102 protein-coding genes, 10 tRNA genes, 2 pseudogenes and 1 riboswitch (1 of these 115 running past the window's edge) are annotated in these 115,343 nt (G+C 46.7%); of the genes and pseudogenes, 32 read left to right on the top strand and 82 right to left on the bottom strand.

The genetic code is table 11. The features are described 5' to 3' along the window. The 8 genes and pseudogenes from QP794_RS26310 to QP794_RS26275 all read right to left on the bottom strand — a co-directional run. Nucleotides 1–623: the beginning of an ABC transporter substrate-binding protein gene (locus tag QP794_RS26310; RefSeq protein ID WP_483311955.1), read on the bottom strand. The gene continues 1,075 nt to the left of window position 1, outside the view; the window shows 623 of its 1,698 coding nt (coding positions 1–623); its start codon is at nucleotides 621–623; its stop codon lies off the left edge, out of view. Nucleotides 624–940: 317 nt separating this feature from the next. Next, nucleotides 941–2,641, bottom strand: coding sequence for an ABC transporter substrate-binding protein (locus QP794_RS26305; protein ID WP_285079710.1), 1,701 nt, complete (start codon nucleotides 2,639–2,641; stop codon nucleotides 941–943). A 381-nt stretch (nucleotides 2,642–3,022) separates the two neighbouring features. Next, entirely contained in the window at nucleotides 3,023–4,711 is a 1,689-nt protein-coding gene (locus QP794_RS26300; RefSeq protein ID WP_285079709.1) for an ABC transporter substrate-binding protein, read from the bottom strand. A 184-nt stretch (nucleotides 4,712–4,895) separates the two neighbouring features. Continuing rightward, nucleotides 4,896–5,798, bottom strand: coding sequence for a carbohydrate ABC transporter permease (locus QP794_RS26295; RefSeq protein WP_285079708.1), 903 nt, complete (start codon nucleotides 5,796–5,798; stop codon nucleotides 4,896–4,898). A 15-nt stretch (nucleotides 5,799–5,813) separates the two neighbouring features. Beyond that, complete coding sequence (locus QP794_RS26290) at nucleotides 5,814–6,797, bottom strand: ABC transporter permease (RefSeq protein WP_094937065.1); 984 nt, start codon at nucleotides 6,795–6,797, stop codon at nucleotides 5,814–5,816. Nucleotides 6,798–7,154: 357 nt separating this feature from the next. Beyond that, nucleotides 7,155–8,759: a response regulator transcription factor gene (locus QP794_RS26285; protein ID WP_285079706.1), complete on the bottom strand. Its 1,605-nt coding sequence runs from the start codon at nucleotides 8,757–8,759 to the stop codon at nucleotides 7,155–7,157. Continuing rightward, nucleotides 8,752–10,542: a sensor histidine kinase gene (locus tag QP794_RS26280; protein WP_285079705.1), complete on the bottom strand. Its 1,791-nt coding sequence runs from the start codon at nucleotides 10,540–10,542 to the stop codon at nucleotides 8,752–8,754. The genes QP794_RS26285 and QP794_RS26280 overlap by 8 nt, the downstream gene beginning before the upstream one ends. Nucleotides 10,543–10,735: 193 nt before the next feature. Beyond that, nucleotides 10,736–11,915, bottom strand: a pseudogene (locus QP794_RS26275) (MFS transporter). A 141-nt stretch (nucleotides 11,916–12,056) separates the two neighbouring features. On the opposite strand from QP794_RS26275, the gene QP794_RS26270 reads away from it, so the two are divergent. Then, entirely contained in the window at nucleotides 12,057–12,668 is a 612-nt protein-coding gene (locus QP794_RS26270) for a TetR/AcrR family transcriptional regulator (RefSeq protein WP_285079704.1), read from the top strand. A 105-nt stretch (nucleotides 12,669–12,773) separates the two neighbouring features. Here the strand turns inward: QP794_RS26270 and QP794_RS26265 are convergent, their stop codons facing one another. From QP794_RS26265 to QP794_RS26245, 5 genes are all read right to left on the bottom strand, one after another. Continuing rightward, entirely contained in the window at nucleotides 12,774–13,196 is a 423-nt protein-coding gene (locus QP794_RS26265; RefSeq protein WP_285079702.1) for an OsmC family protein, read from the bottom strand. A 148-nt stretch (nucleotides 13,197–13,344) separates the two neighbouring features. After that, nucleotides 13,345–14,091, bottom strand: coding sequence for an amino acid ABC transporter ATP-binding protein (locus QP794_RS26260; protein ID WP_024631427.1), 747 nt, complete (start codon nucleotides 14,089–14,091; stop codon nucleotides 13,345–13,347). A gap of 16 nt (nucleotides 14,092–14,107) precedes the next feature. Beyond that, on the bottom strand, nucleotides 14,108–14,752 hold the full coding sequence (locus QP794_RS26255; RefSeq protein WP_024631428.1) for an amino acid ABC transporter permease: 645 nt from the start codon (nucleotides 14,750–14,752) through the stop codon (nucleotides 14,108–14,110). A 31-nt stretch (nucleotides 14,753–14,783) separates the two neighbouring features. Next, on the bottom strand, nucleotides 14,784–15,617 hold the full coding sequence (locus QP794_RS26250; RefSeq protein WP_285079780.1) for a substrate-binding periplasmic protein: 834 nt from the start codon (nucleotides 15,615–15,617) through the stop codon (nucleotides 14,784–14,786). Between the two features lie 176 nt (nucleotides 15,618–15,793). Beyond that, entirely contained in the window at nucleotides 15,794–16,426 is a 633-nt protein-coding gene (locus QP794_RS26245) for a TetR/AcrR family transcriptional regulator (protein ID WP_285079701.1), read from the bottom strand. A 239-nt stretch (nucleotides 16,427–16,665) separates the two neighbouring features. On the opposite strand from QP794_RS26245, the gene QP794_RS26240 reads away from it, so the two are divergent. Continuing rightward, entirely contained in the window at nucleotides 16,666–17,454 is a 789-nt protein-coding gene (locus tag QP794_RS26240) for an undecaprenyl-diphosphate phosphatase (RefSeq protein WP_256984517.1), read from the top strand. A 221-nt stretch (nucleotides 17,455–17,675) separates the two neighbouring features. Here the strand turns inward: QP794_RS26240 and QP794_RS26235 are convergent, their stop codons facing one another. The 5 genes from QP794_RS26235 to QP794_RS26215 all read right to left on the bottom strand — a co-directional run bounded on the left by QP794_RS26235 (nucleotide 17,676) and on the right by QP794_RS26215 (nucleotide 20,894). Next, the gene (locus QP794_RS26235) at nucleotides 17,676–18,002 is read right to left on the bottom strand and encodes a thioredoxin family protein (protein ID WP_024631432.1); all 327 of its coding nucleotides are present in this window, start codon (nucleotides 18,000–18,002) and stop codon (nucleotides 17,676–17,678) included. 84 nt (nucleotides 18,003–18,086) lie between these two features. Further along, a complete protein-coding gene (locus tag QP794_RS26230; protein ID WP_285079700.1) occupies nucleotides 18,087–18,995 on the bottom strand; it encodes an aldo/keto reductase in 909 nt (302 codons plus the stop codon). A gap of 144 nt (nucleotides 18,996–19,139) precedes the next feature. Then, a complete protein-coding gene (locus QP794_RS26225; protein ID WP_094937074.1) occupies nucleotides 19,140–19,319 on the bottom strand; it encodes a hypothetical protein in 180 nt (59 codons plus the stop codon). Nucleotides 19,320–19,493: 174 nt separating this feature from the next. Next, nucleotides 19,494–20,237, bottom strand: coding sequence for a 2,3-diphosphoglycerate-dependent phosphoglycerate mutase (gpmA, locus tag QP794_RS26220; protein WP_285079699.1), 744 nt, complete (start codon nucleotides 20,235–20,237; stop codon nucleotides 19,494–19,496). Nucleotides 20,238–20,309: 72 nt separating this feature from the next. After that, nucleotides 20,310–20,894 carry a DUF420 domain-containing protein gene (locus tag QP794_RS26215; RefSeq protein ID WP_285079698.1) on the bottom strand — a complete coding sequence of 195 codons (585 nt, stop codon included), beginning with the start codon at nucleotides 20,892–20,894 and terminating at the stop codon, nucleotides 20,310–20,312. A gap of 375 nt (nucleotides 20,895–21,269) precedes the next feature. On the opposite strand from QP794_RS26215, the gene QP794_RS26210 reads away from it, so the two are divergent. The 3 genes from QP794_RS26210 (at nucleotide 21,270) to QP794_RS26200 (ending at nucleotide 24,343) form a co-directional block, all read left to right on the top strand. Continuing rightward, a complete protein-coding gene (locus tag QP794_RS26210) occupies nucleotides 21,270–22,460 on the top strand; it encodes a cation:proton antiporter (protein ID WP_285079696.1) in 1,191 nt (396 codons plus the stop codon). A gap of 429 nt (nucleotides 22,461–22,889) precedes the next feature. Continuing rightward, on the top strand, nucleotides 22,890–23,327 hold the full coding sequence (locus tag QP794_RS26205) for a MarR family winged helix-turn-helix transcriptional regulator (protein ID WP_285079695.1): 438 nt from the start codon (nucleotides 22,890–22,892) through the stop codon (nucleotides 23,325–23,327). Between the two features lie 122 nt (nucleotides 23,328–23,449). Then, nucleotides 23,450–24,343, top strand: coding sequence for an SDR family NAD(P)-dependent oxidoreductase (locus tag QP794_RS26200; RefSeq protein ID WP_285079694.1), 894 nt, complete (start codon nucleotides 23,450–23,452; stop codon nucleotides 24,341–24,343). 480 nt (nucleotides 24,344–24,823) lie between these two features. Here QP794_RS26200 and QP794_RS26195 read toward each other — a convergent pair whose 3' ends face one another. From QP794_RS26195 to QP794_RS26150, 10 genes are all read right to left on the bottom strand, one after another. Beyond that, the gene (locus QP794_RS26195; protein ID WP_024631438.1) at nucleotides 24,824–25,309 is read right to left on the bottom strand and encodes a DedA family protein; all 486 of its coding nucleotides are present in this window, start codon (nucleotides 25,307–25,309) and stop codon (nucleotides 24,824–24,826) included. A 13-nt stretch (nucleotides 25,310–25,322) separates the two neighbouring features. Next, entirely contained in the window at nucleotides 25,323–25,868 is a 546-nt protein-coding gene (gene pssA / locus QP794_RS26190) for a CDP-diacylglycerol--serine O-phosphatidyltransferase (RefSeq protein WP_024631439.1), read from the bottom strand. Nucleotides 25,869–25,888: 20 nt separating this feature from the next. Beyond that, nucleotides 25,889–27,646 carry a sensor histidine kinase gene (locus QP794_RS26185; RefSeq protein WP_285079693.1) on the bottom strand — a complete coding sequence of 586 codons (1,758 nt, stop codon included), beginning with the start codon at nucleotides 27,644–27,646 and terminating at the stop codon, nucleotides 25,889–25,891. Next, nucleotides 27,643–28,323, bottom strand: coding sequence for a response regulator transcription factor (locus QP794_RS26180; RefSeq protein WP_285079692.1), 681 nt, complete (start codon nucleotides 28,321–28,323; stop codon nucleotides 27,643–27,645). Before QP794_RS26180 ends, QP794_RS26185 begins: the two co-directional genes overlap by 4 nt. Nucleotides 28,324–28,564: 241 nt before the next feature. Then, entirely contained in the window at nucleotides 28,565–29,377 is an 813-nt protein-coding gene (thiD, locus tag QP794_RS26175; RefSeq protein ID WP_285079691.1) for a bifunctional hydroxymethylpyrimidine kinase/phosphomethylpyrimidine kinase, read from the bottom strand. Between the two features lie 105 nt (nucleotides 29,378–29,482). Continuing rightward, nucleotides 29,483–30,181, bottom strand: coding sequence for an ABC transporter permease (locus QP794_RS26170; protein ID WP_285079690.1), 699 nt, complete (start codon nucleotides 30,179–30,181; stop codon nucleotides 29,483–29,485). After that, the gene (locus QP794_RS26165; RefSeq protein WP_285079689.1) at nucleotides 30,174–31,097 is read right to left on the bottom strand and encodes an ABC transporter ATP-binding protein; all 924 of its coding nucleotides are present in this window, start codon (nucleotides 31,095–31,097) and stop codon (nucleotides 30,174–30,176) included. Before QP794_RS26165 ends, QP794_RS26170 begins: the two co-directional genes overlap by 8 nt. Nucleotides 31,098–31,238: 141 nt before the next feature. After that, a complete protein-coding gene (locus tag QP794_RS26160; protein WP_285079779.1) occupies nucleotides 31,239–32,144 on the bottom strand; it encodes a sensor histidine kinase in 906 nt (301 codons plus the stop codon). 23 nt (nucleotides 32,145–32,167) lie between these two features. Next, nucleotides 32,168–32,836 (bottom strand): response regulator transcription factor, encoded by a 669-nt coding sequence (locus QP794_RS26155; RefSeq protein ID WP_483311958.1) that lies wholly within the window; start codon nucleotides 32,834–32,836, stop codon nucleotides 32,168–32,170. A gap of 187 nt (nucleotides 32,837–33,023) precedes the next feature. Beyond that, entirely contained in the window at nucleotides 33,024–33,866 is an 843-nt protein-coding gene (locus QP794_RS26150) for a DegV family protein (protein WP_285079687.1), read from the bottom strand. Nucleotides 33,867–34,171: 305 nt separating this feature from the next. Here QP794_RS26150 and QP794_RS26145 point away from each other — a divergent pair, with 305 nt between their 5' ends. The 4 genes from QP794_RS26145 (at nucleotide 34,172) to QP794_RS26130 (ending at nucleotide 37,509) form a co-directional block, all read left to right on the top strand. After that, nucleotides 34,172–34,948, top strand: a complete 777-nt coding sequence (locus QP794_RS26145) for an ABC transporter permease (RefSeq protein ID WP_285079686.1) — start codon at nucleotides 34,172–34,174, stop codon at nucleotides 34,946–34,948. After that, a complete protein-coding gene (locus QP794_RS26140) occupies nucleotides 34,945–35,745 on the top strand; it encodes an ABC transporter permease (protein WP_285079685.1) in 801 nt (266 codons plus the stop codon). Before QP794_RS26145 ends, QP794_RS26140 begins: the two co-directional genes overlap by 4 nt. Nucleotides 35,746–35,767: 22 nt before the next feature. Continuing rightward, nucleotides 35,768–36,736: an ABC transporter ATP-binding protein gene (locus QP794_RS26135; protein WP_285079778.1), complete on the top strand. Its 969-nt coding sequence runs from the start codon at nucleotides 35,768–35,770 to the stop codon at nucleotides 36,734–36,736. Between the two features lie 95 nt (nucleotides 36,737–36,831). Beyond that, nucleotides 36,832–37,509 carry a succinylglutamate desuccinylase/aspartoacylase family protein gene (locus QP794_RS26130; protein WP_285079684.1) on the top strand — a complete coding sequence of 226 codons (678 nt, stop codon included), beginning with the start codon at nucleotides 36,832–36,834 and terminating at the stop codon, nucleotides 37,507–37,509. A 322-nt stretch (nucleotides 37,510–37,831) separates the two neighbouring features. On the opposite strand, the gene QP794_RS26125 is transcribed toward QP794_RS26130, so the two are convergent. The 8 genes from QP794_RS26125 to QP794_RS26090 all read right to left on the bottom strand — a co-directional run bounded on the left by QP794_RS26125 (nucleotide 37,832) and on the right by QP794_RS26090 (nucleotide 46,725). Next, the gene (locus tag QP794_RS26125) at nucleotides 37,832–39,379 is read right to left on the bottom strand and encodes a glycoside hydrolase family 32 protein (protein WP_285079683.1); all 1,548 of its coding nucleotides are present in this window, start codon (nucleotides 39,377–39,379) and stop codon (nucleotides 37,832–37,834) included. 45 nt (nucleotides 39,380–39,424) lie between these two features. Then, nucleotides 39,425–40,252, bottom strand: coding sequence for a carbohydrate ABC transporter permease (locus tag QP794_RS26120; protein ID WP_285079682.1), 828 nt, complete (start codon nucleotides 40,250–40,252; stop codon nucleotides 39,425–39,427). Further along, nucleotides 40,252–41,136: a carbohydrate ABC transporter permease gene (locus tag QP794_RS26115; protein WP_024631456.1), complete on the bottom strand. Its 885-nt coding sequence runs from the start codon at nucleotides 41,134–41,136 to the stop codon at nucleotides 40,252–40,254. Before QP794_RS26115 ends, QP794_RS26120 begins: the two co-directional genes overlap by 1 nt. A 186-nt stretch (nucleotides 41,137–41,322) precedes the next feature. Beyond that, entirely contained in the window at nucleotides 41,323–42,645 is a 1,323-nt protein-coding gene (locus QP794_RS26110) for an ABC transporter substrate-binding protein (RefSeq protein WP_285079680.1), read from the bottom strand. Nucleotides 42,646–42,808: 163 nt separating this feature from the next. Further along, nucleotides 42,809–43,789: a LacI family DNA-binding transcriptional regulator gene (locus QP794_RS26105; protein WP_285079679.1), complete on the bottom strand. Its 981-nt coding sequence runs from the start codon at nucleotides 43,787–43,789 to the stop codon at nucleotides 42,809–42,811. Between the two features lie 89 nt (nucleotides 43,790–43,878). Further along, nucleotides 43,879–44,322, bottom strand: a complete 444-nt coding sequence (locus tag QP794_RS26100) for a FixH family protein (RefSeq protein WP_285079678.1) — start codon at nucleotides 44,320–44,322, stop codon at nucleotides 43,879–43,881. Between the two features lie 17 nt (nucleotides 44,323–44,339). Then, the gene (locus QP794_RS26095) at nucleotides 44,340–44,792 is read right to left on the bottom strand and encodes a disulfide oxidoreductase (protein WP_285079677.1); all 453 of its coding nucleotides are present in this window, start codon (nucleotides 44,790–44,792) and stop codon (nucleotides 44,340–44,342) included. 304 nt (nucleotides 44,793–45,096) lie between these two features. After that, the gene (locus tag QP794_RS26090) at nucleotides 45,097–46,725 is read right to left on the bottom strand and encodes a copper amine oxidase N-terminal domain-containing protein (protein WP_285079777.1); all 1,629 of its coding nucleotides are present in this window, start codon (nucleotides 46,723–46,725) and stop codon (nucleotides 45,097–45,099) included. 335 nt (nucleotides 46,726–47,060) lie between these two features. On the opposite strand from QP794_RS26090, the gene QP794_RS26085 reads away from it, so the two are divergent. The 3 genes from QP794_RS26085 to QP794_RS26075 all read left to right on the top strand — a co-directional run bounded on the left by QP794_RS26085 (nucleotide 47,061) and on the right by QP794_RS26075 (nucleotide 49,289). Further along, nucleotides 47,061–47,267: a hypothetical protein gene (locus QP794_RS26085; RefSeq protein ID WP_024631462.1), complete on the top strand. Its 207-nt coding sequence runs from the start codon at nucleotides 47,061–47,063 to the stop codon at nucleotides 47,265–47,267. 413 nt (nucleotides 47,268–47,680) lie between these two features. Beyond that, nucleotides 47,681–48,787, top strand: coding sequence for a stalk domain-containing protein (locus QP794_RS26080; RefSeq protein WP_285079676.1), 1,107 nt, complete (start codon nucleotides 47,681–47,683; stop codon nucleotides 48,785–48,787). 226 nt (nucleotides 48,788–49,013) lie between these two features. Continuing rightward, nucleotides 49,014–49,289, top strand: coding sequence for a WXG100 family type VII secretion target (locus QP794_RS26075; RefSeq protein ID WP_053780166.1), 276 nt, complete (start codon nucleotides 49,014–49,016; stop codon nucleotides 49,287–49,289). 95 nt (nucleotides 49,290–49,384) lie between these two features. Here QP794_RS26075 and QP794_RS26070 read toward each other — a convergent pair whose 3' ends face one another. The 9 genes from QP794_RS26070 to QP794_RS26030 all read right to left on the bottom strand — a co-directional run bounded on the left by QP794_RS26070 (nucleotide 49,385) and on the right by QP794_RS26030 (nucleotide 60,659). Next, entirely contained in the window at nucleotides 49,385–49,654 is a 270-nt protein-coding gene (locus tag QP794_RS26070; RefSeq protein ID WP_285079675.1) for a DUF4176 domain-containing protein, read from the bottom strand. An 18-nt stretch (nucleotides 49,655–49,672) separates the two neighbouring features. Beyond that, nucleotides 49,673–50,407: a hypothetical protein gene (locus QP794_RS26065; RefSeq protein ID WP_483311954.1), complete on the bottom strand. Its 735-nt coding sequence runs from the start codon at nucleotides 50,405–50,407 to the stop codon at nucleotides 49,673–49,675. Further along, nucleotides 50,408–51,370 (bottom strand): hypothetical protein, encoded by a 963-nt coding sequence (locus QP794_RS26060; protein ID WP_285079674.1) that lies wholly within the window; start codon nucleotides 51,368–51,370, stop codon nucleotides 50,408–50,410. A gap of 41 nt (nucleotides 51,371–51,411) precedes the next feature. Continuing rightward, nucleotides 51,412–52,218 carry a hypothetical protein gene (locus QP794_RS26055; RefSeq protein WP_285079673.1) on the bottom strand — a complete coding sequence of 269 codons (807 nt, stop codon included), beginning with the start codon at nucleotides 52,216–52,218 and terminating at the stop codon, nucleotides 51,412–51,414. Nucleotides 52,219–52,416: 198 nt separating this feature from the next. Then, complete coding sequence (locus tag QP794_RS26050) at nucleotides 52,417–53,463, bottom strand: hypothetical protein (protein WP_285079672.1); 1,047 nt, start codon at nucleotides 53,461–53,463, stop codon at nucleotides 52,417–52,419. Between the two features lie 59 nt (nucleotides 53,464–53,522). Next, nucleotides 53,523–55,211: a DUF6138 family protein gene (locus tag QP794_RS26045; RefSeq protein ID WP_285079671.1), complete on the bottom strand. Its 1,689-nt coding sequence runs from the start codon at nucleotides 55,209–55,211 to the stop codon at nucleotides 53,523–53,525. A 368-nt stretch (nucleotides 55,212–55,579) separates the two neighbouring features. Beyond that, nucleotides 55,580–57,232 (bottom strand): extracellular solute-binding protein, encoded by a 1,653-nt coding sequence (locus tag QP794_RS26040; protein WP_285079670.1) that lies wholly within the window; start codon nucleotides 57,230–57,232, stop codon nucleotides 55,580–55,582. 99 nt (nucleotides 57,233–57,331) lie between these two features. After that, nucleotides 57,332–58,924 carry a response regulator transcription factor gene (locus QP794_RS26035; protein WP_285079669.1) on the bottom strand — a complete coding sequence of 531 codons (1,593 nt, stop codon included), beginning with the start codon at nucleotides 58,922–58,924 and terminating at the stop codon, nucleotides 57,332–57,334. Continuing rightward, the gene (locus tag QP794_RS26030) at nucleotides 58,899–60,659 is read right to left on the bottom strand and encodes a sensor histidine kinase (RefSeq protein WP_285079668.1); all 1,761 of its coding nucleotides are present in this window, start codon (nucleotides 60,657–60,659) and stop codon (nucleotides 58,899–58,901) included. The genes QP794_RS26035 and QP794_RS26030 overlap by 26 nt, the downstream gene beginning before the upstream one ends. Before the next feature lie 331 nt (nucleotides 60,660–60,990). Between QP794_RS26030 and QP794_RS26025 the strand changes: the two genes are divergently transcribed. Continuing rightward, on the top strand, nucleotides 60,991–61,950 hold the full coding sequence (locus tag QP794_RS26025; protein ID WP_483311957.1) for an ABC transporter permease: 960 nt from the start codon (nucleotides 60,991–60,993) through the stop codon (nucleotides 61,948–61,950). 12 nt (nucleotides 61,951–61,962) lie between these two features. Then, on the top strand, nucleotides 61,963–62,841 hold the full coding sequence (locus QP794_RS26020) for a carbohydrate ABC transporter permease (protein ID WP_024631475.1): 879 nt from the start codon (nucleotides 61,963–61,965) through the stop codon (nucleotides 62,839–62,841). A gap of 62 nt (nucleotides 62,842–62,903) precedes the next feature. Here QP794_RS26020 and QP794_RS26015 read toward each other — a convergent pair whose 3' ends face one another. The 6 genes from QP794_RS26015 to QP794_RS25990 form a co-directional block, all read right to left on the bottom strand. Continuing rightward, nucleotides 62,904–63,086 (bottom strand): aspartyl-phosphate phosphatase Spo0E family protein, encoded by a 183-nt coding sequence (locus QP794_RS26015; RefSeq protein ID WP_024631476.1) that lies wholly within the window; start codon nucleotides 63,084–63,086, stop codon nucleotides 62,904–62,906. A 232-nt stretch (nucleotides 63,087–63,318) separates the two neighbouring features. Further along, nucleotides 63,319–64,335: a hypothetical protein gene (locus tag QP794_RS26010; RefSeq protein WP_285079666.1), complete on the bottom strand. Its 1,017-nt coding sequence runs from the start codon at nucleotides 64,333–64,335 to the stop codon at nucleotides 63,319–63,321. An 18-nt stretch (nucleotides 64,336–64,353) separates the two neighbouring features. Beyond that, complete coding sequence (locus QP794_RS26005) at nucleotides 64,354–65,352, bottom strand: hypothetical protein (protein ID WP_285079665.1); 999 nt, start codon at nucleotides 65,350–65,352, stop codon at nucleotides 64,354–64,356. Between the two features lie 25 nt (nucleotides 65,353–65,377). Next, nucleotides 65,378–66,298: a helix-turn-helix transcriptional regulator gene (locus QP794_RS26000; protein WP_285079664.1), complete on the bottom strand. Its 921-nt coding sequence runs from the start codon at nucleotides 66,296–66,298 to the stop codon at nucleotides 65,378–65,380. Nucleotides 66,299–66,382: 84 nt separating this feature from the next. Next, the gene (locus QP794_RS25995; RefSeq protein ID WP_072735590.1) at nucleotides 66,383–66,571 is read right to left on the bottom strand and encodes a hypothetical protein; all 189 of its coding nucleotides are present in this window, start codon (nucleotides 66,569–66,571) and stop codon (nucleotides 66,383–66,385) included. Nucleotides 66,572–66,712: 141 nt separating this feature from the next. Next, a complete protein-coding gene (locus QP794_RS25990; protein ID WP_285079662.1) occupies nucleotides 66,713–67,036 on the bottom strand; it encodes an ArsR/SmtB family transcription factor in 324 nt (107 codons plus the stop codon). 210 nt (nucleotides 67,037–67,246) lie between these two features. On the opposite strand from QP794_RS25990, the gene QP794_RS25985 reads away from it, so the two are divergent. Together QP794_RS25985 and QP794_RS25980 are read left to right on the top strand one after the other, a co-directional pair. Continuing rightward, on the top strand, nucleotides 67,247–68,623 hold the full coding sequence (locus tag QP794_RS25985; protein WP_285079661.1) for an MFS transporter: 1,377 nt from the start codon (nucleotides 67,247–67,249) through the stop codon (nucleotides 68,621–68,623). Nucleotides 68,624–68,822: 199 nt separating this feature from the next. Beyond that, nucleotides 68,823–70,037 (top strand): sugar efflux transporter, encoded by a 1,215-nt coding sequence (locus QP794_RS25980; RefSeq protein ID WP_285079660.1) that lies wholly within the window; start codon nucleotides 68,823–68,825, stop codon nucleotides 70,035–70,037. Nucleotides 70,038–70,220: 183 nt separating this feature from the next. Here the strand turns inward: QP794_RS25980 and QP794_RS25975 are convergent, their stop codons facing one another. Next, complete coding sequence (locus QP794_RS25975; protein WP_094937093.1) at nucleotides 70,221–70,628, bottom strand: Rrf2 family transcriptional regulator; 408 nt, start codon at nucleotides 70,626–70,628, stop codon at nucleotides 70,221–70,223. A gap of 111 nt (nucleotides 70,629–70,739) precedes the next feature. After that, nucleotides 70,740–71,576, bottom strand: a complete 837-nt coding sequence (locus QP794_RS25970; protein ID WP_079350170.1) for a helix-turn-helix transcriptional regulator — start codon at nucleotides 71,574–71,576, stop codon at nucleotides 70,740–70,742. 118 nt (nucleotides 71,577–71,694) lie between these two features. Between QP794_RS25970 and QP794_RS25965 the strand changes: the two genes are divergently transcribed. Both QP794_RS25965 and QP794_RS25960 read left to right on the top strand, forming a co-directional pair. Then, nucleotides 71,695–72,699, top strand: a complete 1,005-nt coding sequence (locus QP794_RS25965) for a Gfo/Idh/MocA family protein (protein WP_285079659.1) — start codon at nucleotides 71,695–71,697, stop codon at nucleotides 72,697–72,699. A gap of 21 nt (nucleotides 72,700–72,720) precedes the next feature. Further along, nucleotides 72,721–73,668 (top strand): aldo/keto reductase, encoded by a 948-nt coding sequence (locus QP794_RS25960; RefSeq protein WP_285079657.1) that lies wholly within the window; start codon nucleotides 72,721–72,723, stop codon nucleotides 73,666–73,668. Between the two features lie 330 nt (nucleotides 73,669–73,998). Here QP794_RS25960 and QP794_RS25955 read toward each other — a convergent pair whose 3' ends face one another. Next, nucleotides 73,999–75,018 carry a Gfo/Idh/MocA family protein gene (locus tag QP794_RS25955; protein WP_285079656.1) on the bottom strand — a complete coding sequence of 340 codons (1,020 nt, stop codon included), beginning with the start codon at nucleotides 75,016–75,018 and terminating at the stop codon, nucleotides 73,999–74,001. Between the two features lie 27 nt (nucleotides 75,019–75,045). Continuing rightward, a complete protein-coding gene (locus tag QP794_RS25950; RefSeq protein ID WP_024631488.1) occupies nucleotides 75,046–75,822 on the bottom strand; it encodes a sugar phosphate isomerase/epimerase family protein in 777 nt (258 codons plus the stop codon). A gap of 144 nt (nucleotides 75,823–75,966) precedes the next feature. Between QP794_RS25950 and QP794_RS25945 the strand changes: the two genes are divergently transcribed. The 6 genes from QP794_RS25945 to QP794_RS25920 all read left to right on the top strand — a co-directional run bounded on the left by QP794_RS25945 (nucleotide 75,967) and on the right by QP794_RS25920 (nucleotide 83,219). Next, complete coding sequence (locus QP794_RS25945) at nucleotides 75,967–76,785, top strand: helix-turn-helix domain-containing protein (RefSeq protein ID WP_285079655.1); 819 nt, start codon at nucleotides 75,967–75,969, stop codon at nucleotides 76,783–76,785. Between the two features lie 98 nt (nucleotides 76,786–76,883). Then, complete coding sequence (locus tag QP794_RS25940; RefSeq protein WP_285079654.1) at nucleotides 76,884–77,582, top strand: response regulator transcription factor; 699 nt, start codon at nucleotides 76,884–76,886, stop codon at nucleotides 77,580–77,582. Between the two features lie 20 nt (nucleotides 77,583–77,602). Then, the gene (locus tag QP794_RS25935; RefSeq protein WP_285079653.1) at nucleotides 77,603–79,045 is read left to right on the top strand and encodes a sensor histidine kinase; all 1,443 of its coding nucleotides are present in this window, start codon (nucleotides 77,603–77,605) and stop codon (nucleotides 79,043–79,045) included. 126 nt (nucleotides 79,046–79,171) lie between these two features. Beyond that, nucleotides 79,172–79,930 (top strand): ABC transporter ATP-binding protein, encoded by a 759-nt coding sequence (locus QP794_RS25930; protein ID WP_285079652.1) that lies wholly within the window; start codon nucleotides 79,172–79,174, stop codon nucleotides 79,928–79,930. 3 nt (nucleotides 79,931–79,933) lie between these two features. After that, nucleotides 79,934–82,336 carry an ABC transporter permease gene (locus tag QP794_RS25925; RefSeq protein WP_285079651.1) on the top strand — a complete coding sequence of 801 codons (2,403 nt, stop codon included), beginning with the start codon at nucleotides 79,934–79,936 and terminating at the stop codon, nucleotides 82,334–82,336. A 22-nt stretch (nucleotides 82,337–82,358) separates the two neighbouring features. Beyond that, on the top strand, nucleotides 82,359–83,219 hold the full coding sequence (locus QP794_RS25920; protein ID WP_285079650.1) for a DUF4097 family beta strand repeat-containing protein: 861 nt from the start codon (nucleotides 82,359–82,361) through the stop codon (nucleotides 83,217–83,219). 90 nt (nucleotides 83,220–83,309) lie between these two features. On the opposite strand, the gene mmuM is transcribed toward QP794_RS25920, so the two are convergent. The 7 genes from mmuM to QP794_RS25885 all read right to left on the bottom strand — a co-directional run bounded on the left by mmuM (nucleotide 83,310) and on the right by QP794_RS25885 (nucleotide 92,279). Then, nucleotides 83,310–84,347: a homocysteine S-methyltransferase gene (gene mmuM / locus QP794_RS25915; protein ID WP_285079649.1), complete on the bottom strand. Its 1,038-nt coding sequence runs from the start codon at nucleotides 84,345–84,347 to the stop codon at nucleotides 83,310–83,312. Continuing rightward, nucleotides 84,325–85,737 (bottom strand): S-methylmethionine permease, encoded by a 1,413-nt coding sequence (gene mmuP, locus QP794_RS25910; protein ID WP_285079648.1) that lies wholly within the window; start codon nucleotides 85,735–85,737, stop codon nucleotides 84,325–84,327. The genes mmuM and mmuP overlap by 23 nt, the downstream gene beginning before the upstream one ends. A gap of 87 nt (nucleotides 85,738–85,824) precedes the next feature. Next, nucleotides 85,825–85,927, bottom strand: a riboswitch (SAM riboswitch). A gap of 95 nt (nucleotides 85,928–86,022) precedes the next feature. Beyond that, on the bottom strand, nucleotides 86,023–87,228 hold the full coding sequence (locus tag QP794_RS25905; RefSeq protein ID WP_285079647.1) for a Ger(x)C family spore germination protein: 1,206 nt from the start codon (nucleotides 87,226–87,228) through the stop codon (nucleotides 86,023–86,025). Then, a complete protein-coding gene (locus QP794_RS25900; protein WP_285079646.1) occupies nucleotides 87,225–88,322 on the bottom strand; it encodes a spore germination protein in 1,098 nt (365 codons plus the stop codon). Before QP794_RS25900 ends, QP794_RS25905 begins: the two co-directional genes overlap by 4 nt. A 27-nt stretch (nucleotides 88,323–88,349) precedes the next feature. Beyond that, nucleotides 88,350–90,044: a spore germination protein gene (locus QP794_RS25895; RefSeq protein WP_285079645.1), complete on the bottom strand. Its 1,695-nt coding sequence runs from the start codon at nucleotides 90,042–90,044 to the stop codon at nucleotides 88,350–88,352. A 149-nt stretch (nucleotides 90,045–90,193) separates the two neighbouring features. Next, a complete protein-coding gene (locus QP794_RS25890; protein WP_483311956.1) occupies nucleotides 90,194–91,054 on the bottom strand; it encodes a methyl-accepting chemotaxis protein in 861 nt (286 codons plus the stop codon). A gap of 391 nt (nucleotides 91,055–91,445) precedes the next feature. Continuing rightward, nucleotides 91,446–92,279, bottom strand: coding sequence for a MurR/RpiR family transcriptional regulator (locus QP794_RS25885; RefSeq protein ID WP_285079644.1), 834 nt, complete (start codon nucleotides 92,277–92,279; stop codon nucleotides 91,446–91,448). Between the two features lie 204 nt (nucleotides 92,280–92,483). On the opposite strand from QP794_RS25885, the gene QP794_RS25880 reads away from it, so the two are divergent. The 4 genes from QP794_RS25880 to QP794_RS25865 all read left to right on the top strand — a co-directional run bounded on the left by QP794_RS25880 (nucleotide 92,484) and on the right by QP794_RS25865 (nucleotide 96,904). After that, complete coding sequence (locus tag QP794_RS25880) at nucleotides 92,484–93,371, top strand: DUF8171 family membrane protein (RefSeq protein ID WP_285079643.1); 888 nt, start codon at nucleotides 92,484–92,486, stop codon at nucleotides 93,369–93,371. 186 nt (nucleotides 93,372–93,557) lie between these two features. Next, complete coding sequence (locus tag QP794_RS25875) at nucleotides 93,558–95,255, top strand: ABC transporter ATP-binding protein (RefSeq protein ID WP_285079642.1); 1,698 nt, start codon at nucleotides 93,558–93,560, stop codon at nucleotides 95,253–95,255. Next, entirely contained in the window at nucleotides 95,230–96,057 is an 828-nt protein-coding gene (locus QP794_RS25870) for an energy-coupling factor transporter transmembrane component T family protein (protein WP_285079641.1), read from the top strand. The genes QP794_RS25875 and QP794_RS25870 overlap by 26 nt, the downstream gene beginning before the upstream one ends. A 67-nt stretch (nucleotides 96,058–96,124) precedes the next feature. Continuing rightward, complete coding sequence (locus QP794_RS25865; RefSeq protein ID WP_024631503.1) at nucleotides 96,125–96,904, top strand: PHP domain-containing protein; 780 nt, start codon at nucleotides 96,125–96,127, stop codon at nucleotides 96,902–96,904. A gap of 92 nt (nucleotides 96,905–96,996) precedes the next feature. On the opposite strand, the gene QP794_RS25860 is transcribed toward QP794_RS25865, so the two are convergent. Continuing rightward, entirely contained in the window at nucleotides 96,997–97,440 is a 444-nt protein-coding gene (locus QP794_RS25860; protein ID WP_024631504.1) for a VOC family protein, read from the bottom strand. A gap of 88 nt (nucleotides 97,441–97,528) precedes the next feature. On the opposite strand from QP794_RS25860, the gene QP794_RS25855 reads away from it, so the two are divergent. Next, nucleotides 97,529–98,515: a helix-turn-helix transcriptional regulator gene (locus tag QP794_RS25855; RefSeq protein ID WP_285079639.1), complete on the top strand. Its 987-nt coding sequence runs from the start codon at nucleotides 97,529–97,531 to the stop codon at nucleotides 98,513–98,515. Nucleotides 98,516–98,572: 57 nt separating this feature from the next. On the opposite strand, the gene QP794_RS25850 is transcribed toward QP794_RS25855, so the two are convergent. Beyond that, nucleotides 98,573–99,760: an MFS transporter gene (locus QP794_RS25850; RefSeq protein ID WP_285079638.1), complete on the bottom strand. Its 1,188-nt coding sequence runs from the start codon at nucleotides 99,758–99,760 to the stop codon at nucleotides 98,573–98,575. Between the two features lie 161 nt (nucleotides 99,761–99,921). On the opposite strand from QP794_RS25850, the gene QP794_RS25845 reads away from it, so the two are divergent. From QP794_RS25845 to catA, 3 genes and pseudogenes are all read left to right on the top strand, one after another. After that, the gene (locus tag QP794_RS25845; protein ID WP_285079637.1) at nucleotides 99,922–100,803 is read left to right on the top strand and encodes a LysR family transcriptional regulator; all 882 of its coding nucleotides are present in this window, start codon (nucleotides 99,922–99,924) and stop codon (nucleotides 100,801–100,803) included. Between the two features lie 22 nt (nucleotides 100,804–100,825). Continuing rightward, the gene (locus QP794_RS25840; protein ID WP_285079636.1) at nucleotides 100,826–101,500 is read left to right on the top strand and encodes a VOC family protein; all 675 of its coding nucleotides are present in this window, start codon (nucleotides 100,826–100,828) and stop codon (nucleotides 101,498–101,500) included. A gap of 141 nt (nucleotides 101,501–101,641) precedes the next feature. Continuing rightward, a pseudogene (gene catA / locus QP794_RS25835) lies at nucleotides 101,642–102,293 on the top strand (type A chloramphenicol O-acetyltransferase); the annotation flags it as partial. Between the two features lie 363 nt (nucleotides 102,294–102,656). Here catA and glmS read toward each other — a convergent pair. The 18 genes from glmS to QP794_RS25745 form a co-directional block, all read right to left on the bottom strand. Next, a complete protein-coding gene (glmS, locus tag QP794_RS25830) occupies nucleotides 102,657–104,489 on the bottom strand; it encodes a glutamine--fructose-6-phosphate transaminase (isomerizing) (protein WP_285079634.1) in 1,833 nt (610 codons plus the stop codon). 244 nt (nucleotides 104,490–104,733) lie between these two features. Beyond that, a complete protein-coding gene (locus tag QP794_RS25825; protein WP_285079633.1) occupies nucleotides 104,734–104,907 on the bottom strand; it encodes a hypothetical protein in 174 nt (57 codons plus the stop codon). Between the two features lie 331 nt (nucleotides 104,908–105,238). Continuing rightward, entirely contained in the window at nucleotides 105,239–106,579 is a 1,341-nt protein-coding gene (gene glmM / locus QP794_RS25820) for a phosphoglucosamine mutase (protein WP_079350259.1), read from the bottom strand. 73 nt (nucleotides 106,580–106,652) lie between these two features. Beyond that, nucleotides 106,653–108,134 (bottom strand): CdaR family protein, encoded by a 1,482-nt coding sequence (locus tag QP794_RS25815; RefSeq protein WP_285079631.1) that lies wholly within the window; start codon nucleotides 108,132–108,134, stop codon nucleotides 106,653–106,655. Then, the gene (gene cdaA / locus QP794_RS25810; RefSeq protein WP_024631513.1) at nucleotides 108,127–108,966 is read right to left on the bottom strand and encodes a diadenylate cyclase CdaA; all 840 of its coding nucleotides are present in this window, start codon (nucleotides 108,964–108,966) and stop codon (nucleotides 108,127–108,129) included. Before cdaA ends, QP794_RS25815 begins: the two co-directional genes overlap by 8 nt. 392 nt (nucleotides 108,967–109,358) lie before the next feature. Next, entirely contained in the window at nucleotides 109,359–109,973 is a 615-nt protein-coding gene (locus QP794_RS25805) for a zf-HC2 domain-containing protein (RefSeq protein WP_024631514.1), read from the bottom strand. Between the two features lie 135 nt (nucleotides 109,974–110,108). After that, nucleotides 110,109–110,675 carry an RNA polymerase sigma factor SigW gene (sigW, locus tag QP794_RS25800; protein ID WP_285079628.1) on the bottom strand — a complete coding sequence of 189 codons (567 nt, stop codon included), beginning with the start codon at nucleotides 110,673–110,675 and terminating at the stop codon, nucleotides 110,109–110,111. 256 nt (nucleotides 110,676–110,931) lie between these two features. Continuing rightward, entirely contained in the window at nucleotides 110,932–113,724 is a 2,793-nt protein-coding gene (gene ppc, locus QP794_RS25795) for a phosphoenolpyruvate carboxylase (RefSeq protein WP_285079626.1), read from the bottom strand. A gap of 571 nt (nucleotides 113,725–114,295) precedes the next feature. Next, nucleotides 114,296–114,366 (bottom strand) — tRNA-Gly (locus tag QP794_RS25790). 9 nt (nucleotides 114,367–114,375) lie between these two features. Then, nucleotides 114,376–114,449, bottom strand: a tRNA-Pro gene (locus tag QP794_RS25785). A 16-nt stretch (nucleotides 114,450–114,465) separates the two neighbouring features. Beyond that, nucleotides 114,466–114,542: transfer RNA gene (locus QP794_RS25780), tRNA-Arg, on the bottom strand. A gap of 20 nt (nucleotides 114,543–114,562) precedes the next feature. Further along, nucleotides 114,563–114,637, bottom strand: a tRNA-Gly gene (locus QP794_RS25775). 8 nt (nucleotides 114,638–114,645) lie between these two features. Continuing rightward, nucleotides 114,646–114,727 (bottom strand) — tRNA-Leu (locus tag QP794_RS25770). A 10-nt stretch (nucleotides 114,728–114,737) separates the two neighbouring features. Continuing rightward, a tRNA-Lys gene (locus tag QP794_RS25765) sits at nucleotides 114,738–114,810 on the bottom strand. A gap of 15 nt (nucleotides 114,811–114,825) precedes the next feature. Then, nucleotides 114,826–114,900, bottom strand: a tRNA-Gln gene (locus QP794_RS25760). 10 nt (nucleotides 114,901–114,910) lie between these two features. Then, nucleotides 114,911–114,986 (bottom strand) — tRNA-Val (locus QP794_RS25755). A gap of 124 nt (nucleotides 114,987–115,110) precedes the next feature. Next, nucleotides 115,111–115,182 (bottom strand) — tRNA-Glu (locus QP794_RS25750). Between the two features lie 10 nt (nucleotides 115,183–115,192). Continuing rightward, nucleotides 115,193–115,265, bottom strand: a tRNA-Thr gene (locus QP794_RS25745). Between the last annotated feature and the right edge of the window lie 78 nt (nucleotides 115,266–115,343).

Genomic DNA, 115,343 nt, shown 5'->3' with positions numbered 1-115,343 from the left:
ATCGTTGGGTGTTTTTTCACATATTCTTTCAAAACATTCTCGTAATCCTCAAGCGTTTTTACTTCAGGGTATCCGAGCTCTTTCAGTACTTTTTGCTGAATTTCGAATCCTCCTGTTGCGTCAAACGCAACATTATCAACACCCATATTCGTTGGGATTGTATAAATGGCCTGATCCTCCGAACTGTATTTCAGTCGGTTCATCTGGTCCCCATATATTTTTTTCAGGTTTGGAGCATGCTCCTCAATCAGATCTGTCAGGTCAATCATTGCCCCTGCATCTACTAGTTTAGACAAGTTACCTTTTGGGAAAACGATATCAGGGTACTCGCCGCTGGCCGCCATAAGTGCAATTTTCTGGTCTCCACCATTGTTTACATCATACTCAGCTTCAATCGTAACGCCTGTTTGCTTCGTAATCTCTTTACCAACTGCATCCTGCATCTTGTTCCAGGTTGGACTTGCATCCGCACCAAAGAATGTGATGGTGACGGGTTCGGTTCCGCTGGACTCGGAGGCTTCTTTACTTCCCGAATTTCCGCAGCCAGCTGTAACCAGCATTGCACTTGCGAGCATCAACATTGCAAACGTCTTGGGTGTATTGCCTTTCATTTTGCCTCTCATTGTCTAGTCCCCCTATTATTATGAAGGTTTTATCTGTATAACAGGCTTAAGGCCTGAGGATACCGCCGTAAGACACATTTCTGTATGCGCTTACTAAAAATTAAATTTGTACTCTTTTTTATCAAAAACTCAACTCATGAAAACTCTCTTCTAACATCCATAAAACGTTTTCGGAAAATAATTTAAAACGCTTACTGAAAGTGCTTACATTAACGATTATATGCTATCCTCCCCCTTTCGTCAACAACAAAAAAGGCCCCTTCTAAGGGACCCATTTTGCTTTGAAAATGATCGTTTATCCTGCCTTGTTTTCAGTATTATTTCACGTCTTTACCTGTCCAGAGAGATACACGTTCCTTGATCCAAACGGTATATTGTTTCTCCATGTCTACCGCACCTGCTTTATCAAGTTCAGCCAGGAGATCATCATAGACTTTGTCGAAGTTCTCAGGTTTGGCAAGGATGGCTTCAGGGATACGTTTACGGATAATGTCCTGCGTTTTCTGGAACGTTACGTTATAATCCGTATCGGAAGGTACAGGCATGTTATATGCTGCGCCCCAATCTTTCAGCTTCAAGTCGTCTTCAGAAGGATAGAAATCTTTCCACGTTGTAATGCCATAGGCTTTCAATGTTTCCTTCTCTGCGGCAGTATAACCTGCTTGGATCTGCTCAGGGAAGTTCGTTGTGTAGTAGTTACCTGTGGAATCTTTGACACCATCGCCATATCTAGCGCTGAAAATGTTGTACATTCCGATACCAGTTTCTTTGGTGAACGCCGAGTTGTCATTGACTTTGCGATCCTGCACATCAGCAGGGATAACGCGGTTTCCATTTTCAACGTTGTAATGTTGGCCTTCAATACCCCAGTTTCTCAGCACCTGGCCTTCATCCGAAGCGAGCCAATCCATGAATTTGATAATACGTACAGGGTCTTTCGCCGTTTTGGAAATTCCGATGCCATATCCATCAAATCCAGTGGGTTGGAACGTATGATCCACAATATCCTTGTTCAGGGATACCGAGAAGTGAGCGTACGTATTCTCGCCATTGTTTTTGGATTTCAAAGCATTCTCAGCTTCACCATAGTTCCATTCCTGGTCAATCAGCCCCAGTACCCGACCGCTAGCGATTTTGGATTTGTATTGATCGTCCTTCTGAACAAATGTATCTTTGTCGAGAATGCCCTCATTGTACATTTTGTTCAACCAGCGGAAGTATTCTTTCTCCTCTGGACGTTTATAGTGCAGCACCGCTTCATACGTTTCAGGGTTAATGTAATATTCACCGTCATCCGGTCCACCTGTTGCCTGGAAGGCTGGATTCGTTACCGTAATCATAATCTTCCAGTCATCTGCATTCAGCGTCAGTGGAATGGTTGGTTGTCCGTCAATGGTTGGATGTTTTGCATAATATTCTTTCAGAACTTTCTCGTAATCCTCAAGTGTTTTCACTTCTGGGTAGCCGAGTTCTTTCAATACCTTTTGCTGGATCTCGAATCCGCCTGTAGCATCAAACGCAACATTATCTACACCCATGTTTGTTGGTATCGTGTAAATGGACTGATCTTCCAAACTGTATTTCAGACGGTTCATTTGGTCCCCATAAATCTTTTTCAGGTTTGGTGCATATTTGTCAATCAGATCTGTCAGGTCAAGCATCGCATCTGCATCCACAAGCTTAGACAAGTTACCTTTAGGATAGATAATATCAGGGTATTCACCGCTGGCAGCCATCAAAGGTATCTTTTGGTCGCCACCATTATTCACATCATACTCCGCTTCAATTGTAACACCTGTTTGCTTCGTAATTTCTTGGCCGACTGCGTCCTTCATGTTGTTCCAGTTTGGACTTGCGTCAGCACCAAAGAACGTAAAAGTGATTGGGCTAGTCGTATCCCCTGTGTCCGTTGGTGTCTCTGAAGCAGAAGTTCCTCCTCCGCCGCTGCAACCTGCTGTAATAGCAAGAGCGCTGGCTAACAGAAGCATTGCGAATGTTTTTGGTGTTTTGCCCTTCATGTGTAATCCCCCTTATGGATAAAATGAAGCTATCTATTGTAGAACAGGCTGACCTGCACATACCGATATCGGGTGATTCTGATTGTAAAACGTTTGATTTTATAACATAAAAAGCGTTTTCTAAAATGAAGTGAAAAACCACACTCTATTCATCAATTCGGGATGCTATTCCTTACCCATTCTGACTGAAGAGATTCATGTACAAGTCCTGATAAACCAGTAATGAAAGTGCTTTCATAATTGAATAATAATCCCTCTAAAAGTCCTTGTCAATAGTGAATTAACAAAATTGAAAACGTTTTTCAGAAAACGTTTTAGGTATAAAAAAGAACCCAGTTTCCTGGGCTCTTTCTTTCAAAAAAATTAGTCTGCTAAAACGCATTATTTGCTCTCTTCACCGCTCCACAATTGAACACGGCTTTGGACAAGTTCGGTGTATTGTTTTTCCATGTCCTCTGCTCCGGCTTTGTTAAGCTCAGCAATCATCCCATCATAAATGGCATCGAATTGTTCAGGGGAACTGAGGATCGCTTCTGGAATCCGTTTACGGATAATATCCTGTGTTTTTTGGAAAATAACGTTGTAATCCGAGTCACCTGGAGTCGGCATATTGTACGCTGCTCCCCATGGTTTAACCGGGAACTCATCTTCACTTGGGAACAGATCTTTCCACGTTGTTGCTCCGTATGCTTTGAGTGTCTCTTTCTCCGCATCGGAATAGGCCGCTACAATCTGTTCAGGGAAATTCGTTGTGTAATAGTTATCCGTTGAATCTTTGACACCATCTCCATAGTGACCAGACATATTGGTGTAGAGCCCAATACCTGTTTCCTTCTGGAATACGGCAGCGTTGTTCGTTTTTTGGTCGAGCACATCCGCAGGAATCACACGTTTGCCATCTTTCACTTCGTACTGCTTGCCTTCAATACCCCAGTTCATCAGCACTTGACCTTCCTCAGAAGCCAGGTAATCAAAGAATTTAATTGTACGAACCGGGTCCGGATTCGATGTTGTAATCCCTACACCCCATCCAGATACAAAACCAGGGTCCTGGAAGGAATGATCCTTGATATCTTTAGACAGTGTTACCGGGAAATGTGAATAGGTAGCTTCGTCTTTACCCGCTGCTTTCAATGCGTTCTCCGCATCGGAATAACCCCAATCCTGGTCAATGACGCCCAGTACACGTCCACTTGCAATTTTGGATTTGTATTGATCCGTTTTCTGTACAAAGCTGTCCTGATCGAGCAGTCCTTCTGCGTACATATGGTTCAACCAACGGAAATACTCTTTCTCTTCCGGACGTTTGTAATGCAGACTTGCCTCATATGTCTCAGGATCAATGTAGTACTCGCCATCATCGGGCGCGCCTGTTGCTAAGAATGCCGGATTCGTTACGGTAATCATGATTCTCCAGTCATCTGCGTCCAGAGATAACGGAATCGTTGGTTGTCCGTCAATCGTTGGATGTTTCTCCTTATATGCCTTCAATACATTTTCGTAATCCTGGAGCGTACGTACTTCAGGGTATCCCAGCTCTTTCAATACACGCTGTTGAATCCCGAATCCGCCACCTGCATCAAAATACTTCTGGTCTACCGCATAATACGTAGGCAGTACATAAATGCCTTGATCTTCGTTGCTATATTTCAGCCGGTCCATGTAATTACCATACAGCTTCTTCAGATTGGGAGCATATTGCTCGATCAGATCAGTCAGATCGACCATGGCCCCAGCATCCACGAGCTTGCTCAGCTCTCCTTTGGGTGACACGATATCCGGATAATCTCCGCTTGCTGCCATCAAGGATACTTTATCCTGACCACCACTGACGGCAAATTCACCGTTAAGGGTTACTCCTGTTTTCTCTGTAAGGACTTTCCCCACTTCATCCTTCATACCGTTCCAGTTCGGACTGGGATCGACGCTAAAAAAGTCAAAAGTAATCGGAGATGTATCCCCGCTTGTGTCCTTAAACGACGTATCGCCGCTGTTTCCTCCACCGCAACCTGCGAGCAAAGACATCGCAAGCACTGGAGCCAGTGCAATCTTCATTTTGTTTCTTGCCATAATGGTAATCCTCCCGTTTCATATGTCTGTCTATTCGGGACTTTTTTGTCCCTGTCTATAGCTTCATGGATGCACTCCGCAGCCCTATACGGTGAAGCGCAGGCCTAGTGGCTGCACTTCGGGCATCCTGATGCTTCTTTTATAAATGTACGGCCGCTCTATGTGGCAACCTGTACAGACTTGCTTATGCTTTTACTGCACCCAATGTCATACCGCCCACAAAATACTTCTGCAGGAACGGATACACGATCAGGATTGGAACCGTAACAACAATCGTAATTGCCATCTTGATGGATTCCGGTGAAATCTGTGTCATCTGCTGAGCCATGTCATTGGCATTTCGTCCGGCACCTGAGCCTTGCTGTGTACTTTGCAGTACTTTCATCAGCTCGTACTGGAGCGTAGTCAGATGAGCCTTTGAACCATTATACAGGTACGTATCGAACCAGGCATTCCACTGGCCTACAGCCAGGAACAACGCGATAGTTGCAAGTACCGGTTTACATAGCGGCAAAATGATCTTGTAATAGATTTTAAAGTCATTCGCACCATCCAGCTTCGCTGATTCCTGCAAGGCATACGGCAGGCCATCAATGAAGGAACGGATGATAAATACGTTAAACGCACTGATCATACCTGGCAATACATATACCCAGAATGTACCGATCAGGTTCAAGTCACGCATCAGGATGTACACCGGAATCAGACCACCGGAGAAATACATCGTGAGTGCAAGTGCAGTGGAAACAAACTTTCTCAACTTAAAGTCAGGCCGACTTAGTGTAAATGCGATCATTGAGGAACTGATCAAGCCGAGCAATGTACCTACAATGGTACGTAGAATGGAAATCTGCAAACCTTGCAGCAATCCTTCGTATTGGAAAATGGTTTTATAGTTCTGCAATGTGAATTCGCGAGGCCACAAGTAAATTCCACCACGAACGGTATCTGTCGAGTTATTGAGCGAGATAGCCAGTACGTTCAGGAATGGATACAGTGTTACAATCAGCACCAGGGTCATCGCGAGGATGTTGAATATATCGAACAGCTTATCGCCCCGAGTAGCATTGAATGCTTTGTTCGCCATAATGTCGTCCCCTCCCTACATGATGCTTTCTTTGGTGAATTTTTTGAACAATCCGTTCGCTGTAAACAGAAGGATGATACTGACAACGGAATTAAATATGCCTATGGCTGTACCATACGAGAATCGTCCCATATTCAAACCATAATTGAGCGCGTATAGATCCAGAACTTCCGAGTAGTCGGTGACCAGACTGTTGCCAAGCAAGAACTGCTTCTCGAAACCGATACTGATCAGATGCCCGATCGACATGATGAAAAGTACGGAAATCGTGGTCCGTATGCCTGGCAGCGTGATGTGCCACATTTGTCTCCAGCGGTTCGCTCCATCCACACGGGAGGCTTCGTAGAGCTCTTGGTCAATACCCGTAATGGCTGCGAGATAGATAATGGCATTCCAGCCCGTTTCTTTCCACATATCTGAAGCGGTTACAATGTACCAAAACAGGTTCCCCTTGGCCATGAACTGGATCGGCTGGTCAATAATGTTTAGGTTTACCAAAAGGTCATTGATAATCCCTCCATCGGTGGAGAGCATCTTGGTAATAATCCCTGCCACAACGACCCAGGATACAAAGTGAGGCAGATATGATACCGTTTGCACGGCACGCTTGAAGAACATGCCTTTCATCTCATTCAAGAGAATCGCAAAGAAAATCGGCACGATAAAACCGATAACCAGTCCCATCAAGCTCATTGCAAGCGTATTTCGAAGTACCAGATAGAAGCGATCATCACTGAACAGCTCTGCAAAGTGTTTAAAACCAACCCACTGTTGATCGCCGAACGATCTGGCCGGTTTATAATTTTGGAAAGCCATCGTCCATCCCCATAGTGGCAGATAGTTAAATACAAAAACCCAAACTACGAATGGCAATGACATGAGATAGAGATACTTTTGCTGTTTCATGCTGTCCCAAATTCTGTTCCGCCGTTTCTGTGTTGGCGGATTGGGGTCACTGCTTCTTTTCGCGGAAGCGGATTTTTTTGTTAGCGTTTCCATCTCCGTTCCCCCTCCTCTGTTTTATAAAATAATCATACCTGATAGAGCGTTTTCAAAATACCAGCTGGATTTTAGAGAAAATCATATGAAAATTAGATATCCCCCTATAAAATCCGATATTATATCTATAAAATTAGTGATAATGACGCTGTCTATTATTTATTAATGAAATTAAAAGGGAATTTAATTTGAAAATGGTAATTTCCGAAAACGTTTTATAGTAATCGTTTACTTTGCATAAATGGAAAAGAAAAAAGGACCTCAGGGGTCCTTCAAATAGACTTTATGTTAGAAAACGTTTTATGACTGATTTGGAGAACTGCCTAGCGACAGAAGCACCTCCACTGAAATCATTGCCTACTCCTGTTCCGGCTCTCCTGAAGAGTCCTTAGACTGTGATCTAGCAAGCTCTCTAGCATGTTTGTAAGCGGAAGGTGATTCCCCTACATACTTCTTGAATTTGCCGTGGAAGTAATCCACGTTGGCATACCCTACTCTTGCGGCAACCTGGTGCACCTTTAAGCCTTCATCGAGCAGTTCCTTCGCCTTCTCCATTCGAACCTTATCGAGAAATGCATTGAAATATTCCCCGGTATGGTTCTTGAACAACTTGCCCAGGTAACTGCTATTGTAGTTAAATACCTCTGCAAGTACCTCCAGCTTGAGATTTTCACCCGGATTACGACGGATAAATTCAATCATCTGTTTCAGTACCGTATCCTTGCTGCCTCCACCCATGCGCTGAATAAGCCGGTTCAGGTGTTCAGCGGCCATCCCTTTGAGATCCAGCAGCGTTAATTGATGGTAAACCTCCGTAATGAGAACGGAATGCTCCTGCATAATGGATTGCATATGCTGATTGGCTGCCGCAAGTTTGTTAATCGCCAATGAAAACACTTGGGAGAACGCCGTCTTAATCGCTTGTTCTGTCTGGTGATGCGGAACCAGGCGTTCTTCCATCTCGATCAGCACACGCATCACGGACTCGCTGCTCCGAATGTCGAGCGCATAATACAGCTTGTCTGCCAATTCTGCTTCATCCGGTTCACTACTTTGTTCCCCAAGCACTACAACGGGCCCAGACACACCTTCGCTGTTCTCCTCTTCGTTCCATAACATCACGCGTTGTTCCGCAAACAGAAAACGTCTTCCCAATACGCCGTTGGCCTGATTATAGGAATGTGCGATGTCTGCTGTGGAATTCACAGGTTGACCTGCTGCAACATACATGTGAATATTCCATTCTTCGAGCATGACTTTCAATTCATCATATAAACTGTGAGCAGACTGTACAGTCAAAATAGGCTCTTTGCATAACAGTCCCAGTCCGGAATGGAATGAAAACACAATACCCCGATCTTTCTGGTCAAAAGCTTCCGCCAGTCTGCGTTTCACCACACTACCACGCTGTAAATCAGGCTCGGCATGCATCTCCAGCAGCACAACCTGATACTGCGGCCAATTCAACCCTAGCGCATCTGCTTCCATCGTACCTGCACCTTCCAGGCTATCAAAAAGCAATGCTTCAATCTGGTGCTCCCGGTAGGCGGTATCCTCACCAGCATGGCGGGCCAGTGTTTCCCTCTCCCGTTTCAGCATCACAGATATCCGCTCCAGCTCACTGATAATCTCCTCTTCATCCACTGGCTTGAGCAGATATCCATCCACGCCAAAACTGATGGCTTTCTTGGCATAATCAAAATCGGCGTATCCACTCAGGATCAGAAAGTGCGAACCCGGATGGGTCTGCCGCACTTCTTCAATGACATCCAGTCCGGTCATGCCGGGCATGCGAATATCGATGATCGTCAGGTCCGGTTTCAGCTCTTCGAAGCGGGTAATGGCCTCACGCCCACTGGCAGCTGTGCCAATCACTTGAAAGCCGTATTCTTCCCAATCAATAATCGTTGTCAATCCTTCACGTATGCTCGGTTCATCATCTACCAAAAATACTTTATACATGCTGGTCTCCTCCTGCTGGCAAGGTGAAAGAAACCTCTGTTCCTTCCCCGTACACACTCTTGATCTGTAATCCGTATGGCTCGCCGTAGGTCAACGTTAAACGTTGATGTACGTTACGCATGCCGATCCGGCTCTTCTCCTGCTCTTCCGGTCCACAGATGAACTGCATCACTTCAGCCAGACGCTCCGGCGTAATGCCTGCCCCGTCGTCATCGACACGCACCTGCACTTCATCTTTCACCATACGAATATCTATACTCACACGGACCGTGCCCTCTTTATTTTCCAAACCATGCACAATCGCATTTTCAACCAGAGGCTGAATGATCAAAGGAGGGATGTACATCTTCTCCACCTCCGGGTCGATATGGATCTGGAAAGCAAGACGGTCGCCGTAACGAAATTTCTGAATTTCCAGATAAGAACGTACCATCTCCAGCTCGGCTCTGAACGTCGTTTTGCCGCTGCCAATCTCTAGACTCTTACGCATAAGCTTGCCTAACAGCCTGACAATATTGGCAATCTCCGCCTCCCCTTTGATATGGGCTTTCATGCGGATCGACTCCAGTGCATTAAACAAAAAGTGAGGATTGATCTGGCTGGCCATCATTTTCAGTTTAATCTCTTTCTGTGCGATTTCCAATTGATTGTTCTGTTCCGTTGCCTCTACTACCTGTGTCATCAGTTCATTAATACTCTTCACCATGTAATTGAACTGCCTGGACAGCTGCCCGATCTCATCATTCCCGTCAATACGGGAGGTGACATTCAGATCACCCAGCGCGAGCTTGTTCAGATGTTTACTCAAGCGTAACAATCGGTTCGACGTGAGAAATGAAATGATATATACAAGCAGCAAGGCAATGACCAGCACTAGCGTAATGAAAAGCATACCGATCATGCTAATGGTATTGGCGTCTTTGACAATATTTTTGGTTGCAAAAACGGAAATGATCTTCAGACTGTTCATGCTCGATCCAGGACGCAGCTCATCAATGACTATATTGGATGGTTCCCCCCGAAAATCTGCTTCTATTGTGCCTTTGGTCTGATTTTGTAGATCTACACCAAAATCAAGCTCGTCCAGCGTCTTACCCACTAGTTCGGTATTTTTGGCCGCAACCACATAACCCTGTTCGTCCGTAATCAACGTCTCGAACGGTTCCTGACGTAACAATCCATTCAGCTCATCCTGATTGATTACAATCATCAGCACACCCTCGGTCCGATATTCGGCAAAAGGCACTTTGCGCACCAGACTGAGCTTATGCACCGGATTATCTCCCTTGTCAGGAATATAAAACCAGCCGATGCTCGTCGTTTTAAGTGCCTTTTGGTACCAGTAGCTCTCCTCGGTCTGCTTATCCACCGGAATGAACTCCAGATTGTTGATCAGCGTCGGATTGGTGGAGTAAAACCGGATGCCCGCAACCTCACGGTACAGACGCTTATATTCCTGAAAATCTTTATACGCGAGGTAAGCCGAGGTCAACTCCACAACGCTTTGGTATCGTTTGTTCACAATTTCCTTCAGGTCATTGTTGAACATCAGAATGTTGGAAATATCCGTAGGCACACGCAGTAGTGTGATGGTCTGACTCTTGACCTTGTCCACGTTGTTGATCGTCTGTCCAATGGCATTGTCCAGCGCCTGCTTGCGAAAGTATCCGGTTACAGCAAGTCCAATAATCAGTACCGGAATCATGACAACAAGTACATAGGATATGAGCAATTTATGCTTTAATTTAAGATTATTGGATGTTCGTATGAGCTTTCTAAACATATCTGCACCTTCCGTCGCTTATAAGCGCTTACATATAAAGGTCAGTACATATTACGCCTGCCCTTCCAATTTATCATACCACATAACAGCAAAAGCCCTGCAAGAGGGCTTCAAAAAAAAGGCTGTATGCTGAATGATAAAACAAACCATATGCTTATATAGGTCATTCTAATGTAGGAAGGAAGTCAGAAGCTTATCGGCTGCGTGTTGAGCGGAATCCATGTCCTTTGGCACGCAGCGCAACACTCAGAGCCACAAGGGATAGAAGCAGAATAGCCCAGGAAAAGGACGAAGCTCCCCCATTGATTCAGAAGTACACCTCCCGCCAATCCGCCAATGGCAATAGCCAGATTCCAGACGGTCGTATTAATCGGCATAACGATATCCACACCCTGCTCCCCGGCTGCTTGGGCAAGCGCGGTCTGCAACAGCGTAGCCGCGCCACCAAATGTGAGACCCCACAGCGCAACAGAACCTAAGACAACTGCAGCGTGCTCACTCCAAAGACCCAATACAAGTGAGATCAGCGCAAAGCCCGCAAGACTGATGAGAACCAGCATACGCAACCACCGATCAATCAGAATGCCTGTAATCCAGATGCCTACCAGTGCCATTAGGCCAAACACAAGTAACATGAATCCAACCTTTGATTCCAGACCAACATTGGCGAGGAAAGGAGCAATATACGTGTACAGAATATTATGAGCCAGCATCCAGGTCAGTACGACCGCCAGAATGGGAATTACGCCTGGGGTCAGCAGCACTTTTAATGAAGAAATGCGTTGATCAGCAGACTGTCCCGGATAATCAGGTACTTTCCAGAGCACCCAGAAAATCAGTACAAACGCCAGTAATGACATTAGCCAAAATACCGAGCGCCAGCCCATATAGGAACCCAGCAGTGTACCTGCCGGAACACCAAACGATAAGGCAATCGGTGTACCGATCATCGCAACAGCCATGCCCCTGCCCTTGAGATGATCAGGCACCATCCGCAGCGCATAACCGCCAATTAGGCCCCAGGAGACACCTGCTGCAACACCGGCAAAAAAACGAGCGCCAAGTGTCAGTACATAGTTGGACGAGAGGGCTGTAATGGTGTTGAAGACGAGAAAACCGATAATCGCTAGAAGTAAAAGCGGTCGGCGTCGCCAGCTTCTTGTCAGCACGGCCACAGGTATGGCGGCAATCAACGATCCAACTGCATAAAATGTGACAAGCTGCCCTGCCCCTGCCTCAGAGACCTGCAATCCTTCCTTGATTTGCGGCAGCAGCCCCGCCGGAAGTGTTTCAGTCATGATGGCTATAAAGCCAGCCATAGCCAAGGCTAGCAGTCCTAACCACGGGAAGCGTAGAGAATATCTATCGGACATCTGTGCAGCTCCTTTTCAGATTATATAGGTCAACAATCGAATTATGGATCGATCATTCCTTATATTATCCACCCCCTTCTACCTTGTCAACGACTTTTGGATCGATTAGTATATAATTAAGAAAAAAAGGGGGAATCTCTTATGGCAAGAACCGGACGTCCGCGCATTTTTGATCGTGAAGAAGCCTTATTGCAGGCAATGATGCTCTTTTGGGAACAAGGATTCGAGGCCACCTCATTGCTTCAGCTGCGAGCGGCCATGGGGGATATTTCTGCTGCCAGCTTCTATGCGGCCTTTGAGTCCAAAGAGGCTCTTTATAAAGAAGCGGTAGAACGATATATGGGTACGTTTGGACGCGTAACGGAAAGCTTCTCGGATCTTACGCTGTCTCCAAGGAAAGCGATTGAGACAACTTTAAAAAGTACCGCCAAAATGCAAACAGACAGCACCCATCCATCCGGCTGTTTAATTGTGCTTTCAGCCAGCACATGTTCTTCCAGAAACAATCATATTCGTGATATCGTCGCTGAGAAAAGAAAGCTGACTCGCGGCCGTCTGCAGGCATGCATCCAGCGTGCTGTGGAGATCGGTGAACTGCCAGCCTCTACTGATGTATCCATGTTGACTACTGTTTTTGATACCTTTATGCAAGGTATTTCTACACAAGCCCGGGACGGCGTCCCTTTTGCAACGCTTGATCAGGCCATCACGGAAATTATGGGCATCTGGGACCTGGCTCAACAGCCTGCCTGACCTGTTTACTGACTTTTTCTTACTGACCGATGAGGTATAAAAAAAGCCAAAAAGGCACTCCCATGATTGGAAGTGCCTCTTAAGTATAGAGTTTTCACATTTGCATTATGGACGCGGAGTGTCTACCCCATTCAAAATCAGCTTGGGATGAATCTCTGCGCTCAGCGAAGCGGAAACTGCACAATACTTCTCTTCAGCCATTTGGATGGCTTTCCAGATCCGGTAATCCGGGATATCGCCGTCTACTTTGAAGATCAGATCAATGGCAGTAAAACCTTTTGGCATGCCTTCACTGCGTGTACCTTGTGCTTCAATCTCAATACCAGTAATTTTGTCCAGGAAAGCGTCCAAAATCATCGTGATATCGATCCCCATACATCCTCCGAGACCTGCCAGTAACAATTCCATAGGTGTAGCACCCTTGCTGTCACCACCATAGGCAGCTGTAGCATCCATGCCAACCGCGTAGCCAGTGGGTCCTTCGGAAGTAAACGCGCGTTTGCCTTTCCATACAGTTGTTACATTCATGATGTTTATCCTTCTTTCTTAGAATAGTTTACGCTCTGCAGATATCCGTTCCGGGTACGGATCGTTCTTCTGGAGACAAAGGCGAACGCTACGCTTCTTCAGAATCGATTCCGTCCCCTTCACTCAGTCTGCTTATCTCTGAGAATTCTTAGAATTCAGTAATTTGCTGCAAGAAACGACGTGTCCGCTCCTGCGTTGGATGTTCAAAAAAGGCCTGTGGACTTGCTTCTTCCACGATCGATCCATCCGCCATAAAGACGATTTTGTTCGCCACATTCCGGGCAAACTTCAATTCATGCGTGACCACCAGCATCGTCATGCCTTCCTGTGCCAGCTCCTTCATAACGGAGAGCACTTCTCCCACCAGTTCAGGATCAAGGGCTGAGGTTGGCTCGTCAAACAGCATCACTTCAGGCTCCATGGCAAGTGCGCGAGCAATCGCCACACGCTGCTGTTGTCCACCAGACAAACGGGATGGATATGCATCCTGCTTGTCCGACAGCCCGACCCGATCCAGCAGAATCCGGCCGCGTTCGGCCGCTTCGTCCCGCTTGATTTTTTTCACTGTCACGAGACCTTCCATCACATTGCCAAGCACCGTCTTGTGCGGATACAGGTTGAACTGCTGGAATACCATGCCAGTCTGCCGACGGATTTCTAACACCCGTGCCCGCTGGATTCGCTGCGAGTCGGCACTGTCCACTACGACTCCATTGACTTCAATCTTCCCGCCAGAGAGCTCTTCCAGACCGTTCAGACAGCGCAACAACGTACTTTTGCCTGATCCACTGGGTCCCAGCAGTACAACAATATCTTTTGCATCGACATGCAAATCTATATTTGTGAGAACTTCATTTTTTCCAAAACGTTTGGTCAATCCTGTCGTTGTAATCATCGCTTCTCCCCTCCTATCAGTAAGCCCGGGCCAGCCGGCGCTCCACTTGTTCCAGAATGGCCGAGAAGCCGATACTCATGATCCAGTAGATCACACCAATCGCCAGATAAAACGGCATATTCACCGCATATTGTGATACAAGCAATTGTGCTGACCGCAACAACTCGGTAACACCAATCGCTGCCACAAGGGATGTTTCCTTCAGCATGCCAATAAACGTGTTACCCATTGGTGGGATGGCAATGCGCACAGCCTGCGGGAAGATAATGCGTCTCATCGCTTGAGCCGGGGTCATTCCCGTTGCGTATGCAGCTTCCGTCTGCCCTTTCGGTACAGCTTGAATCGCTCCGCGGAACGTCTCGGACAGAAAGGCACCTGCATTAAGACTAAGACCGAGACAGGCTGCCGTGAGTGAGCCCAGGGTTACACCGTAATCGACCAGCCCATAATAAATAACGAATAATTGCACCAGCAGCGGGGTTCCCCGCATGATGGATACGTAGAAACGGGCGATCATCCTGAGCCACATCGGTCCTTTCAGACGCGCGATAGCGACGAGCACCCCGATGATAAAAGCAAAAAACATGGAGATTACAGTTACATACAGCGTGTAATACGCCCCCTTCAGAAAGAAGGGGATATTCTCAAATACCAATTCCATCGATCAAACTTCCCTTCGCCCTGCCGGTTCATTATTGCGCAGGCTCTTCACCAAACCATTTTTTGAAGATGGTATTGTACGTACCGTCATCTTTCATGCCTTTGAGCGCATCATTCAGTGCTGCTACGAGTTCCGGATTGTTTTTGCGCACAGCAATACCTGCCTGGTCACTCTTAATCGGTTCACCTACGGCTTTGATTTTTAATCCGTTGGCATCCACAATGGGTTTCAGCGCATACATGTTGTTGATTGTGGCATCGATCCGTCCAGCATTCAGGTCTTTGAGTGAAGAGATCACATCGTCATAGGTTTTAATCGTGAAGTCGCCCACTTTTGGCAACACTTCATTACGCAGATATGTTTCATCATTCGTACCCAGACCTACGCCAATCGTTTTTCCTTTGAAATCTTCCAGCTTGGTAATATCATTGTTATCACTTTTCACAATGATTTTGACTTCGTTTGTAATATAAGGATCACTGAAATCCAGTACTTTCTTCCGATCATCGGTAATCGTCATCTGGCTGATGATGGCATCCAGCTTTTTGGCTTGCAGACTTGGTGTCAGGCCGGAGAACTCCTGGGATACAAATTCAACCTTAACCCCAAGACGCTTCGCAACCTCACGTGCGATATCTGCATCGTAGCCATCCATTTCTTTCTTATCGTTCAGGAAGTTGTATGGTGCGTATGTGCCCATCATCCCTACTTTAATGACGCCAGCAGACTTGATCTGCTCCAGTTCATTGTTCGCCTGTGCTCCATTACTGCTTCCATTGTCCGTAGCTTTACTGCCACAAGCGCTCAGAACCAGCACGGTCATAAACAGCAGAGCTGTTAAAGTCCAGCCTTTGCGAGATTTCATTCCATATGTTTTATTCATGTCATTAACTTCCTCTCATCCATCTAGTCATGTCTTGTTGAAACTTGTGTTTCCTTAGTTCTCTAACTACAGTTGTACCCATTATTCCCTGCTGCTGGCTTAATCATGTGAATATTTAATCCCGTTATTGAAAATAAACCTCCGGGGCCATCACACTTTTAATTACCGAGCAGTCCGTAAAACTCAAAGCTTGCCGCCTCAGCTGCGAGCGTTGTTGCGGTCATTGATGAGAACTCGCTGTGCAACTCTTCCGAGCCAAACAGCCAGCGCGTAATCATACCTTCAATCATGCTAACCAGCAGCGCAGCGCGGAGCGGAACATCCATGGACTGTGGCAGCATGCCCAATTCAATGGCCCGCTGCATGTTGTGACGAAATGCTTGTTCTACCGCGCCCCGTGTCTCTTCAACCAAACGACGTACCGACTCTTCCGACACGATGCCTTTGAGCAACAATTCCATAAAGTAACGATTGTCCGCTGCAAAGGAAAACAGGTCGGTGAACAGCCGTTCCGAAGCTCTCACCATATCCTCAACCGATCCGGCATCTTTGCGGTAACCTTGCCCGATCGCTTCAAGCAGCTCCTCCCTGCCGGTTAACACAATCTCCGAGGCAATGGCTTCCTTGCTTTTGAAGTGCCAGTAAAAGGTGCCTTGCGCTACACCGGCTTCGCGGACGATATCAGAAATTTTGGTCTGATGATAGCCCTGGGTTGCGAACCGCTCCATCGCTATGCGTATAATTTGGTCCCGGCGTTCTTCTCCGGGTTCCAAATGATTAATTTTAGACATTTGCCTACCCTCCCGATTGATCAGTCAGTCAGTTAATGTATATCCTATTGGATAACTAGGTTTTTGTCAATATGGTTTTAAACAATTCATTACAAGCATAAGTTGAAGTTGAGCGCATTTGTGATCATAATAGATAATAGCCTTGTTCAAATGAACGGGCATTGTCACGCAGGACAGCCTTTATGCTGTCATCTGCATTTCAAGGAGGAAGAGAATTGGACTTTATATCATCAATTATTATGGGCATCATCGAAGGTTTGACTGAGTTTTTGCCCGTGTCCTCGACCGGACACATGATTCTGACTGCCCACTTGCTGGGATTATCGGAGGACAACGAGTCAGTCAAAACGTTTGAGGTGGTTGTGCAACTCGGAGCTGTACTTGCTGTCGTTGTGCTGTACTGGAACAAATTCATTGATATGTTCCGCTTCACCGGAGGCAAAAGGAGCTACACCTCCCGTCTGAACCTCATACATATCTTTTTGGCGATGGTTCCTGCCGTGGTCATTGGACTTGTATTCCGGGACTGGATCAAAGCGCATCTGTTTGGTGCACAGACGGTACTGTACAGTCTCGTTATAGGTGGTATTCTGATGATTGTGGCTGAACGTTGGAGTCACCGCAGCGAGCGCATTACAACCCATGATGTAGACGATATTACGTATAAACAGGCGTTTGTTGTGGGGCTTTTTCAGATTCTCGCATTATGGCCAGGCTTCTCCCGTTCCGGTTCGACGATCTCCGGTGGACTGTTCGCAGGAGTAAGCCGGGTTGCAGCAGCGGAATTTACATTCCTGGTTTCTGTGCCGATTATGATTGGAGCCACAGGATACGATCTATACAAAAGTATCGATCACCTGAACAGCAGCGATCTCCCGATCTTCGCGATTGGATTCATTGCCGCATTTATCGTGGCCATGCTTGCCATCAAGACGTTCCTGTCCATTTTGAAAAAACTGAGCCTGACCGTCTTTGCTGTTTATCGCTTCGTGCTGGCAGCCGTATTCTTTATCATTTTAATGATGTAACCCTATCTGCAATTCATGTAACCAAAAAGCCAATGGCGACCTGTTCCCTCACGGAACCTGGTCGCCATTTTTATTTTACGCCACCTCATCAACAAGCCGATTTCACTTCCACTCTAACTATTCCCTTCTCTTTTTCTTTTCCAATAGCAAAAACACCCCCTATCAGCGATAGGAGGTGTGTGTTTCGTATAACTACTGCGATCTAAACAAACTGATTCCGCTTATACCTTGGACTCCAAAGTCTGCAGGTACTCCGAGATTTGAGCAGGCGTTTTTGCCCATTTGCTGTGCAGATGCGCAATTTTCTTACCGTTCTGGAATACCAGCAGACTTGGAATGCCGCGTACACCGTTCTCTTCAGCAAAAGGCAGGAACTCTTCTGCATCCAGGGCATAGAAGGTTTTATCCGCATGCTGGTCGATTACATCCCCGATAAAACGATCCAGGTTTTTGCAATCCGGACACCAGGTTGTATCAAATTTAATGACGGTAAGCCCGTCAGAATTGATTGTATCGCGATATTGTTGCTCACTTTGAATTCTTTCCATATGTCTTCTCTCCCTTATTTGATTCTTTATGGTTGACCTTCATTGTACCTCGTATAGTTACAATTGAAAATAGGCTGCCAACGTTTAGCGGTGCTGCTTGTACAGATTGGCGGGGCTGAGCTCCCGTATTTCGTTAATCTCCGCATCCGTAAGTGCTGGTGATTCCGAGGCTGCGATATTATGCAGCAACTGCTCTCTCGAACTGGCTCCTGGCACAACAGCGGCAACAGCCGGATGCGCTAGTGCATAACGAATGGCCGTTTGAGCCATGCTGCGATTGTCTGTAACCAAACGGCTCAGTCCTTGGCGTATGGTATGCAACTCCTCTGGTGTATAATCCAGATAACCTTTATCTGCCTTGGCAGCACCAGTATCAGCGAGAACCCCACTTGCCACGGGTCCACGAGCGATAACGCTAATGCCCTTTTGCTCCAATAAAGGCAATACTTCCTCTTCGGCCCGACGATCTGCTACGCTGTATTGATTCATTACGCTGACAATGGAAGCCCTCTGCACATATTCCCGAATCACGTTAGGACGAATGGAGGATATGCCGTAACACCGGATAAGCCCTTCCTGCTTCAGTTCCTCAAAGGCTTCAATCGTCTCTTCGATTGGATCATCCATTGTACCGCCATGAAGCTGATACAGATCAATATAATCCGTCTGCAGCCGTTTCAGACTGTCTCGAACAGCCTGTTTGATATAGGCTTTGGACGGGTCCCACGACCAGCCTTCTTTCCCCGGTAGGCGGCGATTGCCAACTTTGGTTGCCACAATCACCTGATCCCGGCGGCCCTGAATGGCCTGTCCCACGATTTCCTCGTTTTTCCCCGAATCATAGAGGTCAGCAGTATCCAGAAGATTAACACCACGATCCAATGCTTCATGAATCAAGGCGACAGCAGGTCCCGCTTCGATTCCAAGCGACATACAGCCAAGCCCAATTTCACCAACCATGAGTTCGGATGAACCCAGACGATTTTTCTTCATAAGTTGCACATCCCCTTCCATACGTTCTGCAAGTTTCCATTGTATCATTCTTGCTGGCAAAAATCGCATATGACATATGAGCGCACACAAAAACCCGGGACCATACCAGCTCCGGGCTTCTCATGCAAAGTACTATACCAAAATCTATTTTAAATCCACACGTGAACCTGTTTTGCTTCCATACGTCGGTCTTGAAGATGAACTTGAATTTTTCATCAGTCCTGACACCGTAGTGAACAGCTTATCCCTTGCCTGTTTGTTCCTCATCAAGTACGTCACGCCTGCTCCAATAGCTGTTACAATGATTCCACTTTTCTTAGACATATGTTGTTCCTCCTTCAGGATTAATGTACATTGTGTCTTGCTTGAATTTACCCTGTAGGAGAAAAACGAAACGTTAGATGCCATCTCTAAATTAAAGAATGGCCTATTATAACGTCAAAAAATGGCCCCTGAGAATTCAGGAGCCATTTTCTAATGTGCTGTATTAGCATTCAATCAATCGGACGGTGGCGCGACATGAGTCATTTCCTCATGTTTGTACGTAGAGCCATCCGCAGTCAGGTAAAAGTGACCGAATGGATGCAAGTCTTCATCCAGTTCATAGACCAACGGAATGCCTGTCGGGATATTAAGCGCCATTACGTCTGCCTCGGACATTTGGTCCAAATGCATGACGAGTGAACGGAGCGTATTGCCGTGCGCGGAGATCAGCACCCTTTTGCCTGCTGACACAACCGGCTTGATCTCTGCATTCCAGTACTCCAGCACCCGCTTCGATGTATCCATCAAATTTTCGGTACGCGGGATGGTACAGCCCAACCGTTGATATTTGTCCTGATCCTGAACATAACGATCATCTGTTTCGTCGAGGGCCGGGGGAGATATGCTGACGGAGCGTCTCCACTCCATCACCTGCTCCTCGCCATACTTCAACGCTGTCTGCTGTTTGTTCAGTCCTTGCAGTGCCCCATAGTGACGTTCGTTCAGCTTCCACGTCTTCGTGATCGGAATCCACATCCGATCCATCTCATCAAGTGCAATATCCAGTGTACGAATGGAGCGTTTAAGTACTGAAGCATAGGCGTAGTCAAAATCAAAACCCTGTTCCTTCAGGATCTTTCCCGCTTTGCGCGCTTCTCCGTATCCATCGGTCGTCAGATCCACATCCGTCCAACCGGTAAAACGGTTCTCCACGTTCCACATACTCTGTCCATGGCGAATCAATACAACTCTGTACATAACCGTGAATCCTCCTTCCATGAAACCATTACCCGCAAGGCGAGACGGATATGCCCATGATATGTGAAATGATTAATAGTAAGGCGCCATCATCAGATATACAACTACGCCCGTTGAACTAACGTAGAGCCAGATTGGCATCGTCCAGCGAGCAATTTTACGGTGTTTCTTCAATTGATTCGTCCAGCCCCATACCAGAGTGAACAGAGCAAGCGGCACAATGATGGCTGCCAGTATGCTGTGCGAAATCAGAATGAAGAAATAGATGGAACGAATGATACCTTCCCCGCCGTATTTGGACGTCTCAGGAGACAGATAATGAAACGACAAATACGTAACTAAAAATAAAAGCGTCGTTGTGAATGCAGCAAGGATGAACCTTTTGTGCAGTTTTACATTCCGTTTGATGATGGCAATTAGTGCCGCGAGCAGAAAGATAAAGGTAAAGCTGTTGAACACGGCGTTAAACCGCGGCAAAATTGTAATGTCAAAGGCCACATCGCCTTTGTATCCGATAGATGGTGCAAAGAACAACAATAAAATAATGACGTTGGCGAGAATGGAAATGGTAATAATGAGACCTGCAAAATTTTTATTACTGGTCGGGGCAATCTGATTGGATTGAATGTTCGGGTCCCCTTTGTCCTGTTTGCCCAATGAAAAATCCTCCTCATATCCTAACTTCTATGTTCTATCTCATTATATCTTGCCTAATCTCGACTGTTAAGTGACAACACTCTGAACAAAAAGCCTTGTCAGGTTCCTTTAAAGTTCCCTCTTAAGGCCATTTTCATTAAAAGCTCGCCTTCACTGGTTTACCCCATCCTGTATTTGTGGTATAATTAATGCAATTAAACACATACGCGTTGAACTGGAGGAGCCTGTCACCAAGGGCCCTCCTTGTCTTTTTTTAGGCATAAAGCGGCACTCTTACAAGCGCTGTTTTATGCCTTTTTTTGTTCTTTAAGCTTGGAATGATCCCCCCTTGGACAGGTAATCCTATAAACGCTACTGCTGGAGAGGAGCACATCTATGGAATTTATTTTGGTTCTTGCGCTAATTCTGATTTTCACCAAGTTAGCCGGAGATTTGTCGGTAAGACTTGGTCAACCGTCCGTATTGGGTAAATTGATCGTTGGTGTCATTCTCGGACCTGCTTTGCTCGGTTGGGTTCAACCGAATGATTTCATCCATTATATGGCCGAAATTGGGGTACTGCTGCTCATGTTCATTGCCGGACTTGAGACCGATTTGGAGCAATTGAAGAAAAACTGGAAGGCAGCCTTTGCCGTAGCCGTTGGGGGTATTATTTTACCTTTTATGGGGGGGTACGGTTCCGCAATAGCCTTTGGCATGTCGCAGACACATGCATTGTTCTTTGGACTTTTGTTCTGTGCAACATCCGTAAGTATCTCTGTCCAGACGTTGAAGGACATGGATCAGTTGGGCTCACGTGAAGGCACTACGATTCTGGGGGCAGCTGTTGTAGATGATGTCCTGGTCGTGGTCATTCTCGCTGTCATGATGAGTTTGCTCGGAACAGGTGCTGGAGACACATCCATCCCTCTTCTCATTGGTAAAAAGCTGCTGTTCTTTGTTATTATTATCGCAGCCAGCTGGTTCCTTGTTCCACGCATTATGAAATGGATGGCACCGCTGAAGGTTACGGAGACCGTCATTACCGCGGGCCTGATCATCTGTTTCGGATTTTCGTACTTTGCGGAGTGGATGGGTGTTGCCGGGATTATCGGTGCATTTGCGGCGGGTATCGCCATCTCCCAAACCAACTTCAAACATGAAGTTGAAACCAAACTTGAGCCGATCGCTTACAGCATTTTTGTCCCCGTATTCTTTGTAAGTATTGGCTTGAATGTTACCTTTGAGGGTGTCGGTTCACAGATCTGGTTCATTGTTGTCATCAGTCTCATCGCCATTTTTACCAAGCTTCTCGGCGGCGGAGCGGGTGCACGGCTGACTGGATTTGATCGGGCCTCATCCTTGGCTATTGGATCAGGTATGATTTCCAGGGGGGAAGTTGCTCTTATTATCGCCTCCACCGGACTCGCCTCCGGATTACTGGACCCTGAATATTTCACTAGTGTGGTTATTATGGTTATCATTACAACACTGGTTACGCCACCTCTGCTCAAAATCACCTTTGCTCGTAAAAAAGGCGAAGCCCGAGTTGAACAAGGCATTGAAGACTCGCATTTAAGTGGGTAACATCATTAACGAATATGAGTGACCGCTTTTCATTTTCAAACCCCTTACGTTTTAAGCGTGAGGGGTTTTTGTTTTAAATTATCCACACTTTTTGATCTTGCAAAAGGGCCTGCATTACGGTAAGTTCACGCGCAACTGACTTTGGTGAAACTACGCCTTAGTATTCAGCGTGGCTACCAAGTTGAACGATGATGAGTTGGGCTTGACGCTTAACGTACAAGAATTGCTTCACATTGCTGGGGAAGGTTGTGACCTTGAACATACTAGGCCAAAGAGGCCTTGCTTGCCCCTGCCCCGCGCCCGGCGGAGATTGAAAAAATAAGGGCTGAAGATGGAGCATGGTAAATCTTACTTTCGACAGGTCAGCTTTACAATCCATATTTAGTGTGCTATTGTTTCATCGTGATAAAATTTAGCCGGCTAATTAAATTGGTCGCAAAGGAGGACTGCGCGATCGAGGACGAGATTCGGGAGTTGCTCTATACAGTATCAGGCCAGCTGCGCCGAACCTATGACGAACTGCTGCGTGATGTCGACCTTCACGTCGGGCAGGATCAACTGCTCTGCCAGCTGTGGAGAGAGGACGGCGTGACACAGGCGCAATTGTGCGAGCTGCTGAACGTCGAGCCGCCTACCGTCACCAACATGATCAACAAGCTCGAGAAGAAAGGTATCGTCTCACGAAAACGCGATGAAACTGATAAACGGGTGAGCCGCGTATACGTAACGCCTGAAGGACGAGAACTGCTGAAGCCCGTGGAGAAAATTTGGCGCAGCGTGACCGAGAAACTGTTGGCGGGCATTCCTTTTGAAGAGAGAAAAATATTGATGGATATACTACAGCGGATGGAACGAAACATAGGATGAATTTTTCCGGCAATATATTTAGCCGGCTAATTATAAGTTGTTAATATTCCCATGCAAAAGTCAGTCATGTTCCCTGTACAGATACTTGGAAAACAAGTCTAAAAATTGGAAACTAAATTAATATGAAAGAAGGAATCAATGTGACCCAACATATCACTGAAACTACGCGAATGTTAAGCAACAAGATCGCCATCGTTACAGGGGCCAGTAGAGGAGCTGGAAAAGGGATCGCTATTGCACTTGGCCAAGCTGGCGCCATTGTATATGTTACGGGACGTAGCACCGCCAAAACAGATTCACCTTACGGCGGCAGCATAGGCGAAACAGCAGAACTAGTGACACAAGCAGGGGGTAAAGGAATTCCGGTCCTTGTTGATCATGCTGACGACGAGGCCGTTGCAGACTTATTTGCACGTGTGAAGCAGGATTATGGAAAACTAGACATTCTCGTCAACAACGCTTCCAAGGTCGCGGACCCAGCCTCCGGCGGCTTTTGGGAAAAACCACTGAATGTCGCGGACCTAATTACTGTAGGTCTACGCTCCCACTATGTCTCCAGCTATCACGCAGCACCTCTAATGATAGCAAACGGTAAGGGCTTGATCGTCAACACCGGTCATTATGGTGCGGTTAGCTACTACCAGGGTCCTGCTTACGGCGCCCAGAAGGCTGGCGGTGACAAGATGGCGGGCGACATGGCGAAGGAATTGCGACCGTACAACGTCGCCGCTGTTTCCATTTGGATGGGTGGGCTGGATACTGAACGTGCCCGCGCTTATTTCGCAACACTTCCGGAGGACAGAATACCGAAGCAAAAGCGGGAATCCCCTGAGTTTACCGGACGTGTGATTGCAGCACTCTATGAGTCAGATCAGAGGATGACTCTTTCCGGGCGGTCACTAATTGGTGCCGAATTAGGTGCCGTACTCGACGTGACCGATATTGATGGCAGTACCCCATTGTCTTACCGTTATACGATGGGAGGTCCGCACGAGCTGCACAGTTCGCTCATTTGATTAGCGAGCTGTAAATGTCAGTTGATGGACTTTATCCAGTGTGAGTAACACTTTCACCCCCATATCCCCCCCACAAACGCTCTTGAAAAAGCCTTATTCACTGGCAAAGTGGGGGAATCGAAAAACGCAACAGTATTTGAAGAAACGCTGATACGGCACGGTTTTCAGGGGGTTGTTGGGGTTCGTAGCGCACCTTAAATTTATAAATTCATGCGTGAAGCACTTGCCGCTTTGACTCATTTTTCACCTTCGATTCCATGAAGGTCAGAAATAAGCGGCTTTTTGCTTTTTATATTATCCTTTCGACCTACATAAGAAGGAAATGATTACGATGAGTTCTCAGTGCATTTAACCCGTTGAGGCCAGCTAGGCTATCGTTCGTTGCAGTTCAGAATTATTTATAATCCAGTACAAACAAAAAAAGACCCCTTACATGCAAAAGGTCTTAATCCTTGCCTGTTTATAACAGGCTGTCCCATTTTAAGTTAGCACCCCTACATAAAAACCGATGGATATAAAGACAACACACCATATAAACGCCCCAATGCCGGAGACCAGAACGTAACGCCCCATAGCCATACGGCTAATCCCGGAGAAGCAGCACATCAGATGACGAATGCCTGGAATGAAGTATCCCAGTATGATGGACCAGTACCCGTATTTCAAAAACCAGGACTCTACCCTGCCGAGTCGTTTGGCGTTGACCCCGACCCATTTACCATACTTCTCAACCAGTGGCCGACCAGCTTTTTTGCCGATGGTGTAACTGAGAAGTCCTCCGGTGAACGCTCCGCCAAAGCTGACAACGATGGACACCGAATAATTCAGCACCGAGATGGAGGCGAGATAACCGACAAAGGTCATCATCACCTCATCCGGAATAGGCATGCCAATCACGCCAAGAGCCAGCAGTCCGTAGATTGCGAAATAACCATATTGACCAATAAATTCTCTTGCAAATTCCATACTGACTCGCTCCTTATTTCGGCTCCACAATATCCTTCTCATGGGGGGCTAGCACTTGTTTTAGAGACGGGAATCGGATTTGGCTAACCATTAGACCGGATAATACGATAATGACAAGATAGGCTACACCATGAGTGAAATAAGGACTCCAGAGCGCAAAAAAGGACATCAGACCGCCTGCAAACGTAATCGGCATGCCAACAAAACCATGGCTTGCTGTCTTCTGGCAATTGTAACGGGCAAGACGCAATGCACCACATACCGGGAATAGTGCTGTCAGCGCCATACCCAGCGTACTTACTTCGTACATAGAGTTCAAATACAGGATCAGCACAGGGGCTGTTCCGAACGAAATAACATCAGCAAGTGAATCCAGCGCTTTGCCGAACTCCCCTTCACAATGCAATTTCCGGGCAGCGAACCCGTCAAACAGATCAAAGAACATCGCTACCCAAATCAGCGTCACGGCCAGCGCAAACTCGCCATGGATAGCCATTATGACAGCCAGCATGCCTGAAGTTAGGTTGCCCAACGTTAGAATGGACGGTAAAGATTTCATAGAGTTGACTCCCTTTCGTACTAAGCATTAGGAAAAATAATATAAAAACGGACTCCGTCCGGCGTATTTTCTACGCCATAGCTGCATCCGTGCAGATCGAGAATTTGCTTCGCAATGGCCAGGCCCAGCCCGGTTCCCCCCATTTTACGATTACGTGAACGCTCCACCCGGTAGAACCTTTCCCAGATATACTGGCGTTCGGCTTCCGAAATCCGCTCCCCTTTATTCTCAATCGAGATTCGAACCTGCCCTTCCGGCCTGCTGATCTCAATCAAAATATCGGTATGGGGAACGGCATGGCGTATGGCGTTCATCATCATATTGTAGATCACTTGCTCCAGCTTGCTGCGATCCCCTTCCACAGACTGTTCTGTGGTAGATACAAGCACAACTTCCAGCCCTTTATCCTTCAATTGCGGCCCAAGACGTCCCGCAATATCCTCAATCATATCTCCAAGAGCCACCGCATCGGTATTCAGCCTAACCGCTTGGGATTCAAGCCGTACCAGATCCAGCATCTCTTCTACCATCGTTTCCATTTTCACAGCTTCATCGGCAATGATCTCAATATATCGCTCTCGCTTGCCCTCACTTACACCATCCTTTAACCCTTCGGAGTACCCTTTGATGATGCTAATCGGGGTTTTGAGCTCGTGAGACGCATCGGCAAAAAATTTACGCTGCCGTTGTTCGATCTGCTGCTTCATTTCCATATCCGTACGCATTTGGCTGTTAGCCTGCCTTAGCTCTTCCAGGGTCTGACCCAGTGTCGTTGATAATGCGTTCAGGCTTTCGGAAAGGCTGCCAATTTCATCATTGCGGCGAATCGGTGATTTCACGGTGAAATCAAGGGTCGACATTTTTTTGGCAACATGGTTCAGAGCGAGCAAGGGTTTAGTGACAATTCGGGACAAGAGCAGGGAAAGGAATACAATGAGTACAAATGCAGCAATACCAAAATACGCATAGAATAGCTGCGTCGCTTTACTCGCCTCTCTCATTTCTTGCAGTGATGTCAGCGAAAAAATAAGTTGCTGCTGGGGTCCGGAGCTGTGTACAGGTGCAATAGTGAGCACATTTCGTACACCGCTCCAGCTATCGGTCCATTCTTCATTGATCATCTTACCATTGGCCAGACTCTGCTGATCTTCCTTAGCCAGCGGGAAGCGGCTGTCCAGTGCCTGCACAAGCAAGCCCTGCCTTTGACTCCAGGTTGCCAGATTAGGAAGAACCACATCCGTTAATACCCCCGACCATTCCTGTACCGGTTCAGCTAATTCCTGAAAACTTTCTGTTCCCCACACAGAAGAACTGGCATCTTTGATCTTAAATGGATAAACCATCGGTTCCGTCAACCCACTGGCTGGACCTGTTACCGTTAATTGCTGTCCATATTTGAGATGGGAAGCAATCCAGCCTGCATTCTCACTGTTGATAAACAGTGACAAGGATACCTTCACCTGAGTGCCATCCTCACGGAGCAATGTAATGTGGAACGGGTCATTGACCAGCTTGCCCGTATTCGTCAGGATGACCAGATGCGATTGATTCTGTCGCATGAAATTCCCTGTTTCCTTGGCCAGCTGTACATCATTCCAACGTCCGGCTGAATATTGCTGCTCGAATTTGGCCAGATTTTTCTTGATACTGCTGATCTTCTGATGTTGGTAAAAGTCCGGGAACCAGACCAGTTGGGCAATCACCGTGGTTCCATATAGAAGGAGAAGGAACCCGGCCATGACCAGAAACAGCTTCATCGTTACACCGTTACGTCTCATGCCTCAACCTCGAATCGATAGCCGGTACCAATGACGGTACGGATACACTTGGCTTCATCGCCAAGTTTGCTGCGCAGTTTCTTAATATGGGTATCCACAACACGGGAGTCCCCATCAAAGTCGTATCCCCATACCCGGTTGAGGATGGCATCACGGGACAATACAATTCCCTGATTACGAGTTAAATACAGCAGCAGATCATACTCTTTGGGTGCAAGCTCCACCTCAGCTCCATCCTTCTCAAGCCGACGAGCCCAAGGATCGAGCGTTACATGTCCAAACCGGATTACGCCCTGCTCCCTGCTAACTGCACCCTCTACCCGTTTCATTAATGTCTCTGCACGTGCCACCAGCACACGAGGACTGAAAGGCTTCGTTACATAATCATCCACACCAAGCTGAAAGCCATGAATCTTGTCATCATCTTCCGATCTCGCAGTCAGCATTATAATAGGTACGGTAGACTGAGAACGAATATGCCCACATAGGGTCCATCCATCCATTTCGGGCATCAGCACATCCAGAATGACCAGATCCACTTCATGCAGTGCCAGCAATTCCAGTGCCTCAACCCCATGTTCTGCTTCAATCACGTTCCATTGTTCTTTTATGAAATAATCGGCCACAATCTCACGAATGCGGCTTTCGTCTTCCACCAGAAGCACTGTTCTGACCATGGCCGACTCTCCTTTTAGCATTCTGTTGATAACATAACGATTCCATGTGTCGTCCGTGTGTCCATCCATGTTCTGGAACGGACTCCATCTTATATACGATTAATATATACCAGAAGTTACTAAATTTTATTAGCAACCACAAAAAAAGAAGCCGTCAACGAGCAACACCCTGCTCATTGACAGCTACTCTAGTTGAAACCACGCTTTTTCTCCGCGATTACACACTACATGTGCGCACCGCTTAGCGTTGATGCTCCAGTCGGTGTGCCACATGCAATGTTGGGCCAACAAAGCGGTTCAGCGGGAATCCGCCAGCAATCGCTTTGGTCACGAAGGCTTTACCTTCACGAACAGCCTCTTTCACGGTCAGACCGCGCGCCAAACCTGCGGTAATAGCCGCAGATGTGGTGCAGCCTGCACCGTGTGTGTATCCGGAGCCAACAACATCGGCTTCAAACCATTCGTAGTTCGTTCCGTCATAGAGAAGATCCATCGCTTTGCCCGGGTTAATAACGCCTCTGTCCTTGATCAGGACATGCTTCGCCCCGTGAGCGTGAATGACAGCTGCCGCAGCTTCCATCTGCTCCTTGGAGCGGATCAGTCCGCTTTTCGCCAGCTGCGATGCTTCAAATAAATTCGGGGTAACCAGGTCAGCACCCGGCAACAGGAATTCAATCATCGCTTCTGTATTCTCAGGTTGCAGCACCTCGTCCGTTCCTTTGCAGACCATTACCGGATCGATAACAATCTGTGGCAATCCACTCCGGCGGATATGCTTCGCAACCAATTCAATGATGTCTACAGAACCCAGCATGCCCGTCTTCATGGCATCAAAACCGATACCATCCAGAACGGTACGCAGCTGTGCCTCTACTACATTTAATTCCACAGGAAAGACCTGGTGATCCCACGTGTCAGGCTCCATCGCCACAACAGTAGTAAGCACCGTCATGCCATACACACCAAGCTCCTGAAAAGTTTTCAAATCTGCCTGAATCCCTGCGCCTCCGCTCGTATCCGAACCAGCTATTGTTAATGTTTTTGGAATCGTCATGGTAGTTGCATTCTCCTTCGTCCTTCAGTTGACATTATCCTATCCCTTGTACGAGCGGATGTCAATGGCATCTGAAGCCATACGGAGTATGGTTTCCAGAGGAATTCAGTTCATATCTTTTGTCTCCAGACTGAACATGGACAGTGAAGCAACCCATATTCCTATGGCCCCTAATGTCAGGGGTATCACGATAATCGTGTTAATTGAAAACGAAGGCCCGTTAAAGCCCGAACATACCACCATAACAAGCAAAATGGATGACACCAATGTAGCCGTGACCGAATGTTTACGCATCCCGAAGAATAAGGGAATCAGGGCCATGCCTGCAGCGGAGAGGGAACTGAAGACGTACTTCAGCAGCAGTACCCATGCATCACGCATCGTCAACGTATCGGGAATGAAGTCATAGAAATGGTTTACCGCAACTAATAATGCCCCCATCAGCACATCGGTTAATAAAATCATCATGAAAGTAAACACAAACACTATGATCAATTTGGCAGCAATGATTTTATGCCGTTTAATCGGGTAGGTAAACATGACATTCATCGTTTTATTTCGATACTCACTAATAATCAGCTTCGCTATCAGTGCACCGCCAAAGATGATAAAAACAGCTCTGGCGAACGTATCGATTAACATGAAGGAAACGGAGTAATCAGCAAAGGCATAATCTTCAGCACCCAAATCGGTGTACCCAATCAGGAATAGAAACAGGATCAGGACGAGAACGGCAATACCTGCGGTTCTGAAATTCCGGGCAAACCGATGTTTGCGCAGTTCCAGCTGGATTAGTTTAAGCAACGTCCTCATCCCCCTTCATTAAGTTCATGAAGTGTTCTTCCAATGAATGTGCCCTTTTGAAAATGGATTCAATCTCAACGCCATGCTGGATCAGCTTACCTGTCAATTGCGATGGAGCGATACCTGGATCATAGATGCGTATGGTTTGGTCATTGACCATTTTATAATTATTCAACTCTAATTGGTGCTCAAGGACATAGGCCGCTTTACGCGGGTCCAGCGTTTGCAGCTCAATGTATTCGCTGTGGCTGCCGCGGATGCTGTCCATTGATACTTCCTCGACCAGACGTCCATTCCGAATGACCCCAACGGTGTCCGCAATCTGTTCGATCTCCCCAAGGATATGACTGGAGATTAACAGAGTAATCCGATACTGGGAGCTGAGACGTTTGAATAAATCGCGCATCTCCTTTATACCTAGGGGGTCGAGTCCATTAATCGGCTCATCCAAAATGAGCAGTTCCGGTGTTGTGATAAGCGCACGGGCGATGCCCAGACGCTGTTTCATCCCCAAAGAGAAGTCTCGTACCGGCTTCTTGCCCGTGTCCTTCAGCCCTACATTTTCCATCATGTTGTCAATGACCTTTTTGTTGTAGAATCCCATGTATTCACAATGGAGCTCCAAATTCTCCTTCGCGGACAAATGCTCATAGAAAAAAGGATATTCAATGATGCTGCCCATACGCTTCAGCACTTCATAGGACGTAGGGGTCAGCTTCTCACCGAACAATTCAATCTCCCCTACCGTCGGTTTGACCAGGTTGGTCAGCATTTTCATCATTGTCGTTTTTCCCGCTCCATTCGGACCAAGAAACCCGTAAATCTCCCCTTGCTTGATATTCATATTGACGTTGGAAACAACCTCTGTCCCTGCATAGGTTTTGGTCACACCAATTGTCCGCGCAATATATGTCATGTTCTTATTCTCCTTTACGTTCGTCCCTGACGGGTTCTTATATCTGTATTGTAAAGAGAAAAGTCTTCTTTTTTATTACTCAAATCTTACAAAAATCTTAAGCTTAACGAAGTCTTTATTGAATGTCCTTATTGAATGCACCTAATAGGGTTTTAAAACGACCGAAAACGTCGTTCGTTCATAAGGAACACTGCGCAAATCAATGCTCCCACCCATTCGCTCCACCAGCCGCTTCGTAATGGTCAGCCCCAGTCCGCTACCCTGATAGAGACGATTACGGGAATCCTCCAGCGTATACATGCGTTCGAATACACGGCTGTGCTCCTGTTCTGGAATGCCCCTACCCCGGTCCCAGACGCTAAGCTTTACCTGCTCCCCTGTCGAATAATCGAGTGAAAGACCAAGCATCTTGCCATCCGCTCCATATTTCATGGCATTGGTAATCAGATTATCCAGTACACGGTCCAGTGCTTCTTCGTTGGCTCTCACAAAGATATCTGCTTCGGGAATCTCCAGTTCTACTTGCAGACCCAGATTCGTTAACATCTCATAAAAAGAAAGCATCTTCACACGGCACAATTCGCTTACATTAACCTTTGTCAGTGCAAGCTCGGTGTCTCCAGACTCCAGCTTCGCCAAGTCAAAAAATGAATGAATCAGACGCAGCACCTCCTGCGCCTTATCCTGAATTTTGCCAGTCATAATCACGCGTTCCTGATCTGTTAGGGGAGTGCTGTGCAGAAGTGTTTCACTATAACCGAGCACGACCGTTAGCGGTGTCTTCAGGTCATGTGAGATGTTGGAGAGCATATTTCGCATCTCCTTCTCCTGATTGGCATAACCCGCTTTGGCCCGATGGGCATAATCCAGCAGCTCGTTGACATCCTTGAGAAGCTGGCTGATTTGAGCATCGCTATTAAACACGAGCAGGCGCTCAAAGCTCCCTTGCTTCACAATCGCCGTTAATTTCTCATGGATGTAGGACAGATCTTTACTGCGTTTATGCATCCTTATGCTCAATAGGATAACGATAATAGCCAAGATCATGGTAGGAACAGCAAAGAGCAGCGTCACCCCGGGTCCACCTCCAGCTTATAACCAATCCCCCACAGCGTCTTGATGTATCGGGGATCCGAAGGATCAGCTTCCAGTTTCTCGCGCAGACGGCGCATATGAACGTTAATGATATTTTCGTCACCATAGTAGTGATCGTTCCAGACGGAAGCGTAGATCTGGGCCTTGGTAAATACTTTGCCGGGATGGGTCACAAACATCTTGAGAATGCCAAATTCCTTGGAGGTAAGCCTGACGGGTGTCCCATCCCGCTCCACCTCATACGTCTCCATATCGACCGTAATGCCGCCAATCTCAATGCGCTGGGACTTAGGAGGGGCTGTAATCTCAGACTGTGCATTATAATTGGCACGCCGAATAGCCGCCTTGATCCGGGCGGTCAGCTCAATTAACGAGAACGGTTTGCTCAAGTAATCATCAGCGCCGAACCCAAGTCCAAGGGCTTTGTCCACCTCCCCGTCCTTCGCAGACAGGATGAGAACAGGCACCAGACTGACGGCACGGATGGCCTGAAGCACCTCCATACCGCTTTTATGCGGCAGCATCAGATCCAGGATGACCAGATCATAACCTGGCTGGGATTGGCTGAATTGGCGTTCTGCCTCTAATCCGTCATATGCATAAGAGACGTCATAGCCCTCTTTTTCCAAATAAGGACCGACCATCTCACTAATTGAGCGATCATCTTCAACAAGCAGCAAGCGATAACTTGACACGAGCTTCCCTCCAACATGAACGTTTTCCTTTATTACCTCACAGTTTGCATGAATTGGCAATGAAATACGAAAAACCCGGCCGGATCGCCACTTTATGTTTCAAAGTGGACCACCTGCCAGGTCTAATAAACAAATCCTATACCGTCTCGCTGCGTATCCAGCACAGTCCGATCGTTCCCGCACCTGCATGAATGCCTACCACAGGAATAAAAGGCATAATTTCCGTCTTTAAGCGGGGAAGCAAATCTGCAATCTGCTGTTTGATTGTAACAGCTTCTTCCTGATTGTTCGCATGCATGATGCATACATGCTTCACTTTCCCCATATCCACCTTGAGCACATCCAGCATGCGCTGTTTGGCCCGTTTGAACGTACGAATTTTCTCATTCACAACCACTTTGCCCTCTTCGAATCGTAAGAGCAGATGAATCTTCAACAATTGGCTAAGGATAAGCTGGGTCCCCGACACACGACCACTGCGGTGAAGATTCTGGAGACTCGCCGGGATGAGGTAAAAGGACATGTTATCAATCATCTGTTCGATATGAATTTTGATCTCGGATGCCGTACAGCCTTGCTTCTGCCTTTCCAATCCTTGCAAGATCATCTCCCGCAACGGATACGCACCTGCTCTGGAGTCAATGGCGGTAATCGTCACACCTGCAATCTCGGCAGCCTGCATCGAAGTGTGCAGCGTTCCGCTAAGTGCAGTGGAGCAATGAATGGTAATAATCTCATCGTACTGGTCTTTCAACGACTCATACAGTTCAATAAATTCACCAATCGGTGGCTGTGAACTGCTTGCCCGTGATGCCTCCCCAAGTTTCTCATAGAATTGTTCCGATGAAATATCCTCCGTCTCCCGGTAACATTCCTCTCCAAATACAATGCGCAGAGGTACGATGTAAACATGATTCTGCTCAGCAAATAGCGGATCGAGTGTGCTCGTACTGTCGGTGACCCATGCAATTTTCCTCATTCCAACCTTCTCTCTTGCCGGATTGTTGAAGCTGTATCCTCAATCGTCAGGCACATGCCCGGCGGATTATTTATAATTTGAATAGTTTATATTGTAAACGTTTGCGTTCTTGCCCCTCAATTATAAAGGAACGGACAAACCGCTGTCTTGTGGCGCATTGTTGAACAGCCTCATTTCTTCCGGTATATGCCAAAAAAATGTCTTGCCTGTGAAGGAATAAATTGGTATGCTGTTGTCCTTCTCTCTTTTTCGCCTTGACTGAAGTGAACGGAACCGCCGTTCAACCAACTTATCGGAGGTGTCACATGCTTTATTTCACTCTGGCTTCCAAAGCCTACTCCCGGAACCTGCAATACCGCGGGGCTCACATGGTACATAACCTGGCAAGCGCCATGTTCGGTTACATGTACGCCTGCCTCTGGATCGGCATCGGGGCCGACCACTCTCTCGGAGAATACGGGACACAGGGGATGATCAGTTACATTGCGTTTACGCAATCCTCTCTCTGGATCTCAGGTTTTCTCACCAATGGACTGGGTATTCCACTCACGGTCAGGACAGGGCAGATCGCGCTTGATCTCATGAGGCCTGTTCATCTGTTCACCCACCTGATGGCACGTGAATGGGGGCAGATTGCTTACCAGTTCGTGTACAAAAGCATTCCGATTTACCTGCTCTTCTCCATCGTATTTTCTCTGCAATGGCCCTCAGAAACTTCAACCCTGCTATTTACCGCAATTGGTCTTGCCGGCGCATCCTATTTATCCATCTGTATGAATTACATTATTGGCGCCACCGCGATGTGGACTACGGAGTCCTCCTGGCTGCATTGGGGCAATCACGCCATGATGAATCTGCTCGCAGGTTTCTTCATCCCGCTGGAATGGCTGCCAGACTGGCTGGAACGAATCGCCTGGTTATCACCCTATCCTTTCCTACTCTATGTCCCAACCCGAATCTATCTGGGTTACGAAAACGGCTCCTTGCTATGGGGAACCTTGATTTGGTGCGTCCTCATGACGTTCGTCTGTCTGGCGATAACCCAGGTACTTCGCCGTAAAGTGGAGGTGCAGGGCGGATGAAAACCACTTCCTGGTTCACTTTATATAAAATGCTCATTCGAACTAGCATCCGTAGTCGGATGCAATACAAATTCAATTTCATCATGGCCTCCGTTCTGGCCGCATTGATTCAAATCTCCGAGTTTCTAATGGTTGCCCTGGTGCTGCACAAATTCGGAGCCATCAAAGGTTGGTCCCTTCATGAAATTGGTTACCTCTTCGCGATCATGACCCTATCCAAGACGTTATATCGAACATTTGGCAACGAAGTGCATCATCTGGAAAAATATTTGGTCGGCGGCGAACTCGATCAACTGTTAACCCGACCCATGCCCGTATTGCTGGCGTTACTGCCCCAAAACTTTCGAATTATGGCCGGTGAGGTGTTACAAGGCGGGTTTATTCTTTGCTGGTCGCTGGCGGGCATGATGCATAGCGGACAGATCGGCTGGACTGTCATCCCCTTCTCTCTGCTCGTCATCCTGACCGGGTCCATTATTCTTTTTTCGATTGGGCTGGCCACGGCAACGCTTGGATTCTGGACCACACGCATTGAGGAGCTGCAAACCATCACCGAGGATGCGGCCCGTACGGCTGCCCAATATCCGCTGACGTTATATCCCAAATGGATGTCCGGCATACTGCTGACCGTAATCCCGGTGGGTTTTGTCAACTACGTTCCGTCACTCTATCTGCTTCGCGGGGAATTAGGAGCATGGGTTCTTGTTGCGATTGTCGTAGTGGCCATCCTGAGCCTGGCCGCAAGTCTGCGTTTCTGGAAATTCGGTTTAACCAAATATCAAAGTACGGGTAGCTAAGGGGGAAAATATCGTCATGACCATGATTTCAGCGCGCCATCTGCAAAAGGAATTCAAAACTCCTGTGGTACGCGAAGGCCGGTTCTCCGGGCTTCGCACCTTGTTTTCACGCGAATATCTGTCCAAGGAAGCGGTGCGAGACATTAGCTTTGATATTGGCAAAGGAGAGTTTGTTGGTTATATCGGCCCGAATGGGGCTGGGAAATCCACCACGATCAAAATGCTGACGGGTATCCTCCATCCGACCTCGGGTGAGGTGTTGCTCGGTGGCATGAATCCACATCAGGAAAGACGCCGCACGGTTGGACGTCTAGGTGTGGTGTTTGGACAGCGCAGCCAGCTCTGGTGGGATCTGCCCGTGAAGGATTCGTATGATATTTTGGCCGAGATGTACGGAGTCCGTGCCGAGGACAAAAAAAGACGATTGGGCCAGTTCGCCGAGCTGCTGGACCTTGAATCATTCTGGGCCACGCCTGTCCGCAAGCTCTCGCTTGGTCAGCGAATGCGTGCCGATCTCGCAGCTTCCATGCTGCATGATCCGGAACTACTTTTTCTCGATGAGCCGACGATTGGACTAGATGTGAATGCGAAGCGGAACATTCGTCAATTTCTTCGTACATTAAATGAAGAGTTTGGCAAAACGATTTTGCTGACCACCCATGACATGGACGATATTGAGCAGCTATGCAGTCGGGTGATGGTAATCAATCACGGCCAACTTACGTATGACGGCTCAATTCCCTCCCTGCGTGACACCATCGGTCTGCCAACGCTTATCCGGGTGACGTATCGGGGTTCGTTTCATATGCCGGATACCATATCGTCCGCCATTCAGATTACTGGGGCAGAAGGCCAAGTCGTCACCGTCGAAGTTAATCGTAAAGAGTGGAGCACGATGGACATTCTGAAACAGCTCGAGCAATGGGGCCAGATTGAAGATGTCGAGATGAAAGAACCGGATTTTGAGGATATTATTCATCGGGTGTACTGACTGGCCTATTTTATTCGGATCTGGATGAGGGCCTGTTCAAATGCCGTTACATGCGGGAAGGACATGACGTACTGTAATATTGGAGGTGAAGTGTCATGCTTGTTACCAAACACACACTTGCTGCATCCAGTGCACACGCCACTCCCTATTACATCGTTCGAGGCACGAAGCCCGGACCCGTCATCATGATCACATCAGGAGTTCACGGGAACGAAACCGCAAGCATGGCCGCTGCGCAGAAGCTGGCTAATGACTGCATGACAGGACGACGACACGTGGTTCGCGGAATCCTCATTATTGTGCCACGGGTGAATCAGAAGGCCTATCGGAACAACAGCCGAGGAAAACCTGATTTAAACCGCACGTTCCCGCGGCATCTCTCTGGCAAAGCCAAACATCCGCTTGCTTCCGCTGTCTTTGGGCTTGCCCGTCAATATGGGCCTGCCTGGTGGCTGGACCTGCATGAAGCAAACGGATTATCCCAACGCAGTTCACAGGTACTGGGACAAACCTTGATTACCAATCCTGGCAGCCGGGCTGTTCCGGTATGCAAACGAATAATAGGGCGAATGAATCGGTCGATTCCCATTCGTGACAGGCACTTCAATCTGAAGCAACACGAGTTGCCCGGTTCAGCACGAACAGCCGCAGCTCGCCTGCTTCAAGCGCGCTCGGTTACGGTAGAAACCTGCTGGAGTCTGAACCGTTCGGACCGGATTAAGTATCAGACGGCAATTGTGCACCATTTTCTGCGTGAAGCAGGTTTGTTTTGAATCATTTTCGGGATGGTTGGAACAAAAAAGACACCTTCAAGGATATCTCTCACGCCGGACGCGTCAGAGATAATTCTTCGAAGGTGTTTATTGTTTACAGGGTTACATTATGGAGTTACCTTACGAATTCCCATCTTCCTTATTGATCCGGATCTCATTTTCCAACCTCCAACTTGATGTAATACACCAAGGATAAACCTTGAAGTATACTTCAAGCTCAAGGTACAATTTCAAGTCAGACTCCACGTATTGGAATGTTCTCGTTTAAGCAAAAAGAACTGCTCCTGACGCTACAATCCGCGCGGGAACAGTTCCTATCCATCTATACCTTCAGATCCCATTTGAGAACTTCAGTCAACGTGCAGTTACCGGAGGAAAATGCTGATATTCCCGTTGAGTCCGGTCCCGGATAAATACGCGCTGTCATGACCTTCTCCCCGCCTTGAATAAATACTTCAACCGATGAGACATCCACAAAAATTCGCAGCTCCAGCCTGCCTTCATTCAGCTCCACTTCTGCAGCACGTTCACCTCCGAGGCCATTTCCGGAACGATCCCGATTAAGACGGAGCTTACGCTCTTCCAACTGATAGGAGATAACGGTCTCTTCCCCCTCGCCCACACGTAATTTCAATCCAAAGTTCTCTGCCGTTCCCGCTTCAAAAACAACATACAGTTCATAGCGGTCACCCGGCATATCCAAATCATGTATCCCGTCCAAATGGATATTCTGTTGCTTGATCTCGTTTGTGCGATATTGCTCCAGCTCCGCGATCGGCAGAAAGAACAATCGCTCATCTCTTAGAACGATCTGCCGTGGCAGCGTCATCGCTCCTGCCCAATGATGGTCATGCTGCGTTGGGATATCCGTTTCCCATGTTTCCATCCACGCCACCATGATGCGTCGGCCCTGCTCATCGTCCGTTGTCTGCGGTGCATAAAAATCAAATCCGTAATCCAGCGGATTATATTGGTCATATTCCAGTACACCCTGCTTCTCATTCAGTGTACCCATCATATAAACCGTGGAATGTAAATTTCGATAATTATCCATCTGAGCGGGCATCCGCTGCGGTGACATGATCAAAATATCTCGGCCTCCAAGAGAAAATAAATCGGGGCATTCCCAGTTGTCTCCAAGTGTACCGTCGCTTTGCGCCATGACGTTGACATAGCTCCATTTTTCCAGATTAGTGGATTGATACAACAGAATTACGCCTCGACCTGCCGCGTCGTTTGAACCCAGCACGCAATAGTAGATCCCATTTCGTTCAAACACCTTGGGATCACGGAAGTCCTTCGGACTTGTATGCTGCGGAATCTGATCCAGCCCAATGACCGGGTTCAGCGCACTTTTGACAAAATCAACGCCATTGTCCGATACAGCGATATTCTGCGTCTGCCTGTAATCATTGTCTTTGTCTGGTCCAGTCACGACATGTCCCGTGTACATAAGCAGCAGCTTGTCGCCCTGAACGAGAGCACTGCCTGAGAAGCACCCTCCACTGTCATAACTCTGATCCGGAGCTAACGCCACCGGGAGATAAGACCAGCTAACCAGATCCTTGCTCACCGCATGGCCCCAATGCATCGGTCCCCATACCGGAGCATAGGGATAGTACTGATAGAACATGTGGTACATCCCGTTGTAGTATACAAAACCATTAGGATCATTCATCCAGCCCACTTCAGGCATCAAATGGTATGCCAGGCGGTAAGCCGGATTAACCTTTTGACGTTGTTCCCTGATATACGCATTGGAGCGGGCTAGTGTATAAGTTCCCTGTGCAGGATGCGATATATCCAGTAGTTCATTGTTCGAGTCTTGTTTTGTTTCTGTTTCCCGTTTCAAGTATGATTCCTGATTCATATGTCTATCACTCCTGTCTCTCTACTGCAATCAATCTGAAACCGATTATTTGATGGAACCCTGCATCACGCCTTGAATAATATACTTCTGTGCAAACAGATACACGACTAGCACCGGCAGCAAGGTGAGCACCAAACCAGCCATTAATGGACCGTAATCAACCGTATAGGTACCATAAAAATAAAAGGTGGATAACGGTAGTGTCCGCTGTTCGGATGAAGTCAGTACCAGAGAGGGCAACAAGAAATCATTCCAGATCCACAGGACGTTCAGCACGGTAATCGTAACGCTTGTTGGCAGGAGCACCGGCAATACGATGCGAAAGAAGGTCTGTACTCGGCCACAGCCGTCTATTAGAGCCGCTTCTTCAAGTTCCAGCGGGATGCTCTTGATGAAGCCATGATAAATAAAGACGGCGAGTGGACTGCCAAAGCCGATATACATATAGATAAGTGACCATTTGTTGTCCAGCATCCCCATTGAACCATATATTTTCACGAGTGGAATCATGATTGCCTGAAAAGGAATAATCATTGCTGCCACCATCAGAAAAAAAAGATATTGGTTCAGCTTGCTTTTGTGCCGTACAAAATAATGAGCTGTCATCGCAGCGAGCATTGCAATCAGCAACACACCTGCCACCGTAATTAATAATGAATTTCCGAAGGCAGACATATACCCCATTTTATCGAAGGCGCTAACGTAATTATCCCATTGAACGGACACTGGCAGGCCCAGTGGATCTGAAGTTATGGCCTGATTTGCCTTAAATGAATTCGTAATGAGCAGCAGAAACGGAAAAATGAACAACATCATCGCTACAATTAATAAAAACAGCTTGGCCCAGCCCAACAAGCGCGATTGTCCAGCCATTATGCCTCCACCTCCAATTTCTTGCTGAAATAGACTTGGAGTAATGTAATCGTAGCGACTAGAATAAACAGTACAAACGCCTCTGCTTGACCAAGCCCGTAATCACGTGCCAGAAAGGCCTGTTCATACACATGCATGGATACCATTTCTGTGCTTTTGAAGGGTCCTCCGCTAGTAAGGGAGACATTGAGATCATAGACCATAAAGCCCCGTTGGAGAGACAGGAAAATGCATACGATAAAGGACGGTACCATAAGTGGCAAAACGATCCGTGCCAGCATTCTGCGATTGCTTGCTCCATCAATACTGGCCGCTTCCATGACATCCTTGGGCACATTCATCAGCCCTGCAATATAGATCACCATCATATATCCTGCGTACTGCCATACGGTAACGACAACTAGTGCCCAGAACGCTTTATCGGGGTCCGATAGCCATGATGTTCCGAACAGCGGAATGTTCATTTTCTGACCGGCAAAAACCAGTACTTGATTGAAGATAAACTGCCATATGAATCCAAGCACAATTCCGCCGACCAGATTGGGTAGAAAAAAGCCAGCCCGGAACAAGCCCTGTGCCTTCATACCACGTGTTACCGCGTAAGCAAGCAGAAATGCCACGCCATTGGTCAACACCACGGTAATAAATACGTATTCCAGAGTCATCCCGAATGACTTCCAGAACACGGTATCCTTGAACACGCCGATATAATTGTCCCAGCCCACAAGACTTTGCTCAACAGCGATACCATCCCAGTCCGTAAACGTCAGATAAATCCCGTACAGAAACGGAATAATCATGACCGTTGCAAACGCAAATAGTGTTGGACCCGTAAAAATTAGTCGGGTGCGCAATCGGGTCCATAATCCTTTTTCGGTAAGCATCGTTATCCTCCACTCTATCCCAGGGTGTATACAGTCGGTTGCCCGAAGACGAAGCGGGCGCGAAAAGTTGATCTCCCGCCCGACCAGTGTCCCCGATATCCCTACCATTCTCTATGTGAAGCATCCAAAACCCGGTGGACAACAGATAAAGAGTTGCTTTTATCTCTGCCCTTACGCTGCTCCAGTTTATTTCACGTTGGTCCAATAATCTTGAATTTCTTTGGCGAGTCCATTACGGTCAATCACATCAGCCAAATATTTCTGCATGGAAGCACCCAGTTTGGACCAATGGTCGGCTGGAAGCGCACTCATCGATTCCTCAATTTTGCCTGCCTTAATGTATTCACTAATCGACTTGCCCAGCGGATCAGCCGGTTCAAGGGTAATATTGCTGAATGCAGGAATGATGCTGGCCTGATTCACCAGAAAATCTTGACCTTTAGCATCATAGACTATCCAGTCCAGAAATTTTTTCGCAGCTTCCTGCTGCGCTGGTGTGCTTTTTTCCTTGTCGATCAGAATACGTTTGGATACGGCTGCAGAAATTTGCGTGTTACCAAAATCATCGGGATTGTTGCTTATAGGAACCGGCAGGAAGCCATATTGTCCATCCGCGGTATCAAAGCTGTGAATTTGCGGCCATGCCCAGTTGCCTTGAAACCAGATGCCAACCTCGCCTTTACCCAGTACTTCAGGTCCACGCTCATACGTCCCGGACAACGGGGAGGCTTTGTCGATGTTATAGGTCTTCATCAGATCGAACGTATCCATCAAGCCATTGAATACAGCGTTGGAAGCCAAATCCACTGTACCTGCTTTCAGATCACTTATGAACTGATCCACTTTGGCGCGATCCGGAGACTGTCCGCCATATGCAAGTGCTAGATAGTGAGCGCCAAGCGACCAATCCATAGGTGATACAATTAAGGGTGATTTTCCGGTTGCTGCAATCTTCTGAAACAATTCATCGAGCTGTGCAGTGGTTTGCACCGATTGGGGATCAAATGTGCCGCCTACGGCCTGATCCAGTATCTTCTGGTTGTAGATGAAGCCATATCCTTCAATGGAGAGTGGAAATGCATAGTTTTTCTCCTCAAATGTTGTTGCCGTGGTGCTATTTTCGACGGCATCCTTCATCCACTTTTCAGAGGTAAGGTCCATAACACGGTCCTTGAATTTCTCAACATCCCCTGTATCCAGCATCATCATTGTTGTCGGATTGCCAGATGCATAGAGCGCCGAGGCTTTCTCAAAAGGAGATTGCCCGCTTCCTACAGGTACGATTTCCAGTGTTATATTAGGGTTCTCAGATTGAAAATCCTTTGCTGCCTGCTCCAACTGACTGTTTATTTCAGCTTTGGAATTCAGGAGTGTAATTTTGACACTATCACCGGATGCGGACGATGACTCCGTTCCCGCTCCTGATTTGGTACCGCCACATGCCGAAAGAATAACTACCATAACCAGTGATAAGACTGATAATTTCATCCATTTCCATTCTTTTTTCATCTGTTATTGCCCCCGTTCAATAATTTAAAAGGAACCGCTTACAAAAATGATTATAGTGTCAAAGGTTTGACATGTCAATCGTTTGACATAAAATAAATAAGTTACCTTCCCATTAATTATTAGAATGTATAGACGCATAAAAGCATGCAAAAAACGACCTTGTTTAGGTCGTCTCTCTCTCCACCAGTGTGACTGGCAATATATGCTCCATCCCAATTTCCTCCTCAGCGATCTGGCCTCGGATCAACTCTACGGCTAGCTCAGCCATGGCCTCCATTGGCTGCCTTATGGTTGTAATTCCTGGCATCCCGTAACCCGCCGCCTGGATGTCGTCATAACCAACAATTGCGATATCCTCGGGAACTTTGCGACCATGAAGCACGATTTGCTTCAAGGCATGAATGGCCATCAGATCACTGGTTACGAACAGTCCATCCACTTCGGGATGCTGAGCAAGCAGTTTTCCGACCAATTCGGTATACTGATGCTGACTGAACACATTCAGGTCGGTTTCATGGATCATGACCGGCTGGATTCCATGTGCCTTTAGTGTGTCCGTGAAACCTATAGTTCTGCGATTAGACAGCATTTGCAGCCCTAGATTGCCGCAGATATGCGCCACGTGTCGTCTGCCCCTGGAGAGCAGCAATTCGGCTGCCATAACCCCACCCTGATAATTATCAGATGAGATGAACGGGATGTCAGTACTAATCTGCCGGTCCAATGTAACGATGGGAGAATGCAGATTCATGTACTCATCCACTTCGAGCGTATGGCTTCCCATAATAATGCCGTCCACCCGATTCCCTTTGAGCATCTCCACGTACTCGCGCTCTTTGGAAGGGTCCATATGAGAGTTGCACAGCATCATTTTTAACCCGTTCCGGTATGCATGATACTCAATATAGTTTGCCAGTTCACCAAAAAACGGATGTGAAACATCAGGAATAATCAAGCCAATGACGTTGGACTGCTTGCGCAGCAGAGAACGGGCAATTTCATTGGGACGATAATTCAGTTCGTTCATGGTTTGGTACACTTTATCCCGTGTCTTCTGACTGATATAACCCCGGTTGTTTAATACACGCGAGACGGTGGTTACCGAAACCCCAGCTCTGAGTGCAACATCATGAATTGTTGCCATAACAGCCTCTTTTCCTACAACATTCTTCATATCTTAATAATTATATACGTATTTTCAGCCCCAAACCAATCCGCACGCCAGTCTGCTATTTACTTCGCCTGGATCTTCGCTCTGGGCATACTATGCATGGCCCCATGTGTCACATGGGCCTGAACCACATACGTACCTGCCTGCTCAAAAGTATACTGCACCTCATACAGACCACTCTCTACCTCGCTTGCCTTCAAGGCGCCTTGTTCCTCCAGCTTATCCTCTGTCATCATCCCTAGTTCAGGCGAGACTGCCGGGGCATCCTCAAGCTCATCCCATATCTGGAATTGAACTTGATCCGCATTGCTTACCGGCACTTCACCCTGAGTAAGCTTCACCTGCAAGGTCACAGGCTTATGGAGAGAAGCTTTGTCAGGGACCATCAGCTGTACTTTGATCATCTCCGGCATCTCACCAGACTGGGACTGCTCCTCATAGGAGCATCCCGCAATCAGGAGGGTCAGAATGATGAAGGGCATGAACCAACGGACTTGTCCGCTCATCAATTATCTGTCCTTTCTTATGAAGAAGATTTTGGTGTTTTGCCAATTCCCCACAGCATCACAATAATGATGATAAATGCGATCAGTGCAAGTAACGGTATCGTAATAAAACCAAACCAGTTCAAGTAATCGGTATAACACGGAATTTGTCCGCATGCCACTGAACTCCCCGTAGCGGAGTAAATACGCTGAATCGTTATATGATATAACGAGATTCCGCCCCCAATGAAACTAAGCGGAAGGACATATTTGGTGATGCCCACATCATCCTTGAAGTAGGCAATGCCCAGTAAAATCGTTAACGGATACATAAAGATCCGTTGGAACCAGCACAGATCACAGGGGATGTATCCCTTAATCTCACTAAAATAAAGGCTGCCTCCAGTCGCAATGACTGATACAGCCCAGGCAATAAACAGACGGGTATCAATGTTTTTTGCCCGTCCCTCAGGCTTTGAAGCTGTGTCCATCCGCTTGAACCCCCTTTTCTTGTTTGATCATACCGAATAATAATACAACATACATGACTCCAACGGGCTAGTGTTACAATTATGTACAGTCCATAACCGTACCGTGATCCATATAGACGTTGCGGTGAAGTTGCTGACTCCCCTGATTATACCAAATATTTGAATATTTTGATGTGGCCTTTTTGCGTCCATGTTATCAATTAGATAGATTGTAGATTCACCGAGTAAGATGAGGTGGAGCCGCTGAAACGAAAAAAAGCTGCCGTATGGGGCAGCCTTTTCGTTCTTCTTTTATAAATAGCGATTAGATGGATTTAGTCAGTGTGATGGAACCATCTTTTTGAGCCCATTTTACATCCCAGCCAAGAAGCTCAGCAATGAAACGCAGTGGCACTTGCGTACGTCCATCTTTGTTTACAAAGACCGTTGCACCTACATTTTTCTTCATGCCGTTCACTTCCATAACGTTGTTGTTCACCCAGAATTTCAGCGTATCATTACCAGCCATTACGGTTACTTGTTGTGCTTTTTTATCCCATTTCACAGTTGCACCAATTCCTTCACTCAGGAAACGCAGTGGAATGTAGGTAGTGTTTTTCCAGAGCATTGGTGTTGTGTCCATATTGGTTGTTTTGTCATTGATTTTCAGCATTTTGCTGTTCAGTTGCATCCATACAGTAGTTGTATCTGTTTCGGGCATTGTCGGTGTCGTGGGCTGCTCTTGGAATTTGTCGTTGAATTGCGTCACGATTGCATTACCAAGAGCTTGACCTACACCAAACATAACTTTGAGTCCTTCACGGTTGGTGGTGTACGAACCTTCGTAGTTAGCCGCAGCGTATTGATCCAATACTTGCTGTACTTGCTTCTCATGTGTAGTCAGTGCTTGTTGTCCGGCGGCTTTCGGCAGGTTGCCTGCTGTTGCGGAATCCAGGAATGTCGCGAACTCCGTTGTGAATCCGTCAATACGTTGCTCGACAGCTGCACGAGCTACTGCATCATTGTTTTTAACGGCTGTTACATAGTCGCTTTGTGCATTCACATGGTTGGTTACCCAAATTTTCTCGAACGCATTTGCACCGTCGTTACCGTAAATGGAAGCGATAGCTGTTTTGAAATCCGCTGTGTTTCCAGCTTCAGCTGTAACCAGTGCATTCGATGCTGCTGTGCGACCATCATATTGCTCTTGCATTTGCAGAGCCGACAGAGCAAAGTGCTCGGAAGCCAAGTGATTCAATGCGGATCTGAGATCAGCTGCTGGTGTATCAGCTTTACTATTCTCGAATTTCTCAGGCATTTGTGTTGTGATTGCTGTGGAAAGTGCCTTACTCACGTCGAACATTTCTTTGAAGCCTTCACGATACGCTTTGTATGCATCTGCGTAGTCACCAGCGACATATTCATCAAATACTTTTTGCACGAGATCTTCATGTACTTTCAAAGCATTTTTGGCTGCTGCTTTTGGCAATTTACCTTCGGTTGCGGTGCTTAGGAATGTAGAGAATTCTTCTACAAAACCATTGATGTTATCCTGAGCCTGTTTGATCCCAGCCTGGTTGCCCATTTTAGTTGCTTTCACAAGATCGTCTGTATATTTGTTATGAGCGCGGAAGATGCGTTCGAATTCTTTGGCTCCTGCATCACCGTAAAGGGAAGCGATAGCCGGCTGCATATCCAATGCATTTTGGTCGAGTGCTTTGTAAGCCGCGTCCGCATCTTTTGCTCCGTCATACGCTTTTGCCATGGCGGTTACAGCGAGTGCAAAGTGTTCGGATAACAGGTGATCCAAGCTCGCTCTCAGGTCAGCAGCAGGTGTATTAACACTTGCTTTCATCGTAGCCATCGGTGTCTGTGGTGCTGAAGCAGCCCCGGCGATTCCTGGCATCAATAACGTCAAGCTCAGCATGGGTGCGATAAATTTCTTCATTTTCATTTTCATTACGTGTTCACTCCTCGGTTAGTTTTGTTTATCCTTTGTTTCCTCGTCGTCGTCTTCATAGGGTGTAACGTAGAGTTCTTCCATCTGGATCACCTCTCTGGGCAAAAAAAATCGCAGCCTCCGTCCCGGAAAGCCGCGAATGCGCGCCACAACAAGGTTTATCTCAAATTTAAAATTTTAAAATTATAGTGATCCGCTCCATTCAGCACTACATACATACTGTAAGTGAAGAACTTTATTTTCCTATATTTATCAATAAAAGCTTACATCCAAGGTGAACCTGAAGTACAATGAACAGAACGATTGATTTCAATGAAGGAGGTCATCGCATGACATTGCTACCCTATATTTTAATTATTGGTATTGCCCTGTTCGGTGGTATTGCTACAATGATCATCGGGAATTCGAAAGCGAATCAGACCAGCAACCCCGAGTATGATCGCAGGACCAAGCAAAATTTGAGCAAACTTACCTATGTATACGTTGGTGCCATCGTTCTCGGCATAGGCGGTTTCGTCCTGTATTTATTCAACTGAATAACCTTACTCTCGGCAAAGTACATGTTTGAACTTTTTGAGTAATTGAAGGTTTCGTTGTACATATGGGATGGTTTGGCGAACCATTCCCCTCTCTCTTATAACGGTCAAGAGTCCACGTACCACCCACAAATGCATTTGTTCGTAAAGACTTTTCCTGCTGAAAGAATTACCTCCCTGAGTATATCCTGCTCAAAGTCAGCTACAATCTCTCCTGCTTCTCTCTCTTTGCTTCTCCATCATCTATAATGTGAATGCTCTCCTCTGTATATAACAAATTCCAAATGGCAAGATCCTTACACATGTTTACAAGTTGGAGATAATTCAGAATTATTCTGGATATGTTCAACGGGTAATATAAAGCCATAAGGACAGCAAGCCATTATAAATAACACAATTTAAAGGAGAGATATATGATGAAGAAAAACTTGAAGAAATCCGCAGCAACGATGATGGTATTGGGCATGACTTTAACAGGAGCAACGGGTGTATTCGCTGGCACTCAATTGGAGAAAATCTCAGCATATCTGAACCATGGTATCAGCTTCAATGTAGACGGTGCGGCGTACTCACCAACGGATGGCAATGGCAACAAACTGGCTCCAATCACTTACAACAATTCCACTTATCTGCCTGTACGTGCCATTGCTGATGCACTGCATGTACCTGTATCGTATGACGGCAAAAAAGGACAGGTCATTATCGGAGAAGCTACAAGCAATCCTTCCACTTTGAGCAATGTAACCTATAGCGCAGCGCAAAAAGAAGCCATTCAAAAGGCATTTGCACAGTTCGATGGTTTCGAGGCCGCTTACGCTCCGCAGCAAATGATTGCAGGTGATACGTTCAAGAGTGTAGGAGCTGGAGAAGACGGCGTAAGCTTTACGTTCAGTCATATGAAAGTGGGTGTGTCTCCAAGAGATTATTCGGACGGTTACAATGGTAAAGACGTAAAACTGTCTAATGGCGTCACAGCCAAATGGTACACACCGGATCAAACGGGTATGCTCACCTTCAAACTGGATGATCGTTACGTTACGATTAGCTCACCGGATCATAAGCTGACTCAGGCTCAGCTGCAGCAAGTGGCTGTATCTGTGCAAAAGGTACAAGGCAATGATCAGGGCGTTACCGGATTCGCTGATGTGAAATATACACAAGAACAGTCGGCTGCCATCCGCAAAGCATTTGCAAAATTCCAAGGATTTGAGACTGCCTATGCACCACAACACATGATTGCCGGGGATACGTTTAAAAGTGTAGGTGCTGGCGGGGACGGCGTAAACTTTGTTTTTAATCACATGAACGTGACAGTATCACCCAAAGACTACTCCTTCAGCTATGAGGGCAAAAATGTAAAACTGCCCAACGGCGTTACCGCCAAATGGTACACACTGGATCAAACCGATATGCTGACATTCAAACTGGATGATCGATATGTGACCCTCAGCTCGCCAAAAAACGCATTAACTCACACACAGCTGGAGCAAATGGCGGTATCTGTGCAAAAAGTGAAATAATTTCGAATTTAAAATTAAGGAATCACACTGAAAATCATACACCATAACAAACACACATCATTCTGTTCTTCCTGATGAGGGACAGATTTGATGTGTGCTTTATCCTATTCCAAATGATCGCTATGATTCTAAAAACAAGGCTTTTGTCCAGATTCATTTCATATTGAATAACGTTATAATGAAGTATACTGCATTTAACAGAAGAAAAGATAAGGAGTAGATCATAATGGACCAGCGGATCGATCTATCCCCGGAGGAACTGCAGCAACTTGCGGGTGAATTCAACAAGGCCTCGCAGAACGGACATGATATCCTTGCGCAGCTCAAAACGATAATTGACCAGTCTGAAGGTCAGTGGGAAGGTGAGCGCCAGCGTGAGTTTTTACAACGAATAAATGGTAGCATAACGTCTATAAGCCATTATTTGCGTGGATTGCAGGAGACAAGCAATAGTCTTCAGCAGACAGCGACCCGTTTTCGTGAAGTAGATCAGTCCCGATAAAGCAAAACACATGTCACATCACATTGCATCAAAAAAACCATGTACCCGAAGATGATGATTTATCATTCTTTCAAGGCCATGGCTTTTTGAGATTTCTATGATTCATTCAAACTTACAGCAAACGCCTCTTCTTCCTCATCTGCATAACCCCTGAAAATGATCTCTTCGATATCTTCATGATTAAATACATACGTATAATCCGCATTGATATACCCTTCCGGATACAAACAGCCAATATAATCGAACTGACGTGGTGTTTCCGTCATCAACATTTGCTTGCGTCCATAGATGATTAGCTTTTTGGTGCCTTCTTTTAAAAGGACGACGGAGCCATTGGGCAGTAAAGTGGATGTTTCTTTTTCCATAGTGATCGCCCTCCTTTATCATTTTATGTTTTTATTGGCATGAACTTCATCAGACTTGTTCAACACCCGGCGAAGCCAGTAGTATCGGTGTACATCCATAATAAAGTGAAATACGACAAAAGCCAGCATAATATACACACACATGAGCACAACAGCTACGGTCTGCTGCGTAATAAAAGCCAGTGAAATGTTGGCCAGAAGATATCCAGCTCCCGTTAACATCGTTAACATAGCGACTGGCATTCTGGAGCCCATTTCCCCTTTTTTTCGGTGAGGGGACTGTCGCAGTTTACGCAAATGAAACTTCGCATACTGATATAAGGCAAATCCATATAAGACAAACGATCCAATGGCGTACCACGGCGTTGTGAAGCCCAACATGCCGTATGCGAACTTTTGCACAATAATCATAAAGCCCAAAGAACAGACGATCCCAAACACACCCCGAAACAGGACATAATTCAGCTGCAACCTTCGTGGTGTTACGATCAAGGCGACGGCCCACACATTCATCACCACCAGCAGCGGCAGGAGAATATAAGCGTATACGGGTTGGAACGGAACACTGAACACGGGAATCAAAAGAAATATGTTAAGAAAGAAAAGTACCAGCGTACCCGCACTGAACCGAATGCCCTCTACCGCATATACAGCCAGATAGTTTTCGAACGTCTCCCGGTGATAGGACGTTCCTTCAACCATTGCAGAAACCGTGGTACCGGTCGTTGAATTTTTACGTTTTTTGCTTGCCATTTATTTAAACCACCCCGCTACTGTAGACCAGGCTTTCTTCGCACCATGCTTAACGACATCCTTCACAGAATCATCCTTCCCATCGCCGTCCAGATCCATATTCATCGTTACCCCTTCCGCAAGATAAGTCAGGCCTACGGACACGCCCAAACCAACTGCGCCTACTGCCAACACAGGTGCTGCAGCAGGCAGAATAGCCGCTGTCAGGAGTGTTGCGCCAACGGTTGTTGCGCCGCCGACAACAACATTACCGATGATATCTCCAGCAATTTTGTCACTAGTCGCATTATGGCTAATGTTCTCCTGGGTATCTGCGAAGACATCAATGCCAACACTTGCCCATCCCAACTTGTCCGTTAATGCAGACTTGACCGCATAACCCGGCTTGACCATAGAGGCTATTTCCTTGATCTGCGGGGTAGCGGTTCCATTGGTAAGTTTGGCTTCAATGTCACGGACATAGTGAATTTTGTAGTCTCTGGGTCTTCCATTCACAATCTTGTTATCTTTGACCGAATCGTAGCTTTCACGAACCAAAATACGTGGCGTATTCCGGTCCAGCTGCGGCTTGACCATAAATCCGTTTTTTACGCGATATCCCAACCGGGCAACAGCCGCAGCTCCTGTCAGTGTTCCTACCGTGCTTCCCGGTCCATCGAATGGAGCGAATGGATTAATTCCGGTCAGCCCAAATGTACCACCTGACTGATCCTCTTGTTCCATTCTCTCGCGGGTGGTTTTCACAAATGCCGCCAGTTGCTGCATATTCTCTCCAGCGTTCTGAAACCGCTGCTGGTGTGTCTGGTATAACCCAATGATGGTTTGACGATTCCCAGACTGCCAGGCAGCACCCTGAATGGAACGTTGCAGAGCGCCATCTACCTGCTGCAGTTGTGCGGTAACCTGTTCAATCTGCTGTGCGAGGGAGTTCAGGTACTCCGCTTTCATGATAATTTTGGTCAACTGGACTTCCTCCTTCGACTTAAGAAGATGCTTCCACCTGTTTAAACCGCAGGCAACATAGATAATGAACGTGTCGTTAGCAAAAACAGACTCTGCACCAACTCTTCTTCGGTCACCTTGAATGCGGTCAGATCTGTATCTTTACCTTCTAGGAATAACCAATTGCCATCGGTACTGCCCAGAAAATAAATGGTTTGCGACTTACCCTCCGTGCCACGAGTGTACACGTCAAATTGCCCCCTTCTCCGGATCGTCGAAAAAGCATGGGATAGCTCGTTGATCAACGATTCATTGAGATGATGGTCCTGCTGTAGAATCGATTGCATGGTCTCGAAGTCTGATCCAATCGGTAACGCGGATAGTTGCTGCAACGTTTCTGCCTGAATGGGTGTGCGCATCATTTCCTCTGCCGTATCGGGCAACTCGATCCGGTTCCCCATGAGTTGGAACAGATCCTGCAATGCTTCGAAAGAAGACAGTAACGCCTGATCCCGTGTGGGTGTCCAAACCCATTCAACAATTTGCATGCCTGACAAAAAACCATAAATCACGGACGATTCACCATCCGCTATATGCAGATCAAGTCGGGTAACTGCACTACTGAGCTTACACCCCATCAGCAGGTTATGTACTTGCGGATCTATAGTGACTTGTCCACCTTCTACTTCAATAACACTATCTTTAACCAGACGGTTAACAACTTGTTTATACATGCACTCCGCCTGCTTACCCTCCAATGGGGGATCATTCAGATCCCTGATAAGCTGGTCCGCTTCGGGAATATTCATCAGTTGAAACAGAAATAAGGCCTCTCTGCCAGAACATTCAAACGATGTATATGAAGACAAGTCCATTCCTCTTTTCCTTAGTATAGGTTAAATATGTTATGGAAAAGGTCTATCATTTTATTGTAAAAGGTTATACAACTGCACTCAATGCGCCCTCGCTCCTGATATTGGGGTGATTAACATGATTATATTTACCCAAAAATGCATAGAGGCACAGCAAATGACACCGTCCCCCTACTAATTTGTCCACTATAAAATTCACCTTGCCCAATCGCCTAAACTGACCACTCTCCGATAGTTCATATAATCAATCATTTCCTCCCAGTCCAACTCACCAGCATTACCATCACGATAGTATACGGCTGCAGCGGGCAGAAAACCGACCAACGGTCCCATGCCACCACAGATCATTGCGCCACCGTCGCCACCTTTGGGTATCATGGTTCCAGATGCATCAAGCGTAAGTTCATACGTATAGGGATCTCCTGCAAACTGGATACCAAAAAAGTTAGGCAGCTCCAGATCATATGGTCGATCATCCTCTTCTAATAGGGAAGGGCCCGGCTCTGCCGATTCATCCATGATTCCCTCAACCGCTTCAAGGCTCCCAAAATGCTTTAATTTCATCGTGTAGTCAAAGCTGTCTCCCCATGGAAATAATGTGCGGCAGCCACCTCCATACAGATACTCCCACTCATCTTCAGTAAGCAAACCAAAACCCGATTTTTCTTCTTCCTTGATGAGGTAATCCAGTGTTAAATCTTCATTGAACGAAAAAATCTGCACTGCCTCACCTTGACGTACCAGACGGAATTCTTGATGCAGTTCATATTGGTTCAGATCGGACAGCTTAAATTTCTCCAACTCTTCTGCAAAACAGGCATTCTCCTGCGCTACCGCTTCAGCTTCCGTTACTTCAATCCAGCCAAGGGAATGGTTGCTGCACTGCACTAGCATGGGCGCAATATGAACTTCTCTCACAGGAGACATCTGGCTACATAAAAAAGAATGTACATCCTCCACACCATACTCACTGACCGTCTCCAGCAAATCCGCAGAAGTCTCGTCGTTCATCCCATCCTGCCATCGATTCCACCCGAGTATTACCCGGTCACCAGGCACAAACACAAATTTCTGCTCATCATATGAAAATACACCTGTCTCGATTCCCTGACCGTATCGTTCAAATGTCTCCAATCCTTTATACTGCATACCTACGGGAAAATGATTGACCATCCCACGCAATAGTTCCTCTTTTTCCTGAGCAGATAATCCTTTCCACGCCTCCCGATTTAATACTTCCACGCACTCTCCCACCTTTCACTTTTGCCCTCATCTGCCTTAAAAACCTCATAGGCATACCCTTATTTCCCAGCCGCCTTTAACAGCTCTAACAGCAATTCTTTCCGTCTTCCATCGGCCTTGCGGGCGAGCGTTGCAAGCTTCTCCACCTTGCCCCAGATCGGATATAACGCTCGCTCCACTTCATAAGACTCCAGCTTTTGCAACTGTTTCACCAAAGGCTCAAGCTTCTCTTCATTTTCCAGTTCCGGCTGGATCTTGAGCTTCAGATAATCCGTAGAACGGCGCAAGCAAGCAACTAACGCAGGTATAGAACTAACCGTAACACCTTGTGTCTCAGTAAAGGCAACCGTGAACTTATCCTGTACCAGCTGATGCTCATCATCTACTTGGCCCATGTAATATTCAACCAAAGGGAAATACCGCTCATCTGTCAGCCCAAGTCCGAATGTTGCGTAGCTGCCTGGCATACAGCTCTTCTCACCTTCGGTATCCTGGTAAAATTCGAATTCTTCAATGGCTTCACGTGCATATTCTTCAAGGAATGGATATAGCTCTGGATATGCCAATGCGTTAGCAAAAAAGCGATGCGTATCCGACTTCGCGAGTCCTTTAATCGGCAGGTATTGCTTCACGCTGGATTTGAGCTTGATCTTATAGCTTTTTGGGAAGCCCTGCTTCAACAGACGGATGATAAAAGCAATGGCCTGTTCGTAGGCACCTGCTTCTTCCTTGCGAATGTGGATGGTAATCATCGAGAACACGTCGTTCGCAGTGAACTCCACCAGCTCATTTTTCACATGAATATCTTCCTTGGCATAGGTTCCGCTACCTTCCGTCATCATGCGAATCGCACGGCTGCTGCCCAATTGTTTGGCAAGCTCCAAGAAAGTAAGGCCTTTCGGTTTACTGTAACTAGGCTCATAACGAAGAATCAGTACGGCTGCATATAGCAGCAGATCAATAGGCTGTGCCGCCTGCTTCTCATGCTCACTATGAGGCTCGTCTTCCTCCAAAGAAGCACTTGGCTTGAGTGTATATACATTGGCGCTGTACGCTGAAGGCTGTACATCAAAGTATTGTGGCAAAAAATAATTCTCCGCCCATGACGTTATCGCACGGATAATATCACCACGATGCTCCGCCAGAGCTTCCTGACGCCCTTTGTTTAACTCCTGTATTCGATCATATTGCGCTATAGTCCACGCTACGTTCAGTTCAGGAAACAATTTTGGATCAAGCAGATGACGCGTCAGAAAAAAGGATTCCAACGGCTTTGTTGGATATGAACCCTTTAGCAGCTTTTGGTCTACGTATGTATGAATGCGCTCAAGCAGCTGCTGCCTTTTCCCTTCGTTGATATATTCGAGCATGGTCACTTGAAGCTTTCCTTCTGTCGTGGGAAATTTCCCGCGAAAGGTAAACCGATAGTCGATCAACGCTGTATCCACCAACTTGTCCAATTTCTCTTGAACGACTTCTACAAGCTTGGGCTGGATTTCATTCCGCACCTGTTCCTCCGTAAAAGGACCTGGATTCTTCGATTTGAATCCTTCATCCAATCCAAGATCCACACTGTCTATCGTGGTCCTTCCAGGTCTGTAATCCAGCAAAATATCATTAAAGATCCCCATTTGCAGCGTTGTTCGCTTCACAGCCTTTTCCAGGTCATTCCGCTTCAATTGTTCCTCAAACCATTCATGAATTACCGTAATCATCTCTTCCATTGCCTGATCATAGAGTGTACTCATCCTCTCGACCGCCTTCCCATATATCTAATGTCTGCTAATGTCTGCTGATGTCCACTAACGTCTTCTGCCCAAAAGCTCTAACTAATCTCTGATAACTTCGCATACCATCTATATAAAATACGTATCTACGTTCGTAGTTCCACCTATTATTTTACTCTCTCAAGCTCACCCGGAACAATAAGTCTTACGCACGGTTGTTCGCTGAAAAAAAAGAATGATCCTCTCTCCTGCCCATGTCTGTGCATCCCGCATATCAAGACAAAAACACCGGATTAGGCGATTTCCCGCCTATATCCGGTGTATTCACGAAATATTACGATTCTTTTTTATAACTTTAGTATGATTCATCTGGTGAATTATACACGGTATTAATTGACTGTTTTGAACCATTCATTGACTTCAGTTGTGATTTCATCGCCGCCCATGGATTTCCATTTCGTCACAAACGCGTCGAATTCATCGATGCCAACCTGACCATAAATGATTTTGCTGAATGTATCTTTCTCCAGCTTGTCGAGTGCGTCTTTCTTCATTTTCATCGTATCCGTAGGTGCACCAGTGAATTTGTTCTTGATTGCATCATCCTTATGGGCAACAACGACTTGAGCCGCAGCGAACACTTCAGGTTTGTTGGCAATTTTCGTATTTTTCTCAAATGGTGTTTCAGGCTCCTTACCCGAAGCAAGCTCAGCCAGGGTATCCATCATCAGGTTTGGAATCCGTGCACCATCATAAGTGAGTGTGTACTTCAGCGGAGATACGCCGTCTTTCAAATCAGCTTCACCAAGCACTTTGCCATCTACAATATCAAAGTCATATCCTTGAGCAAAGCCATGCTCAAACTCCCCACCCACTTCTGGATTAGCGAAGTTATCGAACAAATAATTTTGATATGTGAAGAAAATTTCCGGGTTGACCATATCTTTATTGATCAACACAACCCCGTTGCTTGCACCTGAACCGTGGTGATGGCTCTCGCCAGTTGGTCCAGTTGGCAGGGCAATTGCTTTGTAGGTAGCGCCGTCCACGTTTTTCTTCACATCATCGATCGGCCAGTTCGGCATCCAGTGTGGTCCCACAATGATTCCGGCTTTGCCTGCTGTAAACAGTTCGGCTGCCTTGATCTCGTCATATACGCCGGCTTCCTTCGGCAGATAGCCTTTGGACAACCAGTCTTTCATCGTTGCAAGTCCTTCTTTCACACCTGGTTGAATTGAGCCGTATTCCAGTGTTCCTTCTGAATTCACATTCCACTGCCCCGGCATCGTATTGTACATTCCGAAGATCCAGCCGGATTCACTCATCCACGTATTAAGGGCAATCTTCATGCCGACTGTCAGACCGTACGTATCTTTCTTCCCGTTACCATCCGGGTCTTTATTCGTAAATGCATCCATTACCGTAACGAGCTCATCGATCGTTTTTGGTTCTTCCAGCCCCAGCTTCTTCAGCCAGTCTTCACGGATAAACATAACCGGGTCGCCGTTATAAGCATAGTCGAAGATCGGAATACCATACCGTTTACCTTCGTACATGTACGGGTACCATTCTTCCGGTGCGGATTCGGCAGCCCCTTTCCATGTGTCGGATGCATACTTGTCGAACAATTCACCTGCATCGGCGAATTTACCTGACTCAATCAACTCACGTACCAGATTGTAGTCACCACGGATGGAGACGATATCCGGCAGCTCTTCGTTAGCCGACAGGGAGAGGCGAAGCTTCGTGTAGAAAGCATCGTTGGTCACCGACACAGCCCAAGGTGTAGTCAGGTCGATGCCCAGACGTTCTTTGGCCCATTTCGTGTGCACGTTGTTCTGTGCAGTCTCTCCGTTCTTGAACTTTGTATCATCATTCCAGGCTCGCAAATAGCTCATCTGAACCGCAGGTTCATACTTGCCGTCTTGCAGCGCAAGTGGCGCAGCCGCTTCCTTGGACGGTTCTTCCTTTGCCCCCGAACTGCATGCCGTTACGGCAACCATCGTCAGTGCAAGCAATGCAGTCATCATTTTTCTATACATGAAACCCCTCCTCAATCACTTTGAATACCCTTACATGAAAAGGATAGTGCAGCCGGGGATGCAAACATATATCACAATTTCAATGTTCATATTGATTTGTTAACCGTTCCGAAAATCCTGCGGGGTCAAGCCATAATGTTTGCGGAATACTTGAATAAAATAAGGGGTATTGTTGTAACCCACTTCCTGACCGACTTCATAGATCTTCATTGCCGTATGCTTCAGCAAGTGAACAGCACGTTCCATCCGGGAACGGATAATGTAGTCACTGATGCCTTCACCCGTTGATTGTTTATACATTTTAGATAAATATACCGGGTGCAGATGTACCTCCCCTGCAATGACCTGCAAGGAAAGATCTTCGCCCAGATGATGGTCAATCCATTGTTGGACCTGTCTAATCATGCTTGATCCACTTTCCTGGCCCGTATCGGTTGCACTTTGAGCCCATTGTTCCATCACACTCCGGGTCCATGCTTCCAGACTGCGAAGCGACACACCGTAACCATCCTTCAACAGCTGCTGATACTGCTCACCAAGGACATCGGACAACTGTCTGCCCTCCCGATGAGCCATGTATGAGAAAGCCGCTGCGAGATAGTGAAAAGCAACATACACATGCTCGGGGAACACACTATCCGATAACTCGGCGAAAATCGAATCAATCTTGCGGTTTGCATCCTCCATCCGTCCTGCTTCCAGCAATGCAGTCAGTCCAGGTGGCTCATACAGTGCGGCAAGTGATTTCAATGTTGCCCCATGGGAGCCGGCAACCGCATTGAGATGCAGTCCTTTGCCCGCTTCCGCCTGCTTGCGCAAGGCACTAACTGCCTGATGGTACAGCTGCGGAACCTGCTCTGGAAAACGACCGATTCGGCTAACGGACAGTGAAATCGTCGCGTTTAAATACTGCTTCACACTGTGAAGTAATCGTTCTCCAAGCCGTCCCATTAAGATTTCCGGTTCAGACTGTGCCTGTTTGGGGCTAGCCATGAAGACGAGATCATCATAGGCATCGTCCGTATGACAGAGATGATAGCTGCTGCCAAAGATCTCCTCCACCACATTGGATATAGCGTATTTCATTAATCGGAATGCCTTGTGCGTTGGCTGCGGATCATCATAACGAATGAGCAGCAGCTGCATTTTGTCCTGAGGGCGGAAATTAATCTCCAATTGCTCCAGCTTTTCCACAAGTTCACTCTCTGCAAATTTGTGCCCCAACAGCACATCCTTCATTAACCCAGCCCGCTTCTCCGGTAAATGCTCTCTCACCGAATACATAGCGCGCTGATGCATCAATTGTTTCTCTCCCTCCAGCCGAATCTGGACGGAGGCCTGCTGCACGGCTTCAATCAGTTCCTCATCCCGCACTGGCTTCAGCAGATAACTCACTGTTCCATGACGGAGTGCCTGCTTCGCATAATCAAAGGATGCGTGTCCAGATAAAATGATACATTTGGTCCGCTCCCACTTTTGCCGAATATGACTCACCAGATCCAGACCGGACAAGCCCGGCATACGAATATCGGTGATGATAATATGGATTTGATGTGCCGTCATTTGCTGCAAAGCCTCTTTAACTGAATACGCCTTATACACCTGTCCAATCCCATGTTCCCTCCACGGTATGGAGGATGCAATCGATTCCACCGCTGAATGTTCATCATCCACGACCATTAGATTCATCATTAGGATACTCCTCCTCAAACCATCGTATTTCTACACTGAGACCCCCATAAGGGATCGATGCAAAGTGAAGCCCCGAAGAATGACCATATCGTGTAACGAGCCGCTGGTGTACATTCCAGGTGCCCGTGCCAATCTCTTCACCCATCGGTTCATTGATTTCTCGTTCAAGACCAGCAATCTCTTCCGGCGTCAGAGTAACACCATCGTTATCAACAAACAGACTGTATCGTGTGTATTGCCTTCCATCCATTTTCTCTTGTGCTGCCATGCCTGTAACCACGATGTGACCGCTACCCTCCATCGGTTCAATGCCGTGAATGACTGCATTCTCCACGATAGGCTGGATCAGCAACCTTGGAATGTGCTGCTGCATCAGCTCTTGCGGTACAGCGATCTCATACGACAAACGATTGGTACGCAACTGTTGGATGGACAAATAATTGTCCAGCAACCGAATCTCCTCTTCCACGGTCGTCATATCGTTCTCATCACGTGTGATGTAGCGATAGTAATCTCCCAGACTGAGCGACATGGCAATAACCGCTTCACGGTTGCCAAGCTGCGTCATATTTTTAATATAAAACAGGCAATTGTACAGGAAATGAGGATTAATCTGTGATTGCAGATGCTTTAACGTTGCTTCCCGTGAACGGATGCGTTCCTCGTATACCTTTTCGATCAGCTCTTGAATCTGCTCGGCCATGTGATTGAAGCTCTGCGTCAGATACGCGAATTCATCACGGGAGTGATCGACCGGAATTCGTGTGGACAGCTGTCCTTTGCGAATCTGTTGCAGCCCTCTCATGAGACGTTGGATCGGCACCTGTACCTTCCGGTATAACAACAGTGCAGCACCAATACTGAGCACGAGCAGCAGCAAAATGGAAGTAATAAACATATTTCGACTCTTGTCCATTGGCGTAAGCAAATCATCCAGCACAACCGGGTTAACATAGATTCCGTTCAGCTGTTTGGAGAGCACATAACTGACCAAGTACTGCTTGCCCCCCACCTCCAGCTGATGGTTGCCTTCACTGCCCAGCGCGTTTATCGGCATGTCCTCCATGATGGCCTGGATCAGCTCGGGGTCCGCACTTCGATTCAATAACGGCTCATTGCCCGGTACAAATAGAAAGGGATCTCCCCCTTGGGCCTCCTTGAAGTCGTCCAGCATGGCTACAATGTTCATTGGATCAAAATTAATCTCCATCACGGTTCGAACACCCGTAGTCACCGGTTTTGCACTCCACTCATAATTATCCGTGAAGAAGTAGGTGAAGCTCCCTTGATCCAATTGCCACTGTCCAGGTTGGGGAAACTTCAACATGTTCTCATTGTATACGGTTCGACTTGTCTTGGTGGATAAAACCAATTCTGCCTGAGGCAGAACAATGGTAATATCGTTCTTCCAGCGGCTGGTGGACTGGTACAGCGACAATTTATCGAGAATATCGAGATAGATGCTATTTTTCTCATATTGGCTGGTCGATTCCGTCATGTAACGATAGTGCAAAATACTTGGATCGCGCAGTAACGTCAGCCCGTAGAGCGAAAGCTGCTCAATATTTTTATCCACCTGAGAGCTAAAATAGTTGAACTGGTTCAAGCTGGATTGCTGCTTCTCCTCGACGATCATGTCCACGTTCGCCTGATTGGCGTAGGTATAGAGCAACAAGATGGGTACCAGCAAGCAGACCAGCAGCATAACTGTTTTTGAGAAAACTGTAAATTTCATTGCTTCACCCTGTCCCGGTAAAAGTAAAGATACACATCGAAGTCCTATTTTATATTGAAACCCCTTACATATCTATACTGAATTTCGCATGAAGCCCTTTTCGGCCTCTCGGTCAGCTTCTCTATTTGATGTTCATTTTTATTGAATAGTGCTCTGCTTCCCCCTTTATGTGTTGTTATATCAACAAGTTAATAAATCAACATCCGCCTTGAAATGTTGTTCTATAGCCCAACCGTTTCCATTGCTATAATTCAGTTGCTCCACTTTTTGCAGAGGCTGACTGGCCTTATGATGCAGAGGCTGGACGATATAAAGGAGGGACCTGATGGCTATGGAACAACCACTAACGACCAATACGCCGGTGCGGCAGGCAACACACAATCCACGCAAACGTACCCGCTGGAATTTCAAACGCAATTGGCCGCTGCATCTGATGCTGCTGCCTTCGGTACTGCTCACATTGCTGTTCGCCTATGTGCCTATGGGCGGCATTATTATTGCTTTTCAGGATTTCAAACCATGGCTGGGATTCACCGGTTCCAAATGGGTAGGATGGGATAACTTCCGATTCATGTTCGAATATCCGGACAGTGTTCAGGTCATCTGGAACACGATGCTGATCGCTGCCATGAAAATTGTGGCCGGACTCGTGGCCCCGGTTGTGTTTGCCATTTTGCTGAATGAAGTACGAAACTCCACGTTCAAAAGGTTCTCGCAGACGCTGGTATACCTGCCCCACTTCCTGTCGTGGGTTGTACTGGGCGGCATCCTGCTAGACATGCTCTCTCCCGAAGGCGGTCTGATTAACCAGGTGCTCGCGGCTGTTGGCATTGAACCGATCTTCTTTCTTGGCGATGGCGACTGGTTCCGTGTAACCGTGGTTATCAGTGATGTATGGAAGGAATTTGGATTTGGTACCATTGTCTTTCTTGCAGCCCTCGCGGGCATTAACCCTGCGCTGTATGAAGCTTCCGAAGTTGACGGGGCAACACGGCTTAAGCAGACTCTGCACATTACGCTGCCTGCACTCGTGCCGATGATTATTGTCGTGGGAACACTATCACTGGGGAATATTCTTAATGCCGGATTTGACCAGATTTTCAACCTGTACAATCCACTTGTATATGATAAAGGCGATATTATTGACACGTTTGTTTACCGGATGGGTATTTTGAATGGCAAAATGAGCTTTGCGACTGCGGTTGGTTTGTTCAAATCCTTTGTCGCCATGTTCCTCGTAATTACTGCCTACCGGATGGCTTACAAAATAGCCAATTACCGCATTTTCTAAGGAGGAATTAAGGTGTATCACAAAACGACCGGATACCGTATATTTAACGGCTTCAACCTGTTCTTCATCGCGGCCGTCTCGCTGCTGTGTGTGCTGCCGCTTGTCCACATTCTGGCGGTTTCCTTCAGCGGTAAAGCGGCAGCTTCCGCCAATCTGGTAACGCTCTGGCCGATTGATTTTACCGTCGATGCCTATACCAAAACGTTTGGTAACAGCAACTTTCTCAGCGCACTCTGGATCTCGGTGCAACGTACCGTGTTCGGTACGCTGCTCAGTATGGTGCTGGTCACCCTGACGGCATATCCTCTATCCAAAGAGAGTTTGAATTTCAAGGGACGTTCGCTGTATGCGTGGTTTTTCATCTTCACGATGCTGTTCAGCGGCGGACTGATCCCGTCCTATATCCTGATTCAAAAGCTGGGACTGATCAACACCCTGTGGGCTCTGATTTTGCCTGGGGCTGTGGCGGTCTGGAACCTGATTCTCATGATGAACTTCTTCCGTAACGTGCCCAAAGAGCTCGAAGAAGCAGCGTTCATCGATGGTGCCAACCATATCACTACACTGTTCCGTATTTATCTGCCCGTATCGATGCCGGCCATTGCGACGATCTCCCTGTTCACGATGGTGGGGCAGTGGAATTCCTGGTTCGACGGACTGATCTATATGAATGACGCAGCCAAATACCCGCTCGCTACGTTAATGCAAACCATTATCGTACAGCAGGATTTCTCCAACATGAATGTCGATGCAACACAGCTTCAGAACATGTCGCAGCGTACCGTTAACGCAGCCCAGATCTTTATCGGGGCACTGCCAATCCTGCTCGTGTATCCGTTCTTGCAGCGATTCTTTGTAAAAGGTATTGTGCTTGGGGCTGTAAAAGAATAGGGTTCGTATACTGAATGCATTCGCATAAATTCGCATAATTCATCCCGAGGTTCATAACGCATTTATTTACTTCGGGATGATTTCCCGCGAATGGCGTTGTTATATTCATTAATGAGTTCATCCAGAACCATCGATTGACGAATGACTTCCGGATGCCACAGTTCTTTATGAGAATTTGCAATCTGGTAGAGCCTCTGTCTTGCCTTTTCGATACATTCCTGAATGGTTTCCGGATTATGCACCATACTCCCGCCCCCTGTTGTCCTTCAATATCCTCCATCCAAAAAAGACCATCTATTATAATATTCGGAACGAAGGTAGCTGCACATTACCCCAAAATCGAATTTATGGTTATTTTTTCTTGTAAAGGTTGAAATAAGATGAGCAATGGACTTCGATGGTGCAAAAACACGAAAAAATACCGGATAGGCTTATAGCCTTATCCGGTATTTCTATTTTACGGTAAAACGGTTCCATTCATCTTAATCCGATATCCTCAAAACGATTGCCAATTGTCTCGGGGAAGGCCTGTTTAATGGCATCGATGGCACGCTGTTCCGCTTTCCCCGCCTGCTTGATCAGGTTGATTACCCTCAGCACAAGCCCCGGCTCCTTCGCATCCCATGCTGGTGAATCCTCAACCTTCTCCATCATCTGTGCATATACGTCTGCGAGTAACGCATACTCCTGCACCACATGATTCATCTGATTGGATAAATGCCCAAGCTCTGCAACATAGGCGGCCATATCCTTTCTTGTATTAGCATAATAGCGTAAAACCATGGCAGCTTGATCGGTTTCATATATTCCGGATTGCAGTGCAGCAGCAATAGCTGCATATGCAGCAGGTCCACAGGCGTAATCCTGGGGTGGCAGCATATAGTCATGGGTTTCCCATTTGTACACAGCCTGGATTAATGATTCCTTGCACACTTCCCATATGTCTACGGTTGTATGAGATTCAAGCACCTGATAGTACCAGTATGGTGTACTGTTTCGACCAAAAGAATCATAGGGCAGACGAACAACCTCATTTCCTTCACTTTCACATATAAACAGTACCTGCTCCCCATCATCATATCCCGTGCAAATGACAAACTGATCATGCCACAGAATGGCCCCTACACCCCGATCAATGGAAGCTTTGATATCCAGCAGGGCCTGCTTCTGATAGAGCGGAAAGGTCAGCTCGAACGAAAAGCCCCCGTGTTGTCCGGTCGTGACGCCAATGAAATCCGCAGCTACAAAATTCTCCGCCATCCAGTTGTATGCCGAAATCGATTCTGTCGTTAGACCCCGATCTACTACTAATCGAAACACACTTGCGGTCATCCCCGCAATCATGTGACGCGGTAAATCCGTCCACTGTTTATGCATCAGAATCCGGTACATCGCATCTATATAGGAGCCCGCTCCGTTCCATGATATGTGTTCACATGCAGAATTTCTGCTCCGTGGAACATGAATTAAATCCAGCAATATTTTGCTTTCCATCGTCTAAGCCTTCCTTTCCTACCTCGCCGAGTGCGCTCCCCACCGCGGCACAGTGGATCGTTTACGGTCAGGATACTTTAGAGAGATCAAGCGAAAATAATCAACAGCCTGCTCTTCCAATGTCTTCACTTCCAATAAAGCCTGTGCCAGCTTCTCTGTGGCGTCTGCCTGCATGATCCATCTGTTATGCTCCTGAATCATGTATCCCTTCATCTGTATAATCAATGCTCCAAGCTGTTCATAACATGCATAGGCCTGGTCCAGTTCAGTCCATATTCCGCGCGCATTCTGCAAGTACATCTGAATTTCAGTTCGCGACTGGCAATAGGATTGCAAAATATACGCAGCACCCGATGGATCGTAATCTCCACTCCGAAGGGCTTGCACCCACACCTCATACGCCAGTCTGCCCGAAGCAACATTTCGATCAGGCAGCAGTCGATAAGGGATATCCCAATCCTCAATCGCCAATCTCAATGATTCCAGCAGCATCTGTTGTTCAGGGATATGCACCTTTTCACCAAAAACCTGACAATACCAGAACCCGGTGAAGTTTAATCCGAAATTGTCATACAGTAAAATCTGGGGTTCCTTACTCCAGCCGTCTTGCACATAAAAGATGCGATCACTGTCATCATAACCATGAATGACACCAAATTCCGGAATCCAGTAGATTACTCCTAAGCCCCCATCCAGGCTGCGCTTCACCCAATCCACCGCATCCTGCTGGTAATACCCGAATGTGGGGTGACGTGTCCGTCCTCCATCCCAGATCGTGAATATTCCCAGGTTATCGATTCCTTGGCGATGGGATTCGCCCCATTGACCGTAGGCTGTAACCGACATATGCAGCAGTCTGCGGTGTACCGAAAGTTTGAATGCCATCCCCGTATATCCAGCGAGCACATATTTAGAACCCTGAAACAGACCCGCATGGGTCAATACAGCGTGTAAGCTATCCACATACGATTTGGACTCTCGCTTCATCATCAGGTTTGCTAACACAACTTCAGTCAAAAAAAGTCTCCTCTCCATGGTTGTTCTAATTCACGTCAATCTTGCGCTGTATTGAAAGCCTGTCGATTATTCCTTCAGCACTTTGCTGAAGCTTTCGTCTAAGCCACGTTGGAGACAACAGTTCCTCCCACTCACTAATGAACAAATGCTGTAGGAAAGCATCTGTGTCATAAAATTCAATAAAGTGAATCTCATCTTGCTTCGCCCGAATCCGATATCCTTGCCACAGCTCTGTTTGCTGCACTTCTTTCAACCTTATCTCAGCGACAAACGGTTTACGAACAGGCAAAATCTCTTCCCATACACCCAGCAACCCGTCTGTTTGACACTGAAACGTCTCGTTCGTCATCTGCACATGAATCATGCCCTCCAGCCGGATGGCCGTTTGCTGTAACGGGTCTCTTTCATAACCAATCACGTAATCGGCGTTGAACTGGGACAGCATCTTCAATGGACACCAGGTAAATTGCCGTTCTCCGGCATGATCTCTGTAATGAATATGTACTTTGCGCGATTCGGCAATCGCATGGGACAAAATCTCAAAGAACTGAAGCTGCTGCGGATCTGCCTGAAACACAGGAAGCTGACTATTTCCCATCTGCTGTTCCTCGAGCGTAAAACGCTCCAGCAAATGTGCTACACGCTTCACCGCATCCGACTGGTCATAATTGTAATGCCGATAACGATGTGCCAGATACTTAAGCACCCGCTGCTCTTCTTCCGTCATATATAAATGGGGCAGCCGGTAGGTCTGATCCTCGTAACAATACCCCCGATATTTTGCTATATACACCAGGGGGGCACGAAGGGAAATTGCCATATATTCAATATCGCGCTGGGCCTGCCGCCTGGATATTTCAAATTCCCGTGCAAGCCAGCTGCTGTTTGGAAAACGTCCGCTTCGAATCTGCCCGTCAAACCAGTGAATACGATGCATGTTGCTCATTTCCCCGCCCCCTGGTTCATTCCGTATTTAATAATTGTATTATACCAAAAGACATGGCCTGTTCCGAAGAACAGGCCTGTTATGTTATACGGTTACCTTGTCCACTCTGGACTGCACAGCTTTGGAGCATTTCTTGCATACTTTCAGACTCGTACCATCCGTTTTGGTTTGCGAATACAACAATTTAATCCGTGTACTGCTGCACACCGGGCATGTTCCTCTTCCTCGGGATGGTAGATTCCACAGGACGCGTCCTCTTTTTGTTTTTGCCAACGTTTGTGAACCTCTTTTCGATAGGGTTTATGTGTTCACCGTTATTATAGAGGGCATGGTACGACATAGAATGTCGCAGCAGTATGGAACATGCCAAGCATAAAAAAATGTCCCCTCTTCGGCTTGAAGAAAGGACATTTTTCAGGAATCATGTATTTCGGACTGAGTTGCCGCTTGTAACAAAGGCTGCAACAGACCAGGAAAACGCACTTCCAGATCCTCGGATCTTAGCGTCAGGAAATGCTGTGTACCTTGCACTCTCACCCGAATGACTCCGGCTTCCCGCAGGGTTCGAATATGGTGTGACATCGTGGATTTCACAACAGGTGCACGAAAATGACTGCATGGCTGCTCACCACTTCTGGCTGCTTCCGTTACAATCCCTAGACGGATGGGATCACTTAAAGCGTACAATACAGAGGAAAGTTCAATATCCTCCACTTGGGGATGGTGTAAAATCTTCATCGTTGTAGTCTCCTTTTTTTCAGACTATCCATTGTATTTTAGCACAATTCCATGATATATTTCTAATGTTCGATACCAATCGAACTTATAAACCTATTTCGTTTATGTATCCCCTGCTGTAAGGCATGGGATTCACACATACCCCATTTTGCAAATGTTACACTCCGTTTCTGAAATGTTGCGAAATACAAATTAAACTGGGAGGTTTTTATGAACAACACCGCAGCTGCATCATCTGGGGAACGGACAGCAGGAATACAGGAAGGCTTAATCGTAGGTCTGCTGGGCTTCACGGTTGTACTTGTCGTTATGAACACGATGATGTTCAATCTGGCATTGCCCAAAATTGCAGCCGAGTTTATGCTTTCATCTGTCTCTTCTTCTTGGATTGTCACCGGTTATTCCATCGTTTTTGCTATTTCCTCAATTACGTTCTCACGTCTATCGGATTTTGTACCAATTCGCACCCTGTTTACGACCGGTCTTACCTTGCTTGGTGCGGCATCCGTCCTTGGCTTCTTCAGTAACCATTTTATCTTCCTGCTCATTGCGCGTCTGATTCAGGCTGCGGGCGCAGCTTCTGTACCGGGGCTCGCCATCGTGCTTATTACTCGTTACATTCCAAGTGACCGCCGGGGGAAATCCATGGCTGTTGTCATGTCTGCAAGCTCACTGGGTCTTGGACTCGGACCTGTGATCGGCGGCAGTATTACACAGTTTCTCGGATGGCATGATCTGTTTATCGTTACCGGACTAACCTTGTTTCTCATTCCTGTATTTTTCAGACTGCTTCCAAGTGAAATGCCGAAAAAGGGTTCATTCGACTTGCTCGGCGCGCTGCTACTGGCGATCGGAACAACCGGTGTCCTGCTATTCCTCACTTCACGTGAATGGGTAACCCTTGTCGTTGGTGCGGCTGCACTCGTTCTGTTCTGGTTGCGTATTCGCCGTGCGACTGATCCCTTTGTTCAACCGGCCCTGTTCAAAAACAAAAAATATATGATGCTCAGCTCACTGGGGATTGTATCGTACATTAACAACTTCTCAACGCTGTTCCTGCTGCCACAGATTCTGGCACATCTGTATGCCCTCACTCCCGCTCAATCCGGACTCGTCATCTTCCCTGGTGCAATTGTGTCCATGCTTTTATCCAATCGGATCGGTCGCATGATTGACCAGCATGGCAATACACAACTGCTCAAGTTCGCACCTTGGTTGCTGCTCGCTGCTGCAGGACTGTTTGCTCTATTTGCAGACGACAGCATCTATGCCATTATGGCCGTGTATATTCTGCTTAGCGTAGGCTTCTCTGCATTGACAACCAGCGTATCCAATGAATTGTCAGGCAATCTGACGATGGATCAGGTCGGTGCTGGTATGGGACTGTTCCAGCTTAGCCAGTTCTTCAGCGGTGCATTTAGCGTTGCGGTAACTGGTGTGGCATTGACTGCAATGCAGCAAATGCCGTTATCATCAGCTTACACCAACATTTTCTGGGGCATGACCGTGGTTGCTCTGGCATCCATTATTTTCTCCCAGGTGTATCTGAGAATGCAGTCACGGAAAGAAACTGTCGCTTCACACTAAGCAGTTTAAAAGGCTCGCAGTAGACTCTTCATATAAGAAAGCCAGGGATTGGACCGATGGGGTCTGATCTCTGGCTTTTTTGGTATTTTATTAGGAAAAATTATCCCTCCGTATTACTTTCTCTCTGTTTTTCTTATATGATAACCAGATAGTATATGTATTTAGAGAACGATAAAACCAAGGGGATGTCTACTCACATATGAAGCTTCAAAAGTTTAATTCACTATTTCGTATCCCTACATACCGGCTGTTTCTCATGTGTATGTTGTTGCAAGGCATGGCTATTTCAATCAGCGCTCCCTTTCTGGCGGTCTACTTTACAACCCGTCTCGAAGTATCCATCGCTACATTTGGACTATTCACTGCAGTAACTCTTATGGCGGGTGTGCTATTCAGTTCCTGGATCGCCAGACGATCGGATCAACCCGGGGCTCGCAAAGTAATTTTGGTGACTGCTACGGTTTGCAATGCTCTGGCTTTTGCCGGGTACCTGTGGATTCACGACTTCACTCTATTGTTTATCTACATGACGGTGATGACTGCAGTCGGCTCTCCCGCCATGCCACAATTGTTCGCAGCTGCAAGAGAAGCGGTTAATGCCGCAACGGACGTCGATCATGCTGTAGCCAATTCCACCCTGCGCTCCGCGTTTTCACTGGGGTTTATTACGGGACCTTTACTCGGAACTTTATTGATTGCTTACATTGGATACACCGGCATATTCGGTTCAACATGTCTTATTTTTTTGATCAATGCACTATTATTTTTCTTTCTCTTAAAAAAGGCCCCCGAGCCTTCTTCACTCCGTCCATCTACGGGTGGCATGCACATAAAATTGCATCAGGATGCAAGAATCTATATGCCTTTTCTCATTACTACACTCTTGTATATGGCACATTGGATGAATAACCTGAATGCATCACTGTTCATTATTCACCATCTGGGCGGGGGTACCCGGGAAGTTGGCTGGATCGCCAGCCTATGCGCGGGGCTTGAAATTCCCATTATGCTAGGCTTGGGCCTGCTCGCCTCAAAGTATCCAAACCGCTTACTCATGTTATGGGGCTCTCTGGTGGGTGCCGCTTACTATGTCATTGTTTTGTTCTCCAGTGAACTGTGGCACTTGCTGGCAGGACAGCTATTGCTCGCATTCTTTGTCGCTGTCATCTCTGCTATCGGTATCAGTTACATGCAGGATCTGCTACCGTCCATGCCTGGCTATGCGTCCACGCTCTATTCCAACGCTTCTACGTTGGGAAGATTGTTTGGCAGTCTGGTAGGGGGATGGACAGCCGGGGCGTGGGGGTATCGAAATTCATATTGGGTATGTCTGCTGCTTGTTCTGCTTTCGTTAGGTATGCTTGTAGTCACACAACAATTTTCAAAAGAGAAACGTCAGACGCTCTCACTCTAAACAGATCCGGATCGAATTCTTAGTAAAAGTAAAAAACACGAACACAACAAAGCCCCACCATGGACACAGCAATAGCATTCCAGTAAAGCAAAAAATCCTTCCATTCCCGTTAAGCGGGAGGAAGGATTTTAAATTTGCCCTTCTGGGGCGAAGCTCTAGAATTGACTGCATCTCCGAATCAAGTTATACGGAATGTGCAGCTTTCATCTGGGCAGCCAGCTCAGACATTTTTTTATCGTTCAAATAGCTCTCCATCTCTTCTTCCGCACGAACCATCACCTGCTGAATCAAGCAGCCTTCGTTATGATCCTGTGAGCATTCGAACAGGGAAGCCTTGCCTTCAATCGCATGGATAATCTCCAGAAAAGAAGGGTCCGGATTCTTCCGGCTAAGCCGATAACCACCATTGGCACCCGAAGTTGATTCGATCATGCCGGCTTTGACCAGCTTCGTCAATATTTTGGATAAGTAGGTTGGAGATACTTTCTGCATCTCAGCTAATTGATGTACACTAACCAGTTGTTCCGGTTCGGTCGCAACCAGAAAAAGCATCGTGTGCAGGGCATAATTTGTAGCTTTCGAATATTTCATGAGGGCACCTCATTATATACGGATTTAATTTATCTATAATAGACTTGATTGAACGCTCTGTCAAACGTCGAAAATTCCAACAAAATCAAACAAACGGGGGCATCCGCACATTTAACTGTGATAAAGCCCACGATAATCCGTTGGAGTCATGCCCTCATGAGCCAGAAATTGGCGGTTAAAATAACTGGCATTGGGATATCCCGCCTCCTCTGCGATCTGTCCAATGTTGGCCATTGGACGTTCCAGCAGCCACTGCTTCGCCATCTGCAACCGGGAACGGGTTATAAATTCCATCGGGGTCATCTCCACGGCACTCTTGAACATTTTGCAAAAGTAATACGAACTTACACCCGCCTTATCCGCCCAATCCTGTAACAAAAATGGCTGGCACGCCTCCTGCTGCATCTGTGGAAGCAGTCCAAGAATACGACTCTCGGCCTTGCTCGTACGCGTGCTTTTCAGTGGAACAGCATGCTGCACGAACTCAGCCAGCACAGCGTAAGTCAGGGTAGATAGTTGGGCTGGACGCAGCATCCGGTTCTGCTCGGCCTCATTCAGTAGAGCCATATGCGCTTCTTCCCATGGTGCCTGCTGCCGCAGCGTCCACAGCAGATTACGATGCAACCCCCGCTCAATCATATAATCATGCAGCCGTTCACCGTAAAAATGAACCCATCGCACATCCCATGGATCGTCCTCGCTGCTGTAGTAATGCTGCCGCTGCTGCGGGAAATATAGTACAGCTTGGCCCGCTCGAAGCTCATGCACTACCCCCTCCACTTCTACGTACCCCTTACCAGAAGCAACGTAGTGAATATTGAAGTTGTTAAGTGCGCCTGCCTCCCGTAACACAGTGTGCTCTGGGTGGTCGACATAAAGTCCAACGGACTCTGGATAACAAAAATAGGGAATATCCTGCAAGGTTAGCAGTACCGTCTGTCTCATCATGGCCTATTCTCTTTTCTAAACAATATTGTGTTAACTCACTTCAATATATTATCATTTTCATTCATTCATCTATTACATATAATCACAATATACATTCATTCATAGGAGGAAACAACAAATGAATTCAGATCGAAAATTGCGCTGGGGAATTCTTGGTAGCGCTAGCATTGCCGTACGATCCGTTATTCCAGGTTTGCAGCAATCCGAGTTGAATGAAGTGACCGCCATTGCCAGCCGGGATGAAGAAAAAGCGAAACAAACCGCTGACCAACTCGGCATTTCTCAAGCTTATGGCAGCTATGAAGCTTTGCTTGCTGACGATTCCATTGATGCGGTCTATATTCCGCTTCCGAACCATCTGCACCGGGAGTGGACACTCCGTGCCGCTGAAGCTGGTAAACATATTTTGTGTGAAAAGCCCCTGGCACTGACGGAGCAGGAAGCTCAGGAGATGGTGCAAGCCTGCGAAGACGCCGGTGTTCATCTCTCCGAGGCACTCATGTACCGACACCATCCACGTTATGATCAGATTAGGGATATTATCGCCAGCGGAGAAATTGGTGACATCCGCGGCATTCATAGTACATTTTCGTTCAACAGTTCCGGCTCGACGGGCAATGTCCGTTTCCGGCGTGATTGGGGCGGCGGTGCTCTGTATGACATCGGTTGCTATTCCATCAGTGCAGCACGGTTGCTGCTTGGTCAGGAGCCCTCGGCCGCGACCGTCATTGGCATGTTTTCTCCCGAGCATGGTCATGTGGATATGATGGCATCCGGCTTGCTTGAGTTCGACAATCATATTGGCGTCACCTTTGACAGCAGCATGTGGGCTGCCTTCCGCAACACACTGGAGGTGCTTGGTTCAGATGGCATCATCGAGGTACCATCTGCTTATATCAGCAATCCAGACCGCGGCTCCAACTTCTTCGTAATTGTTGACGGCGAGCGTAAAGAAATTGAAGTTCCACAGGTAAACCACTACTCCCTTCAGGGGGACGACATGGCACGAGCTGTGCTTCAAGGAAAGGCTCTGCGCTTCGCTCCATCCGATGCTGTAGCCAATATGAAAGTACTCGAAGCTTGTCTTCGTTCGGCAGAAGAACGTACACGAATCACACTATAAGAAAAGGGGATGAACTGAATTATGGAATACATTGAAATTGCTGGTGCAGGCAAACCGATCTCCCGATTGATTAAAGGAACCGATTATTTCTACAATGATTCCTATGAGAAAGCAGCTACGAACATGGATGCATTCCTGGCGATTGGCGGTAATACCGTTGATTCCGCGCATATCTATTGTGGCGGGCAGAGTGAAGAAGTGCTCGGACGTTATATGCAGGAACGGAGTAACCGTAACGAGATCGTTATTTTGACCAAAGGTGCACATCACGATCAGAATGGTCCACGTGTTAACGCTGATGCTATCCGCAGCGATCTTCTTACCAGTCTGGAACGGCTTCAAACCGAACATGTGGAGCTCTATGCCCTGCATCGGGATGACCCAAACATCCCCGTTGGTGTGATCCTTGAAGCGTTGAACGAACATATTGAATCCGGTAAAATCGGCGCGATCGGCGCCTCCAACTGGACCTGGCAGCGGCTGGAGGAAGCTAACGCATATGCGGCCGCTAATGGTCTGAAAGGTTTCACATTCAGCAGCCCGAATCTCAGTCTTGCCAAAGCAAACGAACCGTTCTGGGCAGGCTGTGTATCGGCAGACGAAGAAACGCTGGCATGGCATGAGCGCACCAAGCTTCCTTTGCTGTCTTGGTCATCTCAGGCTCGTGGCTTCTTTACCGGACGATTCACACCTGAAGTGCGGGATAATGAAGATCTGGTTCGTGTATTTTACAGTGACGGCAACTGGGAACGTTTGCATCGGGCGGAACAATTGGCCGAGTCCAAAAATACCACGCCAATTCAGATTGCACTTGCTTATGTATTAAACCAACCATTTCCGACCTGTGCGCTGATTGGGGCTCAAAATCGGGAAGAGCTTCTGTCCTGTGACGAAGGTTCCCGTATCACATTGACACGTGAGGAACTGGATTGGCTGGACCTAGGCAGTAATGTAAAACCAAGCGTTTAATTCAAATATGCGCTTTGATCCAACCTTAAAGGTCAAGGGGCTGACTATTCCGCAATTGAGCGGAGTGGTCGGTCCCTTTTTTGGATTCCAGCTAACTATTCGAACATTGTAAACATCCCGCAGGCAGGATCAATAATCGCTGTTCACTATGCTCCGTTTATCGCCAAGATCCGGTTCGAACTTGTCCACTATTACGTATTCCACATATATGATTGTCATGAAAAAAGTAATAAAAAGAGACTACCTACCAGAAATATTTTTCTGGAGGTAAGCCCCTTTTTAATATGAAATAGTCAAACTTTTAAAGTAATGACGATAATATCGTAACGATTACAACTTCACAATCTGACCTGTCTTCTCGGATTCGAATGCTGCCAGAATGACTTGCAGGGAACGCAGACCTTCTTCACCGGAAATGCTTGGAGGGGTTTGCGTTACAATTGACTCTACAAAAGCATCAATCACGCCGCTTGGTACTTGTTTCTCGTTCGTAGCCATCGCACCGACTTTGTATGTCTCAACCGTTCCGTTAGTCAGTTCAACAATAACCTCGTCGCCTTCTACCGTTCCGATCTTCATCACACCATTTTCACACCACAGAACCGTACTGTTATCTCCTGCTCTGTATTGTGTCCAGCTGGCAACCAGCGTACCGATAGCACCGCTCTTCATACGCAGCAGGCAAGTTGCGTTATCGTCCACTTTGGTGTTTTCCTTATGCAGCGTGCTGATGAAACCAGCAACTTCGGACACTTCATCATCCAGCAAATAACGGATAAAGTCCGACTTGTGCACGCCCAGGTCACCCATGGCACCCATAATCGCTTCTTCTTTACGGAAGAACCAGCTTTCTGCACCGTCTACGCTCCAGCCTTCCGGACCCGGATGACCAAAGGAAGTACGGAAATTCAGAACTTTGCCAAGTTTGCCGGAATCCAAAATTTCTTTGGCTTTTATGTGCGGAGGCATCAAACGCTGGTTGTGTCCAACCATCAGATACACACCGTTTTTCTTGGCAGCTTCGATCATTTGCTCGCCTTCTTCGGTTGTAACCGCCATCGGCTTTTCTACCAGTACATGCTTGCCGGCATTCGCAGCAGCAATGGCCATCGGAGCATGCAGGTAGTTCGGCGTACAAACGCTGACTGCATCCACTTCTTCACTTGCAAGCAATTCTTCGTAGCTGGAGTAAGCTTTACCGCCGTAAGTTTCGGCCATCTTCTCCGCACGCTCCACGATCGGATCGGCAAAAGCGACAAGTTCTACGTTCTCATTGGCAGCGTATTCTGGAATATGTCTGCGCTCGGCAATGGCTCCACAGCCGAATACAGCAACTTTAATTTTACTCATGTACAAATGTCCCCTTTGACAAATAAATTAGAATTGGTTCAGGTAATTCTGCTTCAACCAGTTATGGCTGTTGGCTACGCTTTCAAGCGGTGGATTCTGGCAAACGTCCTGTTCCACGATCAGCCATTCTACACCTGCACTTGTAGCTGCTTCAATAACAGCTGGCAAATTAACCGAACCTTGTCCCAGTTCCAAAGTCTTCATCTGACCCTGTTCGTCTTTGCTGAAGTCTTTCAAGTGAAGCAGCGGCAAGCGGCCTGCATATTTATTGATGTACTCAATCGGATTTTGTCCGGCAAATTGTACCCAACAAACGTCCATTTCCACTTGAACCGCTTCAGGTGTCGTTTGAGCAAACATCGCATCAAAGGCATTTTCGTCGCCAACCTGACCGTGGAATTCGAAATCATGGTTATGATAACCGAAGATCAGACCTTGTTTGGTCGCTTCTGCACCATATTGTTGCAATTCATTAAACAGTTTGGTCCAGCCTTCTGCATTCTCTGGGCGATCTTCAGGCATCAGGTATGGGCAGATCATATATTGAGCACCAATGGTTTTGAGGTAGTCGATTTGTTGTTGTAAATCTTCACGCATCGCATGCAATGAAACGTGGCTGCTGAAACCTTTCAGTCCAAGCTCATCCAACAGCGCTTTCATTTCTTCGGCAGGAATGTCACCATATCCGGCGAATTCGACGCCTTCATAACCAAGCTCTGCTACCTTACGCAACGTTCCACGGAAATCTGCTGCAGTTTCATCACGGAGCGTAAACAATTGCAAACCAATATTAAGTTTTTTCATAATAGATACACCTCTGCTCTCAAATTTGCTTTCATTGCTCTATCTGGTATCATCCTAACGCAAAACAGGCTAGAATGAACATATACAATATCGTCAGAACATGAACTATCTGATCAAATTTTTAAATTTGGAGGATTACATCTTTTGGAAACCTCAATACTGATCTGTGACTATTCCTATCACTATAAGGCGTTTAACCACAATATGAAGGGCGAGTTGCAAACGTATCTGTTCCGTCTGCAAACCGAGGGCTCTTGCAAGGTATATGTACAGGATGAAGAATTTAAGATGATTGGCGGAGATTTACTGCTGCTTAAACCCGGGGACGACTACCATCTCGTTGTTGAAGAACCCCACAAGGAGGGCAGGTTGTCCAGCGGAGACTATTATTTGTTCTGTGAAGGGACGTGGATTGAAAGCTGGTGGAAGCGTCACCATCGATCCACCGTGAGTCACATCGGATTGGATGATAAATTGGTGAGCCTCTGGCGCAATATGCTTCTGGAGAAACGTCGCGGACCACTGGAGGAAAATATAGAACTGAGTGACGCACTGCTGCGGGGCTTGTGCCTGTATATCGATCGGGCCATCAAGGAGAATATTCAGACGGATCGATCTGTTTCTTCGACGCTGAAGCTGAAACGATTCATCGAAGAGCATGCTACCGTGACCTTCAAACTCGAAGAAGCTGCCCGCTACGCAGGACTAAGCCTGTCTCGTGCGGTGCGATTATTCAAGGAGCACTACGGCCAAACGATGATTCAATATGCCATTGAGATTCGGCTGAACGCTGCCTTGGAGCGCATGAAGTACAGCGATATGACCCTGGAGCATATTGCCGAAACCTGCGGCTTTGCAAGCTATTCCTATTTCCACCGGGTATTCCGGTCCCATTTTGGAATGTCCCCGGCTGAATATCTCAAATCCCAGGCCCATCAGTCCATTGATCTGGAGCATTTATGACGCTACAACCACAAACCTGTATAGTTAAATATAGTATTCTTATAGATTCATATATACCAATCTTATAATCTATTAATCTACAATTTGGAGAGATTTCAATGGAATCTAAACGCAAAATTCTCATCATTGAAGATGAACAAGATATTTCGCGCATTTTGCGAGAATACCTGACCAAGAACCAGTATGAAGCAGCAGTAGCCGGTAACGGGCAGGACGGGTTGCAGATGATGGACATTCTGCAGCCGGACTATATTATTCTGGACATCATGCTTCCGGATATGGACGGAATTGATGTATGCCGGGAAATTCGCCGGAGAAACAACATTCCTATTCTCATTTTGAGCGCAAGGGGAAGTGATACAGACAAGGTGCTCGGCCTGGGATTCGGAGCGGATGACTATATGACCAAACCCTTCTCCCTGAGCGAACTACTTGCACGAATTAATGCCCACTTCAGACGATATGACAGTCTGAGTACAGAACGTGATCTCACTCACCTGCTGCGTTTGTCTAATCTGGAAATTGACAAGAAAGCCTATAAGGTTACCCTCAACGGGGATGAAGTTTCTCTCTCCGCCAAGGAATTTGAGCTGTTGTTTTATCTGGCAAGCCATAAGAATCAAGTTTTTTCCAAATCCCAGTTACTTGACGCGATTTGGGGATATGCCGAATATGGAGATGAAAATACGGTTACCGTGTACATACGAAGATTGAGAGAAAAAATCGAAGCAGACCCTTCACGCCCTTCTGTTCTGAAAACAGTATGGGGCGTCGGATACAAATTCAACCATGAATAAGTGGGATTGGAGACGACTGTATGTCACTACACACCTGGACCAAACGTTGGCTCAAAACGTCATTGACTCTCCTGTTTATTCTCATTGCATGCAGCCTCGCTTTCTTTCTTGATTTGCTCATAGGCAGACATTCAGGTGAGTCCAATTTGGCAATCAATCAGGTTCGACTCAGGGTTAACCCCATTCTGCTTCAACTGGAGCAAACCCATGATCAATTGAATGATTCCAATATCAAGGAACAGTTGCGTTTCCTCGCCGAAAAAAACAGGGTTGATTTCGACTATGTCGGATTGGACGGAACGGTGCTGCTATCCTCCACTCCTTCCTTCGAGGGCAGAAAGATTAATCTGCGATCTGAATTGCATTATGATCTGAATTATGCTTTAGAAGCTATGGATGGGAGCAATTCACTTAACATCGCTTTTCCTGTAATGGACGGCCCGGTGGGCAGACAAATCGGTAACGCCATTTTTACGATTCCGCAGTCGCTTGTCATCGTTCAGAAGTCCTCTACGTTCACTTTTTTTGTCCTGGGAACCCTATTTATGATCTCGCTCATTCTGGGGCTTCTACTGATCGTTATGAAACGTAAGATGAGAAAACGAGTGCTCTCCCCTATCCAGCAGCTGAAGCAACATGCTGAATTCATTCTCAAGGGACAGTATGATGAGCAGATCCAGTACAACCGGACAGATGAAATGGGCGAACTGTACGCCATGCTGGATCTGATGCGCACCGAAATTATGCATTTGAGTGAACAGCATATTAGACAGGAGAAGGCACAAAAAGAACTGATTACGAATATATCCCATGAACTCAAAACTCCGATTACAACTGTAAAAGTATACATAGAAGCCATTCTTGAAGGGTTGTGCTCCGATGAGGAGACGCTGATGGAGTACATGGAGATCATGCGTACTCATACGGACAAAACAGCTCGTCTCGTTGAGGACCTGCTTGTACATGCCTTGCAGGAGCTGGGCCAGATTTCGGTGGAGCCGCGTGAAATGTACAGCCTTTCTGCATTCGAAGCCATGTTGAAGCCCATCGGACATATCGTACGATTGAACGGCCTTAATTATGAGGAACCTGAGCACATTCCCAATGTGCTCATACGAATGGACCCCATACGAATTGAACAGGTTTTATCCAATCTCGTATCCAATGCGCTCAAACATACCGTTCCGGGAGACTCCATTCGCATTAATACAGTACTGGATTCGGGACAATTCCGGCTCAGTATTTCTGATTCGGGGCAGGGAATAAGGGCACAAGATATGCCTTTTGTATTTGAGCGGTATTTCAGGGGAAATTCCTCATCGTCCTCAAGGAATGTACATGAAGGAACCGGCCTCGGTCTGTCCATCTGCAAAAGCATTATTGAAGCGCACGGGGGACATATTTCCTTTTCGAGCAAAGAAGGTCAGGGTACTCAGTTTCAGTTCAATCTTCCGATCTGCTGAGCAGTTAAGTGAAATTTCCATTGTCTCACCCAAAGCACACTGTAATACTTTATTCATAATTTGATAATTCTTCCTCAACATCCTCCCCTTAGAATGAACCGTATACTGCAGTGGGGAGTGATCCGCTTGACCAAAACAAACATTATCCGGGCTCAAAACTTGTGCAAAACATACAATACTGGAAGTGAACAATACCACGCCATACGAAATGTCGATCTTGATATTTATGAAGGGGACTTCACGGTCATCATGGGCAATTCCGGTTCGGGCAAATCCACGCTGTTATATCTGCTGAGCGGACTGGACCAAGTGACAGCCGGGGAGGTTTACTTCCGTGATCAGCGCATTGATGCCTATAGTGAAAGGGAAATGTCCGAATTCCGTACTCGTAGAATTGGCTACATCTATCAGAGCATCAACCTGATACCCGACCTTTCCATTCAGGACAACATTGCTTTGCCTGGATATATTGTCGGTAGTAAAAGAAATGAGATCAAGGCGCGTACTTCCCATCTCATGAAGGTAATGGATATTGATGGACAGAACAGCCGCCTTCCCTCCCAAACATCGGGAGGTCAGCAGCAACGGGCAGCAATCGCACGCGCACTGATTAATTCACCGGACATTATTTTTGCGGATGAGCCTACCGGGAGCCTCAACTATGACCACGGGAAAGCGGTACTGGATATCCTGACCGATATCAACCGGAAGGGACAGTCGGTCGTCATGGTTACGCATGATATCCAGGCAGCGTGCCGGGCTGATCGTCTGATCTTTATCCGGGATGGCAAGGTTGGAGGTATTCTCGAGTTTGACAAATATGACGAACACCAGATCCAGGATCGGGAATCGATGGTCTTCGCGTTTGTGTCGGGAAAGGAGTAATTTATGGCTGCTATGTTGAAACTGAGCCTCTCCTACCTGAGCAAAAATAAAACACAGAATCTGTTTATCACCCTGCTCATTTTGCTGTCTACACTTCTGGTATCCACTGCGGTTATTATTCTGGCCAACACGGGTAATCTGTTCAACGAAATGCACAGCCGGACCAACGGGTCCCATCAAATATTGACGTTTGATAAAGGACTGAATGACCCTAAAGCCGTCTATGAATGGTGGGCTGAACAGGACGGAGTTGAGGTTTCACCTTTGCTCACGTATCGTACCTTGTCCGGCATCGCCTTCAAAGGCACAGATATTCCCAACCTGTATCTATACATGATGAATACCCCTTCACCACCATGGGCTGTGGATGAATTGGTCTTCTCAAGCGGTACACAGAGCTCTGCTCCAGCACAGGGGACGATATGGATTCCCACTTCAATGGCGAATGCCTATAATATAGCCGTAGGAGATACCGTCAATTTCAAAACAGGGTCCTCCGCGCTTGATCTTAAGGTATCCGCTATTGTAGTCGATGTACCTTACGGTGCACCATTCACCAATGCGGCAAGGGTCTGGATGAACAGTACTGACTACCAGAATGACTTCCAGACACTCGCAGGAAAAGATAATTATATGATGGGCATCCATTTTGATGATTATCGAACCAACTCCAGCTATTGGGATCGTTACAACAGTGAGACCAATGCCCCTTTCTTGGAAACCAAGATGGAGTTTGAGAGTATCTCTTCCTTCTATCTGATTATCAATCAAATTATTGGATTCATTATGATTTTCCTGGGTGCTGTCATGATGGTTATCGCTCTCATCACCATTGGATTTACCATTTCGGATGCCATTCTGGCCAACTACAAAACAATAGGGATTCTGAAATCACTGGGATTGACCTCCGGGAGAACAATCGGTACCTATGTTATTCAATATGCTTTGCTGTCCATCATTGCCGTTATTCCAGGACTGGCGATGAGCGTGTTTGTATCCAAATTCATTATCAACATTTCTGTGTCTTCTCTGCGAACTGGCAATGGAGATGTACCGATGGAAGGCATCGGAGCAGCCATGTTAGTCGGCATACTGCTGTTTGCGCTGGTAATATTATTCGTTGTGTTATACGCCAAAAAGGCGCGCAGCATCGAGCCTGTTCAAGCAATCCGCTACGGTATGTCGGAAACAGAAAATACCCGCTTGGCCCGACGCATGAATTCGCCTCTAGCCAACCGGGTTGGATTTGCCCGGCTGCCAGTAACCGCCGTCATTGGCATACGAAATCTGATCAAGAATACCAAGAGCTCTGTTCTGATGCTGCTGTTAACCACGATGGCTGCCTCTGTGCTTGTCCTTGGATATGTTGTACTGACCAGCATTACCGGAATCTATCAGACGGCGGCCAAATGGGGTTATGACAATGCTAACATTGCCGCAGTCGTTGTAAACAAAACTACGTTTCCGAGAGCAGAGCTGCAGAACGTATTGGAAGAAGACCCTCGCATCAAAAATGTGGGCTGGCAAGGGAACATCACCGGAGTTATCCTTCCAGATGATTCAACCGACGTGGCCAGCCAGTCTACCAGTCTTTATCTAAGAGTACTGGATGGAAGCTATCAAGATCTTGGTTTTGAGACGTTGAGAGGAAACAATCCGGAACTCGAAAATGAAATTTCAATCGGGGTTAGTGTTGCCAAGATGTTCAACAAGGATATGGGAGATCTCATTGATCTCTACATTGAAGGAGAGAAGCGCACGTTCATGATTTCGGGCATCTATCAAGCCATCTCCGACTTGTCGGTATCCGGAAGAATCACAGCTCAAGCGGTTCGAAGCGTGAATCCGGATTACGGAGATGTAAATGTCGCGTTTATCAATGTCAACGATCCTTCACAGGCAGGAGCCATTGCTAACCAATTGAATGAGCGGTTCAAAGACTCTGCTTCCATCGTCACGCAAAAAACGCTGCTGGATTCTGTTTATGCAGAAGCTGCAAGCATTTTTGTGTACCCCATGGCTCTAATTGGTCTGCTGTTCATTTTGGTTACATTTATCATTATCTTCAGCACCTGCCGGATCAGTATTCGCAAAGAGAGCAAGACGTATGGCATATATAAGTCGATTGGAATGACATCTGGAAAAATCCGTTTCTCCATTGCTACTGGAGTAGTTGCATTAGCTCTGATTGGTTCAATGCTTGGAGTCATTGTAGGCGTATACCTTCTCCCCCTGTTACTTGAAAAAGTCCTATCGGGATACGGGATTGTACAGATTCCTCTCATTCTGAACTGGGGAGGCATTATACTCTTTGCTTGTCTAAGTATTCTTGCCGCAGCTCTTGGATCCTGGGTATCGTCCAAAGTGATTCGTCAGGCATCGCCGCGTATTCTTGTCGTCGAATAACATGTAGAAAGAAGGAGTTCTCATGCACAGCGTATACAAAAAGCTTCTGGTCGCCGTCCTAGGCTCCGTTGGCTTACTTGCGGCTTGTACGAATAATCCCCTCAACTCCTCATCAGAGAGCGGAAACGCCCAGGGCGCCGAGTCCCAATGGATGAAGCTGATTAGTAATAATGCTATAGATAAGGAACTTGATCAAGTCAGCGAGAAATCCGCATCCAGTCTCTTGGTTGTTGATCATCCTGTAGGAAATATCGAGGTGCGGAGCAGTGAAGATGGTGAACTTCAAGTCCGTACGTACATTCAGGCTTTGAACAATCGTACCGGTGAATCCACATTGGAAGAACTGGCTCAAAATGCAGAAGTCTCCTTAACGACCAAGGGGAACACAACCACCGTTGAGATCCATCCCAAGGATGAAACGGGAACCGATCTTTGGTCATGGGCCGATAAAAATATAGGGAATTCCCATTTCATCGTAAACTATGTAATTGAGGCTCCGGCCAATATCGTTGAATATGAGATTTCTACAGAAGTTGGCAATATTTCACTTGCAGGTTTAACGGGAAGCTATGAGCTTGCCAATAACACAGGCTCCATTGATCTTAACAACATTCAAGTCCAAGGCAAATCCAGCATCAAATCCGATGCAGGTACCATCCGTCTTGATCTGAATCAACTGCACGATGGAAGCCAGCTCAAAGCTTCAACTGAGTTGGGTACCATCACTGCCCTGCTGCCTTCCAATCTGGCTTACACACTAAAAGCGGAAACGGATCTGGGCAAGGTCTCGGGTGCTTCGAGGGGAAAGAGTGATATCAACGGCGGTGGACCTCTGCTTTCCCTGAGCACATCTGTAGGAACCATTAAGGTAGAGAATAAGTAATTATAAAAAAAGCACCCAAAAAGCCCTTTCGTATCCTTTATAAGATACGAAAGGGCTTTTCCATACAGGTCTGGCTCGGCTGGATATCCTTCAGCTCCGCCACTTCTTCGCAAGTTCGCCAATCTGATGTGGCGTAGTACGGCAACAGCCGCCAATGATTTTTGCACCCGCAGCAACCCATGCCTCCGAAGCATCACTCATACTGCCACATGTACCCTGTCCACTCCACGTCTTCGTTGCTGCATCGTATACTTCTCCCGAGTTCGGATACACAATAACAGGTTTATCGCTGGCACGGCTCAGAATACCGACCGCTTCCGTTACCAGTTCCATGGGAGCACAATTCAGCCCAATCGCAGCAAGCTGAGGTTCAGCTCCTAACAATCGTGCACACTCTTCCAATGGCGTGCCTTCACTGATCGCTGTCCCGTCTTTTAATGAGAAGGAGAGCCATGCATAGGCGTTCGGAAATTCTTTTAATAAAGCGATCAATACCTGTGCCTCCTGCAAGGATGGGATCGTCTCAAAGGCCAGAATATCCGCCCCTGCTTCCAGCAAGGCTGTGATCCGTGGACGATGAAACGCGCTTAACGTCTCGTCCGAGACACCATAGTGACCGACATACTCCGATCCATCAGCTAGATAAGCGCCGTAGGGCCCAACGGATGCAGCAACCATCGGTCGTGGCCGAGCCAAGACCCCTGTCTCCAAATCAGACGTTTGACGTTCCGTGCCGATTACCAGATTGCCCTCCGGTTTAACTGCCGTGTTTTCAAATCCCCCGTCCTGCACTTCTGCCCATACGTCATCTCTTGCCTGTGCAGCCAGCTGCACCGTCTTGCGAATCAGGTCTAACGCTTCTTGCTCTCCGATTCCTCTCTTGCGGAAGCCATCCACCGTCGCCTGATAACTGGATGTAATCGCACAGTCGGCTCCTGCGCGGAAATAATCCGCATGGACCTGAACGATAACATCTGGATTCTCGAGCAATACACGAGCCGACCATAGTGGATCATCCAGATCACACCCATGCTGTTCGAGTTCCGTGGCCAGCGCTCCATCCAGAATCATGACCGGATGTTTACGTAGGATTTGTTCTATGGGGTTAGTCTGTTGTGCTTGCGTCATGTACTTGTCCTCTTTTCTTGTTCACACGTTCTGTCAGATAATACGCTGCATAACATAGTACGATAAATGGAACCCCGCAATACAGCGCAATACGCTGTGTCGGGTCAAAGGCGATACCTATGCATGAAGCCAGGCATAATACAAACGAAATAATCGGTACCACCGGATAAAACGGCGTTCGGTAAACCAGGTCCTTTACCGAGTTACCCTCTCGAATATATTGCCTGCGGAACATATACTGTGAAGCGCTGATGCTCATCCACACCACAACAACCGCGAGGCCTGAGATGGATACCAGCGTAATATACACAGTACCCGGGGCAATAATACTGGACAGCAAAGCCAGACCGCCCCCAACCATGCTGATCATAAGTGCATTCAGCGGTACCCCGCGTTTGGTCAATTTGGCAAACCACGGAGAGATCGTTCTTTTGTCAGCCAGAGACCAGAGCATCCGTGAAGATGCATAAAGGCCCGAATTGGCAGCAGAGAGAATCGCCGTTAGAATAACAAAGTTCATAATGTCTGCTGCGTAAGGGACACCGACCCGCTCCATCACGGCCACGAATGGACTTTCAAGAACACTGGCATCCGACATCGGCAATAACGCAGAGAGAATAACGATCGTTCCAATAAAAAAGAGTATTAAACGCCACAACGTGGTATTGATGGCTTTTGGAATGGTCTTCTCGGGATTCTCTGTCTCTCCCGCAGCAATCCCAATCAATTCTGTGCCTGAGAATGCAAAGTTTACGGCAAGCATCGTCATCAGTATCGCAGTAGCCCCATTTGGAAACCAACCAGATGCAGTAATATTATTTAGAAATGGTGCTGGTTCCGAATCAGCCATTGGGATAATACCGAACATGGCTGCGCCTCCGAGAATAATAAAGACCACAATCGTAAGTACTTTTACCGATGAGAACCAGAACTCCGATTCCGCAAAAAATTTGACAGTCAGCGCGTTGAACAGGAAGATCATAAGCGCAAACAATGCGCTCCAGATCCATACATTCACTGAAGGAAACCAGCGCTGCATCAACAGCCCAGCCGCTGTAAATTCGGAACCGAGGGCAACCGTCCAGGTTAACCAATACAACCAGGCTACTGTATATCCTGTTGCCGGTCCGATGTATTTTGCCGCATAGCTATGAAACGCCCCTGTCTCTGGCATATGAACGGACAGCTCACCAAGACATAGCATGACCAGATAGACGACAATCGCTCCAATCAGGTAAGACAGAATCGTGCCGACCGGGCCTGCCTGCTGGATGGTATATCCAGAGCTAAGAAATAAGCCTGTACCAATGACTCCACCAAGTGAGAGCATAATTACATGCCGTGCTTGCATTTTGCGCTGAAAATGCCCTGTATCTTTGTTGTTATCCATGCCTGCTCCCCTAATTCTTCATCCAGAAAAACAAAAAGACACACTCTTCCTGAAGAGTGCGCCGTAACTGACAAATAAAAACAAACGCTCCTATCTATCAGGCTGTTCACCCGCTGGAATTAGCACAGTATCCTTCAGATCTGTTGCTGAGGCTTCTAAGGGCCAGTCCCTCCACCTCTCTGGATAAGAAAATGATTTTTTATAAATATAGCGATCTATCATGGTTGTGTCAACAATTAAATATCATCATCCATTTGTGGATAAGGGAAATCTCCAACCTCATCTTTAATCTGTCGATGATCCATAATCTGTGATTTTCATTTTCACATCATAGGTCACGGGAATCTGACTAAAGGTTTCATCCCAATTTTTTTTAACCTTTTTCCATACCTTCGGATATTTGATCCGCAACTGCTCTCCAAATCCGGCCACTTCCACCCGATAGGTGTGCTGCATTTTGTTCATAACCTGCTGTATTTGTTCTTTGGCTGTATCAGCGAACTGAACCTCACATTCCCGAATGTACTTTTCCGTAGAAGGAATTTCCGGAGCACTCCAATCTTCCATGAGCTGACCTTGTGATTCAACCTTTACATGAAAAGAAATGTCATCTCCGTGGACTTTTGGCACAATTTTGCTCTTAGTAGACTTGATTTCATAGACTATCGTATGTCCCTTTTTCGGTGCATACGATTTTAAGGCCCCTCCCTTAGCCTCCCCAGTGATCCAGGACAATCCTTGAAGATCCACCTGATTTAAGCTGCCGATCCACTTTTTCGTTTTCCCTTTATAGACGCCTGCTCCTGAGAATTTATGCTCTCCATCAGCAGTAAGGACATTTTGCAGCAAAAAGCTTGATCCTGACTGCATTTTGCCATCAAGTTCCGCGAGGGATACAGGAGGAAGAATTTTATTGTTACGATATGCATTATTCACCAACCCTCTCAGATAAAAGGCTGGGATTTCTCCCGGCTCCTTGGAGCTAAGAGCATCCAAAGCGCGTCCTTTGCTCACCAGAACAAGGGAACTGGGTCGGATATCATTGTCCCGCAAAATAAAATCAAGCAGCTGCTCCAGGCTATATTTTTTCGACAACTCTTGGGAAACGACAATAACCTTTAAATGATGACCAATGAGTGGACGGTCTCTTCTTAGAGCAAACTGACGAAAGATCTGAAAAAGGGAATCTCCGGTAAGCTGTTCATTCATAAAGGTTTGTCCGCCGGAAGAACCACCACTGGAACTGCTTTGATTTCCCTGTTTCCCCCCAACTTGTGGGACAATCTGTACGGTAGATGTAAATACATTGTTTTTGGGATAATGGCCTCCTTGTTTATTAATGTCCTGTTCAAATTTCGATTCCTCAGCGACGTCCAGTCCCAGACCCACATAAACACTTAAATCTTCGATCTCTTTGCTGCTCCAGCACCCTGAGGCAAAAACCAGCAGCGCCGTTGATAAAATGGTTAATTTCTTTCTGATCCTGTTCAATTGTACTTGCCTCCTTTCTTTCGGAACATGCTCAACAACAGAAGCAATAGTGGCAAAACACCAAATAAATAAATGGATGCAATCCCCAAAATGTCGCCGAGTTTGAACGTTTCGTCCACGTTCTGTGGAAGCATAGCAGTGATGTAACTGATCGGGAGCAGAATGATCAGAAAAGGTAGCATTTTTTTCTTGAACAATTGAGAACATCCAAGAGAAGCGGCATAATGCGTGATGGTAGACGTAGAGAAAATTTGCATAATCCAAATAACTAGTAGCAGAGATTCGAACCGTTCAAAGAACAATCCCTCAATCTCAAAGCTGCGCATCAAATCAAGGGTTGGCCACGTTCTTGTGCTCATGCCTTCAATAGATAAGCTGCCAATGACCATAACCAATGTGATGAGGTAGATCACCATAGGGATAAGGATTCCCCAGACCAAGGCTTTCTTGCCCTTCTCCGGATTTTTCATAAATGCCATCACCACAAACATGACTTCGTAACCCGTATAGGCAAGCACCGAAGATTTCAGCCCTTTAAACACCGGCATAATACCCTCTCCCAGCACAGGTCTCAAATTGTTGATCTCAAACAAATCACTGCTCAGAAAAATGGCCAATACAAAAAGAATAAGCGTAATGGGTAAAATGATCTCATACAAACGCGCCATGGAGTTGATCCCTCCTGAGATCAAATAAAAGCCGACCCACATAAACACCATGACAATGGCCCACACCGGGGTTCCCTCCAATAAATATAATCGGGTGACTTCAGCCATAACCCTGATTTCAAAGGCAGAGATGACAAGGAAATACAGGATGATCGCAGCTCCCAAAATATAAGCAATCCACTTCCCTGTGATTTCCTCAGTGAATTGAAAAACGGTCTTTCCTGGGAATTTTCGGCACAGGGTCACCAAGATTATACCCAATATCATAACTAACAGACCGGACAATATAATTGAAATCCACACATCAGGCGTTTTGACTTCATTTACCGTAGTTCGGGGAAGTGTAAGTATTCCTGCACCGAGCATGTAATTGATGATAAAGACTGAAGCCTGAACTGTCGTCAGCTGATCCTGTTTAGGATTCATGATCCACCTCCTGAATATCGGATATGCCTACTTTTTGCGATCAGGGTCTTTTGGTTGCATCATGCTTGGGCGCTGCCTCATCATTCGTAAAGGTGCCCGAATTAAGAAATCCTTCCAATCCGACAGGCTGAACGGCACCGCAGGGGTAACGTAAGGAACTCCAAAGCTTTTCAACCGAACCAGATGGCTGCAGAGCAGCAAGAAAAACATGACTACCCCAAACAATCCATAGGCCGCCGCACTGAACATTCCAAAAAAACGTAATATACGCAGAGTAATCCCCGCACTATATGATGGGATCGAGAACGAAGAAATCGCAGTAACGGCCACAACTATAATCAGAAATGGACTGATCATTCCGGCCTGCACCGCGGCCTCCCCAATAATCAAACCGCCAACGATGCCCATCGCAGGTCCGATCGGCTTCGGAAGTCGAATTCCCGCTTCACGCAAAATTTCAATGGAGACTTCCATAATCAGTGCCTCAATAATAGAGGGAAAAGGCACGCCCTGTCTGGTTTGAATAATGGTTAGAGCCAGCTTCGTTGGAATCAGACCCGGATGAAAAGAGATAAAGGAGATATACAATGCAGGCGCGAGCAGGGCAAGCATGGCCGCCAGGAAACGAAGCATACGCAGAAACGTCCCCGGAATCCAGCGCTCGTAATAGTCTTCGGGGGATTGAAGCAGCATGCTGAAGGTCGACGGCACAATTAATGCAAAGGGTGTTCCATCCAGTAATATGGCTACGCGTCCTTCCAACAACCCGCTAATTACACGGTCGGGTCTCTCTGTATTCTGAACCTGTTGAAAGGGGCTCAGTTCATCGTCTTCAATCAACTGTTCCACATAACCTGATTCCAGCATCATATCCATGTCCATGCTTTGGATTCTTTTCTCCACCTCAGTGACCAGATCGGAACTTGCAATATCTTGGATATACGCAATGACGAGATCCTTTTTGATCCGGGTACCAACCTGATACTTGGTCATAAACAAAGCAACGTCACCTCCGAATAGCCGTAGTATTCCGGTATTATCACTCAGCTGTTCGGTGAAGCCGATTCTTGGCCCGCGAAGCAGTGCTTCAGATAGCGGTTCTTCCAGGCTGCGGGTTTTCCCTTTTGCTGATCCGACAAGGAGAGCCCCTGCCATCCCGTCAATCAACAGTACATTTTTGCCGGTAAGAACTGCCCGTGCCGCTTGTTGCAACGTCTCCGCTTCCTGAACTTCACTAACAGGCAGCAACTGACTGCTTATATAAGCTTTGAGTTCATTTGCATTTTCGGGGTGTTGAAATGTTTCTCGCTCTGTTTCCGGTACCCCCTCAGTCATAAGGGGTGTGAAGAGGTACTTATCGATCAGATCATGATCTACCAAACCATCCACATATATGACAGCCGCGGACGTATGGGTTCCCCTTATCGTAAACTCCCTTATATGTACGTCTGCATTTTGACCAAACGTTTCTTTTACACTAATCAGATCCATAGCATACTTCCCGGTAAGCCTTATATTTGCGTAACTCCCTGTCTCTTCGCCCGTAGAAGGATTGGAGTCAGCATCCCGATTTTGTTGATCTTTATTCGAAAAGGTCCCTTTCTTTAAGGATGAACGCACCCACTGGAATCCTTTCAAGAACAAGATTGGCATCAAAAATAATAAAAAGGCCTGTCCCCAAGTAGACCACTCCGGCACATAAGATAATATTTTCGCCCACATCTGTCTCACCCCATTATTTAGACTTTCTTGGTATTATTGAGTATTGTTACCCTGACTGCTCACAATAATTCCCTCTTTTTCTGAACAACAAAAAAGCAGATGCCTCTATCGGCACCCGCTTCCCTACAGGGTTATGGAGTTTACCTTATCTATACAATTTTGGTTACGTGTTGGGCCTTTGTATCCAGTAGATGTGCAGATGCCGCAATGGTTGTAAAATCATTCAGCGCCACCTCGATTTGCTGCTGGCTTCGCTCCACGTACCCTTCAACCTGCTGTGTTCCGCCAGAGATGTTCGTAATCTCTTTCGTTATCCCATTCACACTATCCCGAATCTCATTAATCGAATTCTCGACCATGGCCGAAAGCTTTCGTACTTCCTTCGCTACAATATCAAACCCGCGTCCATACTCGCCAGCATGTGCAGCTTCAATCGCAGCGTTCAGGGCCAGAAGCTGGGTCTGGGATGCAATTTCGCGAATCGTTTTAACGACCCCCTGGATCGAACGTGCCTGTTCCTGCAAATGAGTGAGTGTTGCTCGGTTCTGGGTGGAAACTTCAGATATATACGTGATACTGGACATCAGCTCACGGCTTCGCTCAATGCCGATATCAGCATGCTCGTTCAGATCATGTGACATCGTCTTCAATTCATTAACGACAGCTGAAATATTGTTCTGACGGGTAGTTATATTTGTAGCTATTTTGGAGACACCTAGTATGTTTTGATTCCATTCATCATAGACAGGCATATAGGTTGCCTCAAGCCATACGGAATTTCCCTTTGCATCCTTACGTTCAATCTTGTCCTGAAAGCTGGCACCGTTAAAAATACTGCTCCAGAACGCCTCATACTCGGAGCTGTTCAAAAATTCATTGAAGCAAAACTGCTGATGCTGCATGCCATACATCTCAGCTACCGTATAGCCCATCGTCTGGGCAAACACTTCATTAACATAAGTGACCCGTCGATCCAGATCGAATCGAATCATGGCCAGGCTTTTCTCCATGGCCTTGATGACCAGCGCATCGGTGACATCATCTTTCTTTTCCACATCTACTATAGGCAAAGCGATCCCCACTCCCTGACTTCTTCCTGTGATTAAACCGTTCTCCTTCTGGCAGTTCCTGCTGTTTTGCAATTATGTATGCAACCGAATAGAGACGACTCTATTATTGTATACTCCAATTGCAGTCAATTGGATCACTTCCAAATCAATTTTTAGCAATTAGGTTACGGCTTGCCTTTTTATACCCCATAACCCACCCGCCTAAACATTATTTTTAATCAGCAGAATCTAACACAAAAAGAGGCGGTATAACCGCCCCTAATAGTGGTATAACATTCCATATCTATGTTGTGACCTGTATGCGTCTCGTTGCTTTACGTTGCCTGTTCCATTAGCCTCTCGGCAATTTATCCGCGTACCGACTGCGGAGATCGGCTAAGCGCTCCAGCTTGGACAGTGCATGCTCCTTCTGCATCAATCCCACTGCCAACACCAATTGCTCCATTAACAGAAGTGGAGTAACCATGGAATGAAATTCGCCAAGTTCCCCTCTGCTGACATAAAAAGATAACGCCGTCGTCAATCCATATAACAGGTCTTCGCGATCTGTCACAAGTATGGCTTTGCTGCCTGTATCTTTGGCATAATCCAGAATGACTTCTGCTTCAGGAAGCAGCCTTGTGAAGCACATTAACAGTACCACGTCCTCCTGCTGCATATGCATTAGCGATTCCAATAATTCATGCCCCCCACCAGCGAGATGGATGACCGTCAATCCGAATCTGGACAGCCGAAAGGACAATAACTCCGCCAAACCTGCGGATGGCCCTGGGGCATAGATATATACTCGTCGTGCTTCTGCAAGGATGGCGGCTGCCTGCTCCAGATCTCCCTGCTTCATATGAGACAACGTCTCCTGCAAATGGGTGACGGAGGCTTCCAGCAACTGAACGGGAAGGCTGTCCGTATCCATGCGGGAGATTGTTTTATTTAATTTGAGGGCAGGTGTGGTGTCTTCGGATGTACGAAGCCGGATTTTGAATGCTTTGGCATTGTCATATCCTACTGCCCGCCAGAAACGGGATACTGTTGCAATACTAACCCCCAGCCTGTCCGCAATCTCCTGCTCCGTCATGAATAGGATTTCCTCCGGATTGCGTTCAACAAAATCAGCAATTTTTAGCTGCCCTGGTGACAGCTGTTCTTTATGAGTAAACAAATTCATTCCGTATGCACTCCTTTTCTCGCTCTGCACTCAGTATATCAGTTGAACGAAGAGGAAGTCGTTTATGTATGTAATATTTTTTTCATTAATTTAAGATTGTGTAATAAAAATTACATTCGATTTACAAATGTCTTCTTTCCCGTTAATACTCTGCCCCTAGACTGTGGCTATGATGATCACCAACTTTCAGGGAGGTATGTAACGATGAAGAAGATGACTGAGCGTTATACGCTGACGTCTTCACAGAAAATGATGGTATTTGTGCTTTCCATGTCACTGTACGGCTTGTCCAACATGTTCACAGAGCTTATTCCCAAGCTTCAGCTGGGACCCATTGAATTGTCTGTTGAATATTTTGCTTTCATTCCGCTGACACTCTGCATTTTGTTTCACCCTATGATTGCCGCTCTTGGTGCAGCTCTTGGCGAAGTGATCTTCGGTGAGCTGATGCTGGGTCAATTCGGCGGATTGGGCGAGCTGGAGAAATTTATTACCTTTTCCTTTGCCATGTATGTGGCAGGACGTATGGTCAGTGACCCTCGCAATCGCAGACAGGTTGGAATCGCAGCTATGACGGGAGTCATTATTCATCAGTTCCTCAGTTCACTGGTGGATATCGGTAAAGTGTGGATTGGTGTAGAGCAGCTGGAAGCAGTTCCTGGACTTGCGGAAAGTGTTGTACTGATCGAAGGGGTTGGCTTTCTGAATGACGTACTGTTCTCAGGTATTCTGTTCGCTCTTCTACCGACGCTGTATCTGGTTCCTCTGCTCTACGGCAAAATTGAACCGCTGCTCGGCATCAAGCCCCGTAATCCAGGTATGAAATATGAAGGCGTTGGCTTCTTTCGTCCAAAATTGATCCTCATCGGTGTGCTGCTGCTCGCAGTGGCCTTTGGCGCGGAATCTCTGTCAGAGATGGACATCAATTTCGCAGTGTGGGAGACGGATTACGAAGATCAGTACGGTTCTGCTTCGATCTGGATCAGCATCGGTGCTGCGACCCTGGTCGCCGTAGTAACACTTTTAATCATGCGGGCAAGACGCAACAAGAACAAGGGCGGCCCAGGTACGGAGACCAGACCCTATGCATAAGCATAATGTCCTACCCACATCTGACCTTATTACTGCACCGGATTCCGCCATTTCCATTCAAAATGTCATTTTTACCTATCCTGGCTCGGAAGAGCCTGTCCTGAACGGAGCTTCGCTAGAACTACAGCAAGGCAGTTTCACAGCTATTATCGGGGCAACGGGTGCGGCAAATCCACCCTGTGCAAGTTGTTCAACGGCCTTATCCCCCAATTCTATACGGGTGACTTCTCGGGTGAAGTCCATGTGCTTGGCGTACCTGCCGAGGGCCGAAGTGTTGCAGACCTGTCCAGAAAGATCGGCTACGTCTATCAGGACTTCGACAATCAGCTCGTGCGGCCTACCGTCCTGGACGAGGCTTGCTTTGCACCTCTCAATTACGGACTGCCCAACTATCGGGAGCTCGGCGAACGTGCACTTGCTATGTGTGGTCTGGATGCCATTCATAATCGATACATCTGGGAGTTGAGTGGTGGTCAGAAACATCTGCTCGCTCTGGCTGGAGCTCTGTCGCTCGACCCGGATATCCTGATCGTGGATGAACCTGTCTCACAGCTTGACCCGCAGCATGCAAGACTCATCTATGAGTGCCTTTCCAGATTGAATACCGAATATGGCAAGACGATTATCGTCATTGAACATCATACTGAATTTATCGCTGACTTCTGTGCGGATGTGGTCCTGATGGACAAGGGCCGGGTCTTGTGGAATCTTCCGGTTAAGGAAGGTTTGAATCGAATCGCCGATTTGGAGCGGCTTGGCATTCAGCCTCCTGAGGTGACACGTGCAGCTATTCAGGCTGCTGAGTTATCGCAGGGAGCAAAAAAAGAGGCAGGCCTCTCAGGTTCAGCCCAACGTTTCCCGGTCACTGTGGAAGAAGCTAAGGTTTATTTTGCCGAGCATTACTCGTCCATTCCATTCGATTCTTTGCAAAATGAACATTCATCTTATTCAACCTTGGCACGCGATACTTCCAATGGGATTGTGAATACCGAGCGTCCAACGCCTGCCTCGGCTGCTGAACCATTGATTCCTATTGTGCAGTTTCATCAGACCCGATTGCGTTACAGAGGTCTGGGCAAAAAAGAACATGAGGTCATTCGCGGTGTTAATATTTCACTCCATGAAGGAGAACGGATTGCCTTAATTGGCAACAATGGTGCAGGCAAATCCTCATTATTGAAGCTGATGGCTGGTATTAGCCTACCACAGGAAGGCAGCGTCAGTGTTCTGGGTGAGGTAACCCACCGTTCCTCTTTGGAGCAGCTAGCGGGCAAGGTAGCTTATATTTTTCAGAACTCTTCCGAAATGTTTATCGAGGACAGTGTCCGCAAAGAGGTCGCGTATTTCCTGAAAAACCGGCGCATCCCTGAAGCTGAGCAGCAGATTGCACACGTACTGGAGCGTTTCCGCCTTACTCCACTGCAAGAGCGGGATGCACGACTTCTCAGTGGTGGACAACAACGGCGGGTCACACTTGCCATTGGTGCAGCGATGAAGCCTTCACTCATGCTGCTGGATGAACCCACCGCCAATCTGGACCTCGCCACCCGCGAAGAACTGATCGGTGTGCTGGATGAGCTGGATCAGCATGTACGAACAACCATCATTGCCACGCATGACATGCAGCTGGTTACCCAATGGGCTACTCGTGTTATCGTGCTTCACAATGGCCAGGTGGAAGCAGACGGTACACCTGCGGACGTATTTGCAGATGAATCCCTTCTGCGCCGCTCCGGACTTGCGCTTACACAGATCATGGAGCTTTCGCACCGGATGGGACTGTCAACACTTTCACCGACAACCGAGGCTTTTGTTGATAGCCTGTTGAATCAATCAATCACCAAGGAGGATGCGCATCATGCAGCTTGTCCGCAACTGGTTTGACAAAATTTCCATTGAACGCATTCAGCTTGAGCTGATGAATACCGTATATGGCAGCGGGCATGCCAGCCTGTCGCGGATTGATCCCCGTGCCATGCTGATCTGGTATCTCTTTTTTGCCATCGTTCCCTGGTTTGTTCATAACGGGACTGTGCTGCTTGGCATGTTCCTGTTGATGGTGACTACCACCATATTGTCCAGAGCCGCACCCTTTATCATTATCATTCTCTGCCTGGGGTTGATCGGTCAAGTCGGATGGATGTTCATCATCTCGCTGTTTTTCGGTGGCAATCTGGAATCTGCATTCCCTCTGCTGCTGTTGACATTGAAGCTGTCCATCGTCTCACTGGCGAGTATCACCGTCTTTTCGGGCATGGACCCGGAACGCATTGGCGATGGATTACTTGCGCTCGGCATGCCTGCAACCTTCTCCTTCAGCCTCTCTTATGCCTACCGCATATTGCCGGTGCTGTTCGGTGAATTCCGCAATATCATGCTGTCCTACAGACTACGGGGTCAGGTTCCCTCCCGGCACGGATGGCTCTATTGGCGGCTTGTTGTTTATTATATGAAGCTGTTCGTTGTGTCCTTCTTCCCGCTAATGCTGGCTACCGCCAAGCGTTCCCGTACAACCGTAGAAGCACTGGAGACACGTGGTTTCTCGTACGGCATGAAGCATCCCGAGTCCAAACGTCTAAAGCTGGCCCATCTGAAAATCACCTCGCGTGACCTCGGATTTCTCGCCGGATCGGCCATCTATGCTGCACTGCTGTTCTGGCTCGGTGGGCATTACGAAATACTGTAATCCAAAATGAAATTCTGTAATTCAAATTCATATCATTAACCATTCATGGAATAAAGGAGTGTCTTCTATGCGTATTGATCTTCATACACACGGTAAACTATCCAAAAACTCTGACTTCTCGGTCGATTACTTCACCGAAATGGTCAGCGAAGCAAAAGCCAGCGGGCTCGAAGCTCTCGCGCTAACCGAACATTTTAATACACGCAACTTCTACGATGTCTACGAGACACTGGATCGTCTCTATCCTTATAACGGAGAGTACTATGATGCAGACGGGCTGCGCATTTTTCCCGGCATGGAAGTGGACATTCAGGAGACTGGACATATTTTGCTGATGGGTCAAAAAGAACATATCCTTGCCGTCCGCAGCGGCCTGGAGCAATATACGGCCAAAGGTTCTTTCATTCCTTTTGCCGAACTGCTGGATTTGGCCGAAGCCTGGCCCCTGCTCAAGATTGGCGCACACCCTTTCCGCGAATCCACTCCGCTGTATCAGCTGGATCGTGATTTGCTGGGACGTCTGGACGCCTTTGATCTGAACGCCAAGGACATGTATGAATACGGCATCGAGACGTGCCGCAATCAGGTTGATCCATTCGCCCAGTCCCTCGGCAAACCAGTCACTGCCGGAAGTGATACCCACCAATGCCTGCAATACGGCAGTGTATTCAATGTATTGGATCGTCCATGCGCATCGGTTGCCGAGCTCAAAGAGCAGATTCTCGCCGGAGCGTACAGCATCGAAATCTCCCCGGACCTTCCCCTCCGCGTCAAAGCCTCCGTGATGCTTAAGAAAGTGATGAAACGTCTGGCCAAGCTGGACGCCTCACGTTTGCAGGAAGTTTAGAGTTTAGAGAAAAACTACAACGTCCAACGAATCCGTAATGAGCCCAAAGGATATACATCCTCCAGGCTCATTACGGATTCATTTTTCCTTAATTAAAAATCATGCACCGTCACACATAATTGAATCACGATTCCGAACGGGTCACGGACAATTCCATACCCTGGACTAAACTCGTTTTGTTCATAAGGCACCAGCACCGTAACCTCTTCATGTTGCACAAGAGAATGATACAGCTCAGTCATTGTACTTTTGTCTTTCGATTGAATACATAGTGAAGTGCTGTTTCCCAACTGCCATGGCCGCTCCCTATCCATTTCCTCCTCAGCAATCATCAATTTGTTTACCCCGATCTGAAGCACCGAATGTGTAATGTATTCATCCTGGCCTTCAGGATATTCAAACCCCGGGTTCATTTCCTTCATCTCTTTATAATTTTTCTTAAACAACACGTTAGCACCCAGGTATTTCTCATAAAAAGCAATGGCTGCCGCAGCGTCTCCATTCATCGACAGAAACGGGATCACTTCAAAGTTCATCTGTATTGCCTCCTTCGTTTGTTTGGATTACACTGTTTACTATAACGATAAAAGGTGCCAACATATGGCACCATTGAGAGGTATTTTTATGAAAAAATCAGAACGCATGAACCAGATGCTGCGCTTTATCAATCAAAAACAACACTTCACCCTGCAAGATCTTATGCAGGAGTTTCAGATATCCAAGAGAACCGCATTAAGAGACATCGCGTCATTAGAGGAAATCGGTGCACCTATTTATGCTGAGTACGGACGTTACGGCGGTTATCGTTTGCTTCAGCAGATGCAGCTGCCACCTATTTCGTTTAATACGAGTGAGCTTCATGCCCTCTACTTTGCCATGCAGGCTTTGCGAAGCTTTACCAATTTGCCCTTTCAGGTATCTTTTCGTTCCATTCACGAGAAGTTTTTAAGCGCCCTCTCCGAAAACCAGAGACAGGATATCGAGCGAATCCAGCATCGTGTCTCTTTCCGACACACCGAGCAAATCCGGGATAGTGAGCATCTGGAGTTTCTATTGATGGTTGCTGTTCAGAATATAGTGATACAGATTACATATCAGAACATTCGCAGCAGTAGCAACCCACATCACAGCTCTAATCCCGACAAACCAAACCCTAGGCCTAGTATCCGCACCATTCAGCCAATTGCCCTTTATGCCATGAAAGGCTACTGGTATTGCCAAGCGTATGATCTGGGTAAACAGGCGTACCGTGTGTTCCGCTGTGACCGTATCATATCACCTCAGATGACAGACATCGAACCTATAACGCATATTAATGAACTGAATCTACAGGATGCCCATTCGTTATGGAAACCATCAGAAGACGCCATCCTATTCAAATGTCTGATTAATGAAAAAGGGATCGAGCTGTTCCAGCAAGAACAGTTTCCTTCCATGCAGCTTATCAACGATTCTGGAGAGATGACTCTTGTCGGGTCGTATGAAGCCCATGAGATTGAATTCATCATTCGTTATCTCGCAAGCTTCGGCAAATCCATCAAGATCATGGAACCCGATACATTAAAAGAGTCTTTAAGACAGCACTATCTGGATTTGCTCGATCATGTTTAGTTATCGCTACAAATGATATAAGTTAAACTAATGATTTTACATTGGATCATTAGGCGGTCAGGACTTTCGTTTATCATGAACCGCTGGAGAGCTTTTTTTATTGCCAATCGCTAACTGAACCAAGATTTGCAGCACAATGATGATAGCCAGACCATAGAACGCTTGGATGAAGCTGCCCGTGGCATCTTGTAGCCAGCCGATCCCCAGCGGACCAAGCGCGCCCAGAATATAGCCGCCGGATTGAGTCATCGCTGACCATGCACTGGCTTCCTGAGCGTTATTCGTCTCATCAATAGGCAGCATCAATGCAATTGGGAACAGTCCCCCTGCACCAATGCCGAGTGGGATCGCGGCCAGCCAAGGACTGACGGACAGGTTCAGCATCAAGACGCCAATTAACTCCATTAACGCACACCCTACAAGCCAGAACACACGTCTTTGGTATCGATGGACGAGCATTGGAATCAACAAAGTAGATGGTAATGAAATCAACGTAAATAAAGTTTGGATGCTGCCAGCAGTCTCTTTCGTATATCCCTGGCTTTGGATCGCGGGTGCAAGCCAGGCCGTTAAGGAATAGAAAATCGCTGCCATCAAACCAAAGAACAACGTCAGTATCCATGCTCGACTATTTTTCACCGGAAGAGCTTCAACGTTCAGGGCAGAAATCTGCCCGGATTGTCGAACCTTTCTAGCTGACAAGGCTAATTTCACCCAGATCGGCAAAGCAATGACGGCAAGTAATGCCCACAGCGCAAGTGAACCTTTCCACGACCCACCCAGAATTTTTTGAAGCGGAACGGATAACCCAACACTAATACTGGCTCCCACAACCATTGCTGTAGAGTAGATACCCACCATGGCAGCAACTCGCGTAGGGAAGTACTGCTTGATAAAGCTGGACAACAGCGGACCTGCCAATGCAATCCCTACTCCGGATAGAAAAGAAGTAAACATCATCAGAGGCGTTGCACCCACGAACAACCGCAGTGCCGTACCTACTCCAATGAGAATTAAAGCCAACACGATCGCACTCTCATTCCCCCACCTCCTGCTTAACTTTACGGAAAATGGAGCGAATATGCCCATACATAATACGGGAAGCGTAGTTAACAGACTTGCGGTAATTCCGTTTATACCCAGATCACTTTGTATGGTACTCATTAATGGAGAAATGGATGTAATGGATGGTCGCAAATTCAATGAAGCCAGAATAAGCGCCAGGGCGATATAAAACAGTTTCACTATGGATCACCTCATGTATTGTTATATAGTTGCATTCACTAATGATCCAGGCTGTAGATCTTTTTGTGGTGCAAGACTAGTATAGAAGTATTATAATGATTGAACAATACAATAGTTTCTATTAAAATGATTATAAAAATCAATGATTAGAGGGAATGTATATGGAAATCCGTCAAATGGAGAACTTTATCGTCGTTTGTGAAGAGCTCCATTTCACACGAGCAGCAGATAGAATTGGCATTTCTCAACCTACCTTAAGTCAACAGATTCGAGCCTTGGAGGATGAATTGGGTGTCCCCTTGTTCGACCGGGTGGGCAAAAAGATTGTGATGACCCAGGCGGGAACGCTGTTCCTAGAGCACTGTGTACAAATGGTTCGCCATTTACAGAATACCCAGGATGCGTTAGCTGAATTCCGCAATGATCAGCGAGGTAAGCTGGTGATTGGAGTCCTTCCGTCCGATTTGGACTACCGCCTCACTCCATTGCTCGTTAATTTTCACTCCCGTTTTCCCAAGGTCAAATTAAAGGTTGTTTCTTCGATTTATGTATTGAATCAAGTGCTGGATAACGAAGTAGACATCGGTATCGAGCTAACGACTGCTCCTGATGACCGTCTTGTCCGCATCCCTTTATGCAGTGAAGAATATGTACTCGTCGTTTCTGAGAACCACGCTTGGGCTGAACGAAATGTGATTGAAATTAAGGAACTGCGCGATATTCAAACGGTAATGTTTCCGGAAGGGTTCACTGGCCGAGAACTGGTTGATGGCTATTGCCGGAAATATGGTTTTACCCTGAATACGATTATGGAGACAAGCTCGGCTACCTCCATCATTAGTCTGGTCAAAGCTAACGTTGGCGGAACCGTGCTGCCCTATCCACTCATCAAGGCGATGAATGAACCAACACTTCGCATCATTCGAATTACGGACGATGCTCCTTACCGCCACTTTGAAATCATTCATCGGTCCGACCGTTACCTGACCCAATCTGCCAAGGCATTTATCGAGAAAACCGTTGATTATTTTAATCAAGGATAAGTTCAGAGGGAGAGTGACTTGAATGCAAATAAAAGAGGTGGGCTTGCTCACAGATCAAATGGAGGCCATGAAGCAGTTTTACGGTACGTTATTGGAGTTGGAGCTACTGAAGGAGAATACAACGGTTGTATCCTTCCGCACAGGAGGTTCGATTCTTTCATTTCAGCAAGCTCCTGAACAGGATAAGCCATTCTATCATGTGGCATTTACAATTCCGACAAACCAACTCGCTGCAGCCAAGAACTGGGTTCAAGATCGAAACATCTCTTTGCTTTCCAAAGATGATAAGGATGAGTTCTACTTCCCCTACTGGGATGCAACAGCTTTCTATTTTTATGACCCTAGCGGCAATTTAATGGAGTTCATCGCTCACCATTCGTTGGATAATGCAGTCGAAGAAACCTTTGATTCTAGGCAGCTACTATGCATTAGCGAGATTGGTCTGCCTGTCGATGATGTACCCAATACAATAAGTACAATGAATGGACAGTATCAACTTGAACCCTTTGCCGGAGACGGAAAGCAATTTGCCCCCATCGGTGACGCAGAAGGTATGTTTATTGTCATCGACAAAGAGCTGCCCTGGTTCCCAGACGGGCGTATGCCTGGTGTTTTTGCAACTGAGGTAAAGGTTGAAACTGGACGGACTGGGGGGATGCGGATACAAAATGATGTGTACTCTATTATTTCGAATTAAATTAGAGATTCGTGTGTTGATTTTCAAATAAATATTTATGATACAATAATAGGGACTCTTAAAAAAGGATTGATTCTAATGAAGAAAGCAGACAAGTCAGCCTCCTAATTTCACTTTAGAAAAAATTAGGAGGCCTATCAAATGAACTTTAATAAAATTGACATAGATAATTGGAATAGAAAAGAGATATTTAATCATTATTTGAACCAACAAACGACTTTTAGCATAACCACAGAAATTGATATTAGTGTTTTATACCAAAACATTAAACAAATAGGATATAAATTTTATCCTTCATTAATTTTCTTAGTGACAAGTGTGATAAACTCAAATACAGCTTTTAGAACTGGTTACAATAGCGAGGGAGATTTAGGTTATTGGGATAAGTTAGACCCACTGTATACGATTTTTGATAGTGTATCTGAAACATTCTCTGGTATTTGGACTACTGGAAAGAATGACTTCAAAGAGTTTTATGATCTTTACCTCTCCGATGTAGAGAAATATCAAGGTTCCGGGAAATTGTTTCCCAAAACACCTATACCTGAATATACTTTTTCCATTTCTATTCTTCCATGGACTTCATTTACTGGGTTCAACTTAAATATCAATAATAATAGTAATTATCTTCTGCCCATTATTACAGCAGGAAAATACAATAAGGAAGGTAATTCAATATATTTACCGTTGTCTTTACAAGTCCATCATTCGGTTTGTGATGGTTATCATACAGGATTGTTTATGAACTCTATACAGGAATTCGCAGATAGATCTAATGACTGGCTTTTATAATAATTAGAAAATGAGATGTCTCACAAGCTCTTAAAAAATGCATATCGATGAAGAGTACTAACCTGATATGTTCAAACGGGACGAAGCAAAGGTCTATCCTGCTTCGTCCCGTTTATGCTTTTCCATCATTCTTTTCAAATGGTTGGGTGTACCTCCATTTACCAAGGAACGGTTTCTTTTTGCTTTACAATTTAAAAACGGGGCTGTCCCTAGCCATTTTATGACTTATGGGACAGCCCCGTTCTAATGTCACTAACTTGCCTGCTAGCTAAATAAAGTATCGCCAGTCTAACATTTTATTTTCTCGGTGTATATAGAACTTTATTTTCATCTGTCTGTCATCTTTGAAATTAAAGTCTATCCCTTACTCTACCGTTACGCTTTTCGCCAGGTTACGTGGTTTATCCACATCGTGGCCCAGTGCCAGGGAAGCGTAGTATGCAAGCAATTGCAATGCTACAACGGACAGAGCCGGGCTAAGCAATGGCAGCGTCTTAGGAATAGCAAACGCTTGGTCAACAGATTTCAGCAATGGTGCTACGTGCTCTTCGTACGTAATTGCCAGTACGTCTGCGCCACGTGCTTTCACTTCTTTGATGTTGCTCACGGTTTTCTCCAGAACGTTCTCCTGTGTTGCCAGAGCAATGACAGGGATACCGTCCTCGATTAATGCGAGCGTACCATGTTTCAACTCACCCGCAGCATACGCTTCGGAGTGAATATAAGAGATCTCTTTCAGCTTCAACGAACCTTCTTGTGCTACTGCATAATCCAGACCACGGCCGATGAAGAAGAGATGTTCATGTTTGGAGATTTGTTCTGCATATCCTTTAATGGCTTCCGCTTGCTCCAGCATGGATTCCACTTGCTCAGGCAGAGCTTGCATTGCTGCCAGCGTGTGCGCGATTTCTTCTGCTGTTTGTGTTCCACGAACTTGCGCAAGGTACAGACCCAGCAGGTTGAACGCGATCAATTGCGAAGTATACGCTTTGGTGGAGGCTACTGCAATTTCCGGTCCTGCCAGCGTTGCGATTACATCGTCTGCATCACGTGCAATGGAGCTGCCCACAACGTTAGTGATGGCGAGTACATGCGCACCATTCGACTGTGCTTCACGCAGTGCAGCAAGGGTATCTGCTGTCTCACCGGATTGGCTCACTACGATTACAAGTGTATCTTTGCTCACGATCGGGGAACGATAGCGGTATTCGGAAGCAACATCTGTTTCTACCGGAATACGCACCAATTGCTCAATTACAGTACGTCCAACCAGACCCGCATGGTACGCCGTACCACAAGCAATGATTTGAACGTTACGGATATTTTTAATTTGCTCTTCAGTCATTTTCAACTCAGGAAGTTGAACCTTTTTGGTTTCATTATCGATGCGACCCAGCATTGTATCACGATATGCTTTTGGTTGCTCATGAATTTCTTTCAGCATGAAGTGCTCGAATCCGCCTTTTTCTGCGGTTACAGCATCCCAATCGACACGAATCATTTCCCGAGAAATAAAGTTACCTTCAATCGTCATCAATTCGACAGCATCATGTGCCAATACAGCCATTTCACCATCATTCAGAATGTACACGTTACGTGTATGTTCCAGAATTGCCGGGATGTCGGAACCAATGAAGTTCTCGCCTTCACCAATACCAATAATCAATGGGCTTGCTTGACGCACAGCTACGAGTTTCTCAGGCTCATGCTCTGTTAATACACCCAGTGCGAATGCACCACGCAACAACGTGATCACTTTTTGCACTGTTTTAACGATATCACCATTGTATTCACGTGCGATCAGGTGAGAAATAACCTCAGTATCTGTCTCAGAAGTGAACGTGTGACCTTGAGCCATCAATTCGTCCTTCAGATCCAGGTAGTTCTCAATAATACCGTTATGCACAACAGAGAACTTCTGGCTTCCATCCGTGTGTGGATGAGAGTTCTCATCAGATGGTTTACCATGAGTTGCCCAACGTGTGTGTCCAATTCCGGCATTACCTACCAGTGGTGCACCATCCAGCTTAGCCTCAAGGTTCGCAAGACGACCAAGAGCTTTCGTGATTTGCAGACCTTCTGGTGTGAATACCGCGATACCTGCAGAATCATAACCACGATACTCAAGCTTTTTCAATCCTTCGACCAATACCGATTGAGTGTTCTTATTACCAATATATCCAACAATACCGCACATAGTTTATTTCCTCCGATTGTATATGAATACTGTGTCACGAAGAGAAACAGGCTGGCACGGCATATCAGAAAAATGAAAATGATTGCCTAACGTATCATGAAATCTTTCAATTATTCAATTATCAATGATCAGAGCAGCCTTTTGCCGCTCCGCAGTCATAAGCTGTTATTAGATGCAATCATGAATGTACATCATTTTCCCGTCCGCGCTTTGTTCACGCTCTTCGCGCACATTCATTTGAATTTTAGTTGATTCTTGCACCTACCGGCGCGTTGTGTGGACAGTCACCCATCCATTTTCCGCAATCCGGTTTACGGTTCTGGTGCATCACCGGGAGGTCCCCGCCGAACAATCCGAACACCTCCACCTCGTCAGCTTGATTGCCGTCGATCCTGCTCAGTAGTCTCTTATACTTCAAGATTCGTACCGATCAAAATCCTTCCCGCGCAACTTCAAGCTCTGGCGCTTGTGTAACTAGTACCTTACGATCCTCACTTTCTGTGTCTGAATGACGACTCCACTCATTATATGCACGTCAGGTTCATTTTGCAATGGAGCAAAGTACCTGTGACAATTTCGGCATATTTACCCACAATCCCGACCCGATAAACAGACCCATGGTCTCACTAGGCCGGGACGTAGGAATATGGTTTTGTTTGGCATAACCCCTGTTAGATTAAGCCTTTTGAGACAGTGATTCCCTTGAAACAACTGTGTCTGTAAGACCTATCGATCAGGTCCTATACTTCCTATACCAGTTCTTTTTGTACTACATCTGCAATTTGAGACACGAATTGTTCAAGTTCATTCTTATCTGGTCCTTCCGCCATAACACGGATCAGGGATTCGGTCCCGGATGCCCGTACAAGTACACGTCCATTATCGCCCAGCTGTTGCTCTACTGTAGCAATCGCTTGCTCAATGGCAGAATTGCCCTCGTATTTGCTCTTATCTTCAACACGCACGTTCACCAATACTTGTGGGTACTGGGTCATCAGCGCCTTAAGTTCACTCAGCTTTTTACCGGAAGCTTTCAAGGTATCCACGAGCTGAATCGCTGTCAGCATGCCATCGCCTGTTGTATTGTAATCCAGGAAAATAACATGACCGGACTGCTCTCCACCCAGGTTGTAACCCCCACGGCGCATTTCTTCCATCACATAACGGTCACCTACGGCAGTCTTCGCTGTTTTCAGTGCCAGTTTCTCCGTTGCTTTGTAGAATCCGATGTTACTCATTACGGTAGATACCACAGTACTGTCTTTCAGCTTGCCTGCACGATTCATCGCATCACCACAGATGCACAGAATAAAGTCACCATCAACCTCAGCACCTGTCTCATCAATAGCAATCAGACGATCCGCATCCCCGTCAAAAGCAAGACCCAGATCGGCTTTATGTTTCAGCACCTCTTGTTTCAAATTCTCCGGGTGAGTTGACCCGCATTGCTCATTGATATTCAGGCCGTTAGGCTCAGCGCCTATAGCAATGACTTCTGCACCAAGTTCTCTGAACAATTTGGGTGCCAGCTCATAAGCTGCTCCATTAGCGCAGTCCAGAACAATTTTGAGTCCTGAGAACGACTCATTTACCGTTGTTTTCAGATAGTCCAAATAACGATAACGGGATTCTTCATCCACGGTTACGGTTCCCAAACCACCACCTACAGGACGCGGCAATTGATCTGTTTCTGCATCCATCAGTTCTTCGATCCGGTTCTCCGTCTCATCCGACAGCTTGAAGCCATCTCCGCCAAAAAATTTGATTCCGTTATCCTCAACCGGATTGTGGGAAGCCGAGATCATTACCCCTGCATCGGCCTTAAGCAGACGAGCAATATACGCCACTCCAGGAGTGGATACAACGCCCAGACGAATTACATCGGCGCCAATGGATAGCAAACCTGCAACCAGTGCGGATTCCAGCATCAGCCCCGAGATACGGGTATCCATACCGATAACCACTTTTGGTCTTTCCACACCACCTGCAAGCACATAACCACCACAGCGTCCGATGCTGTAAGCCAGCTCCGCCGTTAACTCTTTATTGGCAACACCTCTTACACCGTCTGTACCAAAATATTTCCCCATGATCTAACTCCTTCTATTCGCATCATATAAGAGCATAAACGTTATTTTAAAATTTTGAACTGAACATTTTCTTTTACGGGTTGGAGCCACTATTGCTGCTGCCGCTGTTATTGGAGTTACCTCGATTGGTATTCCCCTGCTCGCTCTGCTCCTGATTGTCCGTATTCGATTCTGGTTCTTCTTCTCCAGGAGCAGTTTCGGTATCCCCATTCTCAACTTCGACTGGTGAAGGATCAGGCCCTATCGTCCCTTCATCCTTTGGATCCTCGCCGGGAGCAACCGTCGCATCATCAGCCTTTTCACTAATCTTGACGGTAGCGCTCAGATCATTTGATGATTCATCCAGTTTGGCAAAACGAGGCAAGTCAGCCTCAAGCTTTATTTCATGCGTGCCTACCGTAAGTCCAGCAAGATCCGCAGTCAGCTTAATATCATCGCTACTTAGACCTTCAAGCATCGTTGAAGAACCTTTAAGCGTAATATTTAAGCCACCGCTTTTGGGAGTAACCAATGTCCCCTCCAGCCCGTTCCCGGTGCCAGTAAGCGTAATGGGCACGTTCGGAAAGACTTTGGTCGTCTCCTGAAGCTCATCGAAAGGCGATACCGTCACCTTAAGCTGAATCGAACTAGGCTCGATTTTCTCAAAACCGGAAGGCGGCGTCAAGTCCACGTTAACTGTCGACGTTCCTGCCTCATCAAACTGTGTAAGATCAAGGGTTACTTGGTCGTAGGACTGTATACCCGCAAGAGCATCCTCTGTACCGTAAACCGAGACTTCTTTCACGCTTGGCTCAACCGTGGAGAGCACCAGCCCCTCCGGCAGTTGTCCTGAATATTTGATTCTTAAGGGTACAGTTTTATAGGGCTGCCTGACCGGAATCCGAACTTCAACGGTCTCTGGTGTAACAATCGCATTTTCAATGACCTTGCCCTCGGCGTCCAATGCCTGAAGCTTCACTTTTTTCTGAACCACGTCATCCTTCGCATCCTTCACGCTCACACTGCCCTGAACCTTCGCTACGGCGTCAAGCTGCCCTTCCGGCAGAGTTACCTTTACTGGACCCGAAGGTTCAACAACGGGCGTTCCAGCGCTGTATCCGGCGGAAGGTTCTCCTTCGGGTACAATATTCACGTCGAAAGATTTGGTGCCCAGTTTTTCCACGTTGACTGTAACCATGGAAGGCTCCATGCTTACCACTTCAACTCCTGAAGGCAGATCGGGTACTAACGGTAACGTATTGGACCCATCTTTCACCTGACTCAAATCCACTAGCACTTTATAATCATCATTCGTAAAAATCGAAGTTAACATCGAGCGCTGCCCTTTAATCTCCAGACGTACTTCATCCGTACTTAATGAAGTAAGGACGTAGGAGTTGCTGTCGAGCCCATAGGGCTGAATAGGCACGGTACGCTCCACAACCTTATTGGTCGTCCCAGTTGAGATTGTCGGCGTAGTTGGTACTTCATCCAGATGTATCATGAACCAAAGCAACAAACTCACCGCTAAGGCTAGAATCTTCGCAAAATTGTTATTGTTAAACCATTTATCCATTTTTACGCCCTCCCTTCCGTTTCCAGAAGGTAGTCCAACCATTCTTTTTACTTAGATTGGATGTTGGACGCAGTTCTTCGTACAGTTTGGCAATCAGCGATTCTTCCTTGATATCCCGGACGACCTGTCCATTCATTGCAAGAGACACTTGACCCGTCTCCTCTGAAACAACCAGACAGATCGCGTCTGCCACCTCAGTAATCCCGATTGCTGCACGGTGACGCGTTCCCAGCTCCTTGCTGATAAACGGATTTTCAGACAATGGCAAATAACAGGCTGCCGCCGAAATCTGTTTGCCCTGTATAATGACGGCTCCATCATGGAGCGGTGTATTCGGAATAAAAATGTTAATCATCAGCTCCGAGCTAACCAGTGATTGCATCTGGATCCCGGACTCCGTGTAATCGTTCAGGCCGGTTTCGCGTTCGAATACAACCAATGCACCAATTTTTCGCCGTGACAAATAATTGACGGACTTAATGATCTCACCAATTAACACCGTTAATTCTTCGTCACTTGCCGCTGCCGAGCGTCCAAACAGCTTGCCACGGCCCAATTGCTCCAGACCACGGCGAAGCTCCGGCTGAAAGATAATAAAGACCGCAACGACACCAAACGTAAACATCTGGTTCATCAGCCATTTGAGCGTATAGAGATTTAGCCACGTACTTAGTGCCCAGATCACCACAAGGAACAATATACCTTTTAGCAGTTGAACCGCCCGGGTGCCTCGCACGAGCAAAATCAGTTTGTACATAATATAGGTAACGATCAATATATCGATAACGTCCTTAATGGACTCTTTCCACGTTAAGTCAGCAAAATAGTTCATAAGCCAGCCCCCGCTATCCCCATTGATGAGTAAACCCTGATCTCATATTAACCCATTAGGATTTAAATAATCCTTATCTCGCATTTTTGCATCATTCGATTCAAGCTCGTTCCCAGGCACAAAATATAACGAATTGAACCATTTCGATCTATATTTTGCTGATTGAAGGACGCCCTTTGAATTTATGCAAAATGCTTATCTATATGTAGTAGTATGTTCTCTTTAGTATCTAGGTTATAACGTTAACGTTCAGGTTGCAAGTTACGGGAGTCACAAACTGCGCAGAAACAGCACAAATCCCATAAATTACAAAGTTCATAAGATAAAAAAGAGTACCCCAGCAATCTGGAGGTACCCTGCTTGGTATATACCATTGAAGAAGTCACCCTATATTAGCGGTATGCCACTTCATTTACCATATTGGTTATTTTGTACCAGAACCAGTCCAGCGCCTGATCAATACTTTTCACCTGACCGGAAATATGCGCCGTTGAAGCCTGATACAGCTGTCCGTCGATGACCGTCAGATTGCCATTTACATCACCGTACACCTGGGCAGTTCCATTCTCTATCGTAAGATCGCCAGCAATGGACTTACCCTCCGGAACAATAACCGTGTTTCCTTCAATCACGATCTGGTCCAGATTATTTCCCTTAACGACCATTTCGTTATTCTGATTCCAGAAATTCCAGGCGCTAAAGAGCATCACGACCAAAAAGAAGGCTGCCGCCGTCAGCGCGGGATGTCCTTTGACCCATTTGAGCCATACTTGCTGTCTCTTGGGCTGGGGCAGAGCATTCATAATTCGATTGGTCAGCTCATCCGAGGCAGACGGTGAATAGTGTTTCATGGCAAAGAGTAGCATTTCCGTCTGTTCCAACTCTTTAAAGCGCATGCGACAATCCGGACAGGTCACAAGGTGACTTTTCAGGTCAACCTTCTGGGCCGGGGACAACGACTCATCCAAACATTCATGCATTAAAGAGACGGCCGAGTTGCAATCCATATGAGAGCCAATCCTTTCTTAGATCACTTAGTCCTTGCATTGCCAAAAAGCACGCATAAGACTTGCATACATTACATACGCATCCGTTTCGGATATGTTTCAAATAATTTCGCCCAAAATAAAGACGTTTTACATTTACAACTTATACTCCAGTTTTTTACGCAAAAAATCACGACCCCGATGAACACGAGTCTTAATCGTTGTTACGGGCATACCTGTCACATCACTGATTTCCTGTAGCGACAAGTCCTGTAAATATCTCAAAATCATGACTGATTTATACTTGACCGGCAAACTGTCAATCGCTTCACGAATAAGTGTCTGTGTCTCAGACAAAAGTGCTTCGCTCTCTGGTGTACGATCATCACTAGGAAGCATCGCATAACCGTCAGATCCTTCCTGATCATTCAGCTCTGCATCCAATGAGTAAGAAGGCTTCTTCCGCCGTAAACGATCAATACACAGATTGGTTGCAATCCGGTAAATCCATGTTGAGAACTTCTGGTTCGGATCATACTTCTCCATATTGCGAAACACACGCAAAAACGTCTCCTGTACAACGTCTTCGGCTTCATGACGATTGTTCAGCATCCGGTATGCCAGATGAAACAGCTTGTCCTTGTATAATTCAACGATCTCTGCAAAGGCCCGCTGGTCACCTTTCAGTACCAGCTTAACAAGCCTGTTCTCCAAATTGTCCACCCTTATTCCCCCAGACATGCTGATGGGTCTTCCGCCTTCTAATACCCGTCCACACTTGTAATTCACCAATCAAATCGTAAATCAACTTTGGTCAAAAATCAAGACTGTGCCGGAAAATATCCGCCAAAAACAGTAAAAACGGGAACTCCAGAAGGAGTCCCGTTTCATCTCTCACCCAAGCTGAGGAAAGAATTAAGCTTTTTGCTGTCTACATGGCTGTAAAATTCATTTCATTAATTCTTAAGCAGCTTAACGATCAGCCCGTATTCCGAAGTCCTGCAGCAATACCGTTAATCGTCAGCAGCACTTCACGCAGCAGCTCTGTGTCATCCTCGCCGCGCTCACGCATGTCTCTGAGCTCACTCAGAAGTTGGACCTGCATGTAGGACAAAGGATCGACATACGGATTACGAAGTCGGATCGACTCTTGAATCACCGGTACATCATCCAGAATTTCAGCTTCTCCGGTAATTTTCAGAATCAGCTCTTTGGTAAGCTTGAATTCCGATTCAATCTGACCATAGATGCGATCACGTGCTTCCTTATTGGAAGTCATGGCCGAGTATTCCTTCGCAATGACCAGATCTGCTTTGGCAACAGCCATCTGCACCGTATCAATTAGTGTACGGAAGAATGGGAAGTTTTCATACATTTCTTTCAGGACAGTCAGGTTTTCTTCCTTATCCTGATAGTAACTTTGCAGTCCCGTTCCTGCCGCATACCATGCGGGAAGCAGATAACGACTCTGGGTCCAGGCAAATACCCAAGGGATCGCTCTCAGATCCTCGAACTTGTCGCTGTTTTTCCGTTTGGATGGACGTGAACCAATATTTAGTTCTCCCACCTCAGGCAGCGGTGTCGATTCCTTGAAGAAGGTAAAGAAGTCTGGATCACGGAAAATAAGATCCTGGTATTTCGTCAGGGATACTTCGGAAATATCCTTGATAATGCTGTCCCACTGTTGCTCCGATGCCGACTCTTGCGGCTCCAGACCGTTCAGCGCAGCTGTAATCAAAGCCGATGTGGCCTGCTCAAGACTGCGGTATGCAATTCCCTGAAGGGAATAACGGGAAGAGATAACCTCACCCTGCTCTGTAATCTTAATGCCCCCGCCAATAGTATGTGGTGGTTGAGCAAGAATACTGCGATTGAGAGGCATACCTCCACGTCCAAGCGCTCCGCCGCGTCCATGGAAGAACTTCAGTTTAACGCCATGTTCATTACCAACAGCGGTAATGGCATTCATCGCTACACGCAGCTCCCAGTTCGCTGTAACAACCCCGCCATCCTTGTTGCTGTCCGAATAACCCAACATGATTTCATGCAGTTCATTCCGCCCGCTTACACTTGCACGGTAAACCGGAAGGTTGAACAGCTTCTGCATAATTTCCGAAGCGGCATGAAGATCATCAATCGTTTCAAACAATGGAACTGCTTGAAGCGTAGATACCACTTCACCGTTATGTTCTTTGCGGAACAAACCTACTTCTTTAGCAAATACCATAACTTCGAGCAAATCACTTGCCCCTTGAGTCATACTAATCAGGTAACTTGTGATACAACCGGTCCCAAACTCGCTCTGTGCACGCTTGATCGTACGGAATACGTCCAGACACTCTTTGGTCCCCTCTGTGTATTGGTGATAAGGGGAAGTCAGCGGACGAGGGTCATCCAGCAAACGAGCCAGCAAATCAATTTTGCCATCCTCCGTCAGACGAGCATAATCTTCTACGATGTTCATCTTCGCCAAAATCTCCGACATCGCATTTTCATGTTCCTTACTGTGTTGGCGCACATCCAATGCAGCTGTATGGAATCCGAACAGCTCCACTTGACGGATCATTTTGCGGATAGTCGTATCGGCTACGTAATCGGCAAAGTGATGGCGCAGGCTGCGATCAATAATCATCAGATCATCCATCAGTCCTTGAGCATTGTCATAGCGGTCTGGCTGTCCTACTTTGTTCTCATCCAAAACATTGTTTAGCTTGGCAATCATGTAAGCCAATTTGATGCGGTATGGCCCTTTTTCGTTCCGCCACATATCCACTTTTTTCAATGTTACACAACTACGGTCCTGCTCAATAGACTGCACCAGCTCATCCGATACGCTGATGATGTTCGTGCTGAAGCTGAGATGTCCCATAAGTTCAATCATAATCCGTTGATACTCACGCAAAGCGAGCTTACGCTGCATCAACAGGGTCTGCCATGTTACATCTGAAGTTACCGAAGGATTTCCATCCCGGTCTCCACCGATCCAGGAACCGAACCGCAAATACGTCGGCACATGCCAGTCATGGTCAGGATAAAATTTATTCAGGCAGCGTTCAAGCTCCTGATATACATCCGGAAGTACGTGGAACAACGTTTCATGAAAGTAATACATCCCGTTCCGTACTTCATCGAGCACAGTCGGTTTACGGTCACGAAGCTCATCGGTCTGCCATAGAGTAATGACTTCGTTCAGCAGCTTCTCCCGCAACTGTTCACGTTCACGCAACGTCAGCGTAGGATTATCAAGTGACATGACATCTTCGGATATCCGTTTGTGGATGTCCAGAATAACCCGACGCATAGCTTCGGTTGGATGAGCTGTCATTACCAGTTCCAGCGATAAATCGTCTAGAATATCCTCTACTTCCGTATGAGACAGTCCACGTTCCTTCAGATCCTGTACTGCTTTTTCAATCGAACCTGGCTGCACAGAATCTCCTGCAGAACGTTCATAATCCCGTTTACGCCGGATCCGATGGTTTTGTTCAGCAATATTAACTAATTGAAAATAAATCGCAAAAGCTCGAATCACCTGATGGCGATTTTCCGAGTCTAATTCCTGGATCATCGTTTTGAACTCTGCATAAAGTTCTGGTAAGAACTCTGCACGCAACGATTTGCTCGTTTCCCGAATCTTCTCAACGATATCTAGAAGCTCCGTGCCTCCTTGATGGACAAGAACTTCTCCGAGTATATTGCCCAGGAACCGCACGTCTCGCCGAAGCAGGTTGTTGGATTGGCTTTTGCTGGCGGTTACCATAGTTTCAGTCATGCTTATCCTCCCATCTGATCGTTCCATTCGTACACGTAAATTTGACACCTTCATAACATCATACAATAAAATGGTACGAAAATCTTTATTTTTCTACTAGTAAAAATGGGGATTTACCCTGATTTACAGCACAAAAACACGCTTTTTTATTCATTTTCTTATTCTGCTTCGATTAATGGTCAGATGCTGTCGCATGATACCCTTTTCACGTACTTTTCATCATTTGAATAACTCATACCTATACTTATTTCCTCATAAATATACAGTTAGACTGAGAATGTTCATTGTACCTGATTGGGTTCATACTGCACTATTCCATTGTTACAAACCAGACGAAACATAAAGAAACATGACAGGCAAAGCAAGCTTTTGTATACTTTATCACAGTGATGCAATAAATTAAAGAGTGTATTTATAATTTTTTGCTTCTTTTAGCAGAAATAATGAAGAGGTTAGAGGTACTTACACTTATCAAATGAGTAGAGGGGAAGATTGGTATTATAATGAGGTATTGTTTCTATAAATAAAAGAAAAGCCTCTGTGTAAACAGAGACCTTTCAATGAAACATGAAGCGGGTGATGGGAATCGAACCCACGCTATTAGCTTGGAAGGCTAAAGTTCTACCATTGAACTACACCCGCAAATAAAAATCGGGATGACACGATTTGAACATGCGACCCCCTGGTCCCAAACCAGGTGCTCTACCAAGCTGAGCTACATCCCGATACTCATGAAAATAATGGCGCGCCCTGAGAGATTCGAACTCCCGGCCTTTTGATTCGTAGTCAAACGCTCTATCCAGCTGAGCTAAGGGCGCATATAAAACTTTAAAAAGATTGGAGCGGACGATGGGAATCGAACCCACGACCCTCGCCTTGGCAAGGCGATGCTCTACCGCTGAGCCACGTCCGCAAAACCTATGCGCGTGGAGGGACTTGAACCCCCACGTCGTGAAACGCTAGATCCTAAGTCTAGTGCGTCTGCCAATTCCGCCACACGCGCATGTGAAAAGTGAGTCATGAAGGGCTCGAACCTTCGACACCCTGATTAAAAGTCAGGTGCTCTACCAACTGAGCTAATGACTCAAACTAAAACTAAAATGGCTGGGGATATAGGATTTGAACCTATGCATGACGGAGTCAAAGTCCGTTGCCTTACCGCTTGGCTAATCCCCATTAAGTTAAGTGGTGGAGGCTGAGGGGATCGAACCCCCGACCCTCTGCTTGTAAGGCAGATGCTCTCCCAGCTGAGCTAAGCCTCCATCCTATGACCCGTAGGGGATACTCTCACTTCATTCGGAGACTGCGAAGCAGTTGCTAACGAAGTTAATCCTCCGACGAACCTTTGGGATTCCCATCCCTTTTTTAAGCTAATAAATATAGCTATGACCCGTAGGGGATTCGAACCCCTGTTACCTCCGTGAAAGGGAGGTGTCTTAACCCCTTGACCAACGGGCCCCATTTCCAAAGCTCTCAACCGGGATCGAACCGGTGACCTCATCCTTACCATGGATGCACTCTACCTACTGAGCTATGAGAGCAAATGGCTCCCCGAACAGGGCTCGAACCTGTGACAACTCGATTAACAGTCGAGTGCTCTACCAACTGAGCTATCAGGG

The sequence above is a fragment of the Paenibacillus sp. UMB7766-LJ446 genome, from assembly GCF_030226665.1.
In the GTDB taxonomy this organism is placed as follows: domain Bacteria; phylum Bacillota; class Bacilli; order Paenibacillales; family Paenibacillaceae; genus Paenibacillus; species Paenibacillus vandeheii.
Note: the sequence above shows the minus strand (reverse complement) of the source record. Positions and strands in the feature narration are given on the sequence as shown.

Bases quoted from the DNA above. Each gene is read 5' to 3' on its own strand.
- QP794_RS26305 (WP_285079710.1), bottom strand. From the start codon at position 2,641: ATGAAGGGCAAAACACCAAAAACATTCGCAATGCTTCTGTTAGCCAGC.
- QP794_RS26300 (WP_285079709.1), bottom strand. From the start codon at position 4,711: ATGGCAAGAAACAAAATGAAGATTGCACTGGCTCCAGTGCTTGCGATG.
- QP794_RS26295 (WP_285079708.1), bottom strand. From the start codon at position 5,798: ATGGCGAACAAAGCATTCAATGCTACTCGGGGCGATAAGCTGTTCGAT.
- QP794_RS26290 (WP_094937065.1), bottom strand. From the start codon at position 6,797: ATGGAAACGCTAACAAAAAAATCCGCTTCCGCGAAAAGAAGCAGTGAC.
- QP794_RS26285 (WP_285079706.1), bottom strand. From the start codon at position 8,759: ATGTATAAAGTATTTTTGGTAGATGATGAACCGAGCATACGTGAAGGA.
- QP794_RS26280 (WP_285079705.1), bottom strand. From the start codon at position 10,542: ATGTTTAGAAAGCTCATACGAACATCCAATAATCTTAAATTAAAGCAT.
- QP794_RS26270 (WP_285079704.1), top strand. From the start codon at position 12,057: ATGGCAAGAACCGGACGTCCGCGCATTTTTGATCGTGAAGAAGCCTTA.
- QP794_RS26265 (WP_285079702.1), bottom strand. From the start codon at position 13,196: ATGAATGTAACAACTGTATGGAAAGGCAAACGCGCGTTTACTTCCGAA.
- QP794_RS26260 (WP_024631427.1), bottom strand. From the start codon at position 14,091: ATGATTACAACGACAGGATTGACCAAACGTTTTGGAAAAAATGAAGTT.
- QP794_RS26255 (WP_024631428.1), bottom strand. From the start codon at position 14,752: ATGGAATTGGTATTTGAGAATATCCCCTTCTTTCTGAAGGGGGCGTAT.
- QP794_RS26250 (WP_285079780.1), bottom strand. From the start codon at position 15,617: ATGAAATCTCGCAAAGGCTGGACTTTAACAGCTCTGCTGTTTATGACC.
- QP794_RS26245 (WP_285079701.1), bottom strand. From the start codon at position 16,426: ATGTCTAAAATTAATCATTTGGAACCCGGAGAAGAACGCCGGGACCAA.
- QP794_RS26240 (WP_256984517.1), top strand. From the start codon at position 16,666: ATGGGCATCATCGAAGGTTTGACTGAGTTTTTGCCCGTGTCCTCGACC.
- QP794_RS26235 (WP_024631432.1), bottom strand. From the start codon at position 18,002: ATGGAAAGAATTCAAAGTGAGCAACAATATCGCGATACAATCAATTCT.
- QP794_RS26230 (WP_285079700.1), bottom strand. From the start codon at position 18,995: ATGAAGAAAAATCGTCTGGGTTCATCCGAACTCATGGTTGGTGAAATT.
- QP794_RS26225 (WP_094937074.1), bottom strand. From the start codon at position 19,319: ATGTCTAAGAAAAGTGGAATCATTGTAACAGCTATTGGAGCAGGCGTG.
- gpmA (WP_285079699.1), bottom strand. From the start codon at position 20,237: ATGTACAGAGTTGTATTGATTCGCCATGGACAGAGTATGTGGAACGTG.
- QP794_RS26210 (WP_285079696.1), top strand. From the start codon at position 21,270: ATGGAATTTATTTTGGTTCTTGCGCTAATTCTGATTTTCACCAAGTTA.
- QP794_RS26200 (WP_285079694.1), top strand. From the start codon at position 23,450: ATGAAAGAAGGAATCAATGTGACCCAACATATCACTGAAACTACGCGA.
- QP794_RS26195 (WP_024631438.1), bottom strand. From the start codon at position 25,309: ATGGAATTTGCAAGAGAATTTATTGGTCAATATGGTTATTTCGCAATC.
- pssA (WP_024631439.1), bottom strand. From the start codon at position 25,868: ATGAAATCTTTACCGTCCATTCTAACGTTGGGCAACCTAACTTCAGGC.
- QP794_RS26185 (WP_285079693.1), bottom strand. From the start codon at position 27,646: ATGAGACGTAACGGTGTAACGATGAAGCTGTTTCTGGTCATGGCCGGG.
- QP794_RS26180 (WP_285079692.1), bottom strand. From the start codon at position 28,323: ATGGTCAGAACAGTGCTTCTGGTGGAAGACGAAAGCCGCATTCGTGAG.
- thiD (WP_285079691.1), bottom strand. From the start codon at position 29,377: ATGACGATTCCAAAAACATTAACAATAGCTGGTTCGGATACGAGCGGA.
- QP794_RS26165 (WP_285079689.1), bottom strand. From the start codon at position 31,097: ATGACATATATTGCGCGGACAATTGGTGTGACCAAAACCTATGCAGGG.
- QP794_RS26160 (WP_285079779.1), bottom strand. From the start codon at position 32,144: ATGATCTTGGCTATTATCGTTATCCTATTGAGCATAAGGATGCATAAA.
- QP794_RS26155 (WP_483311958.1), bottom strand. From the start codon at position 32,836: ATGGTCGGTCCTTATTTGGAAAAAGAGGGCTATGACGTCTCTTATGCA.
- QP794_RS26150 (WP_285079687.1), bottom strand. From the start codon at position 33,866: ATGAGGAAAATTGCATGGGTCACCGACAGTACGAGCACACTCGATCCG.
- QP794_RS26145 (WP_285079686.1), top strand. From the start codon at position 34,172: ATGCTTTATTTCACTCTGGCTTCCAAAGCCTACTCCCGGAACCTGCAA.
- QP794_RS26140 (WP_285079685.1), top strand. From the start codon at position 34,945: ATGAAAACCACTTCCTGGTTCACTTTATATAAAATGCTCATTCGAACT.
- QP794_RS26135 (WP_285079778.1), top strand. From the start codon at position 35,768: ATGATTTCAGCGCGCCATCTGCAAAAGGAATTCAAAACTCCTGTGGTA.
- QP794_RS26130 (WP_285079684.1), top strand. From the start codon at position 36,832: ATGCTTGTTACCAAACACACACTTGCTGCATCCAGTGCACACGCCACT.
- QP794_RS26125 (WP_285079683.1), bottom strand. From the start codon at position 39,379: ATGAATCAGGAATCATACTTGAAACGGGAAACAGAAACAAAACAAGAC.
- QP794_RS26120 (WP_285079682.1), bottom strand. From the start codon at position 40,252: ATGGCTGGACAATCGCGCTTGTTGGGCTGGGCCAAGCTGTTTTTATTA.
- QP794_RS26115 (WP_024631456.1), bottom strand. From the start codon at position 41,136: ATGCTTACCGAAAAAGGATTATGGACCCGATTGCGCACCCGACTAATT.
- QP794_RS26110 (WP_285079680.1), bottom strand. From the start codon at position 42,645: ATGAAAAAAGAATGGAAATGGATGAAATTATCAGTCTTATCACTGGTT.
- QP794_RS26105 (WP_285079679.1), bottom strand. From the start codon at position 43,789: ATGGCAACAATTCATGATGTTGCACTCAGAGCTGGGGTTTCGGTAACC.
- QP794_RS26100 (WP_285079678.1), bottom strand. From the start codon at position 44,322: ATGAGCGGACAAGTCCGTTGGTTCATGCCCTTCATCATTCTGACCCTC.
- QP794_RS26095 (WP_285079677.1), bottom strand. From the start codon at position 44,792: ATGGACACAGCTTCAAAGCCTGAGGGACGGGCAAAAAACATTGATACC.
- QP794_RS26090 (WP_285079777.1), bottom strand. From the start codon at position 46,725: ATGAAAATGAAGAAATTTATCGCACCCATGCTGAGCTTGACGTTATTG.
- QP794_RS26085 (WP_024631462.1), top strand. From the start codon at position 47,061: ATGACATTGCTACCCTATATTTTAATTATTGGTATTGCCCTGTTCGGT.
- QP794_RS26080 (WP_285079676.1), top strand. From the start codon at position 47,681: ATGATGAAGAAAAACTTGAAGAAATCCGCAGCAACGATGATGGTATTG.
- QP794_RS26075 (WP_053780166.1), top strand. From the start codon at position 49,014: ATGGACCAGCGGATCGATCTATCCCCGGAGGAACTGCAGCAACTTGCG.
- QP794_RS26070 (WP_285079675.1), bottom strand. From the start codon at position 49,654: ATGGAAAAAGAAACATCCACTTTACTGCCCAATGGCTCCGTCGTCCTT.
- QP794_RS26065 (WP_483311954.1), bottom strand. From the start codon at position 50,407: ATGGCAAGCAAAAAACGTAAAAATTCAACGACCGGTACCACGGTTTCT.
- QP794_RS26045 (WP_285079671.1), bottom strand. From the start codon at position 55,211: ATGAGTACACTCTATGATCAGGCAATGGAAGAGATGATTACGGTAATT.
- QP794_RS26040 (WP_285079670.1), bottom strand. From the start codon at position 57,232: ATGTATAGAAAAATGATGACTGCATTGCTTGCACTGACGATGGTTGCC.
- QP794_RS26035 (WP_285079669.1), bottom strand. From the start codon at position 58,924: ATGATGAATCTAATGGTCGTGGATGATGAACATTCAGCGGTGGAATCG.
- QP794_RS26030 (WP_285079668.1), bottom strand. From the start codon at position 60,659: ATGAAATTTACAGTTTTCTCAAAAACAGTTATGCTGCTGGTCTGCTTG.
- QP794_RS26025 (WP_483311957.1), top strand. From the start codon at position 60,991: ATGGAACAACCACTAACGACCAATACGCCGGTGCGGCAGGCAACACAC.
- QP794_RS26015 (WP_024631476.1), bottom strand. From the start codon at position 63,086: ATGGTGCATAATCCGGAAACCATTCAGGAATGTATCGAAAAGGCAAGA.
- QP794_RS26010 (WP_285079666.1), bottom strand. From the start codon at position 64,335: ATGGAAAGCAAAATATTGCTGGATTTAATTCATGTTCCACGGAGCAGA.
- QP794_RS26000 (WP_285079664.1), bottom strand. From the start codon at position 66,298: ATGAGCAACATGCATCGTATTCACTGGTTTGACGGGCAGATTCGAAGC.
- QP794_RS25990 (WP_285079662.1), bottom strand. From the start codon at position 67,036: ATGAAGATTTTACACCATCCCCAAGTGGAGGATATTGAACTTTCCTCT.
- QP794_RS25985 (WP_285079661.1), top strand. From the start codon at position 67,247: ATGAACAACACCGCAGCTGCATCATCTGGGGAACGGACAGCAGGAATA.
- QP794_RS25980 (WP_285079660.1), top strand. From the start codon at position 68,823: ATGAAGCTTCAAAAGTTTAATTCACTATTTCGTATCCCTACATACCGG.
- QP794_RS25975 (WP_094937093.1), bottom strand. From the start codon at position 70,628: ATGAAATATTCGAAAGCTACAAATTATGCCCTGCACACGATGCTTTTT.
- QP794_RS25970 (WP_079350170.1), bottom strand. From the start codon at position 71,576: ATGATGAGACAGACGGTACTGCTAACCTTGCAGGATATTCCCTATTTT.
- QP794_RS25965 (WP_285079659.1), top strand. From the start codon at position 71,695: ATGAATTCAGATCGAAAATTGCGCTGGGGAATTCTTGGTAGCGCTAGC.
- QP794_RS25960 (WP_285079657.1), top strand. From the start codon at position 72,721: ATGGAATACATTGAAATTGCTGGTGCAGGCAAACCGATCTCCCGATTG.
- QP794_RS25955 (WP_285079656.1), bottom strand. From the start codon at position 75,018: ATGAGTAAAATTAAAGTTGCTGTATTCGGCTGTGGAGCCATTGCCGAG.
- QP794_RS25950 (WP_024631488.1), bottom strand. From the start codon at position 75,822: ATGAAAAAACTTAATATTGGTTTGCAATTGTTTACGCTCCGTGATGAA.
- QP794_RS25940 (WP_285079654.1), top strand. From the start codon at position 76,884: ATGGAATCTAAACGCAAAATTCTCATCATTGAAGATGAACAAGATATT.
- QP794_RS25935 (WP_285079653.1), top strand. From the start codon at position 77,603: ATGTCACTACACACCTGGACCAAACGTTGGCTCAAAACGTCATTGACT.
- QP794_RS25925 (WP_285079651.1), top strand. From the start codon at position 79,934: ATGGCTGCTATGTTGAAACTGAGCCTCTCCTACCTGAGCAAAAATAAA.
- QP794_RS25920 (WP_285079650.1), top strand. From the start codon at position 82,359: ATGCACAGCGTATACAAAAAGCTTCTGGTCGCCGTCCTAGGCTCCGTT.
- mmuM (WP_285079649.1), bottom strand. From the start codon at position 84,347: ATGACGCAAGCACAACAGACTAACCCCATAGAACAAATCCTACGTAAA.
- mmuP (WP_285079648.1), bottom strand. From the start codon at position 85,737: ATGGATAACAACAAAGATACAGGGCATTTTCAGCGCAAAATGCAAGCA.
- QP794_RS25900 (WP_285079646.1), bottom strand. From the start codon at position 88,322: ATGAATCCTAAACAGGATCAGCTGACGACAGTTCAGGCTTCAGTCTTT.
- QP794_RS25895 (WP_285079645.1), bottom strand. From the start codon at position 90,044: ATGTGGGCGAAAATATTATCTTATGTGCCGGAGTGGTCTACTTGGGGA.
- QP794_RS25890 (WP_483311956.1), bottom strand. From the start codon at position 91,054: ATGGAGAAAAGCCTGGCCATGATTCGATTCGATCTGGATCGACGGGTC.
- QP794_RS25885 (WP_285079644.1), bottom strand. From the start codon at position 92,279: ATGAATTTGTTTACTCATAAAGAACAGCTGTCACCAGGGCAGCTAAAA.
- QP794_RS25880 (WP_285079643.1), top strand. From the start codon at position 92,484: ATGAAGAAGATGACTGAGCGTTATACGCTGACGTCTTCACAGAAAATG.
- QP794_RS25870 (WP_285079641.1), top strand. From the start codon at position 95,230: ATGCAGCTTGTCCGCAACTGGTTTGACAAAATTTCCATTGAACGCATT.
- QP794_RS25865 (WP_024631503.1), top strand. From the start codon at position 96,125: ATGCGTATTGATCTTCATACACACGGTAAACTATCCAAAAACTCTGAC.
- QP794_RS25860 (WP_024631504.1), bottom strand. From the start codon at position 97,440: ATGAACTTTGAAGTGATCCCGTTTCTGTCGATGAATGGAGACGCTGCG.
- QP794_RS25855 (WP_285079639.1), top strand. From the start codon at position 97,529: ATGAAAAAATCAGAACGCATGAACCAGATGCTGCGCTTTATCAATCAA.
- QP794_RS25845 (WP_285079637.1), top strand. From the start codon at position 99,922: ATGGAAATCCGTCAAATGGAGAACTTTATCGTCGTTTGTGAAGAGCTC.
- QP794_RS25840 (WP_285079636.1), top strand. From the start codon at position 100,826: ATGCAAATAAAAGAGGTGGGCTTGCTCACAGATCAAATGGAGGCCATG.
- glmS (WP_285079634.1), bottom strand. From the start codon at position 104,489: ATGTGCGGTATTGTTGGATATATTGGTAATAAGAACACTCAATCGGTA.
- glmM (WP_079350259.1), bottom strand. From the start codon at position 106,579: ATGGGGAAATATTTTGGTACAGACGGTGTAAGAGGTGTTGCCAATAAA.
- QP794_RS25815 (WP_285079631.1), bottom strand. From the start codon at position 108,134: ATGGATAAATGGTTTAACAATAACAATTTTGCGAAGATTCTAGCCTTA.
- cdaA (WP_024631513.1), bottom strand. From the start codon at position 108,966: ATGAACTATTTTGCTGACTTAACGTGGAAAGAGTCCATTAAGGACGTT.
- QP794_RS25805 (WP_024631514.1), bottom strand. From the start codon at position 109,973: ATGGATTGCAACTCGGCCGTCTCTTTAATGCATGAATGTTTGGATGAG.
- ppc (WP_285079626.1), bottom strand. From the start codon at position 113,724: ATGACTGAAACTATGGTAACCGCCAGCAAAAGCCAATCCAACAACCTG.